Source organism: Sphingomonas aurantiaca, assembly GCF_003050705.1.
Taxonomy (GTDB): Bacteria; Pseudomonadota; Alphaproteobacteria; order Sphingomonadales; family Sphingomonadaceae; genus Sphingomonas; species Sphingomonas aurantiaca.
Map to the genome: position 1 here is coordinate 224,306 of NZ_QAOG01000004.1, position 111,327 is coordinate 335,632.

At 65.0% G+C, this 111,327-nt stretch carries 118 protein-coding genes and 1 tRNA gene (2 of these 119 only partly in view); 48 read left to right on the forward strand and 71 right to left on the reverse strand.

Features of this window, described 5'->3' with window-relative positions; translation table 11 throughout:
* From C8J26_RS20115 to C8J26_RS12785, 22 genes are all read right to left on the reverse strand, one after another.
* Positions 1-638, reverse strand: partial view of a hypothetical protein gene (locus C8J26_RS20115; protein WP_146168827.1) — the 5' portion only. 124 nt of this gene lie to the left of the window's left edge; only the first 638 of its 762 coding nucleotides appear in the window; its start codon is at positions 636-638; the stop codon falls past the left edge of the window.
* A 23-nt stretch (positions 639-661) separates the two neighbouring features.
* Positions 662-2,872 carry a hypothetical protein gene (locus C8J26_RS12680; RefSeq protein ID WP_107958458.1) on the reverse strand — a complete coding sequence of 737 codons (2,211 nt, stop codon included), beginning with the start codon at positions 2,870-2,872 and terminating at the stop codon, positions 662-664.
* A 12-nt stretch (positions 2,873-2,884) separates the two neighbouring features.
* Positions 2,885-4,600: a phage tail protein gene (locus tag C8J26_RS12685; protein WP_167398832.1), complete on the reverse strand. Its 1,716-nt coding sequence runs from the start codon at positions 4,598-4,600 to the stop codon at positions 2,885-2,887.
* 2 nt (positions 4,601-4,602) lie between these two features.
* A complete protein-coding gene (locus C8J26_RS12695) occupies positions 4,603-5,022 on the reverse strand; it encodes a DUF6950 family protein (RefSeq protein ID WP_107958462.1) in 420 nt (139 codons plus the stop codon).
* On the reverse strand, positions 5,019-5,663 hold the full coding sequence (locus C8J26_RS12700; protein WP_146168828.1) for a hypothetical protein: 645 nt from the start codon (positions 5,661-5,663) through the stop codon (positions 5,019-5,021). Before C8J26_RS12700 ends, C8J26_RS12695 begins: the two co-directional genes overlap by 4 nt.
* On the reverse strand, positions 5,660-6,253 hold the full coding sequence (locus C8J26_RS12705; RefSeq protein ID WP_107958466.1) for a hypothetical protein: 594 nt from the start codon (positions 6,251-6,253) through the stop codon (positions 5,660-5,662). The genes C8J26_RS12700 and C8J26_RS12705 overlap by 4 nt, the downstream gene beginning before the upstream one ends.
* A complete protein-coding gene (locus tag C8J26_RS12710; protein ID WP_107958468.1) occupies positions 6,250-8,934 on the reverse strand; it encodes a phage tail length tape measure family protein in 2,685 nt (894 codons plus the stop codon). Before C8J26_RS12710 ends, C8J26_RS12705 begins: the two co-directional genes overlap by 4 nt.
* 8 nt (positions 8,935-8,942) lie before the next feature.
* Positions 8,943-9,098 (reverse strand): DUF7697 family protein, encoded by a 156-nt coding sequence (locus tag C8J26_RS20500; RefSeq protein WP_167398833.1) that lies wholly within the window; start codon positions 9,096-9,098, stop codon positions 8,943-8,945.
* A 32-nt stretch (positions 9,099-9,130) separates the two neighbouring features.
* Positions 9,131-9,691, reverse strand: a complete 561-nt coding sequence (locus C8J26_RS12715; protein WP_107958471.1) for a hypothetical protein — start codon at positions 9,689-9,691, stop codon at positions 9,131-9,133.
* The gene (locus C8J26_RS12720) at positions 9,691-10,662 is read right to left on the reverse strand and encodes a phage tail tube protein (RefSeq protein WP_107958473.1); all 972 of its coding nucleotides are present in this window, start codon (positions 10,660-10,662) and stop codon (positions 9,691-9,693) included. Before C8J26_RS12720 ends, C8J26_RS12715 begins: the two co-directional genes overlap by 1 nt.
* 12 nt (positions 10,663-10,674) lie before the next feature.
* Positions 10,675-11,115 carry a hypothetical protein gene (locus C8J26_RS12725; protein ID WP_107958475.1) on the reverse strand — a complete coding sequence of 147 codons (441 nt, stop codon included), beginning with the start codon at positions 11,113-11,115 and terminating at the stop codon, positions 10,675-10,677.
* Positions 11,112-11,762, reverse strand: coding sequence for a DUF6441 family protein (locus C8J26_RS12730; RefSeq protein WP_107958477.1), 651 nt, complete (start codon positions 11,760-11,762; stop codon positions 11,112-11,114). Before C8J26_RS12730 ends, C8J26_RS12725 begins: the two co-directional genes overlap by 4 nt.
* Entirely contained in the window at positions 11,759-12,076 is a 318-nt protein-coding gene (locus C8J26_RS12735) for a head-tail joining protein (protein WP_107958479.1), read from the reverse strand. Before C8J26_RS12735 ends, C8J26_RS12730 begins: the two co-directional genes overlap by 4 nt.
* Before the next feature lie 2 nt (positions 12,077-12,078).
* Positions 12,079-12,336 (reverse strand): hypothetical protein, encoded by a 258-nt coding sequence (locus tag C8J26_RS12740; RefSeq protein WP_107958481.1) that lies wholly within the window; start codon positions 12,334-12,336, stop codon positions 12,079-12,081.
* 86 nt (positions 12,337-12,422) lie between these two features.
* Complete coding sequence (locus C8J26_RS12745; protein WP_107958483.1) at positions 12,423-12,764, reverse strand: DUF2190 family protein; 342 nt, start codon at positions 12,762-12,764, stop codon at positions 12,423-12,425.
* A gap of 3 nt (positions 12,765-12,767) precedes the next feature.
* Positions 12,768-13,082, reverse strand: coding sequence for a hypothetical protein (locus C8J26_RS12750; RefSeq protein WP_107958485.1), 315 nt, complete (start codon positions 13,080-13,082; stop codon positions 12,768-12,770).
* Positions 13,083-13,132: 50 nt separating this feature from the next.
* Entirely contained in the window at positions 13,133-15,160 is a 2,028-nt protein-coding gene (locus C8J26_RS12755) for a prohead protease/major capsid protein fusion protein (RefSeq protein ID WP_107958487.1), read from the reverse strand.
* On the reverse strand, positions 15,153-16,592 hold the full coding sequence (locus C8J26_RS12760; RefSeq protein ID WP_167398834.1) for a phage portal protein: 1,440 nt from the start codon (positions 16,590-16,592) through the stop codon (positions 15,153-15,155). The genes C8J26_RS12755 and C8J26_RS12760 overlap by 8 nt, the downstream gene beginning before the upstream one ends.
* 68 nt (positions 16,593-16,660) lie before the next feature.
* Positions 16,661-16,876: a phage head-tail joining protein gene (locus C8J26_RS12765; protein ID WP_107958491.1), complete on the reverse strand. Its 216-nt coding sequence runs from the start codon at positions 16,874-16,876 to the stop codon at positions 16,661-16,663.
* Positions 16,876-18,900 (reverse strand): phage terminase large subunit family protein, encoded by a 2,025-nt coding sequence (locus C8J26_RS12770; protein WP_244185315.1) that lies wholly within the window; start codon positions 18,898-18,900, stop codon positions 16,876-16,878. Before C8J26_RS12770 ends, C8J26_RS12765 begins: the two co-directional genes overlap by 1 nt.
* A 52-nt stretch (positions 18,901-18,952) precedes the next feature.
* Positions 18,953-19,582, reverse strand: coding sequence for a hypothetical protein (locus C8J26_RS20120; protein ID WP_146168829.1), 630 nt, complete (start codon positions 19,580-19,582; stop codon positions 18,953-18,955).
* A 333-nt stretch (positions 19,583-19,915) separates the two neighbouring features.
* Entirely contained in the window at positions 19,916-20,413 is a 498-nt protein-coding gene (locus C8J26_RS12785; RefSeq protein WP_146168830.1) for a hypothetical protein, read from the reverse strand.
* Here C8J26_RS12785 and C8J26_RS20505 point away from each other — a divergent pair.
* Positions 20,412-20,558 carry a hypothetical protein gene (locus C8J26_RS20505; protein WP_167398835.1) on the forward strand — a complete coding sequence of 49 codons (147 nt, stop codon included), beginning with the start codon at positions 20,412-20,414 and terminating at the stop codon, positions 20,556-20,558. The genes C8J26_RS12785 and C8J26_RS20505 overlap by 2 nt on opposite strands.
* A gap of 81 nt (positions 20,559-20,639) precedes the next feature.
* Here C8J26_RS20505 and C8J26_RS20125 read toward each other — a convergent pair whose 3' ends face one another.
* The gene (locus C8J26_RS20125; RefSeq protein ID WP_146168831.1) at positions 20,640-20,942 is read right to left on the reverse strand and encodes a hypothetical protein; all 303 of its coding nucleotides are present in this window, start codon (positions 20,940-20,942) and stop codon (positions 20,640-20,642) included.
* Between the two features lie 283 nt (positions 20,943-21,225).
* Here C8J26_RS20125 and C8J26_RS12790 point away from each other — a divergent pair, with 283 nt between their 5' ends.
* Positions 21,226-21,825, forward strand: a complete 600-nt coding sequence (locus tag C8J26_RS12790) for a hypothetical protein (RefSeq protein WP_208631391.1) — start codon at positions 21,226-21,228, stop codon at positions 21,823-21,825.
* Positions 21,826-21,878: 53 nt separating this feature from the next.
* Here the strand turns inward: C8J26_RS12790 and C8J26_RS12795 are convergent, their stop codons facing one another.
* Positions 21,879-22,451, reverse strand: coding sequence for a hypothetical protein (locus tag C8J26_RS12795; protein WP_107958501.1), 573 nt, complete (start codon positions 22,449-22,451; stop codon positions 21,879-21,881).
* A 103-nt stretch (positions 22,452-22,554) separates the two neighbouring features.
* Between C8J26_RS12795 and C8J26_RS12800 the strand changes: the two genes are divergently transcribed.
* Positions 22,555-22,896, forward strand: coding sequence for a hypothetical protein (locus tag C8J26_RS12800; protein WP_146168832.1), 342 nt, complete (start codon positions 22,555-22,557; stop codon positions 22,894-22,896).
* A 23-nt stretch (positions 22,897-22,919) separates the two neighbouring features.
* Here the strand turns inward: C8J26_RS12800 and C8J26_RS12805 are convergent, their stop codons facing one another.
* Genes C8J26_RS12805 through C8J26_RS12820 form a run of 4 tightly spaced genes read right to left on the reverse strand, consistent with a single transcriptional unit; the run spans position 22,920 to position 26,642 of the window.
* Positions 22,920-23,759 (reverse strand): DUF1376 domain-containing protein, encoded by an 840-nt coding sequence (locus C8J26_RS12805; protein WP_107958505.1) that lies wholly within the window; start codon positions 23,757-23,759, stop codon positions 22,920-22,922.
* A gap of 2 nt (positions 23,760-23,761) precedes the next feature.
* Positions 23,762-25,183, reverse strand: coding sequence for a replicative DNA helicase (locus C8J26_RS12810; protein WP_107958507.1), 1,422 nt, complete (start codon positions 25,181-25,183; stop codon positions 23,762-23,764).
* Positions 25,180-26,175, reverse strand: coding sequence for a DUF7146 domain-containing protein (locus tag C8J26_RS12815; protein ID WP_146168833.1), 996 nt, complete (start codon positions 26,173-26,175; stop codon positions 25,180-25,182). The genes C8J26_RS12810 and C8J26_RS12815 overlap by 4 nt, the downstream gene beginning before the upstream one ends.
* Positions 26,172-26,642: a hypothetical protein gene (locus C8J26_RS12820; protein ID WP_107958512.1), complete on the reverse strand. Its 471-nt coding sequence runs from the start codon at positions 26,640-26,642 to the stop codon at positions 26,172-26,174. Before C8J26_RS12820 ends, C8J26_RS12815 begins: the two co-directional genes overlap by 4 nt.
* A 17-nt stretch (positions 26,643-26,659) precedes the next feature.
* Here C8J26_RS12820 and C8J26_RS12825 point away from each other — a divergent pair, with 17 nt between their 5' ends.
* Positions 26,660-26,893: a hypothetical protein gene (locus C8J26_RS12825; protein WP_107958514.1), complete on the forward strand. Its 234-nt coding sequence runs from the start codon at positions 26,660-26,662 to the stop codon at positions 26,891-26,893.
* Between the two features lie 448 nt (positions 26,894-27,341).
* Here C8J26_RS12825 and C8J26_RS20130 read toward each other — a convergent pair whose 3' ends face one another.
* Positions 27,342-27,629 carry a hypothetical protein gene (locus C8J26_RS20130; protein WP_146168834.1) on the reverse strand — a complete coding sequence of 96 codons (288 nt, stop codon included), beginning with the start codon at positions 27,627-27,629 and terminating at the stop codon, positions 27,342-27,344.
* The gene (locus tag C8J26_RS12835; RefSeq protein WP_107958518.1) at positions 27,626-27,889 is read right to left on the reverse strand and encodes a hypothetical protein; all 264 of its coding nucleotides are present in this window, start codon (positions 27,887-27,889) and stop codon (positions 27,626-27,628) included. Before C8J26_RS12835 ends, C8J26_RS20130 begins: the two co-directional genes overlap by 4 nt.
* A 98-nt stretch (positions 27,890-27,987) precedes the next feature.
* Between C8J26_RS12835 and C8J26_RS20135 the strand changes: the two genes are divergently transcribed.
* Both C8J26_RS20135 and C8J26_RS12845 read left to right on the forward strand, forming a co-directional pair.
* Positions 27,988-28,722 (forward strand): helix-turn-helix domain-containing protein, encoded by a 735-nt coding sequence (locus C8J26_RS20135; RefSeq protein WP_146168835.1) that lies wholly within the window; start codon positions 27,988-27,990, stop codon positions 28,720-28,722.
* 142 nt (positions 28,723-28,864) lie between these two features.
* Positions 28,865-29,854, forward strand: coding sequence for a hypothetical protein (locus C8J26_RS12845; RefSeq protein ID WP_146168836.1), 990 nt, complete (start codon positions 28,865-28,867; stop codon positions 29,852-29,854).
* Positions 29,855-30,161: 307 nt separating this feature from the next.
* Here C8J26_RS12845 and C8J26_RS12850 read toward each other — a convergent pair whose 3' ends face one another.
* The 3 genes from C8J26_RS12850 to C8J26_RS12855 form a co-directional block, all read right to left on the reverse strand.
* Entirely contained in the window at positions 30,162-30,380 is a 219-nt protein-coding gene (locus C8J26_RS12850) for a hypothetical protein (RefSeq protein WP_107958524.1), read from the reverse strand.
* Between the two features lie 333 nt (positions 30,381-30,713).
* Positions 30,714-31,055 (reverse strand): hypothetical protein, encoded by a 342-nt coding sequence (locus C8J26_RS20140; RefSeq protein WP_146168837.1) that lies wholly within the window; start codon positions 31,053-31,055, stop codon positions 30,714-30,716.
* Between the two features lie 79 nt (positions 31,056-31,134).
* Positions 31,135-31,593 carry a hypothetical protein gene (locus C8J26_RS12855; protein WP_208631392.1) on the reverse strand — a complete coding sequence of 153 codons (459 nt, stop codon included), beginning with the start codon at positions 31,591-31,593 and terminating at the stop codon, positions 31,135-31,137.
* 224 nt (positions 31,594-31,817) lie between these two features.
* Here C8J26_RS12855 and C8J26_RS12860 point away from each other — a divergent pair, with 224 nt between their 5' ends.
* Positions 31,818-32,054: a hypothetical protein gene (locus C8J26_RS12860; RefSeq protein WP_107958528.1), complete on the forward strand. Its 237-nt coding sequence runs from the start codon at positions 31,818-31,820 to the stop codon at positions 32,052-32,054.
* The gene (locus C8J26_RS12865; RefSeq protein ID WP_107958530.1) at positions 32,054-33,313 is read left to right on the forward strand and encodes a tyrosine-type recombinase/integrase; all 1,260 of its coding nucleotides are present in this window, start codon (positions 32,054-32,056) and stop codon (positions 33,311-33,313) included. Before C8J26_RS12860 ends, C8J26_RS12865 begins: the two co-directional genes overlap by 1 nt.
* Positions 33,314-33,327: 14 nt before the next feature.
* Here C8J26_RS12865 and C8J26_RS12870 read toward each other — a convergent pair whose 3' ends face one another.
* The 8 genes from C8J26_RS12870 to C8J26_RS12905 form a co-directional block, all read right to left on the reverse strand.
* On the reverse strand, positions 33,328-33,780 hold the full coding sequence (locus C8J26_RS12870; RefSeq protein ID WP_107958532.1) for a hypothetical protein: 453 nt from the start codon (positions 33,778-33,780) through the stop codon (positions 33,328-33,330).
* Positions 33,758-34,279, reverse strand: coding sequence for a Panacea domain-containing protein (locus tag C8J26_RS12875; protein ID WP_107958534.1), 522 nt, complete (start codon positions 34,277-34,279; stop codon positions 33,758-33,760). The genes C8J26_RS12870 and C8J26_RS12875 overlap by 23 nt, the downstream gene beginning before the upstream one ends.
* A 159-nt stretch (positions 34,280-34,438) precedes the next feature.
* A tRNA-Lys gene (locus C8J26_RS12880) sits at positions 34,439-34,514 on the reverse strand.
* A 156-nt stretch (positions 34,515-34,670) separates the two neighbouring features.
* Positions 34,671-35,777 (reverse strand): rod shape-determining protein RodA, encoded by a 1,107-nt coding sequence (gene rodA, locus C8J26_RS12885; protein ID WP_056411114.1) that lies wholly within the window; start codon positions 35,775-35,777, stop codon positions 34,671-34,673.
* 10 nt (positions 35,778-35,787) lie between these two features.
* Positions 35,788-37,860, reverse strand: a complete 2,073-nt coding sequence (gene mrdA, locus C8J26_RS12890; protein ID WP_107958537.1) for a penicillin-binding protein 2 — start codon at positions 37,858-37,860, stop codon at positions 35,788-35,790.
* Positions 37,857-38,387 (reverse strand): rod shape-determining protein MreD, encoded by a 531-nt coding sequence (gene mreD, locus C8J26_RS12895; protein WP_056411110.1) that lies wholly within the window; start codon positions 38,385-38,387, stop codon positions 37,857-37,859. Before mreD ends, mrdA begins: the two co-directional genes overlap by 4 nt.
* Before the next feature lie 10 nt (positions 38,388-38,397).
* Positions 38,398-39,270, reverse strand: coding sequence for a rod shape-determining protein MreC (locus C8J26_RS12900; protein ID WP_107958539.1), 873 nt, complete (start codon positions 39,268-39,270; stop codon positions 38,398-38,400).
* A gap of 106 nt (positions 39,271-39,376) precedes the next feature.
* Entirely contained in the window at positions 39,377-40,420 is a 1,044-nt protein-coding gene (locus tag C8J26_RS12905) for a rod shape-determining protein (RefSeq protein WP_055878614.1), read from the reverse strand.
* Between the two features lie 152 nt (positions 40,421-40,572).
* Here C8J26_RS12905 and mutL point away from each other — a divergent pair, with 152 nt between their 5' ends.
* The 10 genes from mutL (at position 40,573) to C8J26_RS12955 (ending at position 49,628) form a co-directional block, all read left to right on the forward strand.
* Entirely contained in the window at positions 40,573-42,375 is a 1,803-nt protein-coding gene (mutL, locus tag C8J26_RS12910) for a DNA mismatch repair endonuclease MutL (RefSeq protein WP_107958541.1), read from the forward strand.
* A gap of 142 nt (positions 42,376-42,517) precedes the next feature.
* Positions 42,518-42,763, forward strand: coding sequence for a hypothetical protein (locus C8J26_RS12915; RefSeq protein ID WP_107958932.1), 246 nt, complete (start codon positions 42,518-42,520; stop codon positions 42,761-42,763).
* Positions 42,764-42,916: 153 nt separating this feature from the next.
* Positions 42,917-43,285, forward strand: a complete 369-nt coding sequence (gene rpsM, locus C8J26_RS12920) for a 30S ribosomal protein S13 (RefSeq protein WP_055878599.1) — start codon at positions 42,917-42,919, stop codon at positions 43,283-43,285.
* Between the two features lie 84 nt (positions 43,286-43,369).
* Positions 43,370-43,759, forward strand: coding sequence for a 30S ribosomal protein S11 (gene rpsK, locus C8J26_RS12925; protein WP_031395237.1), 390 nt, complete (start codon positions 43,370-43,372; stop codon positions 43,757-43,759).
* A gap of 97 nt (positions 43,760-43,856) precedes the next feature.
* Positions 43,857-44,927, forward strand: a complete 1,071-nt coding sequence (locus tag C8J26_RS12930; RefSeq protein WP_031395236.1) for a DNA-directed RNA polymerase subunit alpha — start codon at positions 43,857-43,859, stop codon at positions 44,925-44,927.
* Between the two features lie 179 nt (positions 44,928-45,106).
* Positions 45,107-45,529, forward strand: a complete 423-nt coding sequence (gene rplQ / locus C8J26_RS12935; protein WP_055878595.1) for a 50S ribosomal protein L17 — start codon at positions 45,107-45,109, stop codon at positions 45,527-45,529.
* Between the two features lie 94 nt (positions 45,530-45,623).
* On the forward strand, positions 45,624-47,180 hold the full coding sequence (guaA, locus tag C8J26_RS12940; protein ID WP_107958543.1) for a glutamine-hydrolyzing GMP synthase: 1,557 nt from the start codon (positions 45,624-45,626) through the stop codon (positions 47,178-47,180).
* Positions 47,171-48,031 carry a subclass B3 metallo-beta-lactamase gene (bla, locus tag C8J26_RS12945; protein WP_244185295.1) on the forward strand — a complete coding sequence of 287 codons (861 nt, stop codon included), beginning with the start codon at positions 47,171-47,173 and terminating at the stop codon, positions 48,029-48,031. The genes guaA and bla overlap by 10 nt, the downstream gene beginning before the upstream one ends.
* Before the next feature lie 5 nt (positions 48,032-48,036).
* Positions 48,037-48,690 (forward strand): DUF969 domain-containing protein, encoded by a 654-nt coding sequence (locus C8J26_RS12950; protein WP_107958545.1) that lies wholly within the window; start codon positions 48,037-48,039, stop codon positions 48,688-48,690.
* Complete coding sequence (locus C8J26_RS12955; protein ID WP_107958547.1) at positions 48,687-49,628, forward strand: DUF979 domain-containing protein; 942 nt, start codon at positions 48,687-48,689, stop codon at positions 49,626-49,628. The genes C8J26_RS12950 and C8J26_RS12955 overlap by 4 nt, the downstream gene beginning before the upstream one ends.
* 4 nt (positions 49,629-49,632) lie before the next feature.
* Here C8J26_RS12955 and cysS read toward each other — a convergent pair whose 3' ends face one another.
* Positions 49,633-51,060, reverse strand: coding sequence for a cysteine--tRNA ligase (cysS, locus tag C8J26_RS12960; RefSeq protein WP_107958549.1), 1,428 nt, complete (start codon positions 51,058-51,060; stop codon positions 49,633-49,635).
* 167 nt (positions 51,061-51,227) lie between these two features.
* Between cysS and rpsU the strand changes: the two genes are divergently transcribed.
* The 6 genes from rpsU to C8J26_RS12990 all read left to right on the forward strand — a co-directional run bounded on the left by rpsU (position 51,228) and on the right by C8J26_RS12990 (position 56,769).
* Complete coding sequence (gene rpsU, locus C8J26_RS12965) at positions 51,228-51,434, forward strand: 30S ribosomal protein S21 (RefSeq protein WP_056411089.1); 207 nt, start codon at positions 51,228-51,230, stop codon at positions 51,432-51,434.
* A gap of 162 nt (positions 51,435-51,596) precedes the next feature.
* Positions 51,597-52,175 carry an FKBP-type peptidyl-prolyl cis-trans isomerase gene (locus tag C8J26_RS12970; protein WP_056411086.1) on the forward strand — a complete coding sequence of 193 codons (579 nt, stop codon included), beginning with the start codon at positions 51,597-51,599 and terminating at the stop codon, positions 52,173-52,175.
* Positions 52,176-52,288: 113 nt separating this feature from the next.
* The gene (locus tag C8J26_RS12975; protein WP_107958551.1) at positions 52,289-53,005 is read left to right on the forward strand and encodes a Crp/Fnr family transcriptional regulator; all 717 of its coding nucleotides are present in this window, start codon (positions 52,289-52,291) and stop codon (positions 53,003-53,005) included.
* Positions 53,006-53,057: 52 nt separating this feature from the next.
* A complete protein-coding gene (locus C8J26_RS12980; protein ID WP_056411080.1) occupies positions 53,058-53,240 on the forward strand; it encodes a hypothetical protein in 183 nt (60 codons plus the stop codon).
* A gap of 107 nt (positions 53,241-53,347) precedes the next feature.
* Complete coding sequence (locus tag C8J26_RS12985) at positions 53,348-55,480, forward strand: M3 family metallopeptidase (protein WP_107958553.1); 2,133 nt, start codon at positions 53,348-53,350, stop codon at positions 55,478-55,480.
* Positions 55,480-56,769, forward strand: a complete 1,290-nt coding sequence (locus C8J26_RS12990; protein WP_056411074.1) for an MFS transporter — start codon at positions 55,480-55,482, stop codon at positions 56,767-56,769. The genes C8J26_RS12985 and C8J26_RS12990 overlap by 1 nt, the downstream gene beginning before the upstream one ends.
* Positions 56,770-56,889: 120 nt before the next feature.
* Here C8J26_RS12990 and C8J26_RS12995 read toward each other — a convergent pair whose 3' ends face one another.
* From C8J26_RS12995 to C8J26_RS13015, 5 genes are all read right to left on the reverse strand, one after another.
* Positions 56,890-58,194, reverse strand: coding sequence for a sensor histidine kinase (locus C8J26_RS12995; RefSeq protein ID WP_107958555.1), 1,305 nt, complete (start codon positions 58,192-58,194; stop codon positions 56,890-56,892).
* A gap of 32 nt (positions 58,195-58,226) precedes the next feature.
* Positions 58,227-58,946 carry a response regulator gene (locus C8J26_RS13000; RefSeq protein WP_056411068.1) on the reverse strand — a complete coding sequence of 240 codons (720 nt, stop codon included), beginning with the start codon at positions 58,944-58,946 and terminating at the stop codon, positions 58,227-58,229.
* Positions 58,947-59,018: 72 nt separating this feature from the next.
* Positions 59,019-59,501 (reverse strand): EF-hand domain-containing protein, encoded by a 483-nt coding sequence (locus C8J26_RS13005; RefSeq protein ID WP_167398836.1) that lies wholly within the window; start codon positions 59,499-59,501, stop codon positions 59,019-59,021.
* Positions 59,502-59,663: 162 nt separating this feature from the next.
* Positions 59,664-60,443: a thioesterase family protein gene (locus C8J26_RS13010; RefSeq protein WP_333999125.1), complete on the reverse strand. Its 780-nt coding sequence runs from the start codon at positions 60,441-60,443 to the stop codon at positions 59,664-59,666.
* Between the two features lie 17 nt (positions 60,444-60,460).
* Complete coding sequence (locus C8J26_RS13015; RefSeq protein ID WP_107958559.1) at positions 60,461-62,044, reverse strand: class I adenylate-forming enzyme family protein; 1,584 nt, start codon at positions 62,042-62,044, stop codon at positions 60,461-60,463.
* A gap of 73 nt (positions 62,045-62,117) precedes the next feature.
* Between C8J26_RS13015 and C8J26_RS13020 the strand changes: the two genes are divergently transcribed.
* Positions 62,118-62,732 (forward strand): glutathione S-transferase family protein, encoded by a 615-nt coding sequence (locus C8J26_RS13020; RefSeq protein ID WP_107958935.1) that lies wholly within the window; start codon positions 62,118-62,120, stop codon positions 62,730-62,732.
* A 439-nt stretch (positions 62,733-63,171) separates the two neighbouring features.
* Positions 63,172-64,476 (forward strand): spinster family MFS transporter, encoded by a 1,305-nt coding sequence (locus tag C8J26_RS13025; protein ID WP_244185296.1) that lies wholly within the window; start codon positions 63,172-63,174, stop codon positions 64,474-64,476.
* Between the two features lie 120 nt (positions 64,477-64,596).
* On the opposite strand, the gene C8J26_RS13030 is transcribed toward C8J26_RS13025, so the two are convergent.
* The gene (locus tag C8J26_RS13030) at positions 64,597-64,977 is read right to left on the reverse strand and encodes a hypothetical protein (RefSeq protein ID WP_107958561.1); all 381 of its coding nucleotides are present in this window, start codon (positions 64,975-64,977) and stop codon (positions 64,597-64,599) included.
* 100 nt (positions 64,978-65,077) lie between these two features.
* Positions 65,078-66,322, reverse strand: a complete 1,245-nt coding sequence (locus C8J26_RS13035; RefSeq protein ID WP_107958563.1) for a TetR/AcrR family transcriptional regulator — start codon at positions 66,320-66,322, stop codon at positions 65,078-65,080.
* A gap of 156 nt (positions 66,323-66,478) precedes the next feature.
* Here C8J26_RS13035 and C8J26_RS13040 point away from each other — a divergent pair, with 156 nt between their 5' ends.
* The 9 genes from C8J26_RS13040 to C8J26_RS13080 all read left to right on the forward strand — a co-directional run bounded on the left by C8J26_RS13040 (position 66,479) and on the right by C8J26_RS13080 (position 74,300).
* The gene (locus C8J26_RS13040; RefSeq protein ID WP_107958565.1) at positions 66,479-67,762 is read left to right on the forward strand and encodes an acyl-CoA dehydrogenase family protein; all 1,284 of its coding nucleotides are present in this window, start codon (positions 66,479-66,481) and stop codon (positions 67,760-67,762) included.
* Positions 67,763-67,925: 163 nt separating this feature from the next.
* Positions 67,926-69,008 carry a Zn-dependent alcohol dehydrogenase gene (locus tag C8J26_RS13045; protein WP_056411045.1) on the forward strand — a complete coding sequence of 361 codons (1,083 nt, stop codon included), beginning with the start codon at positions 67,926-67,928 and terminating at the stop codon, positions 69,006-69,008.
* A gap of 20 nt (positions 69,009-69,028) precedes the next feature.
* Complete coding sequence (locus C8J26_RS13050) at positions 69,029-70,072, forward strand: phosphotransferase family protein (RefSeq protein WP_107958937.1); 1,044 nt, start codon at positions 69,029-69,031, stop codon at positions 70,070-70,072.
* Between the two features lie 120 nt (positions 70,073-70,192).
* Complete coding sequence (locus C8J26_RS13055; protein ID WP_107958567.1) at positions 70,193-70,957, forward strand: SDR family oxidoreductase; 765 nt, start codon at positions 70,193-70,195, stop codon at positions 70,955-70,957.
* A 13-nt stretch (positions 70,958-70,970) separates the two neighbouring features.
* Complete coding sequence (locus tag C8J26_RS13060) at positions 70,971-71,768, forward strand: SDR family NAD(P)-dependent oxidoreductase (protein ID WP_107958569.1); 798 nt, start codon at positions 70,971-70,973, stop codon at positions 71,766-71,768.
* Complete coding sequence (locus C8J26_RS13065; RefSeq protein ID WP_107958571.1) at positions 71,768-72,097, forward strand: hypothetical protein; 330 nt, start codon at positions 71,768-71,770, stop codon at positions 72,095-72,097. The genes C8J26_RS13060 and C8J26_RS13065 overlap by 1 nt, the downstream gene beginning before the upstream one ends.
* Before the next feature lie 147 nt (positions 72,098-72,244).
* Positions 72,245-72,952: a guanitoxin biosynthesis heme-dependent pre-guanitoxin N-hydroxylase GntA gene (gene gntA, locus C8J26_RS13070; protein WP_056411032.1), complete on the forward strand. Its 708-nt coding sequence runs from the start codon at positions 72,245-72,247 to the stop codon at positions 72,950-72,952.
* Positions 72,953-72,957: 5 nt separating this feature from the next.
* Complete coding sequence (locus C8J26_RS13075; protein ID WP_244185316.1) at positions 72,958-73,572, forward strand: DUF1989 domain-containing protein; 615 nt, start codon at positions 72,958-72,960, stop codon at positions 73,570-73,572.
* 113 nt (positions 73,573-73,685) lie between these two features.
* Positions 73,686-74,300 (forward strand): superoxide dismutase, encoded by a 615-nt coding sequence (locus C8J26_RS13080; RefSeq protein ID WP_107958573.1) that lies wholly within the window; start codon positions 73,686-73,688, stop codon positions 74,298-74,300.
* 121 nt (positions 74,301-74,421) lie between these two features.
* Here the strand turns inward: C8J26_RS13080 and ispZ are convergent, their stop codons facing one another.
* The 4 genes from ispZ to C8J26_RS13100 form a co-directional block, all read right to left on the reverse strand.
* Positions 74,422-75,024 carry a septation protein IspZ gene (ispZ, locus tag C8J26_RS13085; RefSeq protein ID WP_107958575.1) on the reverse strand — a complete coding sequence of 201 codons (603 nt, stop codon included), beginning with the start codon at positions 75,022-75,024 and terminating at the stop codon, positions 74,422-74,424.
* A 157-nt stretch (positions 75,025-75,181) separates the two neighbouring features.
* The gene (gene ftsY, locus C8J26_RS13090; protein ID WP_055878512.1) at positions 75,182-76,117 is read right to left on the reverse strand and encodes a signal recognition particle-docking protein FtsY; all 936 of its coding nucleotides are present in this window, start codon (positions 76,115-76,117) and stop codon (positions 75,182-75,184) included.
* Complete coding sequence (mtaB, locus tag C8J26_RS13095; protein WP_107958577.1) at positions 76,114-77,361, reverse strand: tRNA (N(6)-L-threonylcarbamoyladenosine(37)-C(2))-methylthiotransferase MtaB; 1,248 nt, start codon at positions 77,359-77,361, stop codon at positions 76,114-76,116. Before mtaB ends, ftsY begins: the two co-directional genes overlap by 4 nt.
* Positions 77,362-77,447: 86 nt before the next feature.
* On the reverse strand, positions 77,448-79,073 hold the full coding sequence (locus C8J26_RS13100) for a putative bifunctional diguanylate cyclase/phosphodiesterase (RefSeq protein ID WP_107958579.1): 1,626 nt from the start codon (positions 79,071-79,073) through the stop codon (positions 77,448-77,450).
* 347 nt (positions 79,074-79,420) lie between these two features.
* Here C8J26_RS13100 and ffh point away from each other — a divergent pair, with 347 nt between their 5' ends.
* The 3 genes from ffh (at position 79,421) to rimM (ending at position 82,301) form a co-directional block, all read left to right on the forward strand.
* Positions 79,421-80,965, forward strand: coding sequence for a signal recognition particle protein (gene ffh, locus C8J26_RS13105; RefSeq protein WP_056411019.1), 1,545 nt, complete (start codon positions 79,421-79,423; stop codon positions 80,963-80,965).
* A gap of 121 nt (positions 80,966-81,086) precedes the next feature.
* The gene (gene rpsP, locus C8J26_RS13110) at positions 81,087-81,509 is read left to right on the forward strand and encodes a 30S ribosomal protein S16 (protein WP_056411016.1); all 423 of its coding nucleotides are present in this window, start codon (positions 81,087-81,089) and stop codon (positions 81,507-81,509) included.
* A gap of 315 nt (positions 81,510-81,824) precedes the next feature.
* Positions 81,825-82,301, forward strand: a complete 477-nt coding sequence (gene rimM / locus C8J26_RS13115; protein ID WP_234422848.1) for a ribosome maturation factor RimM — start codon at positions 81,825-81,827, stop codon at positions 82,299-82,301.
* Between the two features lie 49 nt (positions 82,302-82,350).
* Here rimM and C8J26_RS13120 read toward each other — a convergent pair whose 3' ends face one another.
* Positions 82,351-83,256, reverse strand: coding sequence for an NAD(P)/FAD-dependent oxidoreductase (locus C8J26_RS13120; protein ID WP_107958584.1), 906 nt, complete (start codon positions 83,254-83,256; stop codon positions 82,351-82,353).
* Positions 83,257-83,619: 363 nt separating this feature from the next.
* Here C8J26_RS13120 and trmD point away from each other — a divergent pair, with 363 nt between their 5' ends.
* Positions 83,620-84,345, forward strand: coding sequence for a tRNA (guanosine(37)-N1)-methyltransferase TrmD (gene trmD, locus C8J26_RS13125; protein WP_107958939.1), 726 nt, complete (start codon positions 83,620-83,622; stop codon positions 84,343-84,345).
* 2 nt (positions 84,346-84,347) lie between these two features.
* A complete protein-coding gene (rplS, locus tag C8J26_RS13130) occupies positions 84,348-84,740 on the forward strand; it encodes a 50S ribosomal protein L19 (RefSeq protein WP_031395442.1) in 393 nt (130 codons plus the stop codon).
* 815 nt (positions 84,741-85,555) lie between these two features.
* Here the strand turns inward: rplS and C8J26_RS13135 are convergent.
* From C8J26_RS13135 to C8J26_RS13155, 7 genes are all read right to left on the reverse strand, one after another.
* A complete protein-coding gene (locus C8J26_RS13135; protein ID WP_107958586.1) occupies positions 85,556-86,098 on the reverse strand; it encodes a pseudouridine synthase in 543 nt (180 codons plus the stop codon).
* A gap of 135 nt (positions 86,099-86,233) precedes the next feature.
* Positions 86,234-86,983 carry a TIR domain-containing protein gene (locus tag C8J26_RS20145; RefSeq protein ID WP_146168839.1) on the reverse strand — a complete coding sequence of 250 codons (750 nt, stop codon included), beginning with the start codon at positions 86,981-86,983 and terminating at the stop codon, positions 86,234-86,236.
* Positions 86,980-87,354, reverse strand: a complete 375-nt coding sequence (locus tag C8J26_RS20150) for a hypothetical protein (protein ID WP_146168840.1) — start codon at positions 87,352-87,354, stop codon at positions 86,980-86,982. The genes C8J26_RS20145 and C8J26_RS20150 overlap by 4 nt, the downstream gene beginning before the upstream one ends.
* Positions 87,355-87,554: 200 nt before the next feature.
* Entirely contained in the window at positions 87,555-89,582 is a 2,028-nt protein-coding gene (gene rpoD / locus C8J26_RS13140; RefSeq protein ID WP_056411003.1) for an RNA polymerase sigma factor RpoD, read from the reverse strand.
* Positions 89,582-91,444 carry a DNA primase gene (gene dnaG / locus C8J26_RS13145; RefSeq protein ID WP_107958587.1) on the reverse strand — a complete coding sequence of 621 codons (1,863 nt, stop codon included), beginning with the start codon at positions 91,442-91,444 and terminating at the stop codon, positions 89,582-89,584. The genes rpoD and dnaG overlap by 1 nt, the downstream gene beginning before the upstream one ends.
* Positions 91,435-91,917: an endonuclease domain-containing protein gene (locus C8J26_RS13150; protein WP_107958590.1), complete on the reverse strand. Its 483-nt coding sequence runs from the start codon at positions 91,915-91,917 to the stop codon at positions 91,435-91,437. The genes dnaG and C8J26_RS13150 overlap by 10 nt, the downstream gene beginning before the upstream one ends.
* Before the next feature lie 62 nt (positions 91,918-91,979).
* Positions 91,980-92,432: a GatB/YqeY domain-containing protein gene (locus C8J26_RS13155; RefSeq protein WP_107958592.1), complete on the reverse strand. Its 453-nt coding sequence runs from the start codon at positions 92,430-92,432 to the stop codon at positions 91,980-91,982.
* 140 nt (positions 92,433-92,572) lie between these two features.
* On the opposite strand from C8J26_RS13155, the gene carA reads away from it, so the two are divergent.
* The 4 genes from carA to C8J26_RS13180 all read left to right on the forward strand — a co-directional run bounded on the left by carA (position 92,573) and on the right by C8J26_RS13180 (position 98,776).
* Positions 92,573-93,853, forward strand: coding sequence for a glutamine-hydrolyzing carbamoyl-phosphate synthase small subunit (gene carA / locus C8J26_RS13160; protein ID WP_107958594.1), 1,281 nt, complete (start codon positions 92,573-92,575; stop codon positions 93,851-93,853).
* A 382-nt stretch (positions 93,854-94,235) separates the two neighbouring features.
* Positions 94,236-97,568, forward strand: coding sequence for a carbamoyl-phosphate synthase large subunit (gene carB / locus C8J26_RS13170; protein WP_107958598.1), 3,333 nt, complete (start codon positions 94,236-94,238; stop codon positions 97,566-97,568).
* A gap of 75 nt (positions 97,569-97,643) precedes the next feature.
* Positions 97,644-98,120, forward strand: a complete 477-nt coding sequence (gene greA, locus C8J26_RS13175; protein ID WP_055878474.1) for a transcription elongation factor GreA — start codon at positions 97,644-97,646, stop codon at positions 98,118-98,120.
* Positions 98,121-98,125: 5 nt separating this feature from the next.
* Positions 98,126-98,776, forward strand: a complete 651-nt coding sequence (locus C8J26_RS13180; RefSeq protein WP_107958600.1) for a rhomboid family intramembrane serine protease — start codon at positions 98,126-98,128, stop codon at positions 98,774-98,776.
* A gap of 165 nt (positions 98,777-98,941) precedes the next feature.
* Here C8J26_RS13180 and C8J26_RS13185 read toward each other — a convergent pair whose 3' ends face one another.
* From C8J26_RS13185 to C8J26_RS13205, 5 genes are all read right to left on the reverse strand, one after another.
* The gene (locus C8J26_RS13185; RefSeq protein WP_056410981.1) at positions 98,942-99,172 is read right to left on the reverse strand and encodes a DUF4170 domain-containing protein; all 231 of its coding nucleotides are present in this window, start codon (positions 99,170-99,172) and stop codon (positions 98,942-98,944) included.
* 79 nt (positions 99,173-99,251) lie between these two features.
* The gene (locus C8J26_RS13190) at positions 99,252-99,719 is read right to left on the reverse strand and encodes a PLP-dependent aminotransferase family protein (protein ID WP_056410977.1); all 468 of its coding nucleotides are present in this window, start codon (positions 99,717-99,719) and stop codon (positions 99,252-99,254) included.
* 69 nt (positions 99,720-99,788) lie between these two features.
* Positions 99,789-100,061, reverse strand: coding sequence for a hypothetical protein (locus tag C8J26_RS13195; RefSeq protein WP_056410974.1), 273 nt, complete (start codon positions 100,059-100,061; stop codon positions 99,789-99,791).
* Positions 100,058-100,423 carry a phage holin family protein gene (locus C8J26_RS13200; protein ID WP_056410971.1) on the reverse strand — a complete coding sequence of 122 codons (366 nt, stop codon included), beginning with the start codon at positions 100,421-100,423 and terminating at the stop codon, positions 100,058-100,060. The genes C8J26_RS13195 and C8J26_RS13200 overlap by 4 nt, the downstream gene beginning before the upstream one ends.
* 4 nt (positions 100,424-100,427) lie before the next feature.
* The gene (locus tag C8J26_RS13205) at positions 100,428-100,922 is read right to left on the reverse strand and encodes a hypothetical protein (protein WP_107958602.1); all 495 of its coding nucleotides are present in this window, start codon (positions 100,920-100,922) and stop codon (positions 100,428-100,430) included.
* Positions 100,923-101,121: 199 nt separating this feature from the next.
* Here C8J26_RS13205 and eno point away from each other — a divergent pair, with 199 nt between their 5' ends.
* Positions 101,122-102,402: a phosphopyruvate hydratase gene (gene eno / locus C8J26_RS13210; RefSeq protein WP_107958604.1), complete on the forward strand. Its 1,281-nt coding sequence runs from the start codon at positions 101,122-101,124 to the stop codon at positions 102,400-102,402.
* 25 nt (positions 102,403-102,427) lie between these two features.
* Positions 102,428-102,754, forward strand: a complete 327-nt coding sequence (locus C8J26_RS13215) for an FtsB family cell division protein (protein ID WP_056410961.1) — start codon at positions 102,428-102,430, stop codon at positions 102,752-102,754.
* Positions 102,755-102,852: 98 nt separating this feature from the next.
* Here the strand turns inward: C8J26_RS13215 and C8J26_RS13220 are convergent, their stop codons facing one another.
* Positions 102,853-103,677: an alpha/beta fold hydrolase gene (locus tag C8J26_RS13220; protein WP_107958605.1), complete on the reverse strand. Its 825-nt coding sequence runs from the start codon at positions 103,675-103,677 to the stop codon at positions 102,853-102,855.
* A gap of 126 nt (positions 103,678-103,803) precedes the next feature.
* Here C8J26_RS13220 and C8J26_RS13225 point away from each other — a divergent pair, with 126 nt between their 5' ends.
* Positions 103,804-105,546, forward strand: a complete 1,743-nt coding sequence (locus C8J26_RS13225; protein ID WP_244185297.1) for a DUF885 domain-containing protein — start codon at positions 103,804-103,806, stop codon at positions 105,544-105,546.
* Between the two features lie 241 nt (positions 105,547-105,787).
* On the opposite strand, the gene C8J26_RS13230 is transcribed toward C8J26_RS13225, so the two are convergent.
* A complete protein-coding gene (locus C8J26_RS13230; protein WP_107958608.1) occupies positions 105,788-107,203 on the reverse strand; it encodes an MFS transporter in 1,416 nt (471 codons plus the stop codon).
* A gap of 58 nt (positions 107,204-107,261) precedes the next feature.
* Between C8J26_RS13230 and C8J26_RS13235 the strand changes: the two genes are divergently transcribed.
* The gene (locus C8J26_RS13235) at positions 107,262-109,391 is read left to right on the forward strand and encodes a prolyl oligopeptidase family serine peptidase (RefSeq protein WP_107958610.1); all 2,130 of its coding nucleotides are present in this window, start codon (positions 107,262-107,264) and stop codon (positions 109,389-109,391) included.
* 100 nt (positions 109,392-109,491) lie between these two features.
* On the opposite strand, the gene C8J26_RS13240 is transcribed toward C8J26_RS13235, so the two are convergent.
* The 3 genes from C8J26_RS13240 to C8J26_RS13250 form a co-directional block, all read right to left on the reverse strand.
* The gene (locus tag C8J26_RS13240) at positions 109,492-110,043 is read right to left on the reverse strand and encodes a glycine zipper 2TM domain-containing protein (protein ID WP_056410942.1); all 552 of its coding nucleotides are present in this window, start codon (positions 110,041-110,043) and stop codon (positions 109,492-109,494) included.
* Positions 110,044-110,123: 80 nt separating this feature from the next.
* Positions 110,124-110,447 (reverse strand): hypothetical protein, encoded by a 324-nt coding sequence (locus tag C8J26_RS13245; RefSeq protein ID WP_107958612.1) that lies wholly within the window; start codon positions 110,445-110,447, stop codon positions 110,124-110,126.
* Positions 110,448-110,559: 112 nt separating this feature from the next.
* Positions 110,560-111,327: the end of an ATP-dependent helicase gene (locus tag C8J26_RS13250; protein ID WP_107958941.1), read on the reverse strand. It continues 1,515 nt past the right edge of the window; the window shows 768 of its 2,283 coding nt (coding positions 1,516-2,283); its start codon lies beyond the right edge, outside the window; the stop codon is at positions 110,560-110,562.

Consider the following 111,327-nt stretch of genomic DNA (forward strand, 5'->3'; position numbering starts at 1 on the left):
TTGCCGTCGAAGAACCACCCGCCGATGTTCCACCGATCGCCAGCCCCGGCCGCAGACGGACTCGTGAAGCGATTAGCGACGGTGCCGTTACGACGGATGTACGCGATCTCTTTGGTCGCCTCGTCATACGAGAAGATGCCGACGTGCGTGCCGGGCGCTTCACCGCAGGGCATCTGATCACCGCCGATCGTGAAGATCAGTTGCCCGCTGTTGTTGTAGCCTGCCGAGTTGTTGCCGCTTGCCATGATGGTGCAGGGCTGGGCCGCGGCGTCGCCTGCGGCGATGGTCCATGCCATCGCTACGGAGAACGAACCGGCGGGCCGGACGGCCGACGAAACTAGCCGGCGCGACGTCCCGCGAACGAACGACAAAGCCGTTTTCCCGTTGATCGATGAAACTGCCGGGCCATCTCCGCCTGCATCCTTGCGCGACCAGGTCGTTCCCGATGCTCGATCAAGGGCGACACCGTTGGTCACCGAATAGTCGGCAGGATCAAACAGGTGGACCAACCCGCTCGCGCCAGCCAGTCGAGCAAGCTCGACGGCGAAGTCCGAGACATCAATCCTCGGCATCCGCGCACGCGCAGCTGCGGGCCACCGGAAGCCGTCAGGCATCCGTACTAGACGTGCAATGGTCATGGAAAAGTCCTTTCGGAGGAAGGTTAGGCGACGCCGATCGCGTGATGCAGCATCCAGTTGTATCGAGGTTGGCCGTTGGCGCTGGCCGCGGCGAAGGTGTCGCGGATGCAGCAGCGCGCGCCGGTCGTTGGCCCGGCCGGTTGCCCGGCCGTGCCGTCAAGTGCGAAGCGGAGGGTCCCTGCGACTGCCGTTGCCAACGTCAGCGTGATCGTCGCGCCGCTGACAGCGATGTTGCTGATCGCGACCTCACTGCCATCGGACTTGACGTAACGGACGCCCAGCTGCCCGGGGTTGCTGACAAGCGTCGTGTCGATCGCCAGCGCTCCGCCCTCAGGGAGACGGCACGTCGCGGTGATCGTCACCCCGCTCCGCGTCGCTCCGGTGACATACAGGCCCGCCGCGCCCGCGCCGCGCGCCATCCGCGCCAGACCGTCTCCGATCATCTCGTCCATGCGGCGCTGCCCTTCGGCATCGGGATGTAGGCCATCAGCCATATGGGTCAGCGGGTACATCGGACCGACCACCGCAAATGACGCAGCGTCGTCCGCCATCGCCGCCATCTGGGCGAGCGGAACTTGCGCCGTCGTCAGTTTGTACGCCGCAGCGGTCCAGCTGGACGGCTGGACGATCAGGATCGGCGGCGCGGCCGTTGCCGAGAAGGTGATCGCACGCACGGCGATGCGGAAGGCGTCGCGCATCTCGAACAGGTTGGCCTTGTAGGAGGCCGTCGTCGCAGTCACGAAATCCGACTCACCCTGGACGTAGGGCATTGCGTCGACCGTGAACGCGAGACCCGCACGCCATGCTTGGAGCTTGGCAACCACGATCGTGCGGATCAGGTTGGCCCAAAACGGCGAGCCCGGCTTCAACTGATCATAGCGCAGGCCGCGCACCCCCGAAGAAGCATATGCGACCGCCTGCGTCGCCGGCAGGGCGCCGATATACCCGTGCACGAGACGCGGGCCGATCGCTGGCAGATTGTCACGGGCGGGGCCGGACAGGTCGAGCATCTGCCCAAGGTCGGCCTCGGTCACGAGTTCACCATAACGTGCCGGAACGATGCCGCCCGGGAACATGATGCCGCGACCTGGATCGAGCGGCACGCGGTCCAAACCGATCGGGCCGGGATCACCGCCCACGCTGTTCGACTGCCCGTATCCCGCAATCATGGCGACCGTCGACACGCCAGCCGAAACGACCGCGCGCGCGCTGATGTCGCGAGACTTCATCGCCGTACCGCGCAGCCATGCGATCTGGTCGCCCTGGACTGTCGGTGACGTACTGTCGCCTTCGCCATAGGTCAGATACGCACTGCCGCTGGCGTCGGTGAGGACAATATCACGGGCGCCGTCCGTTCCCGTTACTCGCGCAGCGAAAGGACCGTTGACGATCACCGGGAAGCCGTTGGCATTAAGCGCGCCGGCGACATAGCCATCCATGTCGACAAAGCCTGCCGCGACGTCCCCCGTGAAGACCTTGATCGTCTCGCCTTGAACCGTGCCGTCGGCCAGTCGAGCATGAAGCGCACCGTCAGCATCGAACCATGCCGCGACATAGCCGTCCGCATCAACCGCCAAGGCCAACCGGACATCACCCGTTACGAAACCATCCGGGTTTGCGTTCCGAAGTGCGGCTTCAGCCCGAGCAGCAGCAGCTTCGGATCGGCTCGCTGAAGTACTAGCATTCGCAATCAGCGGCGCGAGGATCTCAAAGCCATTGATGCTTACTTGAACGATTTGGTCACCGAACTGCACTGACCCGCTATTCGCCCCGCTGCCCGCGGATGCGGACGCGCTATAACTCGGGGGCCGATCGGTCGGGGCGTTGTCTGACCCAAAGGCTGAAGCCACCACGATGAAATCGCCGTATAGCCGAGTCTGCGCGTCGCCGCCGATCGTCCACTGCATGGCATAGGCGAGCACGGTGTTATCGCCGACCTCGCCCGTGTAAGGAACCTTGGTGGCGTCCGTCATGGTTGACGCGTTGATGCGGCCCTTGATGACGCTGGTCGGGACACCGTTTGTGGTGGTGACGCTGTCCAGCTTGAGCCCCTCTGCGGCGAGGGTCGTGACGGTGAGGAGCGAAATTAGCGGCGCTCCGGGGACGTCCCGGCCCAGGCGGATCTGCATCGCCATTGCTACGCCGGTCATATCGATTCCCGTCACGACGATCGTGAACCGCGCGACTTCGTTACGCCGCGCACAAATCGCGAGGCGGGCTGCAGTGTCTGCCATATTAGCCTCCGGCTACTGTTGCTGTTCGAGAGCGCGAATGCGGTTCACAAGCGCATCTATTTCGGCTTTCCCGTAGGTGCCGCCGAGCATTACCGCGTCTTCCGCTGACGTAGCGGTGTTCGCTTTGTTTGCGGTTTCGGCCGTGCCGGAACTAGCGGCGTATTCGATAGCTACAGGGTAGCTATCCGGAATGCTCAAATCCGGTGTCGGCGGTGCCTTTCCCGTTTTACCCAAACAAAACGAGTGCTTGGCGAAGGTTTCGGACCGGCACGTCAGCGTGACGCCCATCGTGCTTCCCTCGATCTCCCTGTTGCGTACAACGACGTCGCGCGCGTTCAGCGAGGCCTCTGGGATATCGACCGTCAGGCAGTCCCCAGGCCGGTAGCCAATCGCGTAGACCTTGGCGGGCAGGACGATGCCGTCGAGTTCGCGACCGTTCCACATCGCGTAGAGCCCAAGCTGGGCGCCTTGATCAACCTGCTGCACGAGCGGGAAAGTCAGTTCCGTTGGCCGGCTGCCGCCGTCGACGGTGACATACGCGGGGATGGCGATCGCATCGAGGGGCACCTCTTCCCATCCGTGCGTCTCCAGCCGCACACGCGGGATGACGGTGTTCCGCCGAAGACGGCGCGAGGCGGTGCCGGGCACGTCGACGTCGCCGGTGATGTCCTCAGCCGTGATCGTGCCGATTGAGACGCGCGGAGCCGTGTAGGTGCAGGACAGCTGCGCGCCGACGGGCATGACTTCGCCGCCGCCCGCCTGCGCGATCATCTTGAGGATGTCCCAGCTGTTATCGGAGTTCGTGTAGACGATGCCGCCGGCCTTCCAGCCGTTAGCATCGCAGACGTTCGCCCAATCGACGAAGGGCGCGATGTCGATTCCGCCGATCTTCATGCCGCCGCCGGCGACAAGCACGCCATTCTGGATCCGTCCGAATGCCCAGGTCAGCGCGTGGAGGGCAGGGCATTCGGACCAGACATAGGTCGCGTCGTTGCCCAGCCGACAGGCCCCACTGCCACCCGGATAGGTGCTGTCGAGGCGCGGATCGTAGACGTAGACGCCTTCGACCACGCGACCACGCTGCGGCACGCCGTTCGGGTAGATCTTCCCCTTCTCGTCGAATTTGAGGGTCCAGAGATCAGCGGCAAGGCCAGAGAGCTTGTGTGCGGCCGACCAGCCCGGGAAGTCGCCCTGAGGCCCCGCTAGCGCGCGGGTCTCGGGTACCGCCCCCAGTTGCTGGTCGAGCCACATATACCCCGTGTACGCCCCGCCGATCGCGGTGCCCGCCAGCGCAACGGCGACCTTGTTGATCAGGAGCGGGCCAAGGCTGCGAACGGGGCCGATGCTGTGTACCGTGACCCAGCTTTCCAAGCTGTTCTTCGTTCCGTAATACTGGCGGTGGACGACGTTGCCGCCGGAGTAGGTTCGCCCGATGACGATTGGCAACCCGGCGTCCTTGTCGATCTTAAACTGCGTCGCGCTCCCGCCGATCGATCCCTTCGGGGTGCCCGCGGCCAGCGATAGCACTGCGCTCGCCGCGCCCGCGATCGCGCCGACAGCCGTCAGCGTAGCGGCCGACACGCCGAGGAACCCGGCCGTTGCGCCGGCAGCGGCACCGGCGCCCGCGGTCGCGCCGATCAGGCCGGCACCCGCAGCAGCGCCAACACCCGATGCGACCAGTGCGACCGCGCCGATCACGAACGCTGCTGTCCTGAGGGTTTTCGACATCGCTAGACCCGCCAAGCCGCGATGTATTGGACCGGCTGCAGGATGTCGGCGCTGGCGAGATCCTGATGATAGCCCAGCACGCGCCCGTTACCGACGGCGATCGTCAGCGCGCCATCGAGCGGAGCCTCGCCGGGGATCATGACGATGTCGGCGACGCGCGCGGACGCGGGAGCCACCCGCTCAAGGCCCATCCCGTCGAGCGCCTCGGCGAGCGTGCTGTACCCGGCGCGCTTCAGCGCCAGCAGAGAACCCGCGCCGGTCTTGTACGATCCGGCTTTGCCCAACTGTGGACGATGGCCCATTTTGCGCAGCACGAACGCGGCCATGCGGACGCAATCGTTCTTGCCCAGTTCCCACGGCTGCCCCTTGAAGCGATCGACAGCCGCTTGGGCTGCCTGCTGGCGCCGGATCATCTCGATCATAAGCCGATCGCCCCCAGGAATGATGCGCGGGTCGTGCCAGTGATGACGCTGACCGCAGAGGGTGGTTTCTCGACGCCCCAGTAGCTGGTGCGCTCGATGCCGGTCATGTTCGACAGGCCGAGTTCGCCGGGCGCGACCAGCTGGTGCCAGGCATCCGACAGCCGCGCGCCGATCTCCTGGTCGTGGAATGGCTCGAGCGCGGAAGTGCAGCGCCATTCGACCGATCGCGTACCTTTGCCGACCCGGAGCCGTGGAACATCAAGCTCGCCGGCGAACAGCTGAATCGGCTCCGGCATGATCAGGCCGGTCGCGCGGTCAATCACCGCCAGCCATCCGTTGACCGCGCCGCCCTGCGCCGTTGCCGAAGTGAGTTCGGCCGCCGAAACGGAATCGGGCGGAACGAATGTCAGTGTCCAGTCGGGAGCCTCGTCTCCAATGCCATCCTTCAGCGTGCTTGCCGCGACCAGCGCGCCGAACTTGCTGTCGAGGCCCGTAAAGACCTTGTCGCCCCATGGCACCTCGCCAGAGCCGACGAGATGGCGCATTGTGTAGCCGGGTAGCACCACCTCGACGAGCGGCGCCAGCGGCGACTGCCCCGCGCGTAACGCCGCCGACATCTGCGGTGTGAGACGAAAAGTCACTTCCGCTCCTGAATGCTGAAGGCGAGGGGCTTGGTGCGGTTGCGCTCGAAGCCCGCGCCCTTGTCGAACCCGACCAGTTGCCCCTCGATCATCGGCTGGTCGAATGCTGCCTCTTCGCCGTCGACGGTGATGAAGCGCAGCATGGGCCAGATCGGCACCGAGGCCTTGCCGTCTGCACCCGCGAACACACGGCCACGGGTCATATAGACGAAATGGACCCCGCCATGAACGACGCTGAAGAACCGGCCGTGGACGATCTCGGTTTGGCGGAACAGCCCACGGAGGTTGAGCGTGGATCCGGTCTGCCCGGCGCCGTCGACCGCGATGCCGCTGCCGATCGGCTGGGGCCGGTTCGGCAAGCGTAGCTCAATCCGGGCGTCTGCCGTCGTGGCTTCCATGAGAAGCGCGATCAGCAGACGGCTTTCCGGATCCTGCCGCAGCTGAGAGGTCGAGACATCGACGACGAAGCGGTCGCCCATGCGTGGGATTTGCAGATCGGCGCCGCCGAGCACACCCTCTTGGTTGCCTGAGAAAAGGCGCGGGCGGATCGTCAGATCGTTGATCCGGGTCCAGGGGATGAAGACGCTCAACGGAATCGACCCAGTCGACGTGTCGCAGACGCCTCGGCATCTGCCGCGGCCATCATGCTACCGCCATTCGCCGCGGCGACGCCCATCGACTGGGACATCGCGTTCATCTGCGACAATAGGTCGGCCGTCATCACCGCCCCCCGAAGGTCAAAATGGTTCGTGACGGGTTGAGCATTGCCGCCATCCCCCATCCGACGCGTCGCCCCAGCCGGAGTGACGCGGGTACCGGTCGGTAGCCATGCCCGTTCCGGTCCGTGCTCACCCAACAGCGCAGTGCCGCCGGACCAGTATTCGGTGCCCGCCGCGAGCTTCGGCAGATACGGCCCGCCGGCCGCGCTGACGCTGCCGACATTCAGGTCTGCGCCGGCGAACGCCGACGAGCCGCCTGAGAGCGCCGAGGCGCCGCCGATCAACTTGGTGAACGCGCCGAGCAGCCCGCCGCCGCCCGCCGACCCAATCTTGCTGAGCGTCCACTTCGCGAGCATCTCCGAGATCGCGTCGAGGCCGCGCTGCCGGAAGATATCCATGATCGACTTGGTCCCACCGGTCATCGCGTCTCGGTAGTAGCCTGCGAGATCACGGATGCTGGCCTTGCGCTTTTCATAATCGTCCGCTCGCACCTGCACTTCTGCATCGCGCTGGATCTGGATCTGGTTCATCGTGTCGGCGAGCGGATCCTCGCTGCCGAATAGCACCTTGAACTGTGCAAGCTGCGCGTCGGCCTGGCGCTTCTGCTCCTGATGGTACGCCTCCATTTTGTAGCCGGAGGCCTGCCCGGTGGTCAGCCGACCAGCGGCCTGGAGTGCGGAAATCTTCGCCAGCGTTGCGGCATATTCGTCAGCCGCCGCGCGCGCGGGGTCGAACTGCTTGACGACCTCGCCAAGGTCACTGTCGAGCTCCTTGTTGGCCTTGGCAAGCTCGCGCGTTTCCTTCGCAGCATCACTCGCCGCGGTACGCTGCGCGGCCGTCCGCGCCCACTCGACATGCCAATGACCAGTCTCGGCGAACACCTTGGTCAGCCGCACGCCTTCGGCAGCGAACGCGTCCTTGATCTTCTTGGCCGTCACGCCCGCCTGAACCTGGATGTCGAGCGCGTTGCCCCGCTCGTGCGCGCTGGTCCCGGGCTTTGCGACTGGGTTTTCCTTGGGCTTACCCTTGGAGATCCAGTCGTCGTAAAGCTGCTGCTGCCGGGCGGTGCTGCGATCGGCGCTGTTGACCTGAAGCCCAGCGGCGCGCGCGATCGACGACGCCTCCCGTGAGGTGACCTCGCGACCGTACTGCCGGGACGTCTCGCCAGCGGCCTTCTGCTTGTCCTGCTCAGCCTTGACGGCTGCCGCGCGGTTGCGCTCGATCGTGGCGAGTTCCTGGGTGAGCGCACCGTCGACGTCCTGACCCGCCTTGATGCGCACGCGCGCCGCGTTGCGCGCAGCCGTAGCTTGGTCGTCGTACTGCTTCTTGATCCGTGCCATCGGATCGGCCGAACGTGCCGCGGACTCGGTCGCGAGGTCGATGCGCGTACCCATCAGGTTGCGCTTGGCCTCGTCGATCGCCTTCTGGTTGGCCTGCAGCTGAGTCTGAAGACCGGCGACGCGCCCGCTCGACTCGGTCAGCGCCAAAGTGCCGAGTTCGCCGCGCTGACCTGGCGCCTGCGCGCGCGTCTTGTCGATATTCTCCTGCGCGATCGCCTGATCGAGCATCGCCGCCGTCACCGCGCGGATCGACATCTCACGCTTCAGGTTTTCCTTGGCGAGGATGTTCGCACGCTCTGCGGCTGACCGCTCGCTTTTGGCCGCCGTGTCGAGCGCTTCGGTCTGCTCGCGAATGGATGCCGCGACGCCTTCCGCCGACCGCGCGAACCGCTCCTTGGCGATACGGGTGTTCTCTGTTTCCTCCGCGTCCTTCTTGAGCTTGTCGATGCCGTCTTTCACCGCATCGCTGAAGTTGAACAGCTTGCCGACCAAGGGGCCAAGCACGAGTGCGGCCGCGGTGATTGCGAGGCCCCATGGCCCAATCATGAACCGAGCGAAGTCGCCGGCGCGGCCTTCAAGGCTTGAGAACTGCCCAGCGACCTGGCCGCCCTGGATGGCGAACACCTGCAGCACGTTCGTACCCATGCTGATCTGTGTGAACGTGTCCTGCAGCTGGTAGCTAAGTCCCTGCATTGCTGCACGCTGCGCGCCAGCAGAATTGCCCGCGCGGCCATGTCCGATCGATACCGCGTCCAGCGCGGCCTGCTCCTGTCGCAGTTTAGCGACATAGTCGTCGAGCGAGATCGCGCCAGCGCTGATCAGCGTGCGGGCTTCGGCAATTTCCTTGTCGAATCGCTGCTGCGCGCCGAAGGCGGGATCGATGGCTGCCCGGAGCGCAACCGCGCGAGCTTCCATTTTAGCATAGGCGGCCTCGAACACCGCCGCAGACGATTCCGCGCTTTTCCCGATGTTGTCGCGTACCCCGGCAGCCATATCGAGCTTGGTCGGGTTGAGGCCGGGCAGCAGTGCGGCGAGCTTCGACGCCTGCTTGTTGGCGAATTCCATGGCCGCATCGGCATCGCGCCCGGCCTTCACCGCCGACTTCGCCAGGCGATTGAACGCGGCGTCGCCAGTGGTGCCGATGGCGTCGAGATCGGCAACGACCTGCGCCTTGCCTTCCGTTCCAAGCCGAATTGCGATCTGACGAGCCATCGGACCTCCTATTCGGTGAAAGCGTCGGGCTCTTCGCCAGACAGGTTGTCGATGATGATCGGCTCGACCGTCGGCAGCACGTCGGCGAGCAGGGCGAGGTCAACTTTGCGGGCGTTGCCCATCGTCATGATCGCACCGAAGTCGAGGCCGACCGGCGCGCCCATGATACCCGAACGAAGCTGGCGATCGCAGGCAGTCAGGACGCGCCAGACGCCTTCTTCGGCCTCGGTCTGCGGCTCTTCGACGATGTACGGGCATTCGTTGCACCGGCGCCCCGTGTCCGCGATGCACGCTTGCTGGCAGTATCGCTGTCCGGCATCGCCGCCGCCCCAATGCCACTCGGAGAGGCGGCGAAGTCGTTTCCCGGCTCTTCCCGCTCGCGCTCCGCGGTCACGAAGGGCACGACATAGGCGGCGTCGAATGCCTCGAAGGTGACCGGATCGGCGAGCGCCATGGCAAGGTTCTCAGCGGAGAAGGGCAGGGCCTCGCCCGCACCCTCATCACCCTCGTCCGCCATCAGGCAAACACCGCGCCAGTCCTGCGCGCCCTCGGTGATCAGGGCGCGGCTCATCGCGTCGCCCATTTCTTCAAGCATATCGATCGCCGAAGTGCCGTCATCTTCGCCCTCGGATGCGGACACGTTGCGCGCCGCGCGGCGCGCGCGCATCAGCATCGAGCGGTCAATGGGCGCGAAGAGCACTTCGGCGCCCATCACGGGGGTCCATGCCGGCCCCTGCGGCTTGCGGACGAGCAGCATCAGGAGGTGTACGAAGGGACGTCGTTGATCAGGGTCGCGACGACCGAGCTACCCGATGCCGCCTTCGAACCCTGCCAGTTGAACGCTTGCATGATGCCGTTCGGGCCGGTCACCGGCTTCTTCGCCTGCGGCATGAAGACGCGGCCGACGACGAAGATCAGGCTGAACGTGCCGAAATTCCAGCCGAACGAAAGCTCCATGGGCGTCGGGGGCGTGGCGGTCGCGGCGTCGAGCAGCACCCGGTCCTTGAACCGCACGTTTACCGAGCCGGACATCTGCGCCATGCCGGGGTCGCTGTCTTCGATGCGGCCATCGGGCTGGATCGTCTCGACCTTCTCGAGGTTGTTCGAATAGGTGAAGTCGGCCCCGACGACGCTGCCGAGCAACTGCCCATCCTTACGCACATAGCCGACCGCCTGCGGGAATCGCGTGGTCGCCAGTGACGCGGGGGTCGTGGCACCGACGGTCGCCGTGGTCGGCGTTGTTTCGCCGATGCAGATCAGGCTGCACGTCGCATTAAGCAGGCCCGAGCGGGACTGCGAGATGCGTAGCTGGTTGCCGCGCGCGCCCCGGTTGACTGAGAACGCCGGCACCTCGGGCGCGCCGATCTCAATCGACATGGATGGCAGATCGCGCGCGCCGGATTTGAAGACGTGGGTGAAAGCGCCGGATGCACCCGACGTGGTCGGATCCCCGAAGAACAGCCGCAGCCAGCGACCGAAGTTCCGGACATCTACCGGCACGACGACGTCGCCATCATTCGTCGCAACATCAGGCGTCGGGTCCTGCATCTCGCGCCCCTGTCCGAGCAGATCACTTTCGATCAGCGGACGCTCTTCGCCGAGCGAGTGGCTGACTAGGGGGACATTGAACCACGATGCGGTGTTCGCCGGCACGATGCCCGGCGTGTCTTCGAACGCGGCTACGACGCGCGCATTGGCACCGCGGGCGCGAGTAGGGACTACAGCCATTCGGCTTCTCCTTCAGGACAGTTCGGAATCGGTGACGTAGGTGGCGGTGAGCACGAGCTCGGCGCCGCGAGGCGGCTCAGCGCCCTCGGTGAAAATGTCTTCGCTGCCGGGGGCTGAAATGCTGAGCCATTCACACAAGCCGCCGAGATGACGGTTAGCTGCGATCGCGGCTCCGAACCTTACCAGCATCGCGTCGAGGGCTTCCTCGCTGGTCTGCGTGGCGGTCGAGACGGCTGTGAACTCGATCGGGATGCGATGGGACCAGTTATAGGCAAGCGGGCTGAGATCGACCTCGGGCTCTCCAGGGTCGCCGGTCCGGATCACGATGCGCCCGTTCGCCGGCACGCGTGCTGGCGGGGCCTCATCGCCATCCAGGCCGACAACTTCGGCCAGAGGGACCGCAACTGCCGTAAGCAGCTTCAAACGCTTCAGGATATCGAGTTTTTTGCTCATTTCATCCCCAGCTGTTCGGTGAACCGAGCCTCGAAATTGGCGGCCCAGCGCTGCGCCACGACGTCGAGGTCGAGAACCCTGGGCAGGCGAACGCTCGGGACCATGACGAACATCAGCACAGGCTTCGGATCACGGCCCTGCGCGCGGCGACCCTTGGTCGCGATCCGGAAACCGCGACCGTTGCGCGCGCCGACGGCGTTGATGAACGCCAGAACCCGGCCTGCGCGCCCGCGCTTGAAAAAGAGATCCTGATTGAACGCGTTCTCGACCTGCGCTGGCGTCATCTTGCTGCTCGAACCGCGACGCCCGCGCGCGCTGGGGACGTTCTTCGTTGGAATGGCGAGGAACCGGCGCCCGGCGAGCGGTACGATTTGCGCGCCGCGCGAAAACGCGTCGATGATGTCCGGCGCATTGGACCAGATATAACCCGACGGGGTCATGCTGCGGCGCTTCTCGGGAAAGACGCGATCGCGCCAGGTATTGGCGAGGCGCTGGCCCATCCCAGCCCCGGTGACCTGCTCGCGCAATTCGAGCAGCGCCTTATAGGTTGTGTCGCGCATGGCGCGCGAGGCGGCTTCGGCTAGGTCGCCCTCGATGCCATCCATCAGCGACTTCATGTCGAAGTCGATGCCGGCGTTGATCTTCACGAAACCGGGCTTCCGCCGATCGTGTTCGACAACCCCTCAAGATCCAGCATAGCCTCGCCGAGCAGCTTGTATCGGGCGTCACCCATGCGAATGACCGCGCCCCTTTCCGGCTCGGCTACGTCTGACTTGCGGATCTCGAAGACGTTCGTGCCCTCAATGACCTGCTGCTCACCGAAGCCGACCGACTTGTCAGGCTGCCCGCGGATGACCCGGATCGGGGTGGGTCGCTCGACGCCGCCCTTCGGCGTATAGAAGGCCTCGCTTGATCCCGGGGCGAAGAACAGGACGTCCAGCGCCGCGGCGAAGGGGTCCACGATCAGGACTTGTTTTGCCGGCGCGCGCGGATCGCCGTGATCAGATCGTCCTTCAGGATCGCCGGGCCGACTGCGACGGACTCGTTCAGCGCGACGGTGCGAAGTTCATCGACCTTCAGGCTGTCGAGGTCGTCGAAGCGCGCGAGGCCAGCCTTGACGAGGTCGTCGGCCTCTGCCGGCGACGTCTCGATGACCCCCTCGGATGGGAAGTGCATGTTGCCGCCGACGGGCGCTGCGCCGATCAAATAGATCTTCTTCATCGCCAATCTCCAGACAATGGACGGGCGACGTGTCGCGCACGCCGCCCGCCAGTTTTCACCGGGTAAGGGGAGAGAACCCCGGTGGGTTAGGCTGCGATCTGACCGGTGAGCAGTACGGAGCCGGTGACGTCGGCGGAAGATGCTGCCGCCGCCGCAACGCCACAGAGCACGTTGCTGCCGACCGTGGCGGTGAACGCCTTGGCGGTCGCATCGAAATAGATCTTCGTGGTGCCTGCGACCCAAGCAGTGCCTGCAACCTTCGGCAGCGGGCTGAAGACGCCGACACGGACGAAGGAGCAGTCTTCGTTGATCGCGGCGTCCGTCGAGGCGATCCCAACGACAGATCCGATCAGCGCTGGCGCACCGCTAGCGACTGCGTACGGTGCCGGGAGGGTGAGGTTGTCACCCAACTGGATATAGTTCTTCATCGATCAGGCCTCCTTCGACCGGTGAGCGACGATGGCGGCGATCATGTCGTCGGCCTTCGTGGCATCGTTGAGTGGTGCACCTTCCTTCAGCGCGATCACCTTGAGTTCGGCGGGCTTCAGCCCGACGAGGTCGGCGTTCGGATTGGCGTCCGGGACGTTCTCCGGGTCGCCGTCGAGCAGATTGTTGTCCTTGAGGCGCTTGGCCTCGTCGTCGGAAACCGTGAGCGGCCCCTCCGACGGATATCGAAGCTCGCCGCCCGTCCGGATATGCGGGTTGGAATTGACGACCGTCGGGGCCGCCAGAGTGATGATCTTCATGTTGCTGTCCTCGGGAGAGGACCGGGCGGCCGCTGGCCGCCCGGTCAGGGTCAGGCCGGAGCCGCGCCGGGGTTCTTGTACAGACCGCGCCAGTCGAGCACCTTGGCGGTTGCATCGAGTCGGGCCTTGAACTTGATCCCGTCGACTTCGAACGACAGGTGAGTGTCGGTGAAGACCTCTTCCTGACCCTCGAGGTGGGCGAGCAGCACGGTGTCGTACGCGTTCGGATCGGCTGCCATATACCAGCTGTAATCGATGATGCGCTCATCGATGACGAGCTGGAGCTTGCCGGAGAACGGGTTGACGTTCGCCGTCTGCTGCGCGGTGACCACGGCCAGGAACTGCTCGGCGGCAGTTTCCTGCAGCGGCCCGACGATCAGGAAGGCCGGACGGATCGACATGTTGCCGCCTTCCGCCGTCTTCTGCTGACGCATCGCGGCACGGGCGGCACCGACCGACGCGACGGTGATCGCCGTGCCGGTTGCGGCGAGGTTGCCGTGACCGCTGGTGAACAGTGCCGTGCCGTCATAGACCGTCGGGTTACCCTGCAGCTGGCTGTAGACCAGGTCGGATTCGAGATCCGCCGCCTTATTGGCGAACTGCGTCGGGATACGACCGAACAGCCCCTTGTCATCGTTGATGATCGCCTGGCGCGAGATCGGGATGATGCGCGCGTAGGTTGCCAGCTTGTAGGTATCGCCGGTGTCGGTCAGCGCGCCGTGCTTGATCTCGCCGTTCTCCTTCACGAGCAGCAGCGCGGGCGCATCGCCCATGCCGATGATCGAAGCCGGACGGAAGTCGGGCAGGGTGCCGGTCGATACCCAGCCGCGGAAGCTCTGCGGTGCGGCTGCGAACGCCTGGCGAACCCGGCGATTTGCCGCATTGCCGAGCGCGTTGGCGAAGTCGCTGGTCGTCAGCGCGCCACCGCGCATGCCGAGCGCTTGGCCCGCGACCTCGTGCTTGCCGAGACCCGACGTGCGGACGCCGGTGCGCTGGAGATAGTCGCGCCCGAGTTCGAGAAGCGTGAGCCCCCGAAATTCACGCGCGGCTTCGGCCCGCTCGCTGGTGATGCCCAGCGCGTCCGGCTTCACCGACGAGTTTGCCGTGAGCAGCAGAGCGTCTTCGACGGCAGTGCGATAGCTCTCGGTCTCGGTACCGGTGCGGCCGGCGCGAGCGTCGATCGGGTCGCGGGTGCGAGCGGAGATCAGGCGCTCCGAGATCCGGCTCTGGAAGTCGGCCTCGGTCAAAGGCGCAGCCTCGTTCGCCTCGATCAGTTCGAGGGCGAACTCGTTGCCCAGGTCGGCGGTGCGGGCGCACTGCTCTCGAATGCGAGCGATCGTGACCACCGCGCCGCGGGTCTGCGGTTCGGGGGCTGGCGCGGGCGCCGGGGCAGGTGCGGGAGCCGGGGCAGGCGTCGGCGCGGGTGCAGGAGCGGGCGTCGGCGCGGGCGCCGGCGCCGGGGTGGGCGTCGGATCGGGCATTGTTTGTCCTTCGGGATTCGCGGTCGCGCCGCGGATGGTGCAGGGATGGCCGCCCTGCTCGGCACTCCGCTGTCGCACTTGCGCAGCGGCATCGAATGGCACGGTGACGAACGAGAGCTCGACCGGCTCCCAGTCCGTGGCGAGCATGTGGGGATGCTCCCCCTCACGCTCCGTGCGTTGGAACTCGAACACGTTGTACGACACGCTCAGCGACCGAATGTGGCCGTCGATGATCTTCGCGACCGTGTCGGCGACATCGGGCGTCTTGGCGAGGCGTACGCGCGCCGTACCTTCGCCGTTGGCAATCGACACGCTGCCGGGCACGACCGATCCGAGAACGCTGCTCAGGCTGTACGTGTTGTGGCTGTCGAGCAGGCAGGCGCCTGCGTTGAGACGGCCTAGGCGGACCGCGCTGGCGTCCATCGACAGCTCTTCGACATAGTAACCGCCGTCGTACCAGTCGAACCGGATTCCGGCCGCGCCGACCGACCAGACGACCTCGATCGAGTTGTCGCTCTCACGATACGATGCGGGACGGGTCTCGGCAGAGCGCGAAAGGAGCGGTGCGGTGACCGACCGGGTGTTAAGATCAGGCATCGGGCGTATTCCCCACTAAGAGGTGGCGGGCGATCGCGATGAGCAGGCCGCGCGTTGCATCGGCGGGGTTGCTGGCAGCAGGATCAGAGGTGTCCGTCTGGAACGGCGAGAACGGGTCGCCCTTGAACGCCAGCCCCAGTTTCTTCAGCAGCGCCTGGTGATCAGCGATCTGCTGCATCATCTCAGGGGCATCGAAGCCCCGCGAGTTGAGCAGGTTCGGGCGGCTTTCGAGGCCCGCCTGCATCTCCAAGATGTCGGCCTTGGCATCACCCTCGCGATCGATGCTTTCGAACGGCGGGGGTGTCCACTTCATCTCTACTGGCTTCGCTGGGGTCAGGCCGAAGTCGCTCGCGGTGCCGTGGAACCAGCCCCAAACGCGATCGAGGCACACAGGGATGATCGTCAGGTACTGGAGCCGACCGACCGTCCGTTTGAACTCGAGGTGGCCGGCCTTGTAGCTGGAGAAATTCACGTTACTCAGGTCGCCGGTCATCTGTTCGTGCGTCACACCGACGCCGGCGGATGAGGCGAGCATCGCGACGCGGAACAGATCGCCGATTCCACCGGACTTCGGCGGAGTTGAGAAGGTGATCTGCTCGCCGTCTTCCAACGTCTCGATCATGCCGGGCACGAACTCTTCGATCGGCGGACCGTCGCGCTCGCCCTCGACCGGCATCCCGATGTTGGGGTCCTCGCCGTCCTGCGTCGGCGGGCGATACCGGAATCCGACCATGCATGCAGCGATGTTCGCCTTGACGACCTCGGCTTCGATGCCCTCATCGACGTCGCCGAGGCGCTTCACGACGCTTTCGAAGATCGAGACGCCCTCGGACTGGCCGATCCATTCCGAATGGAACAGGTGGATCACCTCTTCTGCTGGGAACCTTACGGTATCGAGCGAGGCCCAGCGCTGGCCCTGGCGGTGCTTGTAGAAGTGGTATGCTGCGGGCTTGTTGTCAGCGTCGTATTCGATCCCGCGATCGATACCAGCACCGACCTTGTGCGTGGCGAGCATACCCTTGTCGAGCAACTGGAGGCGAAGGGGAACGCCACTAGCGACCTTCACCGTGCGCTTGGCGATGAAGACCTCACCGTCGCGCAGCATGGAGCGAACGATCAGTTCCTGAAGCCCGTACAGGTCGAGGCGGCCGTAGTAATCGCAGGCTTTGACCCAGTCGGACCAGATCTTTTGAAGCGCTTTCGAACCCTGCGGGGCCCCAGTGACGCCCCATCCGACTAGGCTGTTTAGCAGCGCGTTTAGCGCCTTGCGAGCGAACGGGTTTTCCGCGACCAGCTGGAGGATCGTGAGCCGATCGACATATCGGCGCGGCCGCGCGTCGTTCGGATTGCCCGAGTTGATGAAGAAGTCACGATCGCCGCGACCGGCGAAGCGCTTCCCGCCACCGCTACGCTGCGGGGTCCGGTCCAGCATCTTGCGAGCCGCCTGCCGGCGCATACCTGCGACCGGCGAGACGTACCCAACGGCGCGATCGATCCAGTTCACCGGCAACGACCAACGCGGCCGACGATAAACCGGGTGCGCCGCGACGTCTGTGATGCAGCCGCCGCCAGTTCGGCTTTCACATCGGCACGCACCGCGCGCATGTCCGCCAGCGATTGATATTCGGTCTTACGACCGTCGGCGAACGTGATGCTACGAATGCCGCTGACGATCGCGGCGTCGAGCTTCTCAAGATCGGAAGGCTGATATGCCATCAGCGTCTCCTTTTCATCCAACTGCCCGACCGATTGGCGAACTTCGTCGGCTTTGGTGGGGCAGGGGGTGGTTCGTCAGTCGGCGGGGCCAGCTTTGGCGACCGCCTCTTCGGAATGTCGGCCTCAGGAGCTGGGGATACAGCCTCGACGACAGCGTTCAGCTTCATGCCCAGCTGGATCAGGCCGGCGAGCGCCGCCATGGCATTGACCCGGCAGTCGGTCGCTTCGTTGGCCTTCCCTTTCGGGCAGTCCCACACGGAAAACACACGCCCGCTGGCGACCTTTGGAAGCAGTCGCTCGGCGGTCAACTGCTCGTACCAGGACAGTTCGCGCTTAGTGCTGAAGTGCATGTAGCCGGGACCGGGCTCGGCGAATGTGAGCCGCGCCCGCAGCGTATCCTTGGCCGAATTGACGCCGATGATGATCGGTTTGAACACAGTACGCGTGCGGTTGCTCGGGCGCGTGGTCGGCCACAGCGGTGACCGTTTGCCGTTACGGTCAGATGCGCCCTTCGTCGCCCACACCTTCCGGCCGAGCCGAGCCTTCGAGAACTCGTAGACTTCCTTGGCTCGATGACCGCCGGAATCGATGCACGTCGCCTCGATCGCGAACTCGCGACCGTCGGCGCGCTTGAAAGTCCGCAGCAGCTGACGATCGACTTCGTCCCACGTCGACTTCTTCGAGGTATCGCCCTCGACGATGACGTACAGAAGCGACCAGCTTTCTTCGTTCGCGCCCCAACCGACGAACTCAAGCTCGACACGGTCATCTTGGGTATCGCCGCCGACCGTGATGATGCCGACACCGTCGGGAACTTCTGCCGGCCAGATCTCCGCGCGAGCGGCGAGCAGTTCGGCGACAACCTCCTTCGACGACGACCGCTTATGCGGCTTGCCCAGCTGGGTGTTATCGAACTTCACCCGCTTGTCGGGATCGTTCTTGCTCGCCAGCCACTTCGCGGCAATCTTTGGCGGCGCGTCGTTAGGCCAGGGGCTGAACACCTTGCCGGCCGTGAAACTCGCGTGCTCGTTCGAGACCGGCCATGTGCCGCAGTCCGGGCAACGCGCCCGATACACGGCATGCCGCGGCCCTTCCCACCAGTCCCACGTCAGCGCAACCGCATCGGAAGCAGGATCCGCCTTCCAGGCAGCGGCGTACGCAGACAACGGGTCGACGTGCTTGCCGCAGCAGCGGAAACGCTTGGTCTGGTGCCACCGGATCGTGCCCAGCGCAGTTAGGCGCTGGCCTTCATTCCAGCCGCACCCGCATGCCTCGCAAAGCACCTGAGCCGTTCGAGGATAATGCGCGGTGACGTTGCCGTCATCGTCATAGTCCTTGTCCCAGTTAATGTGCTTGAAGAAGTCGAGGAAGTTGCGGTGCCCGCATTCCGGACATTCGACCGAGGCCTGACGCTGATCCCCCTCCAGGTAGCTGCTTTCGATCAGGCTCTCGCCCTCGATCGTCGGCGAACAAACCCGAACAGACAGCGACCCAACGTAAGTCGCCATGCGCTCGTCAGCGAGACCGATCGGATCGCCCTCGCGGGTGATCGGATACTTGTCCGTCTCGTCGCAGAACACGCGCTTGACCGGGCGACGTGCCAGGTTGTCCGGACTGCCGGCACCCGCGAGGGCGAGGAATCCGCCGGGGAACGCCTTGTACAGGAGCGTCTCTTCGGCCGAGCGCGTCTTCTTGGTGCCAATCAGCTTCCGCAAGACAGGCGTGGCCCTAATGAGCGGGGTGATGCGCTCCTTCGAGAACTGCTCGGCAGCCGCCTCCTTGGGCTGCACGATGAGCATCGGCGCAGGGTCGAGGTGAACGAAGAAGCCGACCGCGTTCTCGATGAGCGCGGTCTTCATCAACTGCGTGCAGACCATGCCGGTGATCGTCTCGACGCCGAGCTCGGTCACCGCGAGCATTGGCCCGCGCGCAATCTCTACGGTCCTGGTCGACCAATCGCCCGACGTCGAGCCAGCCTCAGGGGCCAGCTTGCGGAAGCGGTCAGCCCACTCGGGGACGCTGATGCGTGGCGGCGGGGTAAGCCCTCGCCGCCACGATCGTTCTAGCCGTTCATCCTTACTCTGCGTTTGCGAAGTCGGCTTCCGGCTCGCCGAGAGAGGCGAGGTGCTGCTGGACATGCTCGTTCAGCGCCTCCAGCAGCGGCTCGACAGCGATCCCTAAGGAGGCGGCGATCAGCGGCGAGACGCGCGACGGCCAGTTGAGCCAGGCATCACGCAGCGACCGCGCCATGTTGAACAAGAGCGTCTCGGCCACTTCGAGATCTACGACATCACCGGCTTCGCGCCGGGCGGCCAGGAGACTGCGAGCGGCGAGACCGTTTTCCTTTACCCGTTCGGCTTCGCCGGTGAGGGCAAACCTGCCGGCGAGCACCTCGGCAATGAAGTCTTCGTCGTCGAGACGGAGCGGATCGGGCACCTGGTCCGCAGGTGCGGACACTTTCGCGCCGCGTTTCGGAGTGCGGACAGGAGGTGCGGACATTTGCGCGATGTCCGCACTACTGTCCGCACCCTCCGCAGCGCGCCGATTGGTGCGGCGCCAGCCAGTTCCGGCAAGCGATCGGTCAAGCTTACCGTCACCTGAAACCCGCAGCTTTCCTTCACTTATTGCCCGCCGGACCAGCTTATCGCTGCACCCATCAAGGCGGGCAAACTCGCGAATGCTGACGGTGTCGGAGGGTGCGGACATTTCAGGTGCGGACCCCTTTGGCGAGTTGTAGCTGGGGATCGTTCACGCCTTTGCCCCCCGTATTACTTGGGATACCCGGAAGGACCCGAAGGGGGTGGGGTTGCCAGGCCGCCGGCAAGCGCCCAGCCTCCCTATGCCGCGACTCGCGAGCAGGGGAATTCACCATGGCGAAAGACAAAGGCCCACCGAGCTATCGAGACGCGGGCACCGGCCACTTCGTAACCCCGGACTATGCTAAATCGCATCCAAAGACGACTGAACGAGAGCACAACAATCCACCGCCTAAGCGCGGTAAGTAGTGAAACCGTTGCCGCGGTCGCGTTGGCCGCGGCGCTAACCGTGAGCGGCGACCGCCGCGATCGCTGCGCACACAAGAGTGATAGCCACAGCTGTTAACGAGGATCTTAACACGTTAGCGTTGGCCGCGAGTACGTCCTCGTTGTCCTGGATCATCTCATCATAGTGTGCCGCCATAGCCGCTCGGTCTTCATGGATCGTATCGACGGAAGATATCTCCGCGAGCCAATCACTGGGACGATAGCCAGGCATTGACCACTTCAGAGGCTGAGCACTCCACAACGCGATAAGCGTGCCTATGCCGAAGCCGATGACAATCGTGATCAAGGATGCTCGACCGACGGGTGACGAAGGTAGTGCAACCAATGCCGCAATTGCCGCTGCCTCCAATGTTGCGAGGAAGGATGCGAAGGTCATCCCGCGTTGATCGGCGGCAATCGCTACCGTAAGCTGCGCCGCAAGCCGAGTCTCTGCCAGCCGGATAATCTCATCCAGCCGAAAGCCCGGTGCGATGGCATATGGAGACGTTGACATGCAGCCTTCCTTCCACACTGCGCCGACCAAGCCCGAGAAGGGTACGAAGGGCAACGCTGAAAAGATCGAGAAGCGTGACCGGGGCCAGGCTCATGACGAAAAGCCCAAGCCCAAGCCAGACAAGCCTAGCAAGACGAAGCATTGACCCAGAACGCGTTAGAGCCGCAACCCTTTCGGGCGCGGCTCTAACAACTGGTGATCTATGTACGTTGCGGGGGTGATGGTGTCAACTGTTGCGTGCCCTTACAGTGCATGCCTCACGTAGATCTGCATAATGCTTACCTGCGTCGGCCAAGGCCGCCTCGCCGTCTTCGTAAATGAAATTCACGAAACCGGTCCGAAGGCCCTTCTTGTCCGCACTGCTGACCTGTCCATAGTAGCCGCGGCCCGACGGGCACAGCGAGAGATCCCGGAACACCGCGGACGGACCATCAATTAGTTCGGCTCTCACTGCGTCGGTTGCATCGTCAATGTCCGAATCGCCGCATGATGTCAGAGCAATAAGAGCAGGGATAAGAAGGTAGCGCATATCGCCATCTAGCGCGGGGGGAGGGGCAGGCAACCGCCTTGATCGTCATTGCCTGGCGCGGACAGTCGCTGGCTCCTTTTAACGTAGGTCATGCCGTGAACGGCGCGTAGCGCGTCGTTTGGGGATCCGCGTGTCGCGGCGAGGTTCTTCCAGACCGGCCTTGGAAAACGTCAACCTCTTACAAGCATCCATTTTGGATGTTCTATCTCATTGACCGGACGCATGAATCTTTGGAGGTTACGTGACTTCGGCCTGGGGAGGCCGACTCAAGAGGGGATACTCAATGAAAATCGCTATCGGCGCGCTTGTTTGCGCGTTCGCCTTCGCTGCGCCTACCGTCCAAGCTCAAGTCGCCCCGGCTGCTGCCGCCACGACGACCAACGGGACGTTGCGGGCTGGCACGTCGGTCCCTCTTAAAATGTCCGAGGTTCTCTCGACGAAAGGAAAGAAGCTGAAGGTAGGCCAGCGTTTTCAACTGGAAACGGCGGAGAACGTTACAGTCGATGGGAACGTCGTGATCCCTGCTGGAAGCCCTGCTGTCGGGGAAATCACTGAGGTTCGTAACAAGGGGATGTGGGGCAAGTCGGGCCGCATCAACGCGCGTGTCCTGTATGTCCGTGCCAACGGCCGGCAGATCCGGATGACTGGTTCTCTCGATGACAAGGGCACAACAGGTACGGCGGGCGTTGTTGGTGCGGTTGCGCTGCTCCCGATCGCAGGCTTCTTCATGACCGGCACTAGCGCTGAAATTCCACTCGGTGCCCCGGTCAATGCATTCATTGATGAGGACATCTCGGTCGCAGTAGTCCCGGCTTCTGCGCCGATGGTCGTCGCGCCGACGGCGCCCGTTCCTGTGAGCGCCGGGGTGCCTGTGAAGCATTGAGGGTTCCGCCCTCTTGCCAGAATAGGCTGCAAGAGGGCGGTTCAGGGTACCCGCTAAATTAGGCGCTCCTTCATCGCGATGATGTCGGCGACGAACTGGACTGTGGTGCGAGCCGCGCTGACTTGGTCATTGCGGCACTCAGTGAGGTCCGACCCGGCGAACCCCGCGGCCATGTCGAAGCGGCATACGTTCTCGAAAAGGCTCCAATATTTGACCGGCACGTAGCCCTTGATCCGCTTTAGATCGTCGAGGGCTTCCTGCTCTGCCCACCCGTTTCCCTGACCGGTACCGGGGATGCGTGCCAGATCCATGACCAGGCCCTTGCCACCTAGCCGCGACCATAGCGTTTCGCAGTAGTCGATCGCGTCCACCTGACTATCGGACAGGAGCTTGGCCGCCTTCCAGCGCGCGACCGGCGTGCCGCCCCGGTTGATTAGCGTCTGGGTGGTCACCACGCGGCCACCATCTCGCAGCGGCACGTCTACAATGGCATGCATGCCACGCGCCACTTGAACAGCGGGCGCGCCGATCGCCTCGGCCTTCGCTGCCACTGCCTCCGCAACGCGCTGCGCGGGCGACTTCGGCTCCCGCTTGATCTTCGTGCTGACCTTGGGTCCACGTGCCATCGTCTCAACCCCGCTTCTGTTTGAAAATGTTGGAAGCTGTCGCGCTCAGCTGACGGTTTTCGGCCCTTCGTGCGTTGATGAACCTCGAACCATGGAGATCATCATGACCGACAAGAACGCACCCGAGCCTGTCGACAACGTCAGCCTCAAATCGGGCGACGCCGATCGAACCGCGGACGGCTTCGGCAAGGGCAAGGGCTACTCTGGCGACGAGTACGACAGCGAGGATCACGCCGCCGAGCGTCATTTGCAGAACCGTGACGGCGCCCAGAACGCTGGTGCGGATGAGCCTGCCGACGGTCGGGATATCCCGCCGGAAGCTGGTAAGCGTGCCTACATCGATAACAAAACCGGTGAGGTTCACGGCAGCGGATCGAGCGCTGGGGGTGGCAATCCCGGCGAAGACATCGACCTCGACACGTCGCGAAGCGGGCCCGAGGAATGACGGGGGCAGGGGGCACGTGGCGATCACGCGTGCTCCTCCAGCTTCCGAGCATCGACCGGCGGACCGGGTATGGCCATCCGCCGGTAACGTTCCGCGGTTGAGCGACTGGCCTCCCGGGCCTCGTCCTGCGCCGCGACCTTCGTACGCAACCGGGCCTCGATCCACGACACGGGCTCGGCTCGGCCTGCAGCACTGAGCAATGCCGCGTTCGTTGCCTCCTCGCCGTGATTTTTGAACCATTTGGCAATGAGGCTGCGAGCCGTCTTGGCCGACAGTCCAGCCTCACCCAGCAACGCCACGCCTGCGTCGAACAAAACCTTTTTCGGATCGATCGGCGACGGCATGGCGCCCGTTACGATAGTAACGGAATCTTTCTTCTGTCCCTCTCCCTGTCCCTTGGGAGGCTCAAGGACTCCCAAAGCCTTCCCTGAAGGATCGCTTTGGGAATGCTGTTGATCGTCCTTCTGGGATCCCCACCGCTTGTTGTTCCCCTTCTTGGAGCGCTCGCGGTAGGATAATTTCTTAGCCCAGGCCTCGGTGGCCTTTTCGCAGACAACAGGGTGATACAGGCGGCCGTCGCTGCACTCGACGAAACCTCTCAGCGCAATCGGCTTCAACTTTTGCCATTTCGTGCCGGCGCCGGACAGGTGAGCGAGCACGCGATCGTCGGCTGGCAGGCTACCGGCCGGCACCTGCTGCCAAGCCTTGCACCACAAGGTCATGGCGGCCTTGAACTCATCGCCCGTCGACAAGGCGAACAGATCACTGTCGAGCAGGCGGACTGTGTCGACAGGCATGAATGCGAAGTCCCGGAGGTCGCAATCGGACGGCGTGAGAGGGGCGGGCAAATCAGCGTTCGGCATTGTTATGCACCTTCCCTGGAACTGTAGAAATCGCTGCCGCGGACGGCGGAGTTGGCGCCGAAGAACCAGCCGATAGCCTTGCCGGAGGGGCCGCTGCGCCGCTTGGGGACGAGAAACTCGACCTTGTTGCGGACTGCTTCCATGTCCGTCCGCCACTCTTCGTATTTATTGTCGAAGGGGTCCGGCTCCTCCTTCTTGAGGTATTCCTCCTCGCGGTAGACGAAGAGGATCACGTCAGCGTCCTGCTCGATCTGTCCGCTGTCGCGCAGGTCGGACGGCATCGGTCGCTTGTCGGGACGCTTCTCGACGTCGCGGCTAAGCTGCGCCACCGCCATCACGACGAGGCCCTCGGACTTGGCGAACTGCTTGAGCCCGACGCTGACCTCGCTCGCATGCTCGTAAGGTGACATGCCCTTGCGACTGTGAGCCATCAGCTGGAGGTAGTCGACAACGACCAGTTCGAGCTTCTCGCCCTTCGCTGCCAGCCTGCGCTTGTGGCTGCGCGCCTGGCGGATCAGCTTGGCGAGCGTCAGGCCCGAGGTTTCGTTGATCTCGATCGGCAGTTCGTCGAACCGCTCTTTGGCAGCGATGACCGCGCCCATTTCGTGCGAGCGAACTGTGCCATCACGAACGTGTTCGTACGGTACGCCGCCGCGTGGCGAGAATGTCATGTCGGCGAGCATGCGGCGGGTGAGTTCGTCGGCGCTCATCTCGAGCGAGAAAATCAGGACGCCGTGCCCCATTCCGGCGGCGCCAATTGAGTATGACGTGACCAGCGAGGTCTTGCCCATGCCGGGACGGCCGCCGACGACGACTAGGTTCGACGGGCGCAACACGCCGATCGCGTCGTCGAGCGAGTTGATGGTCCCGCAACGGACGCCAATTATCGGTTTGCCGAAGCTGTTGATGACCACGTCGGCATACTGACCAACGGATCCTTGCGCGGTGACGACCTGCTCCGCCAACTCGGCGACTGCTTCATCGGCGTTTGCAACCAGTTCCTCGCGCGTCACTGACAGGTCGCGCGCTGAGGCGACGACGTCTTTCAGGCCTGCGACCATCCGCCGGCGGCTCGATAGCATGGTGATCTGGTCGAAGTACGCCTTGGTCCGCGCCTTGGGTCCTGCGTTGAGGTTGGCTGCGGCCAGCACCGAATACGCGCGTGGCCATTCGCCATCTTCGGCAAAGTGCGGGGCAAGCGTCACAACGTCGACCGCGCCGGATGCCGACTGTTCGATCATCTTACCGTAGATGCGGCCGTACAGCGGGACCGAGAAGTCCGCCGGGCGGCAGCGATCAGCAACCTCGTCGATCAGCCGGTTGTTTGCGAGTAGATCGCCGAGAAAGCCGATCTCGGCCTCGACGTTGTAAAGCGGGCTCGCCGTCTCGGCCGTCGCGAACTGCTCTTCGAACGCGCCGCTCATGTCCGGATGCCCCGCAGCTGGTCGTTCCAGTCCTTGAAGCCCTCGGCTGGCCACATGATCCGCGTCGAGTAGCCGTGCTCGATGAGCTCCTCCTCGACCTTCTCTACCGCGGCGCGGCCTGCTGCATCATTCTGGCCGGCGATCACGATCGAGACGATGCGACGCGGGTATTCGATGTAGGGCATCATCGCGGTGCCCAATGTCACCCAGACTTCGGCACCGAGCTCCTGTGCGAGGCTCAGGCCGTCTTCAGGTCCCTCGGTCACGATCAGTTCGTCACCTACGCTGTAAGCGTCCGAGTTGATCCGGAGCGCGCCGCCCTTGATCCGACCCAGGCTGCGCTTGGGCTTGTCCATGCGCGCCTTCTGCTTACCGCCGTCGGCGAGGAAGATGCGCTGCAGACCGATCAGCTGATCGTCTCCGTCGACCACTGCGCCGACAAGGGCGGGTAGATCGGGACCACATTGACCCGTTTCATCGTCGTACCAGGCGGGCGTCGTCGCGAACCGGATCGTATGCGGTGGGGGCATGATGATGCCGCGGCTGCGCAGATAGACCTCAGCAGGCGTGCCGGGGGCAGGGATCGCCTTGTCCCAGACCGCTTGTGCGCGATCGATGGCACGTTGCCGGTCACCTTCGTCTTCGGCTGCCGCCTTAGCGCGTTGCGCAGGATCCACGCCGGGCAGGCTAGCGGCACCCAGCCACTTCATCGCGTCGAGGAAGCCGATGTTCTCGGTCTTCATCACGTACTTCACGATGTCGCCGGACGCGTTGCAACCGAAGCAGTGATACGTGCCCTTGGCATCGTTCAACTGCATCGATGGCGTGCGCTCGTTATGGAAGGCGCACAGGGCACGCTTCTCGTTCTTGCCGGCGCGGATCACTTTGCGGGTGCGGGCGACGACGTCGCTGATGTTGTAGCGCTGCTTGGCCTCGTCCACCGCTTGGCGAAAGGCGGCGTCGCGTTCTGCCCGAGCCGTATTGCGGCTCACTTCACGCCGCCTTTGGAAGCTGCAATCATTTCGAGCCACTGGCAGGTGATCGCATGCGCGCGACGGATCAGCGCCTCATGGGGCGCCACTTCTTCGACTGTCGTTTCACCGTCCAGTTCGGCGCGAATGATGGACGGCAGCAACGTAGCGAGCGTGACTGACGCAGGATCGTCGCCTGAGCATACCGAACCGGCATCAGCCCAGCGTCCACCGACCAGCGCCAATAGTGGATCGGCGAACCGACCTCCCCATTCGTGGCAACCGGCGAGGAACGTGGGCAGGTCGATCGGGGAGGCGGTGTTGGCATACGCCGCCGCCCGATCTTCCGACTTGCCCAGTACGCGACCCATGTCGCCCCAGGTTGCGCCGTCGTCGGTCTTGATCGATGTGATGACGGCGTTCTGCGTATCGACCGCGGTTGACGCGGAGAACGTACGACGGCGTCCGTGGATGTACGGTGCGTTCATGCGGCAACTGCCTCTGCATGGCGAAGGACAAAGAAGCGCGTGCCGAGAATCACGTTACAGTGATGGCTCTGGCGAACATGCTGGCGGCGATAGTCGATGCGATGCGTGACTTCGGCGTACCGAACGACATCATTCATGGATTCTTGGATCGCCTCACCGTGCTCAACTCGGTCAGTCTTTCCGGCATGCCAGCGGCGATTATCGGCGACTTTGTCGACGTCATTCGCGGGACGGTGGCAGACAATGACTGAGGGTGGGGTGACCGCAAGCATCTTGGGGAGCGCGATCACCCCTACATCCGTCGCGCCAGGCGGGGCGCGCATAGCGGCTGGACTGGGAGATATCAGCCAGCCCCTCGGATGTTGGTCGTCGTATGTCTCACAGGGATGGCCGATGCTAACAGGCATTGCCGCATACACAGATCGAGAGGCGCTATCACATGCTGTCATGCGAGCGGCCGTTCGGAACAAGAGCTTGCTGTCAGGGATCGTGCGGTCCACCCTCGATCCGCAGCGGTACACTGGGGAAAATGAAGCATGTTTAGAGACGACACGTTATCCGAGCACGAGGCCCCTCTCGTGCAGAACCTATTCGACAGAATTGTCGAAGCTGACCGTGGCTCACTCGCGAGCGACACTGACATGGCAAAGTACCTTCTCGATACTTGGCAGCGAGCCGCAGAAACTGTCATGCGCCCTCTCAAAACACGTACTCAGCTCGAAGCGGAGTTGGAGCGATTGCGACCATCAAGCCCGTTCGATATCGGGGACTAATCAACGAGCAATCTCGGTTGACGCCGCGTTCTTGCGGCTCCCAGATCGACGAGAAAGCGCGGCCCTCCAGAGGCAGGGGGAGATATTCGCCGGCGTTCGAGGGCATGGTCGCGGGGCCGTCGATCTCGTAGTCCCGCGCTTCCTGCTCAAGCGGGAATGGCTGAAGCGCACCGCCTTGGGAGGAAGCAGTATCGAGCGTACGGTCAGCGCTCATGCCGCTTTCCTACGGTTCTGGCGTGGCGAACTCTCGCCGGCGTCAACAGCGCCTTTTCCGTCGGCGACGTACAGCGCCATGAAGTTAAAAATTTGGCGCTGGGTTTCAGGCCATAGCCGCCGAGGCGCGGTTCGCTTTTCGCCGCGTAAGTCGCGCACAAGCTTCCAGTCGTTAAGCGCAAGTAAGCCAAACTTCGCATCTGATATGCCGTGGGCGCGGCAAAACGCCTCAATGCTTTCGAGTAACGCTGCATCGTCCATAAGGCAGCAATATGCGGGATGTATCCCGCGTGTCAACGTGCTGTTGATGCGTGTGCTGCCAATATTGCGGGATTTACCCCGCGAGGGTATTGCGGACCATGCGTAAATACGAAGACGTTCAAGTTGATGCGCTGCGTCATGCGCTCGAAGAGGCTACGAAGCCGGGCGGCCGATGGAGTCGCCGCGCGCTCTCTCTCGCGGCGGGCCTCGGCCCCGACGCCGTCCGCGACATTATTTCCGGCAAGAGCAAGGCACCTGGGTTTAGAACCGTTGTAGCACTCGCTGACGTTCTAGATATATCGTCAACCGCGTTTCTTGGATTGTCAGATGAAATCGCTGATGCTCCTATGGTCCCAATACTGGGTGCCATCGAACCGGGGGTATGGCGAGAAGAGCCTCTTGGGGATCCGTCACGAGCGGAATTGATACCGGCCGTGGTAGATATCGCTCTACCCGACATCAAGCGCTTTGCTGTCCGGATGGTGGGCTTGTCTATGGATGAGCTATTTGTCCCGGACGATGTGCTCTACTGCGAATATACCAGAGAGAATGAGGTTCGTCTTAGCGCTGGCCATCTTGGCGTTATACTGCGGGAAAAGAATGGCCTGTATGAGCTTACCGCACGTGAGATAGCGATGAACGAAGTAGAGGAGGTGGCGCTGATTTCGCGCACAACCGTCCCAAGCCTGAGCTTTCAGAAGACGGTCTCTTTCAATAGCGATTATATGGCGGTGGACGGGGACGATAATGTCTATGAGGTAATAGGCATAATTAAAGGGGTGTACCGGCAGGTCCGAGGCATTGATCGCATGCGGGACGTGTCCCGCAAATAGTGCTTGACGCGGGATGTGTCCCGTATCAGAAAGAGTGTCGTGCTGGGAACTGATTATGAGCCCAAGCGCGACGCAGGTTAGATAGCGAGCTCGCTTTGGCAGCCCCCTCCATCTTCTGCGGTCAACACGTGGGAGATGCATCATGGCAACGCAGCCGCTCTATCAGTCGTACAACCCGCCCGTACCGTTCCCACCAAAACCCGATAGTTGTGTAGGCGCTTCAAAGGGGGCGGCCGCAGTTGCGGTCAATCGCGCTGTGGCGAAGCTTCCGCCGGTTGTTCGCGACGCGACTCTTGATGAGATCACGATCGCGGAGCAGGCCGCAGCGGCCATTAGGCAGGCGCACCTCTCGCTTACGCCGGCGTATGTCTCAGCGTTTCTGAAGTGGGGCGCTGCTGCCTCGGCTCTAGCGACGGAGAGCGCCAGCGATCAGGAAAGCAGCGAACGTCTCGACGTCCTGCTGGAATCGATGGATACTCTAAGTGAGACCCCGTCGGGCAACTTGGCAGACCTCGTTTTCAAGACCTACGTGCTGGCGCTCGAGGCCACTGACAGCTCGTGCTTTGGTCCGATGCGCGAGACAAGCCGCGACGAGGACTCTCTGGTGGAGAACTTGGGGTACGCGGCATATCGCGACATCCGCAATCTCGATCCTTTGCCCGCAATGCTCGATCAGCTTGGCGCGGCGGGCTGGCGTCTCTCAACCAGCACTGTGGCTTATACCCGGTCGATCGGAGACGCGATCACCGGCGCGTTTACGCGAGCAATTGCTGGCGCCGGTGAGGCCAATGCCGATATCGGCCATTTTGGCGCCGATCCGCACGCAGCGTGGCTAGCCGATCGCAATCGCGCGCAGGCCACGATCAATGCCGCTGACGAGACGCTCACCGACGAAGCCGCAGATGCGCTGAGCACTTACACGGTGAAACGGGACCTCGAGATATCCAAGACGCCTGCAACCACGCGAGATGGCGTCCTGGCGAAGCTCGCCTTGATCGCGCAGATCAGCCTTGAGGGCTGGGAGCCGAACATGGACTGGTGCGCATCGGCGCTGGTCGACGCTCAGCGCGTGGCAGGGGTTGGATCGCTCGCCGGCGCAGTCGAAGAACGCCACCGGGATATGGCGGCATGACCTGCGAGCGAACCTGTGCCAGCTGCAAGTGGTGGTCGAACGAGCAACCGCAGCTTGCCACCGCCTCTCGCCGGGCGGCGGGTGCCGATCCGGAGATCGGCACCTGCATGATTGCTCCCCCGGTCGTCGTTCGCCTTGCGGGAATACAGGGCAGCTATTTCCCAGAGACCCTCGCATCGCGCGGCTGCGGGCGCTGGGCGGGCCCGAATGGCGGCCCAAATGGTGGGGAGCGCGTAGGGCAGGGCGGGGAGGTCGACGCTACCGTCACGCCGTTCCGCAGGATCGCTGCGTGACACGGGCTCCCTATCTACTGGCGATAACGAGCCACGAGGGCCGTCAGCGCTCGGCCGGTCACACGGTACTCGGTATCCTCAATCAGCAGGCTAAGCGCTCCGGGCGCTCCGTGCAGTCCTCGGGCCAACTCGGAAATCATTTTGCCAGCGGATCCCGAAGCCAGCGCTTGCCAGCCGCCGCCCGCTATCCGCTCGATGGAAGCGAAATCGTCTGGATGAAAATTGTCGTCCATTCAGCTTTCCAAGGCCGGTCGATCAGGATCAGCGATCATCGCACGAATGTCGCTTGGACTGTAAACTGCGGTCCCGTCATCAAGTTTGATGACAATGTTATCGAGCGAGCCAGACGAGCCGGTGGCGACGAAGGCAACTGCAGACTTCAGATCGTCGCATACGGCGATTGCACGCTCTCGTTGATCACTCGCAGCCCCGAAAGGCCTGCCGTAGGGAGTCGCTGGCGCGCTCCAGGGTATGCTCTTCATAATAAATTGGCCTCTCTTTTGACCTGGCGGACGGTGCCCGCGCGTCCCCCTATGCGAACGGCGCCTACGCGGGCATCGGACGGCTCAGAAATCGACGTATCGCCAGCCGATTTCCGTGCTGCCCTTATGCTGGGCGATTGTCAGTTCAATCGGTTCCTCGCCGCAACCTTCACAATCGAACCTGATGGCCAGACCATCCCGACGACCGCTCGGGTTCATAGCGCCGTGTGCCACCGGATCGACTTTGATTTTTCCGCCCGACACCGTCGTTTCAACTACCGTCGCACGGTCCTCGCCTCTGTCGTAGACAGTAACGCCGGTGTGATGGAGGTTCGCACTACCGCAACGTGGACAAAGCAAATCAGCGGTTCCACGGCCGTACGGTCGGGTCTTAATTTCGTCACTTTGAGCCCAGGCGTTCGTCATGACTAATCCTTCCTCATTCAAATTTAGTGCGAATCTGCTATTGCGGTTTGGTCGGGGTTACACGGCGCCAGTGCGTCTCTTATCGTCGAAGCGAACGATAGGTTGTCATGATTTTGTTGAGCTCGGCAACAGCGGGCGCGATAATTTCCGGAAGGGATTTGAAGCCGCCAGTTATAGAGTTCTGACCTCGAGCAATGCCCACTGCGAATGTGATGTCCCCTCGAGATCGCAGGTAGACTTGCCGAGCACTCGAGGTTGCTACGCGCAGGTAAACGTCCGTCGTATCCGAATCCGTATCGACCGGTGTCAAGCGGCCTGCAGTGCGACCAAGTTCATCGAAGGCTACGATGAGCTCGTTGTTGTTTACTTCGGCAACCATCTCGAGCGCCTCTACCAAAGCCCGAATATGGACGAGAGACTGGTCTATTTCGTATGCTCGATTGCGACGTTCGCTCCGTCCAGCAATCCAAACCGAGGTACTGACGGTCAATATGACCCCGATGGCGGCGCCTGTCACATCGGAATTGATGAGCAGCACTCTGATGTCCTTACGAGCGTCGAGAACCCAGAGAACGCAGTAGGCAACAATCAACCCGGCAGCGCTGCCGACAGCCAAGCTCAACCGAATGGTCGGCCAATGCCATTCAACTATCCTCCGCCTAAGTTCGCTCAGCAAATTCGTCCTCCCGCTCGGCGAACAATCAACCGCCTTATTGAAGCGCGCAGGCATAGAGCACGACGTCTCTCGGGAAGGAAACAGTAATGGGAATGGCCCTGGAACGTCTGCCGGATTGGCCAGTGGCGATGAACCGTGAGGTTGCCCTCGCTTACACCGGCGTTGCGGAAGCCCAGCTGCGCGAGTGGGAGCGGCGCGGGACTGTCCGCTTCTGCATGCGCGGCCCTCATGGTGCCGCGATCGCGGCCCGATCCTCACTCGATGCCGCAGTCCAGAGCCTGTTTGCCGCCGCTGCTGACGATAGCGCGATCGAGTTCGACTGATGGCGATCGCGCGATTGCCGGCATACGTGCGGCCGATGAAGCTCGCCGGTGACAAGACCGGCTATTATTTCGAGCTGCCGGCCTGGGCACGGCCGACGAAGGATCCGAAGACCGGCAAGCTGACACCTGCTGTGCGTCACGGCCAGCCGTGCCCGGTGATCTCGACAGCGCTCGGCACCGACCTGGCGCAAGTTCACGCGAAGGGCGCGGCGCTGAACGAAGCACTGCGCGAATGGCGAACCGGCGAGATGGGGCAGGGGCGTATCGCAGAAGGCAGCGTCGCTTGGCTGTTCCAGTGGTACCGAGAGCAGGAGCGCTTCACCAAAAACAAGGCGAAGACCCGCAAGGACTACAAGGCCCTCATGGACATGCTGGTGGCCTTCGAACCGAAGGCCGGTCAACCGCCGCTCGGTAAGCGCATGGCATCCAAGGTCGACGCAACCGTCGCGGACAAGCTTTACAAGAAGCTCAAGGAGAAGGGCGATCGTCAGGCGGCCTACGCCATGCAGGTCTGCCGCCTCGTCTGGACCTGGGCGGCGCGCCATCACCGCGTGACCGGCGTGAAGGAGAACCCGTTCAAGGGCATGGGGCTGTCCAGCACGGCCGCTAAGGGCAATCGCGAGACCAGCAGGGCAGAGTACAATCTCTACCGCGAGACAGCACGTAAGCTGGGCTTCCAGTCGATGGCGACCGCCGCCGCGCTGTGCTTCGAATGCTGTCAGCGCGTCTGGGATGCGTTCGGGTTCGAGGATCCGGACGGCGTGGAGCGCCGGGGTATCGAATGGGCGGGATATCGGCCCAGCGAGGCGATCAGCTTAGTTCAATCTAAGACTGGAAACCCTGTGACTCTACCGCTGTCGATCGTTGTGCCCGGCGAGGACGGCAAACCCGAGACGGTGTCGCTCTATCCGGAGCTGGAGGAGGAGCTCGCTCGATCGCGAGCCGTTGTCGCGGCCGACGCCGAGGTCATCGTTCTCGAGGAGCGCAGTGGGAAGAAGTATCGGGAGCGGCGTATGTCGTCGGTCCATCGCAAGATCTGCGTGGAAGCCGGCCTACCAAAGGATATGACGTTCACCGGGTTCCGGCACGGCGGGATCACTGAGATTGGTGACGCTGGTGAAGACGACGTCCGTTCGGTCTCAGGTCACAAGACGCTCGCAGTCACGCGAATTTATAATAAAGCAAGTGTAGAGAAGGCCCGCAGGGTTGGGGTTGCGCGGCGCGAGCACATTCAAGCATTAGGGGCGCTACCTTTGTAGCGGAGCGACGCAATCTAGCTCGTCGATGCCTTCTTCTTTTTTGTCGACTTAGCTTTCACCTTTAGCGCCTGTTTGCCGCCGAACAATCCCGTTATGACCATTCCAATGAGGCCAATAACTGCTACAGCGGTACTGCCTGCAATGATCGCAAGGATAGTGTCGGACAACTCGAAGGTCGTCGTGCCTTTAAAGCCTGCGGCGATGAGTAGCACGCCAACGGCGACGCAGTACCAGACAACGAACCAGAAAACCCGGTTCGAGTAGCCCTCCAGCATTCCTGCTCGAACGTCGTCGACCGTCTTCTTTGCTTTGAACTGGATGAGTTCGGCCTGCGCTGACTCCAGCTCAGACGACAAAGAGCCAACGAGCTCAAGGTAGAAGCTCTCGGCATTCCCTTCAGGTTCGGCCGACGGAACGAGCGGGGCGCTCTCAATTAGGCCTGGATCAAGCCGCGGTTTGTTGGGCACGCTGAGCTAGCTCGTCGTAATGCTGCCGGATAGCAGCTTGGTCGATCACAGCGTTTTTACCGGTCGTCGAGTAAGCGTTGAACCAAGGCGTTCCTCGTTGATGGGTCAACGCGGAAAGCTGCGCCCCGCCGAGGCGGCCGTAGCGACTCCAGACGTTGGCGACTACGGCGCGCTCACGATCATTTAGATGCGCCGCATACGGCTGCGCCCGTTCATCAGAACGCCATCCAAAAACACGTGCAGCCTGGCTATCCTCGGCCGTAACCATCCGGGTCAACGGCTGCTTACCGAAGAACTTAGTATGGTCGTACAGCTCGCGGTAAACGGGGCCGAAATCCCAAGCCTCGACGGGATCCTCGATCAAGCGATCGCCATTAATTGCCCAGTTCCAGCCATTGGCCAGATATGCCAGTTTCTGAAGCTGCATCTGGGTGAGCGAGCCCAACGCGCCGGGTTGGCGAAGAAACTCGTTCGCAATTTCGACAGAGCGATAGGGCATCAGAGTCGCTCCTTTCGTCGCTTTTGTACCTGCCTACGATATAGCTACTTCCCGAGAAACAGCAAATGCCGCGACGGTCTTGTCGGAAGACCGTGTCGGAACATGTCGGGAGGACAAAGCTCCGCCACCGTGGAAATCGTTTGTTTTCATGGTGGTGGATGGTGGACGCACTTGGGCTCGAACCAAGGACCCGCTGATTAAGAGTCAGCTGCTCTACCAACTGAGCTATGCGTCCATTCCGGGGCGGTTTTGAGTGGCGCCTTGGTGTGGCGCCCCGCTGCTGGAGGCGCGCTGTTAGCAGACTCATCGGGGGCCGCAACCCCTTTTTCGTCGATCCGAGTCCGTTTTCGTCAAACTCGGCATATTTTTGCAGATTAAACCGATTTTCGAGTCACCAGCCGACCGTCTTGCGATTCTGGCGGTCGATCGACATCAGGATGCCCAGACACAGCAGCACGGTCATCTGCGCCGAGCTGCCGAAGCTGACCAGCGGTAGCGGGATGCCGACGACGGGGGCGAGGCCCATCACCATCATCAGGTTGATCGCGACGTAGAAGAAGATCGTCGTCGACAGCCCCGCCGCGGTCAGCCGGCCAAAGCGGGTCTGTGCGCGCTGGCCGACCTCGATGCCCCAGCGGATCACCAGCAGGAAGGCGAGGATGAGCAGGCAGCCGCCGACCAGCCCCCATTCCTCCGCCATCGTCGCGAAGACGAAGTCGGTATGGCCTTCGGGGAGGTAGTCGAGATGGCTCTGCGTACCCTGAAGAAAGCCCTTGCCCCAGATCCCGCCAGACCCGATCGCGATCTTTGACTGGCTGATGTGATAGCCGGTGCCGAGCGGATCGCTTTCGGGATCGAGGAAGATCAGGATGCGGTTGCGCTGATAGTCGTGGAGCAGGAAGTTGATCGACAGCGGGATCGCGATCGCCGCAGTGATCGCGCCGCCTACGAACAGCCGCAGCGGGATGCCGGCGAGGAACATGACGGTCGCGCCGCCCGAACAGATCATCAGCGCGGTGCCCAGATCGGGCTGCTTCATGACGATCGCCGCGGGGACGCCGATCAGCAGCGCGGCAGGCCAGACGCCGCCGAACCGCCGCGTCTCGCCGGGCGGGAGCATGTCGTAGAATTTCGCGGCTGCCAGCACGATCGCAGGCTTCATGAACTCGGAGGGCTGCAAGCGGATGAACCCGAGATCGAGCCAGCGCTGCGAGCCGCCCGAGACCTTGCCGAGGATCTCGACCGCGATCAGCGACAGCACGATCAGTGCATAGGCGGGGAGCGCCACCGCCTTCCAGCTGCGCTCGGGGATGTAGGAAAGGCCGATCGCGCCGGCGAGCAGCACGAAGAAGCGGATTCCCTGCGACAGCGCCCAAGGCCGCAACGAGCCGCCCGCGGCGGAATAGAGCACGACCTGCCCGAAACAGCCGATCGCGACGACCAGCAGGATCACGAGCCAGGGCAGCTTTGCGAGCGGTTCGGGGACGATCCGGTTCATCGGCGGCTGGTCATGGCTGGCGGTCCCTCGAATCGTCTTCGGCCACGCTTGCGCCGGGGGCGGTGAGCGCTTCCTGTGTCGCGTTGGCCAGGTCGGTCGCGTTCGCGACCGCGGGCGCGTCGCTCGGCACGATCGCGTCGGTCTTGGTGGCGATCGCCGCGGGTGGCGCGGATTGCGCCTTGCGATACGTCTCCGCGGTCGCGGCCATGCGCGTGCGGATGTCGCCGCCCCAGGTCGGTTCGACCTCGGCGAGCGATTTCAGCGCGCGCTCGCGGTCGAGCATATAGGTCATAATGTCGCGGCCGATCATCGGCGTGTCGAGATTGCGGACGGTATGGCCGTTATGCTCGAGCACCACCGCCAGCGCATAGCGGGGATTGTCGGCGGGGGCGAAACCGATGAACAGCGCGTGGTCGCGCATCTTGAACGGCAGCTGCCCGTTCTTGAGCACGCCCGAGCGTCGTTCGGCCATCGTGATGCGGCGGACCTGCGCGGTGCCGGTCTTGCCCGCAATCGCGACGCCGGGGATGAGCAGTTTCGCCGCACCGCCGGTGCCGCCCTGGTTGATCACGCCGAACATCGCATCGCGGACGCGCGCCAGATGCTCGGAATCGATTGCGAGGGCAGGGGAGTCGCGATGGACGTGGTCGGCAAGGATGCTCGGCTGCAACGCGCGCCCCGACGCCAGCCGCGCCGCCATCACCGCGAGCTGCAACGGATTGGCGAGTACATAGCCCTGGCCGATCGAGGCGTTCAGCGAATCCGCGACGGTCCAGTCGTGCTTGTACTTCTTCAGCTTCCACGCCGGATCGGGGACCGTGCCGTAACGCTGCGTCGAGAAGGGCAGGTCGAACTTCTGGCCGAGTCCCAGCGTGCGCGCGACGGGCGCGATCGCGTTGTAGCCGACGCGGCGCGCCATCTCGTAGAAATAGATGTCGCAGCTCTGCATGATCGCGTTTTTCAGATCGAGCGGGCCGTGGCCGCTTTTCTTGTGGCAATGGAACACGCTGGTCCCGAGCCGCATCGCGCCCGAACAATTGACGCGCGCAGACGGGTCGATGCCCGCGTTCATCAGCGCGAGCCCGTTCATCGGCTTGACGGTCGAGCCCGGCGGATAGAGCCCCTGCGTCACCTTGTTCATCAAGGGCACGTGATCGTCGTCGCTCAGCATCTGCCATTCGAGATGGCTGATCCCGTCCGAAAAGCTGTTCGGATCATAGGCGGGCATCGACACCATCGCGAGCATCTCGCCGGTGCGACAGTCGATCACGACGACCGACCCGGAATTGGTGCCAAGCCGCCGCGCGGCATATTCCTGAAGCCCCACGTCGATCGTGAGGCGCGCAGTCTTGCCCGGCACGTCGGGTTTGGTCGCGAGTTCGGCGACCAGCTTGCCGCGCGCGGTGACCTCGACTCGCTTGGCGCCGGCGACACCGCGCAGCTCGGTCTCGAGCATCTTCTCGAGCCCGTCCTTGCCAAGCTTGAAGCCGGGCGTGACGAGCAGCGGGTCGCGCGTCTTCTTATACTGCTCGGCATTGGGCACGCCGACATAGCCGGTCAGATGCGCGACCGCGGCGCCTGCGGGATAGCTGCGCGCGAAGCCGCGCGTCGGCGCGACGCCGGGCAGTTCGGGCAGGCGGACGCTGACCGCGGCAAACCGCTCCCAGTCGAGATTCTCGGCGACCTGGACGGGCTGGAAGCCGGCGGCGTGCTCGAGGTCGATCGCGATCCGTTCGACTTCCTCGGGTGGCAGTTGCAGGATGCGGCCGAGCAGCGGCAGCACGCGCTCCTTGTCGCGGAGGCGATCGGGGATGATGTCGACGCGGAAATCGGTGCGGTTGTTGGCGATCGGCACGCCGTGGCGGTCGACGATCCAGCCGCGCCGCGGGGGCAGCAGCGTCATGTTCACGCGGTTGCTCTCGGACAGCATCGTGTAGCGCTCGTTCTGCGCGACCGACAGCCAAGCCATCCGCCCCGCAAGCAGCAACCCGACGCCGCCTTGCGCCGCGCCCAGCATCCAGGCGCGGCGCGAGAAGCTGTACGCCTGCGACATCTCGGTGACGATCCGCGGCGTGCTCCTCATTCGGCACCACGCTTGTTCTGGATCGCCGCGACGATGCGCGCGGCCAGCGGGAAGGTGAGGATGGTTACCGCGATCTGCGCGATCAGGATCGTGTCGACATGCGCACCGACCGGGACCGCGATGAACCGGCCGACGATAATGCACAGCGCGATCAGACCACTCGCGATCAGCCAGTCCTGCCAATGGTCGCGAAAGGCGAGGCGCTGTTCGAGCATGTCGATCGCGACGAACGCGAGCGACCACATCAGTACCGCGCTGCCGAGCGGCTGGCCGCTGACCAGATCGTCGAAAAAGCCGAGCGGTGCGGCTGCCCAGGGCCGGAACGCGAACCGTGCGAGCAGTCGCCACGCCAGCAGCATGACGAACCCGAACGGGGGGAGCAGCGGGATCGTCGCGACCACCGGGATGATCGTGATCAGCGATCCCGCCATCACCGTCGCCCACGGAATTGCGCGCGCGCGGCTGGCGGGCAGTTTGGTCTCGAACGGCTTGTAATCGACGCTGTCGACGACGCGGGGGCGGCTCATCGCTCGGCGCTCACTGTTGTGCGATCGGGCGGGGCGGGGGGACGGGCATGAACACGTTCTCGACCAGCGCGAAATCGAGCGTGTCGGGATCGGCGAAGGTCCGTGCCATCACCGAATCCGAGCCCGCCTTGGCGACGCGCGCGACGGGTACGCCGGGGCCGTAGATGCCGCCGGTGCCAGTCGTCACGAACAGGTCGCCCGCGTTGAAGCGCACGTTGGTCGCGTTGACCGAGCGGATGTCGACCATCCCGTCGCCGCGCCCGGCCGCGATCGCTGGCAGGCCGTCGCGCGTGCGGCGGACGGGGACGATGCTGTCGCCGTCGCTGAGCAGCAGCACGCGCGCGGCGTTGGGCCCGGTCTCGACGACGCGGCCGATCAGCCCGTCGGGGCCGCGCACCGGCATGCCGGGCTTCACGCCGCTCCACCGGCCCGCGTTGAGCAACGCGTAACGCCGACCGCTCGACGCGCTCGAGCTGACCAGCCGGGCGGTCACGACGGGTTCCGCCGCGCGGTCGCGGATCGCGAGCAGGCTGCGCAGTCGGCGATTGTCATAGGCGATCGTCCGCGCGCGCATCAGCAGCGCCCGCGTCCGGTCGCGGTCTGCCCGCAGCGCGACATTCTCCTGCTTCACGAAGAAATACTGGCCGATTGCCTCGGGGATGCCGGCGATGCCCGAGCCGACCGTCGCAAGCCCAGTCGACACCGGTGCCGTCACGCCTGCGACCCCCATCCGCAGCGCGGAGAAGGCGGGCGGATTGAAGGTCGACGCGACAAGCAGCACCAGGCCCACCACCGCACCAGCGACGGCGAGCACATAGCCCATGAACACACCATATTGCCGGCGCCGGGAAAACCCCGTGCGCCGGTCGCGGGCTGGCGCCATGCGCCTGTCCCCCTGTCTCGGGCGCCGCCGAAGCGCGGAGGGATATCCCCCCGCGACTCGGACGACGCGATTTCGTGTCCGCGTGTCTTAAAGCAAAACCAACCTGTTAGCCGCTCATCAGCACGCCGCGGAACAACGGATCCTCGAGCGCGCGGCCGGTACCGAGCGCGACGCAGGTCAGCGGGTCCTCGGCGACCGTCACCGGCAGCCCGGTCTCGTCGCGCAGCACCTCGTCGAGCCCCTGCAGCAGCGCGCCGCCGCCGGTCAGCACGATGCCCTGATCGACGATGTCCGCGGCGAGCTCGGGCGCGGTGTTCTCGAGTGCGACGCGGACGCCCTCGACGATCGTCGCGACCGGCTCGCTGAGCGCCTCCGCGATCTGGCCCTGGTTGATCTGGATCTCTTTCGGCACGCCGTTGACGAGATCACGGCCCTTGATCTGGATGATCATGCCGATGCCGTCGACCGGCGGCTTGGCGATGCCGACTTCCTTCTTGATCCGCTCCGCGGTCGCTTCGCCGATCAGCAGGTTATGGTTGCGGCGGACATAGGAGACGATCGCCTCGTCCATCTTGTCACCGCCGACGCGCACCGACGTCGTGTAGGCGAGGCCGCGCAGCGAGAGCACCGCGACTTCGGTCGTGCCGCCGCCGATGTCGACGACCATCGAGCCGATCGGCTCGGTGACGGGCATGTCCGCGCCGATCGCCGCCGCCATCGGCTCCTCGATCAGCCAGACCTGCGACGCGCCCGCGTTCGACGCGGCATCGCGGATCGCGCGGCGTTCGACCTTGGTGGAGCCCGACGGCACGCAGATTACGATCTCGGGCCAGCGCGCGAACTTGCGCGGCCCGTGCACCTTTTGGATGAAATACTTGATCATCTGCTCGGCGACGTCGATGTCCGCGATCACGCCGTCGCGCAAAGGCCGGATCGCCTCGATGTTGCCCGGCGTCTTGCCCATCATCATCTTGGCGTCGTCACCGACCGCCTTGACGCGCTTGATCCCGTTGATCGTCTCGACGGCGACCACCGACGGCTCGTTCAGGACGATGCCGCGGCCACGGACGTAGACGACGGTGTTCGCGGTGCCGAGGTCGATCGCCATGTCGTGCGACATGAACTTGAAGAAACGCGAGTAGAAGGCCATTCAATCAGGGTCCCGTAATCCTGGCCGCCGGACGGGCGGCATTTCGCACACATCATCTCGCGGGACCCGCCGGTGGTTTCGAGCACCGGGTGCCTAAATAAGCGGGCGTTTGCGGGTCGCGGGATGCCGTCGCTTGGTCTAGACGGAAACCCATGTCAATACGGCGCCTCCCCGAGCATCTGGTCAATCGCATCGCCGCCGGTGAAGTGGTGGAAAGACCCGCCAGCGCGTTGAAGGAGTTGGTCGAAAACGCGATCGATGCAGGCGCGGGGCGGATCGCAATTCTCCTCGTCGAAGGGGGGACGTCGCGGATCGAAGTCGCCGACGATGGCTGCGGGATGACGCCGGCCGACATGGCGCTCGCGCTGGAGCGGCATGCAACCTCGAAGCTGCCCGACGAATATATCGAATCGGTCGTAACGCTCGGTTTTCGCGGCGAGGCGTTGCCCTCGATCGCGAGCGTCGCAAGGCTGACGATCGAAAGCCGGATCCGCGGCGCCGAAGGCTGGGCACGGACCGTCGACAATGGCCAGGTCACGCGCGAAGGCCCCGCCGCGCTCCCGCCCGGCACGCGCGTCGTGGTCGAGGACCTGTTCGCGCGCGTCCCCGCCCGCCGCAAGTTTCTACGCTCCCCCCGCGCGGAATATGCCGCCTGCCTCGACGTCGTCCGCCGGCTCGCGATGGCCCGGCCCGACATCGGCTTCACGCTCGAGCATGACGGCCGCCGCGCGCTGTCGGCGATGCAGGTCGAGGATCGGCCGGGCCGGGTGGCGACGCTCACCGACCGCGCGCTCGCCGACAATGCGGTGGCGATCGATCTGGAGCGCGAGGGCGTCGTGCTGGGCGGCGTCGCGAGTATCCCGACCTACAACCGCGGCATCGCCGACCACCAATATCTGTTCGTCAACGGCCGGCCCGTGAAGGACCGCCTGCTGATGGGCGCGATCCGCGGCGCCTATGCCGAGATGCTCCCGCGCGACCGCCACGCGGTCGTCGCGCTGTTCCTCGACATCCCGACCGACCAGGTCGACGTCAACGTCCACCCCGCCAAGACCGAAGTCCGCTTCCGTGACCCCGCCATGGTGCGCGGCCTGATCGTCTCGGGCCTCCGCCGCGCGCTCGACGCGGCGGGCCATCGCAGCCAGCGCGCCTCCGAATCCGCACTGTCGATGTGGCAACAAGAAAATTCCTCTCCCCCCGGGGGAGAGGAAGGGGCCCGTCCGCAAAGCGGATGGGAAGGTGAGGGCACGCCCCAAAGGCTACCGCGCGAAAACCGCCACTACGGCGCGGTCAACGACGCGCGCGCCACCTTCTTCGCCGCGCCCCCGCAGGCGCGCGCCGAACCCGCCTGGACACCCCCGCCACAAACCGCATCCTTCCCGATGGGCGTCGCGCGCGGCCAGGTCGCCAAGACCTATATCGTTGCCGAAGCGGAAGACGGGCTCGTCCTCGTCGACCAACACGCCGCGCACGAACGCCTCGTCCTCGAACGCATGCGCGCGGCATTGATCGGCGGCACGATCGCCAGCCAGGCGTTGCTGATCCCCGAAGTCGTCGAACTGGACGAATCCGCCTGCGACCGCCTCGAAGCGCGCGCCGAGGAACTGTCGGACTTCGGCCTCGATCTCGAACGCTTCGGCCCGCACGCGATGCTGGTCCGCGCGACGCCCGCGCTGCTCGGCCAGAGCAACCCCAAGGGCCTCGTCACCGACCTCGCCGATGAACTCGCCGCCTTCGACGAGGCCTTGTCGTTGAAGGAGCGTCTCGACGCGGTGGCGGGGACGATGGCGTGCCACGGCTCGGTCCGTGCCGGCCGTATCCTGTCGGTCACCGAAATGAACGCGCTGCTCCGCGAGATGGAGATCACGCCGCACTCCGGCCAATGCAACCACGGCCGCCCGACCTGGGTGAAGCTCGCACACGGCGACATCGAGAAGCTGTTCGGGCGGAAGTGAGGAGAAAGACGGCGCTTGGTGTCGACGGGCGGGTGGCGTGAGGCGTGAAGCGTGAGGCGTGGCTGTCGCTGACGGATCGACGGTCCTATAGCGTTTCACGCCCGACATGGCCTTTGTCGCCGGTTCGGGGCATGGGTCGGATATGGATGCTCTGTCGTTATTCGGTCTAGCCGCGGTCTCGTTCACCTTGCTATGCTATGCCAAGGAAGCCGGTTCGCACTGGTGGACGCTCGGCTTCGCGTTTGGGTGCGTGCTGGGGTCTATCTACGGGTTCCTCCAGGGTGCCTGGCCCTTCGGGGTGGTCGAGATGATCTGGACGATCGTCTCGTTCCGTCGTTGGCTCAAGATGCGTCGCACGCCTGCGCAGGGTGCGGAACCGCTCGCTTGACAGCGCGTTGGCGCGCGCTTATTCGAACTCTCCCCGACACGACGGTTCCGGCGGCGCTTGTTTGCGTTCGTCGCTATCGTGCGTTCGGATCATCGCTAAGAGATGGGCTTTGTGCAGCCATGCCGAAGCCCGTGGAGCAGGAGAACCAAGTTCATGGCACGTATCGCGGGTGTTAATATCCCGACCAACAAGCGCGTGGTGATCGCGCTGACCTATATCCACGGCATCGGTTCGACCAAGGCCAAGGAAATCATCACGAAGCTCGGTATCGCCGATACGGCGCGAGTCCAGGACCTGACCGACCAGGAAGTCCTGCACATCCGCGAGACGATCGACGCCGATCACACCGTCGAGGGCGATCTGCGCCGCCAGACCTCGATGAACATCAAGCGCCTGATGGATCTCGCCTGCTATCGCGGCCTGCGTCATCGCAAGGGCCTCCCGGTCCGCGGCCAGCGCACGCATACCAATGCGCGCACTCGCAAGGGCAAGGCCAAGCCGATCGCCGGCAAGAAGAAGTAATCCACTTTTTCAATGGATTACTCCGCCGGCGCTGGTCCCAACGGGCCGCCCGGCGTCACGCAGATACAGGTCAGGAAATACACCATGGCACGCGAACCTCAGCGCATTAAGCGGCGCGAGCGCAAGAACATCACCTCTGGCGTCGCTCACGTGAATGCCAGCTTCAACAACACCATGATCACGATCACCGATGCCCAGGGCAACGCGATCTCGTGGTCGTCGGCCGGCGCAATGGGCTTCAAGGGCTCGCGCAAGTCGACTCCGTACGCGGCGCAGGTCGCAGCGGAAGACGCCGGCAAGAAGGCCGCCGAGCACGGCGTCCGCACGATCGAAGTCGAGGTCAAGGGCCCCGGCTCGGGTCGCGAATCGGCACTGCGCGCACTGCAGGCTGTCGGTTTCCAGATCACGTCGATCCGTGACGTGACCTCGATCCCGCACAACGGCGTGCGTCCTTCGAAGCGTCGCCGCGTCTGATTCTCCGCCTCCCGTGCGCGGTTGATCGCGCCGCACGGGTGTATTTTCATGGTCGGCGGACACACCCGTTCGCCGGCCCCCAAATTAGGGGAAGCAAGTGTCTGTCAACGCAAAGAACTGGCAGGAACTCAAGAAGCCCAGCGGCCTGGAGAAAAAGGCCGGTGGCGACACCAAGCGCAAGGCGACTTTCATCGCCGAGCCGCTCGAGCGTGGCTTCGGCCTGACGCTCGGCAACGCGCTGCGTCGCGTGTTGCTCTCGTCGCTGCAGGGCGCGGCCGTCACCTCGATCAAGATCGAGAACGTGCTGCATGAGTTCTCGTCTCTGGCAGGCGTCCGCGAGGACGTGACCGACATCGTCCTCAACGTGAAGCAGATCGCGATCCGCATGCAGGGCGAGGGGCCCAAGCGCCTCCAGCTCTCGGCAACGGGTCCGGGTGAAGTCAAGGCCGGCGACATTGCCGTCTCGGGCGACATCGAGATCATGAACAAAGATCTCGTGATCTGCCACCTCGATGAGGGTGCGACGCTCAACATGGAGCTGACCGCCGACATCGGTAAGGGTTACGTGCCTGCGACCGCAAACCGCCCGGCCGATGCGCCGATCGGTCTGATCCCGGTCGATGCGCTGTACTCGCCGGTACGGCAGGTGTCGTACAAGGTCGACCCGACCCGCGTCGGTCAGGACCTCGATTACGACAAGCTGACGCTGACGATCGAAACCGACGGCACGATCACCCCGGAAGACGCAGTCGGCTATGCCGGTCGTATCCTCCAGGACCAGCTCGCGCTGTTTGTCCACTTCGACGATTCGTCGGTGACGCGTTCGTCGGCCCCGATCGGCCAGGCAGCACCCGCTGCCGGTGGTGCGGAGCCCGCAGGCGACACGCAGCAGATCAACCGTTACCTTCTCAAGAAGGTCGACGAGTTGGAGCTGTCGGTGCGTTCGGCGAACTGCCTCAAGAACGACAACATCATCTATATCGGCGATCTGGTCGGCAAGACCGAAGCCGAGATGCTGCGTACGCCTAACTTCGGCCGCAAGTCCTTGAACGAAATCAAGGAAGTGCTGTCGTCGATGGGTCTTCGCCTGGGCATGGAAATCCCGGGCTGGCCACCTGAGAACATCGAAGAGATGGCCAAGAAGCTCGAGCAGGAAATCATGGGGTAAGCGGCATCGGGCCCATGCCGTTACTCCAGCGAAAACTGGGGTATCGCGGTACGGGTCCGGTCCGCTCCTCATGGAGATCCCAGCGTTCGCCGGGATGACGATTATCCAGGTGGGCTCCTCGTCCCCACCAGCTCCCGGGTACCTCATACGGCCCCTGAACGAACGAAAAGGTATTAAACATGCGCCATCGCGTAGGCGGCCGTAAGCTTCAGCGGACCTCGGCCCACCGTCTTGCTCTGTTCCGCAACATGAGCGCCGCGCTCATCAAGCACGAGCAGATCACCACCACCGTCGCCAAGGCGAAGGAACTGCGTCCCTACATCGAGAAGCTGATCACGCTCGCGAAGAAGGGTGGCCTGTCCAACCGTCGTCTCGCGCACGGTCGGTTGCTCGACGACGCACAGCTGATCAAGCTGTTCGACGTTCTGGCGACCCGTTATGCGGATCGCAACGGCGGTTACACCCGCGTCATCAAGGCTGGTATCCGCATGTCGGACGCCTCGCCGATGGCCGTCATTGAGTTCGTCGACCGCGACGTCTCGGCGAAGGGCCAGGATTCGGGTCCGGTGATGTCGGACGAGGATTACAACGAAGCGGCATAATCCCCGCCTCTCGTTAGTCGAATTGCAGGCCGCGTTTCCCATCCGGGAAGCGCGGCCTCTTTCGTTACGGGTCCCATCCGGCTATGCGCCCGACATGGAGCACCCAGACAGCATTCTCATCGTCGATTTCGGCAGCCAGGTAACCCAGCTGATCGCCCGCCGCGTGCGTGAAGCCGGCGTCTATAGCGAGATCGCCCCCTTCCAGTCGGCCGAGGCCGCCTTTGACCGGATGCAGCCCAAGGGCATCATCCTCTCGGGTGGTCCCGCCTCGGTCACCGCGGAGAATTCCCCACGCGTGCCGCAGCGCTTCTTCGAGGCGGGTATCCCGATCCTCGGCATCTGTTACGGCCAGCAGGTCATGTCGGCCCAGCTGGGCGGCAACGTGATCGTCTCGGGTGATGGCGGCGAGTTCGGCAGCGCGTTCATCGAGGTCAAGTCGGCTTGCGCGTTGTTCGACGGGCTGTGGGCCGAGGGCGAACGCCACCAGGTCTGGATGAGCCACGGCGACAAGGTCGACGCGATCCCGCCGGGGTTCACCCCCGTCGCGACCTCGACCGGCGCGCCCTATGCGATCGTCGCCGACGAGACGCGGCGCTTCTACGGCGTGCAGTTCCACCCCGAGGTCGTCCACACCCCCGATGGCGGCAAGCTGATCGCCAACTTCGCGCGGCACGTCTGCGGGCTCAGCGGCGACTGGACGATGGCCGAGTTCCGCGACACCAAGATCGCCGAGATCCGTGCGCAGGTCGGCACGGGCCGAGTCATCTGCGGCCTGTCGGGCGGCGTCGATTCGGCGGTCGCGGCGGTGCTGATCCATGAGGCGATCGGCGAGCAGCTCACCTGCGTCTATGTCGATCACGGCCTGATGCGCGCGGGCGAGAGCGAGCAGGTCGTCAGCCTGTTCCGCGGCGCCTATAACATCCCGCTCATCCATGTGAACGTCGAGGAGTTGTTCCTAGGCGGCCTTGCCGGGATCACCGACCCCGAGCTGAAGCGCAAGTTCATCGGCAAGACCTTCATCGACGTGTTCGATGCCGAGGCCAAGAAGCTGGGCGGCGCGGAGTTCCTTGCGCAGGGGACGCTGTATCCTGACGTGATCGAGAGCGTCAGCTTCACCGGCGGGCCCTCGGTGACGATCAAAAGCCACCACAATGTCGGTGGTCTGCCCGAGCGCATGAACATGAAGCTCGTCGAGCCGCTCCGCGAGCTGTTCAAGGACGAGGTCCGCGCGCTGGGTCGCGAGCTGGGGCTGCCGGAGATCTTCGTCGGCCGCCACCCGTTCCCCGGACCCGGCCTTGCGATCCGCATCCCTGGCGAAGTCACCAAGGAACGCTGCGACATCCTGCGGAAAGCGGATGCGATCTATCTCGAGGAGATCCGCGCGGCGGGGCTGTACGACACGATCTGGCAGGCGTTCGCGGTACTCTTGCCCGTCCGCAGCGTCGGCGTGATGGGCGACGGTCGCACCTATGACAACGTGCTGGCCTTGCGCGCGGTGACGTCGACCGACGGCATGACCGCGCAGGCGTTCCAGTTCCCCGGCGACTTCCTGCCGCGTGTCGCAACCCGGATCATCAACGAGGTGAAGGGCATCAACCGGGTCACCTACGACTACACCTCGAAGCCCCCCGGCACGATCGAGTGGGAATAAGACGAGCACGACCATCGTTCGGCGCGCTGGCGATCATCGCTGGCGCGCCGCTGCTGCTCGGCGCGGCGGATCCGCCCGCCTGGACTCGGCCGCAGGCGCCGTTCCCTATTGCCGGTCCGATTACCTATGTCGGTAGCGAAGGGATCGCTGCCTATTTGATCAAGACGCCCGCAGGCGCGATTCTGATCGACGGGACGCTTGCCGAGAATGCGGGGATGATCGGGCGCAACATCGTTGCGGCGGGTGTCCGCCTGCGCGACGTGAAGCTGATCCTCGTCACGCACGCGCATTTCGATCATGCGGCAGGCGTGGCCGCGCTCAAGCGCGCGACCGGCGCGCGTGTCGTCGCGGGCGTCGGCGATGTCCGCGCGCTCGAAACCGGGATACCACCTGGCGAGACGAACTACGGCGTCATTCGCTTTCCCGCGGTCCCGGTCGATCGCGGCGTTCGCGATCGTGACACGGTGACGCTCGGCACCGTCACGATGACCGCGCGCGCGACGCCGGGGCACACCCCCGGCTGCACGACCTGGACGATGCGGATCCCCGCGCAGCCGCGCGCGCTCGACGTGGTCTTCCCGTGCAGCGTCAGCGTCGCGGGCAATCGTCTGATCGGCAATCGCGCCTATCCGGGCATCGTCGGCGACTATCGCCGCAGTATCGCGATGCTCGGTACGCTGCACGCCGACATCGTCCTGCCGTCGCATCCCGAACTCGCCGACGTGATCGCACGCGGCCGGCGCCGCGCGGCGGGCGACGCGACCGCGTTCGTCGATCCAACGCTGCTGCCCAGAATCGTCGCGAAAGCCAAAGCCGGGTTTGACGCCGATCTCGCCAAGCAGGCGCGCTAGACGCCATGCTGGTCCTGTGCGGTATCGTGGTGATCGTCGCGGGCTTCCTGCTCCGGTTCAATCCGTTGCTCGTGGTCGCGGTCGCCGCGCTGGTCACAGGCCTTGCCGCCGGGATCGCGCCGCTCGCGATCCTTGCGGCGTTCGGCAAGGCATTCAACGACAACCGCTATGTCACCGTGATCTACCTCGTTCTGCCGGTGATCGGGATGCTCGAACGCCATGGGTTGCAGGAGCGCGCGCGGCTCGCGATCGGCACGCTGAGGGGCGCGACGGTCGGGCGGTTGCTGATCGGCTATCTGCTGTTTCGCCAGCTGACCGCGGCGCTCGGCCTGACGTCGATTGCCGGCCCGGCGCAGAGCGTCCGCCCGCTCGTCGCGCCGATGGCCGAGGCCGCAGCCGAGGCGCAAGGTCTCCCGCCGGGCGGCGACCGCATACCGGCGATGGCCGCGGCGACCGACAATATCGGGCTGTTCTTCGGTGAGGACATCTTCATCGCGATCGGCTCGATCCTGCTGATGAAGGGCGTGCTCGAGGGCTATGGCATCGTCATCCAGCCGCTGCATCTATCGGTGTGGGCGATCCCGACCGCGATCGCCGCGTTCGTGATCCATGGCTTCCGCCTCTGGCTGCTCGATCGCCGACTGGCGCGCGCGGCGTGATCGGCACCGGCTTCATCTACACGGTCGCAGGGCTGATGTTCGCGGCGTTCGCGGTGCTGAGCGCGACCGATCGCACCAATCCCAAGCGCCTGGGCAATGCGGCGTTCTATGCGGTGCTGGCGATCAGCTTCCTGCTCGGCGGGCGGCTGGGCGACGTCGGCAATGGCGTCCTCGTCCTGGCGCTCGTCGCGATCGCAGGCTCGGGCGCGATGGGGCGGGGCGGGCGGGCCACCACTTCGCTCGACGCGCGACGGGACGACGCCGCACGGCTCGGAAACCGGATCTTCCTCCCCGCGCTGATCATCCCGGCCGCGGCGCTGGGCGGCACCGTGCTGTTTCGCGCGGTCCCGAGCCTCGTCGATCCGAAGCAGGCGACGCTCGTCGCGCTGACCTGCGGCGTCCTGATCGCGCTGATCGCGATGGAGGCCTGGTTCCGCCCGCGGCTCGCCACGCCACTGGCGGAAGGTCTGCGGGTGATGGATGCGATCGGCTGGGCGGCGGTGTTGCCGCAAATGCTGGCAAGCCTCGGCGCGGTCTTCGCGCTGGCGGGCGTGGGGGACGTCGTCGGCGGGCTGGCGGGCCATGCGATCCCGGATAACAGCCTGATCGGCGCGGTTCTCGCCTATACGCTCGGCATGGCGCTGTTCACGATGATCATGGGCAATGCGTTCGCGGCGTTCCCGGTAATGGCGGCGGCGATCGGGATCCCGCTACTCGTCCGGCACTATGGCGGCGACCCCGCCGTCGTTGCGGCGATCGGGATGCTCAGCGGGTTCTGCGGCACGCTGATGACGCCGATGGCGGCGAACTTCAATCTCGTCCCCGCCGCGCTGCTCGACCTCAAGGACAAGAACGCGGTCATCCGCGCGCAGGTGCCGACCGCGCTGCCACTGCTCGCGGTCAATATCGGCCTGCTCTACTGGCTGGGCTTTCGCTGAGGCGTCAGCCCAGTTTCCAGTCCCAGCCAAGCGGATCGCCGTCCATGACCTCGACGCCGGCTGCCGCCAGTTCGTCGCGGATCGCGTCGGAGCGCGGGAAATCCTTCGCCCCACGCGCCGCCCGCCGCTCGTCGAGGCGATCCGCGATCGTCGCTTCGTCGAGCGTCGCCGATATCGGGCGGACGCGCAGGTCTTCGCGGCGGATCGTCGCCAGATCGAGGCCCAGCACCGCGTCGAAATCGACGAGCGCTGCCAGCCGGTCCGCCGGCGCGACGCGCTTGTCGCCGAGCATCTCGTCGAGGATCGGCAGCGCGCGCGGCGTCGACAGATCGTCCGACACTGCGGCGTCTAGCCGGTCGCGATAGGCAAACGCGCTACCCGACGGGCCGCCCGCGGGCCGGCTGCGCAACGCATCGACCGTGATCGCCAGTCGCTTCAGGCGAGTTTGCGCCGCGGCGAGATTCTCCCATGAGAATTCCAGCTCGCTGCGATACTGCGCCTGAAGGCACATCAGCCGGTAGGCGAGTGGGTGGAAGCCCCGGTCGACCAGCGTTTTGAGCGTGGTGAACTCACCGCCCGACTTGGACATCTTGCCTGAGCGTTCGACCAGGAAGTTGTTGTGCATCCACACCGTCGCGCCGGTATCGCCACAGTCGCAATGCGCCTGGTTCTGCGCGATCTCGTTGGGATGGTGGATCTCGCGGTGATCGATCCCGCCGGTGTGGATGTCGAACGTCGCGCCGAGATACTTCTTGCTCATCACCGAGCATTCGAGATGCCAGCCGGGCGCACCGCGACCCCAGGGTGAATCCCATTCCATCTGCCGGTTCTCGCCCGGCGCGGACGTCCGCCAGATCGCGAAGTCCTGCGGGTGGCGCTTGCCCTCGACCGGATCGATCCGGCTCTCACCCGTGTCGTCGTGCGACCGGGCGAGGCGACCATAATCGGGCACCGTCGTCGTATCGAAATACAGGCCGTCGGGCAGGATGTAGCAATGCCGCTCTGCGATCGCCTCGGCAAACGCGATCATCTCGGGGATGTGATCGGTGGCGAGCGGAAAGCGGGTGGGCGCGCGGATGTTCAGGTCGGCAAGGTTCTGCTTGAACGCGTCGGTATAGTGTTTCGCGATCGCCCAGATATCCTGCCCGCTGGCGCGCGCGGCCGCCTCCATCTTGTCGTCGCCGACATCCGCATCCGACGTCAGATGCCCGACATCGGTGATGTTGATGATGTGGGTGAGCGGATAGCCCTTCCACGTCAGGACGCGGCTCAGCGTGTCGGTGAACACATAGGCGCGCAGATTGCCGATATGCGCATAGTTGTAGACCGTGGGCCCGCATGAATAGATGCCGACATCGGCCGGATCGATCGGCCGGAAGGTCTCGAGTTCGCGCGAGAGACTGTTGTAAAGCGTGAGGGGCGTGCGGGTCATCCGCTGCTCCTAGCCGCACGTCACGCCACTCGCAAACGCGGCGATTCTGCGGGGCCGCGGAGGGCGCAGGGTTGAAACCGGACCGATGCGCTGTTAGGGGGCACGGTTCATACGGCGCGGACCTGTTCGCGACGGCTAAACCCATTCGACCGGAGCTCAACGGATTTATGCAGATCATCGTACGCGACAACAACGTCGACCAGGCCCTCCGCGCGCTGAAGAAGAAGCTGCAGCGCGAAGGCGTGTATCGCGAGATGAAGTTGCGCCGTCACTACGAGAAGCCGTCCGAGAAGCGCGCACGTGAGCGCGCCGCCGCGATCCGTCGCTCGCGCAAGATGGACCGCAAGCGCGCAGAGCGCGACGGCGCCCGCTAAGAAATGACCGGTCCCGCGGATCGATCGTCATCGCACGATCGGCGCGGGATCCTTTGAGGTTCGGGGTTGCGATGGTCGCAGCCCCGGAATGATCCAGTCGCAAGACTTTACAAACGGCACGCGCGGCGCTCCGGCGTGACCAGATGACCGGGGCCTTATCCGATGTCGACCGTCACCGCCGTGCCGCTGCAGCCCACCAAGCGCAGCTATCTTGTCTATCTCTGGGTCGGGATCGCGCTCGCGTTGATCGCGGCTGTCGCGCTGGCGCGGCAGGGCGACGATCCGCTCGCGCGCAACGCGCGGGCGCGCGGCGTCGTCGTGACCGCGTCCGGTCTGCAGTACAAGGTGATCGCGCCGGGCAAGCCGGGTGCCGCCAAGCCGACCGACGCCGACGTTGCGCTCGTCAATTACGAGGGCAAGCTGTTGAACGGCACGACGTTCGACAAATCGCAGCAGCCGACCCCGATGCCCGTCACCGGCGTCGTTCCGGGCTTTTCGGAAGCGCTCAAGCTGATGCCGAAGGGCGCGAAGTATCGCTTCTGGATGAAGCCGTCGCTCGGCTATGGCGACAAGGCGACCGGGCCGATCCCCGCGAACTCGACGCTGATCTTCGACGTTGAGCTGCTCGACTTCCTTCCGCAGAGCGTCGTCCAGCAGATGCAGGCGCAGGCCCAGATGCAGCAGCGCGGCATGCCGGGCGGCGCACCGGGTGCACCGGGCGCAGTTCCCGTCCGTCCCTGACCGCGAACGGCCCGGTACGGTCCCGCGGTTGCGTAGGATGAAGATCTGTGCGGGGCCTGTTAGGGTCTTCTAGGGTCGGCCGCGATATGCGGCCGAACGCGACGGGAGCTGTGATGATCTCGGGTAAATTTCTGCTCGGCCGGGGCCGGCACGAACTTAGCGACGAAGAACAGCGCGTCCTTGAGGACAGCATCGGATCGGTGCGGCAGGTCGCCGCGCGCAAGCAGATCGTCCGCGCCGGCGTGATCATCGACACGAGCACGCTGCTGCTCGAAGGGTTTGTGTGCCGCTACATGGACGACCGCGACGGGCAGCGACAGCTGGTCGCGGTGCACGTCCCCGGCGATTTCGTCGATCTTCACGCGTTTCCGATGCGACGCCTCGATCATGACATTGCCACGCTCGGCCCGGTCAAGATCGCCTGTTACGATCACCAGACGCTCGAGACGATCACCGAACGCTATCCGCATCTCACGCGCAAGCTGTGGTTCAGTACGCTGCTCGACGCGGCGATGCACCGCGAGTGGATTTTCCGGCTTGGCCGCCTTGGCGCGGAGGGCCGGGTCGCACATCTGTTTTGCGAGCTCAATGAACGGCTCGAAATGGTCGGGCTGGCGGCCGATGGGCGGTACATGCTGCCGATGACGCAGCCGGACATTGCCGAGGCCAGTGGGTTGACCGGGGTGCATGTCAACCGCGTGTTGCGCTCGCTCCGCGAGAAGAACTTGCTGACATTTAAGGCAAATGAGGTCTGCATCCTGGATCGTAAGGCGCTCGCGGCCGTTGCCGAGTTCGAACCACAATATCTGTACGGTTCCAACGGCCCTTGACTGCGACACGGCGACAGGCCGGGGAAGCAGCGCGGCGACCGGGAGTGTGATCATGTTAAGGCCCGAAACCATCGCAGGCGTCGCCGCGGCGCAAGACGGCGTTGTCACGCTCGACGGACGCGACGGACTGGCGATCACGATGACGCCAGAGGCGGCGGCGGAAACGGGCCGGCGATTGATCGCGGCCGCCGCGTTGGCGGCGCTTCAATCGACTGAGGAACCGCCGCTGGAGTGAGCGGCCGAGTAGTGGGTCGGGAGTGCGTGGCGACCTAAATACCCCGCACGCCTTCCTCTGTGTGACTTTATCTCTATGCTACCCGGGACATCGACCGGGAGATCCATGTGAAGTTTCTATACCTCGCCGCGAGCGCCGTCGCGCTGATGGCGTCTACCTCCGTCGTCGCGCAGACTGCGCCGGCCGCTACGCCTGCCGCCAATCCCTTGCTCGCCGACTGGACCGGCCCGATGGGCGGGGTGCCCCCCTGGGACAAGGTTCGCCCCGAGCTGTTCCCGCAGGCGTTCGAGACGACGCTCGCCGAACGCGCCGCGGACTACCGCAAGATCGCCGACAATCCGGCCAAGCCGACGTTTGCCAATACGATCGTGCCGATGCAGCTGGCCGGCAAGCGCTATGGTCGGGTGATGACGCTGTTCGGCGTGATGACGGGCAACATGAACACGCCCGCCTATCAGAAGCTCGACCGCGAATGGTCGCCCAAATTCTCCGCCGCGTCGGACGCGATCACCTTCGACAAGCCGCTGTTCGCGCGAATCCAGGCGATCTACGACACGCGCAATTCGAGCGGGCTGACCGCGAAGCAGATCCGGCTCGCGACTCGGATCTACGACAGCTCTGTGCGGCAGGGCGCCAAGCTGAACGATGCGCAAAAGGCCCAGTTGTCGCAATATAACCAGCAGCTCGCGACCGCCTTCTCGACCTTTGGCGAGAAGCTGCTCGCGGACGAGAGCAAGGCGATCTCGGTCACCGACGCGGCGCAGCTGGCCGGGTTGCCCGACAGCGTTAAGGCGGTCGCCAAGGCCGCCGCGGCCGAGCGGAAGCTGCCGGGCTACGCGATCGTCAACACGCGCTCGGCAGTCGATCCGGTGCTGACCTACGCGACCGACCGTGCGTTGCGCGAGAAGGTATGGCGCGCATTCGTCAATCGTGGCGACAACGGCGATACGAACGACACGAACGCGACGATCGCGCAGATCGTCAAGCTGCGTGCCGACCGCGCGCACCTGCTCGGGTTCAAGACGCATGCCGACTGGCGGATGCAGGACACGATGGCCAAGACGCCGGCCGCGGCGATGGACCTGATGATGCGCGTCTGGCCCGCCGCCCGCGGCCGTGTCGCCGAGGAAGTTGCCGACATGCAGAAGGTCGCCGGCACGTCGCTGACGATCGAGCCCTGGGACTACCGCTTTTATCAGGAGAAGGTCCGCAAAGCCCGGTACGACCTCGATCAGGCGCAGCTGAAGCCGTATTTCGAGCTTGGCAACATCATCCAGGGATCGCTCTATGCGGCGAACCGGCTGTACGGGCTGAATTTCAAGGAGATCACCGGGACCGTGCCGGTGTTCGAGCCGAACATGCGCGTGTGGAGCGTGACCGACAAGGCCGGCAAGGATGTCGGGCTGTTCTACCGTGACGACTTCGCGCGGACCGGCAAGCGGTCGGGCGCGTGGGCGAACACCTATCGCGGCCAGCGCGGCCTTGCCCCGGCACAGCTCGTGCTGTCGTCGAACAACAACAATTTCGCCAAGGGGGCGCCCGGCGAGCCGATCCTGATCAGCCTCGACGATGCGCAGACGCTGTTCCACGAGTTTGGGCATGCAATTCATGCGATGCTGCAGAACGTCGAATATCCGGGGCTCGCCGGTACGCCGCGCGATTTCGTGGAGTATCCGAGCCAGGTGAACGAGCATTGGCTGCTGACCCGTGACGTGCTCGACAAATATGCGCGGCATTACCAGACCAAGGCCGCCATGCCGCAGGACCTGCTCGACAAGATCGAGAAATCGCGCACCTTTAACCAGGGGTTTGCGACCACCGAATACCTCTCGTCGGCGATCGTCGACATGAAGATCCACACCTTGGCCGACGGTGTGATCGACCCGGACAAGTTCGAGGCGGCGACGCTCGCCGAGATCGGCATGCCGAAGCAGCTGGTAATGCGTCACCGCGTGCCGCAGTTCCAGCATCTGTTCGCGTCGGACAGCTATTCTGCGGGCTATTACAGCTACCTCTGGTCGGAGACGATGGACGCCGACACGTTCGCGGCGTTCGAGGAGGCGGGCAGTCCGTGGGACAAGCCGACTGCCGACAAGTTCGCGCGCGTGCTGCTGTCGACGGGTAACGAGACCGATCGTGCCCAGGCGTATCGCGCCTTCCGCGGTCGCGACCCCGATGTGAACGCGCTGCTCAGGAAGCGCGGGTTCGCCCCCACTCCAGCGACGCAGGATGTGAAGTAATGGCACCCGATCAGAAGACACGCCTGAAAGCGATCATCGGCGGATCGACCGGCAACCTCGTCGAGTGGTTCGACTGGTACGTCTATTCCGCCTTCACGCTGTATTTCGCACCGCATTTCTTCCCGTCGACGGATCGCACCGCGCAGCTGCTCAGCGCGGCGGCGATCTTTGCGGTGGGCTTCCTGATGCGGCCGATCGGCGCGTGGATCATGGGGGTCTATTCGGATCGCCACGGTCGCAAGGCAGGCCTCACGGTCGCGGTCACGCTGATGTGCGCTGGCTCGCTGATCATTGCGTGCACGCCGGGATACGAGACGATCGGCGTGTTCGCGCCGATCATGCTGGTGATCGCGCGCCTGATGCAGGGGCTGTCGGTCGGCGGTGAATATGGTGCGTCGGCGACGTATCTGACCGAGATGGCGGGCAAGGATCGCCGCGGCTTCTTCTCGTCGTTCCAGTATGTCACGCTGATTTCTGGGCAGCTGCTCGCGATCTGCGTGCTGCTGGTGCTGCAGTCGACGATGAGCGAGGCGGCGCTGGACTCCTGGGGCTGGCGCATTCCGTTCGCGATCGGGGCTGTGCTGGCCGTGGTCGTGTTCTACATCCGCCGCGGGCTCGCCGAGACGCAGAGCTTCGAGAACGCCAAGTCCGAGGCGGGCGACGGCAAGCCGAAGTCGGGCTTCCTCCAGCTGGTCACCAAGCATCCGCGCGAGACGATGACGGTGATGCTGCTGACCGCGGGCGGCACGCTCGCCTTCTACGCCTACTCGATCTACATGCAGAAGTTCCTGGTCAACACCAGCGGGTTCAGCCGCGAAGTGGCGAGCCAGATCAACGCCGCCACGCTGTTCGTGTTCATGCTGTTGCAGCCGGTCGCGGGCGGTCTGTCGGATCGGGTCGGGCGCAAGCCGCTGATGATCGCGTTCGGCATCGCCGGGGTGCTGTTCACCTATCCGATCTTCACTGCGCTCGAGACCGCGACCAACCCGATCTATGCCGGGTTGCTGGTGATGGCGGCTTTGGTGATCGTGACGGGCTATACGTCGATCAACGCGGTGGTGAAGGCGGAGCTGTTCCCGGCGCATATCCGCGCGCTGGGCGTCGCTCTGCCCTATGCGCTCGCCAACACGCTGTTCGGCGGCACCGCCGAGGTCGTCGCGCTGAAGTTCAAGGATGCCGGCTTCGAACGCGGCTTCTACTGGTATGTGACCGCGATGATCGCGGTGTCGCTGGTCGTGTATCTGATGATGAAGGATACGCGGACGAACAGCCAGATCGTCGAGGACTAACGCTCCTGCTCCCTCTCCCCGCCGGGGAGAGGGCCGGGGTGAGGGGCGCCAAGCTGTGCGCCGCCCGGAACAGCCCCTCACCCCAACCCTCTCCCCAAAGGGGAGAGGGAGCAGACAGACCTAGCGCGGCAGCTCGATGATCGCGTCGAGCCCGCCGCCCGCCCGGTTGACCAGCCGGATCTCGCCACCGGCCTCGCGCACGATCGCCTGCGCCAAGGCCAGCCCCAGCCCGATCCCGCCCGTCTCGCGGTTGCGCGAACTTTCCAGCCGCGTGAATGCGTCGAACACATCGCCCATCCGGTCCTCGGGGATCCCGGGACCCTGGTCCGCCACAACGATTGCGACCGAGCGCGCACGCTCCTCGACCCGCACCTCCGCCGCGACGCCGTATTTCACCGCATTCTCGATCAGGTTGCGCACCGCGCGGCGCATCAGCGACGGCCGCAACCGCATACGCAACCGGTCCGCCTCGACGAAGCTCACCTCGCAGCCGAGATCGCGGAAATCCTCGACCACCGCATCGACTAGCGCCGCCAGATCGACATCGGTCGGCGGTTCGCTCGGCCGCCCCAGCCGTGCCAGCGAGAGGATGTCGTCGAGCGTCCGGTTCATTTCCGCCACCGTGTCGATCATCTTGGCGCGATCGATATCGTCCTCGACCGACTCGATCCGCACGCGCAAGGCAGCAAGGGGCGTGCGCAGGTCATGCCCGATCGCGCCGAGCATGCGATCCTTCTCGTCGAGCATGCCCGTGACGCGCAGCCTGAGCGCGTTGAACGCCGCGATCAGCGCGACAACGTCGTCGGGCCCGTGTGGTGGCATCGGCGCCCCCGGGTCACCCGGCCGAAAGCTCTCCGCCGCACGCCGCAGATCCTGGAGCGGGCGCGAGATCCGTCGCACGATCCACAGCACGGGCAGCAGCACGATGATGTACAGGATCGCCGTCTGCGTCAGCGCCGCGAGCAGCAACCGCCAGCCGGGTTGCGGCCAGGGCGCGGTGATCGCCAGCCAGCCGCGCCCGGGCTGCTCGATCGCGATCAGTAGCGTAGGGCCTTGCCGGTCGCCGCGGCGCAGTCCGTCGCGGCGATGCGCGTCGCTCGTTTCGTCGATTGCAGGGCGCAGTCCGGTATCGATCCGCCCGACGGTCAATCCCAGATCGGCGAATTGCCGACGCAGTTCGGCGGCCACCTCGGGATGGCGCTCCATGATCGACCGCGCGATCGGATTGGTCGGCGTGCGCCGGACGCGACCGCGATCTGCGGTCAGCGGACGGCCGCCATGCGCCTCGCGGTCGAGCGCATCGGCGATCCGCGTCGCGACCGGTCGGGTGGCCTGCAGGAGTCGGAATTCGGAACGATCATGCAGGATCATGCCGAAGTTGATCGCCTGCGCGACGAACAAGGCCAGCGCGATCAGCAACGCCATCTGACCCGCCAGACTGCGCGGCCAAGGGCGCGTCACAGCCGCGTAACCTCCGCCGCGAGCGTGTAGCCGCCACCCCAGACCGTCTTGATCAGCTCCGGCGTCTTGGCATCCGCCTCGATCTTGCGCCGCAACCGGCTGACCTGATTGTCGATCGCGCGATCGAACGCCGCCGCCTCGCGCCCCTGCGTCAGGTCGAGCAACTGATCACGCGTGAGCACTTGGCGCGGCCGCGTGACGAGCGCGAGCAGCAGGTTATATTCGCCCGTCGACAACGGCACCGACACGCCCTCGCGATCGACCAGCGCGCGCTCGCCCGATTTCAGCACCCAGCCGGCAAAGGCATAGGCGTTCGCCTCGGGTGCGTGCTGGCGCGCACCGCCCGCGGTCGCACGACGCAGGATCACCTTCACGCGCGTCGCCAGTTCGCGCGGCGAGAACGGCTTCACAACATAATCGTCGGCACCCATTTCGAGCCCGATGATCCGGTCGGTCTCCTCGGTGCGCGCGGTCAGCAGGATCACCGGCACGTCGCTGGTCGCGGCGATATGCCGGCACAGTGACAGCCCGTCCTCGCCCGGCATCATGATGTCGAGGATGACGAGATCGATCGCATAGGCCGTCAGCCGGGTCCGCGCGCTCTCCGCATCGCCCGCCTGCGTGACGCGGAACCCCTGTTTGGTGAGGTACGCGGCCAATGGCTCACGGATCGAGCGCTCGTCATCGACGAGCAGCAGATGCGGCATGTCTCCCATCGGGGCAGTGTCTAGCATGGCGGCTGTCCAGGGGAAGCATCGGGGTTCGTCCGATGCTTCCCCGTCTTCGAGTTATCGGGCAGGCGTGGGCGCGGGAGTCTGCACGGGCGGGGTGACGCCCTGGCGGCGCTCGCGTCGGTCGACATGGCGCATCTCGGCGGCATTCGCGCGCTCGGTCGCATCGATCATGCCGTCGTGATTGGCGTCGACCCGGTCGAACCGCTTGAGCGCGCGTGCCTCGAACTCCTCGCGCGTGACGCTGCCGTCGCCGTTCGGATCCATCCGCCGGCCCATCCCGTCATGCTTGCCGCCACCCGGTGGCGGAACGGGGACATCGCGGCCGCTTGCCACCATCCGGTCGTGCAGCGCGGCACGATAGGCGCGCATCTCGCCGCCGGTGATCCGGCCGTCACGGTCGGTATCCATCTGCGCGAAGCGGGCGTCGGCCTGCGCGATCGCTTCGGCGCGCGTCGCGACACCGTCGCGGTTCGCGTCCTGACGGATCGGCGCGCGCGGGGTCGCGGGGGCGGGATTGGTCTGGGCGGCGCTTGCCACGGAGGCAATCGCGCTAGCAGCGAAGAGGAGGGGTAGGACGATCTTGCGCATGTCGGTCTCCGGCAGAGGGGTAGGAATTCCCATCGAATGCCGCTGGTCTACGCCGCGCTTGTCGCAGGGTTTTGCCGCCAAGTAGCCAATATGTCGCAAGATATGTCGGGTTCAGGCGAAGATCGCGACGCTCTGCATCTGTTCGGCGACGGGCGTGCCGTCCGCGTTCCAGATCGCCATCTGCTGGCTCGAGCTTCCCTCGCGCGTATAGTCGGTGGTCGCGCGGAGCAGCCACCAGCCGTCGCGCGTCACCGGCTGCGGGCCGAGGATGTTGAGCAGCCACGTCATCGAACTCAGCGGGGCAGGGCCGCCGAGCAGCTTGAGCGCGGCGGGCGGCAGGCAATCCGCGATCGCGATCAGCTCGACCATCGGATCGAGCCCGTCGCGCTCCGCCAACCGCGCCCAGCGCAGCCATTCGGACGGCCCGACGCCGTCGTCGCGGCGGTCGAGCAGGTCGAAGTTGCGCGAGAACGCGACCGCGCTGTGACCGCGAAACGTCTGCGTGTCCGGCCCCGGCATGGGAAAGTCGGGCGCGCCGCCGGTCTGGTGATCGACGCGCGAGGCGACCGCGCCCATGAACACGAACGTCGCCCGCAGCCCGAGCCCCGCCGCGCTCTCGACGTCGACCTCGACGAACGCGGCATTGCGCCCGCGCCGCAGTCGTCGCGCGCGGAGCGTGATCTCGCCCGACAGCGGCCCGATGAACGACACCTGCGCGGATCGCAGCGGCGGCAGGTCGATGTCCGAAATCTGCGCGGCGTGGAGCGCGAGCGCGGCGGAAAAACCACCATAGGCGGTGCGCCCTTGCGTCCAATTCTCCGGCACCGTCCCGCGCCAACCGCCCTCGATCGGCTCCAAGGCGTCGATCGCCTGTTTGAGACTGGTCATCATGGTCCTTTCATCCTTCGTCAGGATGACGGGGGTGTAGACGCGAGGGTGTCGCGCAGTTCGCGTTTGAGGACCTTCCCGATCGCGCTGCGGGGCAGTTCGTCGGCGACATGGAGTGCGGCCAAGCGCTGCGTCTTGCCGAGTTGCGCGTTCGCCCAGGCCAGGATCGTCGCCGCCTCGTCGGTCGCACCGGCCCGCGGCACGTAGAAGCCGACCGGCGTCTCGCCCCACGCCTCGGACGGCACACCGATCACCGCGCAGTCCGCAACCGCCGGGTGCTGCGCCAACACCGCCTCGAGGTCCGACGGATAGACGTTGAACCCGCCCGAGATGATCAGGTCCTTCTTGCGATCCATCAGCGTCAGGAACCCGTCCGCGTCGAACCGGCCGATGTCGCCGTGGCGAATGTAGCGGTTGCCGTCCGCGTCGTGCCATTCGGCATCGCGCGTCGCCTGCGAGCGCCCGTGATAGCCGTTCATCATCGCCGGGCTGCGACCGACGACTTCGCCCATCTCGCCCGGCGCTACTTCTACGCCGTCGTCGTCGATCAGGCGGATTTCGTGACCGGGCATCGGCAGGCCGACGGTGTGCAGCTTGGTCGGATTGGCGGTGGCGTTCAGCGCGCAGCTCGCGCCGCCCTCAGTCATGCCGTAGAATTCGACGAGCACGCCCGGCCAACGCGCGACGACGTCGGCCTTCAGCGCGGCGGAGAAGGGCGCGCTGGTGCTGGTCTTGAAGCGGAACGCCGACAGGTCGAAGTCGTCGAAACCGGGGAGTGCCATGATCCGCTGATACTGCACCGGCACCAGCATCGTGTGCGTCGCACGGTAGCGCTGCGCCAGTTCGAGATACGCGCGCGCGTCGAATTTCCCCATCAGCACGACGGTGCCGCCCCAGCCCAGAGTTGGCAGGAAGCTGACCAACGTGGTGTTCGAATACAGCGGCGTGGCGATCATCGTGACCGCGGTATCGAAGCCCGCGGCGGTGTTGCGCGCGATATGCGCCCAGCGCATTGCGTGGCTCTGGACGATGCCCTTGGGCGTGCCGGTAGTGCCTGACGAGTAGATGATGTTGAACGCATCGTCCGGAGTAATTGGGACAGGGATGGGCTTGGCGCCATCGGGAGCGAGCCATGAATCAAAAGATTGTTCTCCCGCGAAGGCGAGAGTCCAGTCTGGGCTCCCGCCTTCGCGGGAGAACAAGACCGCGCGCGCGGTAAGATGCTGGCCTTCCAGCGCGCGCGCATTCTCCGCATCGAGGAACACGATTGGCGCGCCACTATCGGCGATCATCGCGGTGATCGCCGCAGGCGTGGCGGACGGCGCGATCGGCGTCGCGACGCAACCGGCGCGTACCGTACCAAGGAATGCGGCGGCATACTCGGTCGTCGGCGCGGCGACGATTGCCACGGCCGTGCCCGGCGCCACGCCATCGCGTTGCAGGGCCGCCGCGACCCGGTCCATCATCGCATCGAGCATCCGATAGTCGATGCCACCCTTGGCGTCGGCTACCGCGACACGGTCGCCGCGTTCGAGCGCGTGGGCGCGGATCAAATCGGGCAGGGTGGCGAAGCCCGTGGCGAGCATGTCTGCGGCGGTCGTCATCGCTGCATCGCTAGGCGAACGCCACGGGCAATGCCATACGGTATATTCGAAAAACGAAGCCGAGGAGATGCCGATGCTGTTCTACGATAGCGCGCTGCCCGCGCCCAACCCGCGCCGCGTCCGCATCTTCCTCGCCGAAAAGCATGTCCGAGTGCCGATGGCGCAGATCTCGATCCCCAAGGCCGAGCACAAGTCGGACGCGTTCCTGTCGGTCAACGCGCTTGGCCAGACGCCCGCGCTGGCGTTCGACGATGGTCGCGTGCTGACCGAAAGCGTCGCGATCTGCCGCTATTTCGAGGTGCTGCACCCAGAGCCACCGATGTTCGGGCATGGCGCACACAACATCGCCGAGATCGACATGTGGACCCGGCGGATCGAATTGCGGCTGATGACCCCGCTGTCGATGGTCTGGCAACATACGCATCCCTGGACCGCGCGAATCGTGAGGCCACAATATACCGAATTCGGCGAGAGCCAGCGGCCGCGCGTGCGGGCCGCGATGGCGGAGTTCAATTCGGCGCTCGACGGTCGCGACTGGCTCGATGGCGAACGCTACACGATTGCCGACATCGTCCTGCTGACGACGATCGATTTTGCGACGTTTGTGGGTGTGCCGATGCCCGAGGAACTGACGCATTTGCGCGCTTGGCATGCGCGGGTCTCTACGCGGCCGAGCGCTGCCGCGTAGTTGAGTTCCGGTCTGAATAGATCTGCTCGACCGTCGGCCATCGCGGCGAGGGGCTTGTCGACGCCAGGCAACGGTCGAGCAGACGTTTTCAGGGTAAGTCGGCATTGCACGTAAAAGACGCTTTGCAACGCCGCGAATCTATGCGAGGGAACCCGCATACCCGGTATTCAGATTGCCCGGATGGTCCGTTGACCCAGAGAATGCGGACAAGTTCCCGGCCACGACGTTGGAGAGGGGATAAGGCGGAAGAGCGACCCGAAAGAGGACGCATCTTCCGCCGTCCTTCTCACGATCCCCGGTCATACCATTAAATTCACGAAACCGAGCTGTGCGGCGGCAATTGCGGTGCATCATGATCTGTGATCGATGCAGCTTTCGCTTGTCTGGTACGTCCCGCGTGGCCTAGCGTAAGGCCTGTTTCGATTTCGAGGTATCGCCGGTGGCCATAGCGTATCAGTCCCATCCCGAGATCGCCGACACGCTGGCGATGAAGCGACGGGGCCTGACGCTCGCGCTGCTCACCTTCACGTACTTCTTCAGCTATATGGACCGCCAGATCCTCGCGATCCTGCTCGAGCGGATCAAGGCGGACCTGGTGTTGACCGATACGCAGCTCGGATTGCTGTCGGGGCTGGTGTTCGCGATCTTCTACGCGACGCTCGGCATCCCGGTCGCGCGGCTGGCAGATCGGACGAATCGGCGCAACATCATCGCCGCCAGCCTGACGGTCTGGAGCGCGATGACCGCGCTGTGCGGGCTTGCGCAGAACTTCACGCAGCTGATGCTGTTCCGGATCGGTGTCGGCATCGGCGAGGCCGGATCGAGTCCGCCCAGCCATTCAATCATTGCCGACCTCTATCCGCCCGAGAAGCGTGCGAGTGCGATGGCGGTCTATTCGCTCGGCGTCGTGCTCGGCGCGGGCTTCGGCACGCTGATCGGCGGCGTCGTGGCGCACTCCTACGGGTGGCGGATCGCGATGATGACCGTCGGGCTGCCGGGGATCGTGCTCGCCATTCTCGTCCGGCTGTTCATGGTCGAACCGCGCCGCGGATTGTCCGACGCCGCGCGCGCGGCCGAGGCGACGCCGATGCCGAGCGTCGGCCAGGGCTTCGCGTCGATGTGGGCGAGCGCACCGGCGCGGCATCTGGTGGTCGGCGTGACGCTCACCTCGATGATCGGCTATGCGCTGACGGGGTGGGGGCCAAGCTATATGCAGCGGTCGCTCGGCGTGTCGATGCTCGATATCTCGCGCTATATCGCGTTGCCGGGGGCGTTGTTCGGCGCGGTATCAGCGCTGGCCGGCGGCAAGATCGCCGATATGCTCGCCAAGCGCCACGGGCTGCATGTCCAGGCCTGGGTGGTGCTGGCGATGAAGGGGCTCTCGCTGCCGTTCGCGCTCGCTTTCTACCTGATCGACGCGCCGGCGATCGCGATCGGCAGCTATTTCGTGTCGCTGATCTTTGCGAATTCGTACCTCGGGCCGAGCTTTGCGCTGATCCAGCACCTAGCGCCGTTGCAGATCCGCGCGATGTGGGCGGCGATCACGCTGCTCGTCATCAACCTGATCGGGCTGGGGCTGGGGCCGACGATGGTCGGCTGGCTCAGCGACCTGTTGAAGCCCGGGTTCGGCGAGGATTCGCTGCGCTATGCGCTGGTGATCATCGCGCTGATGACGCCCTGGGCGCTGTTTCATTACTGGCGCGCTGGGGTTCTGCTGAAGCGGGCGGAGGATGCGGTCAGGTAAGCGCGCCGTCGTCGTGGTGACGTTGGGGTATCGCGAGGTCGGCGTTCGGAACCCTGGATCCTGACTTTCGTCAGGATGACGGAAAAAAGGGGGTGGCGCTGCGGGACGGGGCGCTTTGCGTCAGTGCGGCGCGGCGGCTGGCCCGTCCAGTATCCACGCGAGCGCGGTCGCGCGGTCGTCGAACACCGCCATGTCGTCGCGGACCGAGGCGATCCGCTTGACCTGCAGGCGTGCGAGCTTGCCTTCGGTGTAGAGCGCCACCTTGCGCGATTTGAGCGGCATCGACACTGCGACGCGTTGCAGCATCGCAATCACCTCCTGCGGCTGGATCGCGGACTTGGAAAAGTTGCACAGCAGCAGGTGGCGCTTGCCGGTGGCCAGCACGCGCCGCGCCTCGCGGTCCAGGTCGCGCAGGAAATCCTCGACATGCGGGATCGTCCAGAAGCCCGATGCCTCGACCTCGATGATGCCCGTGTCGAGATCGGTCGTGATACTATGCATGGCGCCCTCCGTGGAGCGCCGGGATCGGCGGCAAGCCGTTAATGCGGCGTAACCAATCCGATCCGGCTGCGAACGTGCGCCGATCTGGGTTGGTCGCGCTTTACGCCTTGGCCACCTGATCGTCGAACAGCCCGAACATCAGCGTCGAGGCATACATCGCCACCGCGCGCTCGCGCGGCATCGTCGAGGCCCATTTGCGCATGTCGAACGCCGCGTTCTGGAGCGCCATCAACGCCTGCGCCGCGATCAGTGCATCGACCGCGCGGATCGAACCTTCGCCGATCCCGTCCATCATCATGCCCGCATAGCGCCGCGCGATCCCGTTCGACCGATCGACCATCGCGTTGCGCACGCCGACGGGTAGCCCGCTGAGTGCGGTGGTGCGCAACAGCGGCCCGCGCTCGGCGAACTGCACGTCGAGCAGAGTCGCGACCGTGCTCGACAGCTTGTGCCAGTAACTCCCGCCCTCGGCCTCGCCACGGCTCTGCGCATCGGCGATCGTGTCGAAGCTGCGCTGGTAGCAGGCGATGACCAGGTCGTCCTTGGCATCGAGATGATGGTAGAAGCTGCCCTTGGTCACGTTCAGCTCGGATGCGATCTTCTGCACCGACGCGCCGCGATAGCCGAGTTCGTTGATCAGCCGGGTGGCGGCCAGCAGGAACGCCTCGCGACCCGGCTCCGCCTCGTCATGGCTGAGGTCGAGCAGCGTCGGCGACCATTTGGCGGCCCTGCCCGCGATGCCGTGCGCGAACACGTCCATTAGCCGCTCCTCGACGCGGCCATATTGGTCAGGCTCGTAGCGGGTCAGCCAGATCGGCAGCCAGAACGTGTTCTCGAGCAACACGTGCGCGCGCGCGCCGTTGAGATCGGTCTGCGCGCGCGACGACGCCGGTCCCCAGAGCAGCCGCGTCCGCCGGAACACCTCGCGCCAGCCCGCCATCAGCCGGCCGCGCATCGGTTCCTCCGTTGCGCGCAGATCGGACAGGACCGCGAACGCCTTCTCCTCGCCGCGCTGGATCCGGTTCAGCCGATCCATGTTGAGCGCGAGATAGCGGCGGACGCGTGCCTCGGGCGTCGCCTCTTCCATCGCCACATCGAGCATCGCGATCAGGGATTCGAGCGTGTTCTCGAACGCCGCCGCCGCGAGGTCTTCCTTGCGCTTGAAATAATAGGTAACGCTCGTCGTGTTGAGCCCGACGCGCCGCGCCACGTCCGCGAACGTCATGCCCTTGGCACTCTGCTCGTTGATCGCTTCTGCCGCCGCGGCGAGGATCGCATCACGCTTCGCACGGAAGCGCTTGGTACCCTGTTCGCTCTCGTCGCTGGCCTCTGCCGGAACCTTCATCGAAACACCCTAACAGCTTCGATTTGAAGATACAGTGCTTTTTAGGCGCTTTCAGGGCGGACTTGAAAACATGCTTTCGGGGGCCCTCCACACGCTTTACCGAATACGCGGTATGGTTTAACCCGCCTCCAAAGCGATGACGAATGGAGAGCCCGCATGGATTTCAGCCTCACCGAACGAGAGACGTATTTCCGGGATCGGGTGCGCGATTTCATCGACCAGAACATCCGCCCGCGCCAGGCCGATTACGACGCGCAGGAGCATGAGGGAGAGCGCTGGAAGGTGCTCCCGGTGATCGAGGAGATGAAGGAGAAGGCCAAGGCGGCAGGGCTCTGGAATTTCTTCATGCCGCCGCATTCCGGGCAGACGCATGTCGACGATTCGTTCGAGTTCGAGGGCACCCAGCTCACCAATCTCGAATATGCGTTATGCGCCGAGGAGATGGGCAAGATCGGCTGGGCGAGCGAATGCTTCAACTGTTCCGCGCCCGATACCGGCAACATGGAGGTGTTCCACCGCTATGGCACGCGTGCGCAGAAGGAGGCGTACCTTGGGCCGTTGATGCGCGGCGAGATCCGGTCGGCGTTCCTGATGACCGAGCCGGCGGTGGCGTCGTCGGATGCGACCAACATCGAGACGTCGATGGTGCGGGACGGCGATCACTATGTGATCAACGGGACGAAATGGTGGTCGAGCGGCGTCGGCGACCCGCGCTGCAAGATCGCGATCGTCATGGGCAAGACGTCGTTCGAGGGATCGCGCCATCAGCAGCAGAGCCAGATTCTCGTGCCGCTCGATACGCCCGGCGTAACGATCAAGCGGATGTTGTCGGTCTATGGCTATGACCACGCGCCGCACGGGCATGGCGAGGTCGTGCTCGAGAATGTCCGCGTACCGGTCGAGAACGTGCTGCTGGGCGAGGGCCGCGGGTTCGAGATCGCGCAGGGGCGGCTCGGGCCGGGCCGGATCCATCACTGCATGCGCACGATTGGCGTCGCCGAGACCGCGATCGAGGCAATGGCCAAACGGCTGCTGACCCGCGTCGCATTTGGCAAGCGGATCGCCGATTTTTCGGTCTGGGAAGAACGCATCGCCACCGCGCGGATCGATATCGAGATGACCCGCCTGCTGTGCCTGAAGGCCGCGGACATGATGGACAAGGCGGGCAACAAGGCCGCGCAGCTCGAAATCTCGATGATCAAGGTGGCGGCGCCCAACATGGCGCTCAAGATCCTCGACGACGCGATCCAGGCGCATGGCGGCGGCGGCGTGTCGGGCGATTTCCGGCTGGCGCACGACTGGGCGGCGATGCGGACGCTGCGTTTTGCCGACGGTCCGGACGAGGTCCACAACCGCTCGATCGCGCGCAACGAGTTCGGGAAATACGGGGACTTCCGAAAGGGGGGCGTGTCGAGTGGGGATATCGGGGTGAGCCGGTAATTTCCCATTAGACCTGGGCCAAATTTCTCCCCTCCACGCCCGTCACCCCAGCGTAAGCTGGGGTATCCCAGTTGGCTGATGCCGCGACCCGGAACGGGGAGATCCCAGCTTTCGCTGGGATGACGGGTTGGGGGGGCTCACCTCAAAGAAGCGAAAGGCAGACATGAAAGCCGCCGTCCTTTTCGAAGCCAACACCCCGCTCAGCATCGAGGACGTGACCGTCTCGAAGCCCGGCCCGCGCGAAGTCCTGATCCGGACGATGGCGGTGGGCGTCTGCCGCTCGGACCTGCATTTCGTCGACGGCGCCTATCCGCATGCGATGCCGACGATCCCCGGCCATGAAGCGTGCGGTGTCGTCGAGGCGGTCGGCGACGAGGTCGGCATGGTCAAGGTCGGCGATCATGTCGTCACCTGCCTGTCGGCGTTTTGCGGCCACTGCGAATTCTGCGTCACCGGCCGTATGGCGCTGTGCATCGACAGTTCGGTGCGCCGTCCCAAGGGCGCGCCGCCGCGGCTGATGCTGGGCGACCGGCCGATCGCGCAGATGCTCAACCTGTCGGCCTATGCCGAGATGATGCTGGTCCACGAACATGCGTGCGTCGCGATCGACCGCGACATGCCGATGGACCGTGCGGCGCTGCTCGGTTGCGCGATCACCACCGGGGCGGGGGCGGTGTTCAACACCACCGACGTGACGCCGGGCGAGACGGTGTGCGTGGTCGGGTGCGGCGGGATCGGCCTCGCGGCGGTCAATGCCGCAAAGATCGCGGGCGCGGGCAAGATCATCGCGCTCGACCCGGTGCCTGAAAAGCGCGCGATGGCGGAGAAGCTCGGCGCGACGCACAGCTTCGACGCGCTGTCCGATACGGCGGCGGACGAGGTCGTCGCGCTCACCAAGGGCGGCGTGCACCATGCGATCGAGGCGGTGGGGCGCGCGCAATCGGCGGCGACCGCGGTCAAGGTGCTCCGCCGCGGGGGCACCGCGACGATCCTGGGCATGATGCCGCTCGGCGAGAAGGTCGGGCTGTCTGCGATGGATCTGCTGTCGGGCAAGAGGTTGCAGGGCGGGTTTATGGGCTCGAACCGGTTTCCGGTCGATATCCCGCGGCTCGTCGACTTCTACATGCGCGGGCTGCTGGATCTCGACACGATCATCGCCGACCGGATGCCGCTCGAGCGGATCAACGACGCGTTCGACGAGCTCCGGCGCGGCGATACGACGCGCAGCGTGATCACCTTCTCGTGACGAGCGACGCAGCCACCAGCATGGTCGGCACGATCGCGGTCGGCGACAAGGACCGGCTCGACCTGGATGCGCTGGGCGCGTGGATGACGGCCAACGTGCCGGGCTTTACCGGGCCGCTGACCTACGCGAAGTTCGCGGGCGGGCAGTCGAACCCGACCTATCGCCTCGACACGCCGGATCGCGCCTATGTCCTGCGGCGCAAGCCTTTTGGCCCGATCCTGCCCTCCGCGCACGCCGTCGACCGCGAATATCGTGTGATCGCGGGGCTTCACCCGACCGGCTTTCCCGTCCCGAAACCCTATGGCCTGTGCGAAGACCCGGGCGTCATCGGCGCGGCGTTTTATGTCATGGAGATGGTCGAGGGGCGGACGATCTGGGATGGCGCGATGCCGGGCGCGACGCCCGCCGAGCGTACCGCGCATTACGAGGCGATGGTCGACACGCTCGCCGCGCTCCACACCACCGACTACGCGGCGGCGGGGCTTGGCGATTACGGCAAGCCCGGCAATTATTTCGAGCGTCAAGTCGGTCGCTGGACTAAACAATATCGCGCCGCAGAGACCGAGCGCATGGAGTCGGTCGAGCGGTTGATCGAATGGCTGCCGCGGACGTTGCCCGAACAGACGCGGACGTCGATCGTCCATGGCGACTACCGCATCGACAACATGATCTTCGCGCCTGCGGAGCCGAAGGTGATTGCCGTGCTCGACTGGGAGCTGTCGACGCTCGGCGATCCGCTTGCGGACTTCTCGTACCTGCTGATGAGCTGGGTGACCGAGCCCGAGGGGCGCTCGGGCGTGCTTGGGATGACCGGGCCGGAGACGGGAATCCCGACGATCGAGCAGGTTGTCGAACGCTATTGCGCCGCGACCGGGCGCGACGGCGTGCCCGACCTGAACTGGTATTTCGCGTACAACCTCTTCCGGCTGACCGGCATCGTCCAGGGCATCAAGAAGCGCATCATCGACGGCACCGCGTCGAGCGCGCAGGCGGAGAAGACGGTCGCGAAGATCCGCGGGCTCGCGGATGCGGCCTGGGACTTTGCGGTGAAGGCGGGGGCGTAATTCCCCTCCCGCTTGCGGGAGGGGTAAGGGGAGGGGCTGACCTGGCCTTGGTTTGAAACGTTGCGGAAAGATCGGGCCCTCCCCCGACCCCTCCCGCAAGCGGGAGGGGAGCAAAAGAAGATGTCGCAGTTCGACCTGACTGGAACGGTCGCGATCGTCACCGGATCTTCGCGGGGCATCGGCCTCGCCTCCGCGCGCGAACTCGCCAAGCATGGCGCGAAGGTCGTGATCTCCAGCCGCAAGCAGGACGCGTGCGATACGGTCGCCGCCGAACTCAACACCGCGCACGGTGATGGCACCGCGATCGCGATCGCGGCCAACATCTCCGACAAGGCGGGATTGCAGAGCCTGGTTGACCAGACACGCGCGCGGTTCGGCCGGATCGACACGCTCGTCTGCAACGCCGCCTCCAATCCCTATTACGGTCCGCAGGCAGGAATCGCCGACGAGCAGTTCCGGAAGATTCTCGACAACAACATCGTCTCCAACCACTGGCTGATCCAGATGGTCGCGCCCGAGATGATCGCGCGGCGCAGCGGCAGTATCGTCATCATCTCGTCGATCGGTGGCTTGCGCGGTTCGCCGGTGATCGGCGCCTATTGCATCAGCAAGGCCGCCGACATGCAGCTCGCGCGCAATCTCGCGGTCGAGTTCGGCCCTGCGAACGTCCGCGTGAACTGCATCGCGCCCGGCCTGATCAAGACCGACTTCGCGCGCGCGCTGTGGGAGGATCCCGATCGTATCGAGGCCGCCAACACGCGTGTGCCGCTGCGGCGGATCGGCGAGCCCGAGGAGATCGCGGGCGCGGTCGTCTTCCTCGCCTCGTCTGCGAGCGCGTTCATGACCGGCCAGACGATGGTCATCGACGGCGGCGTCACGATCTAACCGGAGAACCTCCATGCGTTTCGAGAACAAGTCGATCATCGTCACCGGCGCAGGCTCGGGCATCGGCCGCGCGGCTGCCCTTTTGTTCGCGGCCGAGGGCGGCCACGTCATCGTCGCCGACAGGACCGAGGGCGCGGACGAGACCGCGCATCTGATCGCCGAGGCAGGTGGCACCGCGAAGGCGATCCGCATCGACGTCGGGGTCGAGGAGGACGTGATCCGCGCGGTGACGCTCGCATGCGACAGTTTCGGCGGGCTCGACGTGATGTTCGCCAATGCGGGCATCTCCGGCGGGATGGCGAACCTGTTCGATACCGACGTCGCGCTGATCACTGAGGTGCTGCGCGTCAACCTGATCGGCCCGTTCCTTGCGATCAAGCACGCCGCACCGCGTATCGCCGAGCGGGGGAAGGGCGCGATCGTCCTGACCGCCAGCGTCGCCGGGATCCGCTCGGGCGCCGGCTCGCCCGCCTATTCGGCGTCGAAGGCGGGGGTGATCAATCTGGCCGCGGTCTCTGCGCAGCAGCTCACCGGCTCCAACGTCCGCGTCAACGCGATCTGCCCGGGGCTGACCGAGACCGGCATGACCAAGCCCGTCTTCGATTATGCGCGCGAGGCCAACAAGATGGACCGCGTCGGCCGCCTCAACCCGCTCCAGCGCGGTGCACAGCCCGAGGAACTCGCCAAGGTCGCGCTGTTCCTCGCCTCCGACGATGCGAGCTATGTCAACGGCCAAGCGATTGCGGTCGATGGCGGGCTATCGTCGAGCCATCCGGTGACGCGCCAGGAATATGGCAGGACCGCGGCCTGATGGCGCGAGAAGCCCCCCTGTCGACGCCGGACGGGCGGTATATCGTCGTTCGTGGGCGGTTGTGGCGCAAGGCGAACCCGGGATTGTCGGATCCGGAACGGGAGTCCTTCGTGCATGATCTGATGGATGCGCGCCGTGCGGTTGGCCAGGCTCGACGCAGCGGCGATGAGTCCGCCGAGCACGCCGCGCATGCGGCGGTCGACATAGCGAAGCGCAAACTCGGCGAAAGAGGTCCGGTATGGTGGACGGACGGCGCCCCCGATCTGAACCGGCATATGGCGCGGACGACACCCTATGCGGCGTGGTTCGCGACAATGAACGCGTCGTGAAGATTTGGGGCCGCCTGGCGTAACTCTCTACAGTCCGGCGATATTAACTGTCACGCATTGGCAAATATCACGCCTCGTCACAGCTGCAATCGCCTTAACCCACGGCAATGGGCGGAACACGCGGCGCTGCAAAGCGTCCTTGGTCCCATGGAAATCCAGCACTCATCCCTATTCCCCTGGCGCCACAAGGATCAGGACACGCACGTCGCGCTGCTCCGCGATCACATTGCCGAGGCCAGCTTCCCGTGCGTCGGCGCCAAGGCCGCAGTCGCCAAGGGGACGCTCGAGGTGCTGTCGTGCAACCGGATCGACAGCGCGTGGGATGATGTGCGGATCCATGACGGTCTGCTGACCTTCGCCGCCGCGTACCGCGAGGATCCTGCGTTGTTCCGAAGCTTTGCCGTCGTGTTCGACGAACCCGTCACGTTCGACGAACCGACGTTCGAGCGACATCTTTGGAACCGTATCCAGTCGCTGTCAGACAAGGATGTCTGGCGCGGCCAGGATTATGATGCGCGGGTCAGCGCGGATCCCGACAGCCCGCATTTCTCGCTGAGCTTTGGCGGCGAGGCATTTTTCGTGGTCGGGCTTCACCCCAATGCGAGCCGCCCGGCGCGGCAGTTCGCGCGTCCGACGATGGTCTTCAATCTCCACGACCAGTTCACGATCCTGCGGGCGCAGGGCCGGTATGAGACGATGCGCGAAAAGATCATGGTGCGCGACGAGGCGATCGCGGGGTCGCGCAACCCGATGCTCACGCGTCACGGGGAACTGAGCGAGGCCCGGCAGTATAGCGGGCGCTCGGTGGACGAAGTCTGGCGTTGCCCGTTCTCCTATCAGGGATCATCGCAGTGAGCGGTATGATGCAGGCACCGACGATCCACGAGATCCCCGAGCGGAGCGGCGCCGCATTCCGGCTGGCACGCGGCGAGATCCTGACGGTGATCGATCCCCGCGGCGAACAGGTCGCCGATCTGCTCGCCTTCGCGGCGGACGATCTGGATGAAGTCATCTCCTCGGGCCGGACGCTCGATTATGCGGAGACGATCTATCTGACGACGGGGCATAAGCTTTATTCGAATCGGTCGCAGCCGATGTTGGAGATCGTTGCGGACGACGTTGGGCGACATGATTTTCTGCTCACGCCGTGCTCCTACGATACGTTTCACCACTTCTATCCGACGCTGCCGCCGCACCGGGGCTGTTTCGGCAATCTGGCCGCGGCGCTCGAGCCGTACGGCGTGATGCCCGACCGTATACCTACCGCGTTCAACTGCTTCATGAATGTGCCGATCGACGCCGAGACGGGGAAGCTTCGCGTGCTGCCGCCGATCAGCAAGGCGGGCGACCAGATCGTGTTCCGCGCGGCGATGGATCTGGTGATCGGCTTGACGGCATGCTCGGCGCCAGACTCGAATGGCGGTACGTTCAAGCCGATCCACTATGCGATCGGCCCGAACCCGCGGCTCGACTAGGCACCGGTCGGGCGCGGGTTCCGCCGACCATACGCTTGCGTAACGACTTTGTGGGGACCATTTGGGGGCCGCGGGCGTTTGACGTCCGACCCCATTCACGAAGGAGACTCCTGATGGCTTTCGAACTTCCGCCGCTGCCTTACGCCTATGACGCGCTCGAGCCGGTGATCGACCAGGAGACGATGAAGTTTCATCACGACAAGCATCACGCCGCCTACACCAACAAGCTGAACGAGGGCGTCGAAAAGGACCCTGCGCTGGCCGGCAAGACGATCGAGGACATCCTCGGCATGATCTCGTCGCAGCCGCCGCTGGTCCGTAACAATGGCGGCGGCTTCTGGAACCACGACTTCTTCTGGAAGACGATGGCGGCCAAGAGCGGCCAGGCACCATCGGGCAAGCTGGCCGAAGCAATCGAGCGCGATTTCGGTGGTCTCGACAAGCTGAAGGACGAGTTCAACACCAAGGGTGCGGGCCAGTTCGGGTCGGGCTGGGCATGGCTGATCGCCGACGACAGCGGCAAGCTGAAGGTGACGAGCACGCCGAACCAGGACAACCCGCTCATGGACGACGCCAAGGAGCCGGGCACGCCGTTGCTGGGCAACGACGTGTGGGAGCACGCCTATTACTTGACGTACAAGAACGACCGTCCGGGCTATCTGAAGGCCTGGTGGGACATCGTGAACTGGGACGTCGTCGGAGAGCGCTACGCAAAGGTCTCGGGCTGACTGTAAGTTCCCCTCCCGCTTGCGGGAGGGGCTAGGGGAGGGGGCGACGTACGTACTGGCGTCCAGTCTGTTGGGTCAGGCCCTCCCCCGCCCCCTCCCGAGCGGGAGGGGAGAAGTAGAATCACCCTTCGGGCGGCAGGTCGGTTACGGCTTTGTCGCCCGTTTGCAATCCGTGCTTGAGCAGCATCGGGATGTTCGCGAACGCGAAGATCAGCGTCAGCGGGATCGCGCCCCACAGCTTGAAGCCGACCCAGAAATTCCAGCCGGCGTCCTTGCCCCACGCCGCCAGCGTGTAGCGCCAGACGAATTCGTTCAGCAGCGCCATGAAGACGAAGAACACGACCCAGTTGCGCGTCAGCTTGTGCCAGCCTTGCGCGGTAAGGCCGGGATACGCGCTCTCCAGCAACGACTGTAGCAGCGGACGCCCGGTGAGCAGCCCGAACAGCAGGATTGCGGCGAACATTGTGTAGATGATCGTCGGCTTCATCTGGATGAAGCGCTGGTCATGGAAATAGATCGTCAGCCCGCCGAACACGATGATCAGCGCGCCCGACATCCACAGCATCGGCGAGATGTGCCCCGCCTTCACTTTCGATACGATCATCGCGGCGACCGTGGCGACGATGAACGCGGTGGTGGCGGCGATGACGCGCGCGATCGGCACGCCCGGCGTGAGGAAGTTCACCGCGAAGAACACCGCGAGCGGGCCATAGTCGATCGCCATGCGAAGACCGGGGGACAGGGGGGATTTGGTCACTATGTCTTCCAAGAAAAGCGGTAAATCCCGCTCGTGCCGAGCCTAGTCGAACGACATTGCCACAAGCTGACCGGTCCTTCGACTACGCTCAGGACGAACGGGAGGGTCGCACGCGGGCTTCGCGTTACTTTCGAACGCTCTCCACGCCAGCGATGATCCGGCTCACCTCGTTCGCGTCGAACGGCCGCAGGTCGGTCATGCCTTCGCCGATGCCGATCGCATGGATGGGGAGCCCGTATTTCTCCGCCGCCGCGACGAGCACGCCGCCGCGCGCGGTGCCGTCGAGCTTGGTCATCACCAGCCCGGTAACGCCGGCCACCTCCTTGAAGACCTCGATCTGCTGGAGCGCGTTCTGGCCGGTGGTCGCGTCGAGGACGAGGACGATGTCGTGCGGGCTCTCGGGATTGATGCGGCCCAGCACGCGGCGAATCTTGGCCAGCTCGTCCATCAGTTCGCGCTTGTTCTGGAGGCGGCCCGCGGTGTCGACGATCAGCACGTCGATGCCCGTCTCGGTCGCCTTCTTGACCGCGTCCCACACCACGCCCGCCGCGTCGCCGCCCTCGGGGCCGGTCACGATCGGCACGCCGACGCGCTCGGCCCAGGTGCGCAGCTGGCCGATCGCGGCGGCGCGGAACGTGTCGCCCGCGGCCAGCATCACGCCGTAATCCTGCTCCATCAGCAGATGCGCGAGCTTGGCGATCGTGGTGGTCTTGCCCGAGCCGTTGACGCCAATGACCAGGATGACCTGCGGGCGCGGAAACGCGTCGATCTCGATCGGCTTGGCGACCGTGGCGAGGACCTTCTCGACCTCCTCGGCGACGATCACGCGGATGCCGAGCTCTTCCATGTTGCGTTCAAAACTGCCCTCCGACAGGCGATGGCGGATCCGGCCGGCGGTCTCGGGCCCGAGATCGGAGGCGATCAGCGCCTCCTCGATATCGTCGAGAGTCGAGTCGTCGAGCCGTGCGCCGCCGAGGCCGGCGAGGTTGCCGACGAGCCGGTCGGACGTGCGCTTGAAGCCGCCGATCAGCTTGTCGTGCCAGGTTGGGGTGGTGCTCATGTCAGTTCCCGTGTTGCGCGGAGGCGGTCATTGTTCGCGCCGGTGATCGTGATGCGGACGATGTCGCCGGGTATGGCGGGTTCGTCCAGTAGGACTTCTGCGAAATTGCCGATATGCCCGCGGTCGCCGGGGCGTTCGACGAGCAGGTCCTGGCGAGTGCCGACCAGCGTCTGCAGCCAGCGCGCGCGCGCTGCTTCACCGGCTTGTCGAAGAATCGCGGCGCGATCGCGGCGGATCTCGGGCGCGACCTGGGGCATCCGCGCGGCGGGGGTGCCGGCGCGGGGCGAATAGGGGAAAATGTGCGGGTGGACGATCTGGCAGTCGTCGATCAGCGCGCGCGTGTTCGCAAACATCGCCTCGTCCTCGGTCGGGAAGCCGGCGATCAGGTCCGCGCCGATCGCGATGTCGGGCCGGGCGGTCTTGAGGCGGTCGACCAGTGCGACGCTCTCGGCGCGCGAATGCCGCCGCTTCATCCGCTTGAGGATCATGTCGTCACCCGCCTGGAGCGAGAGGTGGACGTGCGGCAGGATCCGCCGCTCGGTCGTCAGCAGCGCGAACAGGCGATCGTCGATCTCGATCCCGTCGAGCGACGACAGGCGCAGGCGTTCCAGCGCAGGCACGTGGAGAAGGATGCGTTCGACGAGGTGGCCAAGCGTCGGTGCGCCGGGCAGGTCGGGACCGTAGCTGGTCAGGTCGACGCCGGTGAGGACGATCTCGCGGTGGCCTGCATCGACAAGCCCGGCGATCCGCTCGACGACTGCACCCGCTGGCACCGACCGGCTTGGACCACGACCGAACGGGATCGCGCAGAAGGTGCAGCGGTGGTCGCAGCCATTCTGCACCTCTACGAACGCGCGAGCATGGGCGGAGAAGCTTGCGGCGAGATGCGGTGCGGTTTCGCGGACCTGCATGATGTCGCTGACCAGCACCGGGGCGGGGGCGTCCCACGCCGCACTGGTCAGCTTGTCGGCGTTGCCGATGACCCGGTCGACTTCGGGCATTGCCGCAAAGCTGGTGGGGTCGATCTGTGCCGCGCACCCGGTGACGACGATCTGCGCCTCGGGGCGGTCGCGTTTCGCGCGGCGGATCGCGACGCGCGTCGCCTTCACCGCGGCGTTGGTGACCGCGCAACTGTTGACCACGACCATGTCCCGCCCGGCGACGAGCGCGCGGATGGTCTCGCTTTCGGCGATGTTGAGGCGGCAGCCGAGGCTGATGACCTCTGGCGCGGGGGCGGGTGACATGCGCGCGATTTAGGAGCCGGCGGGTGCGAAGTCCACGCCTTGCGTTCGGGGGTGGGTGCGGACGGGCCGGTGACGCGCGCGCTTGGTCAGCTGGCCAGTCTTGGCGCGATGCCGCGCGGTGGCGGCGAGTCGCGGTCTGGCCGCTGCGCCAACAGCCGCTTTTCCGCGAGCAACCGTCGGACCTGCGCCGCGCCGAGCGGTCGGCCGTAGAAATACCCCTGGCCCTTGGCGCAGCCGATGCCGCGCAGACGCTCCTCGACCGCGGCATCCTCGATGCCTTCCGCGGTCGTCGGCAGGTTGAGGCTGTCGCCCAGCCGGACGATCGTGTTGACGATCGCCATGCTCTCGGGATTGTCGAGGATCGAGGTGACGAAGCTCTTGTCGATCTTAATCCGGTCGAACGGCAGCGCGCGCAGATGCGCGAGGCTCGAATAGCCGGTACCGAAATCGTCGAGCGCGAGGCGGATGCCCTGATTCTTCAGGCTGCCGACGATCGACTGCGCGAGCGGGAGGTTGTCGAACAGCGCGCTTTCGGTGATCTCGATTTCCAGCCGGCTGGCGGGAAACCCGGTCTCGACCAGCGTCTTGATGATTTTCTGCGCGAGCCATGCGTCGCGCAGTTGCAGCGGCGAGACATTGACCGACAGGCTGAGCCCCGCGTCCCAGTCGCGCGCGGCGGCGAACGCCTGGCGCATGATCGATAGCGACAGCTCGCCGATCACGCCGATCTCCTCGGCGATCGGAATGAATATGTCGGGCGCGATCGAGCCCCTGGTCGGATGGTCCCAGCGGGCGAGAACTTCGAATCCGGTGATGCGGCCGGTGGTCAGGTCGATCTGCTGCTCGAAATAGGGAACGATCTCCTGCGCAGGAACCGCGTTGCGCAGGCCCGCCTCAAGTTCGCCGCGCAGTTTCAGCGAGCGTTCCATGGAATTGTCGAACCAGGCATGGCGCCCACGCCCGCCGGTCTTCGCGGCGTGGAGCGCGATATCGGCATTGCGCAACAGCGAGTCGACCGAGGTGCAGTCGACGTCCGACCGGGCGATACCGATCGACACGCCCATATGGATATCGACGCCGTTGGTACGGAATGGGAGAGCGAGGCCCGCCACCAGGCGCTCGGCGATGCGGTCGGCGACGCTCCGATGTGCGGAATCGAACACGAACGCGCAGGCGAACTCGTCCGCCCCGAGCCGCGCGAGCAGGCTGGTGCTCGGTGCGATCGCCGCGATCGTCTCGGCGACATACGCGAGCAGCAGGTCGCCGATCGCATAGCCGTGCAGGTCGTTGACGCTCTTGAAATGGTCGATGTCGATCGTCAGCATGGCCATCGCCTTGCCGCGGCGGCGCGTACTGGCGAAGAGTGTCGCGCCTTCCTCGGACAGGCTGCGGCGGTTGAGGAACCCGGTCAGCGGATCGCGCTGCGCGAGCGCCTGGGCGCGGCGACCGGCCTCGGTCAGGTCGCTCAGTTCGACCGCCAGCGCGCGATAGCGGAACCAGCCGAACAGGATCAGCGAGACGTTGAGCAGCATGGTCGCGATCAGCGTGCGGTCGATCGCGGCGCCGCTGCCGTGCAGATGCGCCAGCGCCTTGACCAGCACCGTACCGCCGGTGCCAACGAACAGCAGGATCGCGGCACCCGTGGCGGCACCGGTCATGAATTCCCGACTGATGTTGCGGGGCGCACGCGTCGCCGCCGGCTTTGCGATCATGAGGGGTGTCCGGTCCTTGATTGGTATGTGGTGTGCCATGCGAGAGGTGTAGGAGATGTTAAAGCCGCGATTAGGCGCGACGGGGCGTGGCTGGCGCGCGATTGGTTGCACCAGATCGGCTGCGGACTCGGGGCCGGGGAAGGATTTTCCCGCATCGCAGCTCGCTCGGATCTTCTGCTGCTCCGAACGACCCGTGGCCCATCTTGCATCTGGTGCGGCATTCCAGTAGGTGGCCCCCACGTTCCGTTACGGGGCGCATATGACGAGCATCCAAGGATGCACGCTGGCCGGCGAGGTTTCGCCCGCCGGCGCTTTTGCGTTTGGTGACGGTAATTGGGAGTATTTCGATGTTCGAAAGCCTGAGCGATCGACTTGGCGGAGTCTTCGACCGCCTTCGCGGCCGGGGTGCGCTGACCGAGGCAGACGTGCGCGCCGCGATGCGCGAGGTACGCGTCGCGCTGCTCGAGGCCGACGTCGCGCTGCCCGTCGCGCGCGAATTCGTCGAGAAGGCGACCGAGAAGGCCGTCGGCCAGAACGTGCTCCGCTCGGTCACGCCGGGGCAGCAGGTCGTCAAGATCGTCAGCGACGCGCTGGTCGAGATGCTCGGCGCCGAGGCGTCCGAGCTCGAACTGGGCGTCACGCCGCCCGCCGTGATCATGATGGTCGGGCTTCAGGGCTCGGGCAAGACGACCACCACCGCGAAGATCGCCAAGCGGCTCGCGGCGGGGCAATCTGCGATCGGCGGCAACGGGCGCGAGCGCAAGAAGGTGCTGATGGCGTCGCTCGACGTCAATCGCCCGAACGCGCAGGAGCAGCTCGCGACGCTCGGCACGCAGATCGACGTCGCGACTCTGCCGATCGTGCAGGGTCAGCAGCCGGTCGACATCGCGCGGCGCGCGATGCAGGCGGCCAAGCTGCAGGGCTATGACGTCCTGATGCTCGACACCGCGGGTCGACTCCATGTCGACCAGGCGCTGATGGACGAGATGAAGGCGGTTGCCGACGTCGCGAACCCGGCCGAGATCCTGCTCGTCGTCGACTCGCTGACCGGGCAGGACGCGGTCAACGTCGCGCAGAACTTCTCCGACCAGGTGCCGCTGACCGGCATCGTGCTGACCCGGATGGACGGCGATGCGCGCGGCGGTGCGGCACTGTCGATGCGTGCGGTGACCGGCAAGCCGATCAAGTTTGCGGGCACTGGCGAGAAGCTCGACGCGCTCGAGGCGTTTCATCCGGAGCGCGTCGCCGGCCGCATCCTCGGCATGGGCGACGTCGTCAGCCTGGTCGAGCGCGCTGCGGAGTCGATCCAGGCCGAAGACGCCGAGCGGATGGCCGCCAAGATGGCCAAGGGTCAGTTCGACATGAACGACCTGCGCGCCCAGCTGGCGCAGATGCAGCGGATGGGCGGGCTCGGCGCGCTGGCGGGGATGATCCCCGGCATGAAGAAGGCGCAGGGCGCGGTAGCCTCGGTCGGCGGCGAGAAGGTCCTCGTCCATATGGACGCGATGATCGGATCGATGACGATCAAGGAGCGCAACAAGCCCGAGTTGATCAACGCCAAGCGCAAGATCCGCATCGCCAAGGGCTCCGGCACCACGGTGCAGGAGGTCAACAAGCTGCTCAAGATGCACCTCGAAATGTCGACCGCCATGAAGAAGATCAAGAAGATGGGCGGCATGAAGGGCATGATGGCGATGCTCGGAAAAGGTGGTCTTGGGGGCGGCTTGGGCGGGATCGGTAATGCGATCGGCGGGCCGCAGATGGGCGACATGCTCAACAAGGCCGGTGCAGGCGGGCTTCCGGGGGGCAATGCCGGCGGTGGCCTGCCGGGCCTGGGCGGCAAGATGCCGCAGCTGCCCGCCAGCTTCGACGATTTTCTGAAGAAGAAATAACCCTCCGCGCCCCACCGTCATCCCAGCGAACGCTGGGATCTCCCGGTGAGAGTGCGGAACCTACCAACCCAAAGACCCCAGCTTTCGCTGGGGTGACGTTTAGATCCAGAAGGAAAATATCATGGCAATCAACATTCGTCTCGCACGTGGCGGCTCCAAGAAGCGTCCGTATTACAAGATCGTCGTCGCCGATGCGCGCAGCCCGCGTGACGGCCGCTTCATCGAGAAGATCGGCAACTACAACCCGCTCCTCGCCAAGGACAACGAGCAGCGCGTGCAGCTCGACGCCGACCGCGCGAAGCATTGGCTGAGCGTCGGCGCGCAGCCGACCGATCGCGTCGCACGCTTCCTCGACCAGGCGGGCGTTCTCGAGCGTTCGGCGCGCAACAACCCGAACAAGGGCAAGCCCGGCGAGAAGGCCACCGAGCGCGCCGAAGAGCGTGCGACCAAGGCGGCTGAAGCTGCCGAGGCCGAAGCGGCTGCAAAGGCGGCTCCTGCCGAGGCAGAGGCTCCTGCCGCTGAGACCGAAGAAGCCGCTTCGTAAGATCGTCTTCCTCGTCATCCCAGCGAAGGCTGGGATCCAGAGCCAGGGACGGTAACGTCCTTGGCTCTGGATCCTGGGTCTAGCCCAGGATGACAGCTTAGGGTGGGCGATGCCCGCACCCGAATGGCGGTTCATGCGTTCTTTGTCGGTCTGTCACCCACAAGGAGCGCATGATGACCCCCGATCCAGATCCAAGAACAGCCCCCGCACCCGAGGACATCGAAGATGCCAGCAATGAAGGCGTCTCCGCCGAAGACCCCGCAGAAGGCGCCGACGACAGCCCCGGACCCGACACCGGCTCCGCGCAAGGATAGCGTGACGCTCGCCGTTGTGATCGGTGCGCACGGCATCGGCGGCGAGGTGCGGTTGAAGGTCTTCGCCGAGAACATGTCCGGCTATAAGAGCTTCAACGACGGTGCGCTGACGCTGAAGTCGGCGCGGGCCGGCAACAACGGCACGATCGCGCGCTTCGCCGAGGTCGTTGATCGCAACGCGGCCGAGGCGATGCGCGGGACCGAATTGACCGTGCCGCGGTCGTCGCTGCCGCCGCTCGAAGACGGCGAATATTATCATACCGACGTGATCGGGCTCGCGGTCGTCTCGACCGACGGCGAGGCCATCGGGCGGGTCGTTGCGATCGACAATTTCGGCGCGGGCGATGTGATCGAGATCGAACGGACTGCTGTGGATGAGAAGCCCGGCAAGCGATTCATGGTGCCGATGCGCGTCGAGGCGGTGCCCGAATGGGATTCCGAGCGGCTCGTGGTCGAGGCGTCGTTCGCTACCGAATAGGGCTGTCGTGGCTTCTTGTTCTCTCGCGGAGGCGGGGACACAGGCAGCGCTAGCGCCGGATCGGTCGCTGCTCCGACAGCATGTTGCGGATCGTCGTGGCGGCCACCCCGGCTTCGCCCATCGCGTGGCTGATCTGGTCCAGCCCCTTCACGACATCGCCTGCCGCGAACAGCCCCGGGATCGAGGTGCGCTGATGGTCGTCGACCTCGAGACACCCTTCGTCCGTCGCGCGTGCGCCGGCCGCGACGGCGAGTTCCGATCGGATCACCGAGCCTAACGCGGGATAGACGCTGTCGAACGACATCCGCCCCTCGACGGTATCCAGCGCGAGCTGATCGCCTTCGATCGCATAGTTGCCGCAGGGGCCGCCGACGCGGACGATCCCAGCGTCGTCCAGCGCCGCCTCACATTTCGGATCGAGTTCGTGGCCGCCGTCCGGGGCGATCAGCGTGACGTCCTTGGTGTAGCCGCGCAGGAACAGCGCCTCGCGCATGCCGTGGTCGCCGGTGCCGATCACGCCGACACGCTTGTCCGTCACCTCATAGCCGTCGCAGATCGGGCAATAGCGGAACAGGCCGGCCTCGAGCGCCTCGTCGTGGACCGCGTCGGGCATGGCGGGGCGGTTGTTCACCACCCCGGTCGCTAACAGGACGCTCCTCGCGCGGGCGCGGCGGTGGCCCAGGCGGACGGTGAAGCCGTCGTCCTCCACCTCGATCGCGTCGACGCGGGCGCCCTCGCGGACTGCGCCATAGGTTTCGGCCTGCGCGAGCATGCGGGCGAGCAGATCGGTGCCGCGAATGCCCTCGGGATAGCCGGCGTGGTTGTGCGTGCAGGGGATCAGCGCGGCGCGGCTGCTGCCGCAGTCGAACAGCCGGATCGAGAGGTGGAACCGCGCGAGATAGATCGCGGCGGTCAGCCCCGCCGGGCCGGCGCCGATGATGATGCAATCGTCCATGCCGGTATAAGCGCGGCGCGGCCAATCCGTTCCGGCGGCGAAACGCTCGATCGCTATCGCAAGCCGGGCGCGGGAGTGATAGCGGCGTGCGGCATGAGCTATTGTGATTGGTCGGACGGCGATCTCCACGCCTATGCGTCGCACACCGTTGACGGGCCGCGCCGGTACGTCGCGCAGGTCGCCGAGCCTGCTGTCGCGCAGTGCGGGGTGGAGGCGGAATATGTCGAGGACAGCGCCGACGCCTTCTATGCACGCCTGAAATGGCTGAAGGCGCAGGGCTGCGCGTTTCCGGCGGACGTCTTCCCCCAAGTCCTTGCCGCGGCGCAGGAGGACGCGCGTCTGGCGCGACTCGCGGCGGGCGAGCTGCCCTGGGCGGCGACGATCGTGACCTTGTACCCGGAGATGTTCCCGGGGCCGCTGGGCACTTCGCTTGCCGGGCGGGCGCTGGGGGAGGGGCGGTGGTCATGCCAGCCCGTCCAGCTGCGCGACTTCGCGACCGACAAGCACAAGTCGGTCGACGACACGCCGGCGGGGGGCGGCGCGGGGATGGTGCTCCGCGCGGACGTGGTCGCCGCGGCGATCGACAGCGTTGCCGATGGGCGGCCGGTGCTGGCGATGACGCCGCGGGGCAAGCCGCTCACGCAGGAGCGGGTGCGCGAACTCGCGCGGGGCCCCGGCGTCGCCATCCTGTGCGGGCGGTTCGAGGGGTTCGACGAGCGGCTGTTCGAGGCGCGCGCCATCGAGGAGGTGTCGATCGGCGACTATATCCTGTCGGGGGGCGAGATGGGGGCGCTGGTGCTGCTCGATGCTTGCATTCGGCTGCTCCCCGGCGTAATGGGCGCGGCTTCTAGTGGGGATGACGAGAGCTTCGAAACGGGGCTTCTCGAATATCCGCATTATACCCGACCTCAGATATGGGAAGGGCGCGCGATCCCGCAGGTGCTGCGATCGGGGGATCACGCGAAGATCGAGGCATGGCGCAAACGCCGCGCGGAGATCGATACACGGTCACGGCGACCGGACCTTTGGGAACGCCATGAGGGCGTTCGGGTCCAGTCGCCCTCTGGCGCGCAGCGACACGAGGACTGATTATGAACCTGTTGCAGACGATCGAAGCCGAGAACATCGCGAAGTTCCTGGCCAACAAGACGATCCCCGATTTCCGCCCTGGCGATACGCTGAAGGTCGGCGTGAAGGTCGTCGAAGGCGAGCGCACGCGTATTCAGAACTATGAGGGCGTGTGCATCGCGCGCTCGAACAAGGGCATGGGCAGCAACTTCACCGTGCGTAAGATGAGCTTCGGTGAGGGCGTCGAGCGCGTTTTCCCGCTCTACTCGCCGAACGTCGATTCGATCGAAGTCGTCCGCAAGGGCGCCGTGCGTCGCGCCAAGCTGTATTACCTGCGTGGCCGCACCGGCAAGGCAGCGCGTATCGCCGAGCGTCGCGACATGCGCCCCGCCAAGGGCACTGCCGCCGCCGAGTAATCGCGCGGCCCGGTTCTCCGGGTTGAGGTTGGAAAAGGGCGCGGGGGCGATGGTCCCCGCGCCCTTTTTCGTTGCGTGCGGGGCGGGAGCGGGGCGCCGGGCGCATGGCTTTGGAATGCGGCGGTTTATTCGGTTTCGGCGTGGATGCGGCCGGAGTGAAGTATAGGAAGTATAGACGCACGTGCAGCATTTCGCGGCGGGGGCGGCGCGGTTCTGTGCGTGCGGTATCGCGGGCGAGGGGGCGGGGGCCGGCATGCGGGGACGGTGCGCTCGGGGGGCGGTGTAGGACAGCGATTCGTGTTTCGGGGCGTGGCGGTGGTCTGTGCGCCCTCCCTTTCGGGGGGCGGTTCTCTCGATCGGACCTGTCAGCGTTCGTTACCGCAATTCCTGTCGCTTCCTTGTTCTCCCGCGAAGGCGGGAGTCCAGTCTGGGTCCCCGCCTTCGCGGGGAAACAAGCACGTTCGGGAGGACTCATCGTTCGTTGTGGATGCGGCGTAGCCTAGAGTGGGTTCACGCGAAGGCGCTAAGGCGCGAAGATAAGGTAGTAGGGGCGGGAGCCAGGCCGGCTACTATTCTTCGCGCCTTAGCGCCTTCGCGTGAACACCCCCTTCTCTCGTCATCCTGACGAAAGTCAGGGCCCAGAGCCACAGGGTGCAGCGTTTGGGACCCTGGGTCCTGACTTTCGTCAGGATGACGGCGTGGGGAGGGCGGCGTCACGTCCGCCATCGCCAACGCTGCCCGTTCGAGGCGGGTAGCCGGGGGTGTACGCGCTTCGACTGGCTCGCACGCCGCCGTCAGCCCGCCGCGACCGCCCGTCAGGCGTCGCGCCACGTTCCGGGCGCCAGATCGGCCAGCGTCCACTCGCCGATGCTCCAGCGGACGAGCCGCAGCGTCGGGTGGCCGATCGCCGCGGTCATGCGGCGGACCTGGCGGTTGCGGCCTTCGCGGATCGTGATGCGCAGCCAGCAATCGGGGATGCTCGCGCGCACGCGGATCGGCGGGACGCGCGGCCAGAGATCGGGCGCGGCGATCCGTTCGACGTCGGCGGGGCGGGTGGGGCCGTCCTTCAGCACGACGCCTTCGCGCAGGCCGTCGAGCGCGGCCTCGCCGGCCTCGCCCTCGACCTGCACGAGATAGGTTTTGGCCAGCTTGAACTTCGGATCCGCGATCCGCGCCTGGAGGCGACCGTCGTCGGTCAGCAGCAACAGCCCCTCGCTGTCCCGATCCAGCCGCCCCGCCGGATAGACGCCCGGCACGTCGACGAACTGCGACAGCGTCGCGCGCGGCGTCGGCGAGCCCGCGTCGGTGAACTGGCTGAGGACGTCGTAGGGTTTGTTGAAGAGGATCAGGCGGGGCATGGCGGATTTTCAGACAATTACCAGGATGATTTGCCGTTTTCAGCAGTAAAATTCAAGACAGATATGCGAGAATATCATTACTTTTACAATATTCTCTTATTATCATCGGCGAAAATGTCTCATTATGGAAAATTCTTACCTGGCACCTCGAACAGTTTGAAGTAATGCGGAGGTTAACTTTCTTTGCAAATCAGAAAACCCTTTAAAAACAATTATGCGTCTGTTTTGTATATCAAATGGAACATCGGAAAGGGTATCAGATATAAGTAGTGTTGGTTTTCCCAAGGCCATTGCGATGCCAAGTTCAAAAAACACATTTGCGTTGCGTGATGAAATGTTAGCTATCACAATCTCCGACGAAATTATGCCCCCGACGATTTGAGGCAAAATGTCGCCTTCAGCGCGATGTTCATCGCCGCGTGTGACAATAAATCCAGCTTCAGAGCAAACTGACTTGATAACTTGATAAGTCTCTTTCTCATCATCCGAAAATGGAGTTAAGACAAATATTTTGTCTTCAATAACTTTAGCCTTGTCGGAGCTGAGCCCATACGATTTTAAAAAACTATCAACGTCAACAGCATTTGTAGAGCTTGTTGCAGGTTGATTGCGTTGGCCTGAAATAATGAGGTGATTGGCCTCTTCCCATCTTGCCCGGGTCGCCACCATCTCCCGGGTTAGATCAGCAAGCCTGTGCTCATAAGACGCTCGCATTTCAGAAAGCACGGCTTCATGTTTGATGTTGTCGTAACGACTGACTTCCCGACCATGCATTACCTGGTTCATAAGTCTTCGGGTAATTACAAAGATTGTTGCCACAATCGGAAGAGTGATTAACGCTGAGCTTGCGACTGTATCGAATAATCTTTGCGTTAGATCGCTCACCAAAATACACTCCCCATTGAAATGGACGCTGTGGTAATGGTAAGTGCAAGCAAATATCCTAACGTCGAAAGTCCTGCCGCCGTCTTTGTCTTAGAAAGAATCAAGGCGCGTTCAGACTTTCTTGCAACAACAATCACAGGTATCAAAAGCGCTACCGCAATAAAGGCAGCGGACAATACTGCTTTCACGGGAGTTGGAGCTGTCGAGTGCATCTGTCCAGAATAAAGTATGGCTGAGCCGTATGACAGCGACAAGAATGCAATATCAACTGGAAATACCATTATGGCTTTCAAAGTATCAACGCCGTTTGTTTCCTGGTCAGTTGTCATCCTCAGCCCAAATTTGAGCATGATGATACTGCCGGGCAGCATGTAATCCCAAATAGGCAAAATGATCCCCCTACGGATAGCCCATTGGTAGAGGCGTCAAGCTTCCACGGCAAGCCGCCAGTGGGCTTCGGGCAAGCCTCGCAAGCGGGTCCGAACGTGGGCTGCGCTCTGAGAGCGGAGCGGTAAAAGACGGGCCGCGGTGTTTCCACCGCGGCCCGTTTTGATCAGAAATTTAGCAACCCTTACTGGTCGAGGAAGCTCCGCATTTTCCGACTGCGCGACGGATGCTTGAGCTTGCGCAACGCCTTCGCCTCGATCTGGCGGATACGCTCGCGGGTCACCGAGAATTGCTGGCCGACCTCTTCCAGCGTGTGATCGGTGTTCATCCCGATGCCAAAGCGCATGCGGAGCACGCGTTCCTCACGTGGCGTCAGCGACGCCAGAACGCGCGTGACGGTTTCCTTGAGGTTCGCCTGGATCGCGGCATCGACCGGGATGATCGCGTTCTTGTCCTCGATGAAGTCGCCGAGATGCGAATCCTCCTCGTCGCCGATCGGCGTTTCGAGGCTGATCGGCTCCTTGGCGATCTTCATCACCTTGCGCACCTTCTCGAGCGGCATGGAGAGGCGCTCGGCCATCTCCTCCGGGGTCGGCTCGCGGCCCTGCTCGTGGAGGAACTGGCGGCTGGTGCGGACCAGCTTGTTGATCGTCTCGATCATGTGGACCGGGATGCGGATCGTGCGGGCCTGGTCGGCGATCGAGCGCGTGATCGCCTGGCGGATCCACCAGGTCGCATAGGTGCTGAACTTGTAGCCGCGGCGATACTCGAACTTGTCGACCGCCTTCATCAGGCCGATATTGCCCTCCTGGATGAGATCCAGGAACTGAAGGCCGCGGTTCGTGTATTTCTTGGCGATCGAGATCACGAGACGCAGGTTCGCCTCGACCATCTCCTTCTTGGCGATGCGCGCCTCGCGCTCGCCCTTCTGGACCATGTTGACGATCCGGCGGAACTCGGTGAGCGCCATGCCGGTCTGCTGCGTGATGTCGGCGATCTCGGCGCGGATGCGCTCGACCGCCTCGCTCTCGTTGGCGACGAACGCGGTCCACTTCTTGTCGACCTTGTTGACCGTCGCCAGCCAGTTCTCGTCGATCTCGTGACCGATATAGCGATCGAGGAAGTCCTTGCGCGGCACCTTATGGCGCTCGGCGAGGCGCAGCATCTGGCCGCCCAGCGCGGTCAGGCGACGGTTATAGGCATAGAGCTGATCGACGAGATATTCGATCTTGGCGTTGTGGAACTGGACGCTCTCGACCTCCGCCGTGAGTTCCTCGCGCAGCTTCTGGTATTTGCGCTCGTCGGCGGCGGAGAACTCGCCGCCGATGCCCATCGCGTCGACGCGGCTCTGCTGGATCTTGCTGAACTTCTTGTAGAGCGCCGTGATGTTGGCGAACCGCTCGAGCGCGATCGGCTTGAGCTGCTCTTCCATCTGCGCGAGGCTGAGGGTGTTGTCCTCCTCCTCGTCGTCCGAGGCGCGGGGCGTGCGGCGCTCGCCGTCCTCGTCCTCGTCGGCGGACGGCTCTTCGGGCTCGGCCTCTTCCTTGAACGAGGGGCCGGCGTTCTTTTCGCTGATCTCGCCGTCGTCGGCCTCGCCGTCCTCGGCCATCGCCTCGGGCGCGGGGTCCTTCGAGAGCATCGCGTCGAGATCCATGATCTCGCGCAGCTGCATCGTGCCCTCGTTGAGCGCGGTCGACCAGTCGATGATCGCGTTGAAGGTGATCGGCGATTCGCAGAGGCCGAGGATCATGGTGTCGCGACCCGCCTCGATCCGCTTGGCGATGGCGATCTCGCCCTCGCGGCTGAGCAGCTCGACCGCGCCCATTTCGCGCAGGTACATGCGGACCGGATCGTCGGTGCGATCGACGGTCTCCTTCTTCTTCTCGATCGCGGGGCCGGTATCGGCATCCGCGTCGGTGCTCTCCGCCTCGTCCTCGTCGTCCTTGGCGGGCTCGGTCTCGCCGTCTTCGCCGGCTTCGTCGTTCTCGACGATGTTGATGCCCATTTCGCTCAGCGCGGCGCTGATGTCCTCGATCTGGTCGGACGACATCTCGCCCTGCGGCAGCGCTTCGTTGAGCTGCTCGTAGGTGATGTAGCCGCGCTTCTTGGCGCGCGCGATGACCTTCTTGATCGACGCATCGTTCATGTCGATCAGCGGCGCATCGCCGGTTTCGTTCGTCTCGGCGGGTTCCGCCATGTTCGCCTTAGCCATCAATCGCCCTCGGTACCCAACGCTCGGGCGTCTTCGTTCGACTGTACAAGATTTGCAAGTCGGACTTCCAACGCCTGTTTCTCTCTTACCATAGCCACTTGTCGTTCGAACGCATCTTCGGTGAAGTGCGTCTGCATCGCCGCGGTCGCCTGTTTCAGCGCCGCGTCGACTTCCGGGCGTGCGACCATGATCGCGATCGCCTCGTCTAGGTCGGCGCGGACGCGGGCTGGATCGGCCGTGGTCTGCGTGAACGAGTAGGGCATCGTATCGGCTCTCAACAGGTCACTCGCGACTGAATTGAAACCGGACCTCGCCAATATGGTGAGAAGTCGCCCGCTATCAAGCTTCTGGTCCTCAAGTGCAACATCCACGACCGCTTCGAACAACCGGCCGAGCGCGCCGTCGATGAGTTGCAGGGGGCCGAGCACCTCCATGTGCCGCGCGATCTCAACGGGATGGCGGATCAGGCCGGCAAGGACTGCCTTGGCGAGCACACGGTCGATTCCTGTCGCGAGAAACGCTTTGGCATCCTCGGTGACGGGGGCGGCGGGGGGCTTCCAGCCGCCTTTGGGGCGTTCGCCGCGGGGGACGAAGGGGGCGCGGACGGGTTTGAAATGCTTGTAGAAGCGGTCCTTGAACTCGGACTGGTATTCCTGTTTCACCGATGCGTCGGCGATGCCCTCTGCGAGCTCGTGCAGGCGGCGCTTGAGGCCGGCGCGCTGTTCGGGGGTGTCGAGCGCCTCGGCCGCGACTTCGGACGCCCAGAGGCGCTCGACGAGCGGTTCGGGGGTCTTGAGCAGCGCCTCGAACGCGGCGGGGCCGCCCGAGCGGACGAGATCGTCGGGGTCCTGGCCTTGCGGGAGCGTGACGAAGGCGAGGCTGCGGCCGGGGGCGAGCAGCGGGAGCGCGCGGTGCGCGGCCCTGAGCGCGGCCTTCTGGCCTGCGCCGTCGCCGTCGAAGCAGAGCAGGGGGACGTCGACCATCCGCCACAACCGCTCGAGCTGCGCTTCGGTGAGCGCGGTGCCGAGCGGGGCGACTGCCTCGCCGAACCCGGCCTGGGCTAGTGCGATGACGTCCATGTATCCCTCGACCACGAGGACGCGGCCGGCCTTGCGCGAGGCGGGGGCGGCCTTGTCGAGGTTGTAGAGCGTGCGGCCCTTGTCGAAGAGCGGGGTATCCGGGGAGTTCAAATACTTCGGCTCGCCGCCGTCGAGCACGCGGCCGCCGAACGCGATCGTCCGGCCGCGCGGATCGCGGATCGGGATCATCAGCCGGCCGCGGAAGCGGTCGTACGGGTCCTTGCCCTCGACGTTGATGAGCATGCCGGATTCGACCAGCATCGGGTCGCCGTACGTTTTCAGCGCAGTCTTGAGTTTCCCGCGGCTGTCGGGGGCGAACCCCATGCCGAACGCGCGGGCGGTGTCGGGGGTGATGCCGCGGCGGTCGAGCAGCGCGCGGGCGTCCGAGCCGGGCAGGCCGTTGAGTTGCTCGGTGAACCAGTCGGCGGCGTCGGCCATGACCTCGTGCAGGCCCTTGGCGCGTTCGGCCTTGGCGGCGGACTGGCGGTCCATCGCGGGCATGTCCATCCCGGCGGCCTGGGCGAGCTCCTTGACCGCATCCATGAAGGGGAGGCCGCGCTGGTCGGTCATCCACTTGATTGCGTCGCCGTGGGCGGAGCAGCCGAAGCAGTGGTAAAAGCCCTTGTCGTCGTTAACGTAGAACGACGGCGTCTTCTCGTTGTGGAACGGGCAGCAGCCCTTGTGCTCACGCCCGGCCTTGGTGAGCTTGGTGGTCTTGCCGACCAGCGCCGACAGCGACGTGCGGCCGCGGAGTTCGTCGAGGAATTGCGGGGTCAGGGCCATGGGGTGGCTTTTTCCTGGGGGAGGTGTGCGGCCACGCCCTCCCCCGACCCCTCCCGCGAGCGGGAGGGGAGGAGAAGTGCAGGGTTCTCCCCGGACGCAACGGTGTCCCCCTCCCGCTTGCGGGAGGGGTTAGGGGAGGGGCGTTCCGCAAGGACGCGCGCAATCTCGGCCACCACGCCTTCCAGCCGCTCCAGCACGTCGTTGTTCCAGAACCGGATCACTCGGTAGCCTTGGTTTTCGATGAAGCCCGTCCTTCGCGCATCGTCGTCGGATTGCCAGTCATGCTGCCCGCCATCGACCTCGATCACGAGCCCGGTGGCTCGCGAGACGAAATCACAGATGAACGGGCCGATCGGGACTTGGCGGTTGAACCTTATGCCGCACGTCCGGCGCGCGGCGAGGTGTTGCCATAGCGCGCTTTCGGCGCGGGTGGGGGTGGCGCGGAGGGCTCGGATGCGGGTGCGTTGTTCCAATGCTCCGTCTCCTTTGTGGCGCTGCCCTCCCCCGACCCCTCCCGCAGGCGGGAGGGGAGTAGTTAGTTTAGCGCCGCCTTTACCAGCCCGCTCGCCTTGCTCATGTCGAGCTCGCTCGCGTGGCGGGCCTTCAGTTCGGCCATCACGCGGCCCATGTCCTTCATGCCGGTCGCGCTGAGCTCGTCCTTGATCTTGAGGATCGCGGCCGTCGTCTCCGCCTCGCTCAGCTGCGCAGGGAGGAAGCGTTCGATCACGGCGACCTCGGCGCTCTCCGCGTCGGCGAGTTCCTGGCGGCCGCCGTTCGAAAACATCTCGATCGACTCGCGGCGCTGCTTGACCATCTTCTGGAGCACCTCGACCACCAGCGCGTCGTCGCTCTCGGGGGCCTTGCCGGTGCGCGCTTCGATGTCGCGGTTCTTGATCGCGGCCTGGATCAACGAGATAGCGTTGCGGCTCTGCTTGTCGCCGGCCTTCATGGCGGTCAGCTGCGCAGCCTTGATGTCGTCGCGAATCATGTACTGGTCTTTCAGGCGGTTCGGGATAGCCCGACGGGATAGCGCGTCCGCCGCCCGTTTAACAGATTGACGCTGCGGCACGCCGGCCTTAGCGGACACCACTTAGCGACATCGTCAACGTAAAGAGAGTGCCCAGCCTGATGGCCGACGCCCAGCCTACACCCATGTCTTCGGCAAAGCCTGCCGGCGCCACCGGCGTCCTGGTCCTCGCCAATGGCGACGTGATCTGGGGTCGCGGGTTCGGCGCGGAGGGCCAGGCGGTCGGCGAAGTGTGCTTCCACACCGCGATGACCGGCTATCAGGAGGTGCTGACCGATCCGTCCTTCGCGGGCCAGATGATCTGCTTCACGTTTCCGCACATTGGCAATGTCGGCGCGAACCCCGACGATATCGAGGCGGACGATCCGCACGCGCTCGGCATCATCGTCCGCGAGGACGTGACCGAGCCGTCGAGCTTCCGCGCGGTCGAGGGGCTCGATGGCTGGATGAAGCGGCATGCGCGGATCGGCCTGTCGGGGATCGACACGCGCGCGCTGACCCGCCGGATCCGCGTTGCGGGGGCGCCCAATGGGGTGATCGCGCATTCGGCGAACGGCGAGTTCGACGTGGCCGCGCTGCTGGCGATGGCGCAGGGCTGGCCGGGGCTGGAGGGCATGGACCTCGCCAAGGATGTGTCGACCGAGATGCATTATGGCTGGGGCGACAAGGGGCCCGGCGGCACGTGGCGGCTTGGGTTTGGGTATGGGGAGAGCGGTCTCTCGACTTCGCTCGAGACGAACGGGGAGGGGGATGATGGCCTCTCTTCCCAATCGGATACGTCCCCCCAGCCGTTCGTCTCGAGCGAAGTCGAGAGACCCCATGTCGTCGCGATCGATTATGGGTCTAAGCGCAACATCTTCCGCAACCTCGTCGCGGCCGGCGCGAAGGTGTCCGTCGTGCCCGCCACCGCGAGCTTCGAGCAGGTGATGGCGCTCGCCCCCGACGGCATCTTCCTGTCGAACGGCCCCGGCGATCCCGCCGCGACCGGCGACTATGCGGTGCCGGTGATCCGCGAGCTGCTCGAGACGGGCAAGCCGCTGTTCGGCATCTGTCTCGGCCACCAGCTGCTCGGCCTCGCGGTCGGCGCGACCACGACCAAGATGTTCCAGGGCCACCGCGGCGCCAACCATCCGGTCAAGCGGCTCTCCGACGGTGCAGTCGAGATCACCAGCATGAACCACGGCTTCGCGGTCGAGCGCGACAGCCTGCCGGCCAACGTCCGCGAGACTCATGTGTCGCTGTTCGACGGGTCGAATGCGGGGCTGGAGCTCACCGACAAGCCGGCGTTCTCGGTGCAGTATCACCCGGAGGCGAGCCCGGGGCCGCAGGACAGCCTGTATCTGTTCGAGAAGTTCGTGGGGTCTTTGGAGCGGACGGGTTGAATCGAACCCGCCTTGTCTGGTGTCTTGTCGGCGCTTCGTTGGTGGCGCTGCCGAGCGCAATTTTTTCTATCCTACGTTCTGAACCGCAGCCCACGTTCATCGTGTTCGATTCGTCTGGACCACCCCCGCCGCCAAAGGACGAAAGTCCAGGCGAGTTGGCAAAGGCGCTCGAACGGTTGGATACTGCATACCCGGGAAGCATCTTTGGCGACTGCCACGTCGGCCGGTTCCAGCATGAGGGCCTAACTTCGGACGGCGAGCAGACGTTCCGCACTAACATCAAAGGCTTGAGCGCCGATCAGTTAGATTGTCTGATGGGCAAGGCCCGAGAGATGGATCTTCGCGTAAGCTTCTCCAATTCCAATTCGCAGGTCGTAAACTAATGCCAAAACGCACCGACATCTCCTCGATCCTCGTCATCGGCGCAGGACCCATCGTCATCGGCCAGGCGTGCGAGTTCGATTATTCGGGCACGCAGGCGATCAAGGCGTTGAAGGAGGAGGGCTATCGCATCGTCCTCGTCAATTCGAACCCCGCCACGATCATGACCGATCCCGAGCTGGCCGACGCGACCTATGTCGAGCCGATCACGCCCGCGATCGTCGCCAAGATCATCGAGAAGGAGCGTCCTGACGCGATCCTGCCGACGATGGGTGGCCAGACCGCGCTGAACACCGCGCTCGCGCTGTTCCATGACGGTACGCTCGAGAAGTTCGGCGTGACGATGATCGGTGCGGATGCCGATGCGATCGACATGGCGGAGGATCGGCTGAAGTTCCGCGACGCGATGGACCGGATCGGCCTGGAAAGCGCGCGCTCGGTGATCGCACATACTGTCGAGGAAGCACTCGAAGGCCTTGAGAAGACGGGGCTTCCCTCGATCATCCGGCCGAGCTTCACGATGGGCGGCTCTGGCGGCGGGATCGCGTATAACCGCGAGGAGTTCATCGCGATCGTCCGCAACGGGCTCGATTTGTCGCCGACCACCGAGGTGCTGATCGAGGAATCGCTGCTCGGCTGGAAAGAGTATGAGATGGAGGTGGTGCGCGATCGCAACGACAACGCGATCATCATCTGCTCGATCGAGAATGTCGATCCGATGGGCGTCCATACCGGCGACTCGATCACGGTCGCGCCGGCGCTGACGCTGACCGACAAGGAATACCAGATCATGCGCAACGCATCGATCGCGGTGTTGCGCGAGATCGGTGTCGAAACAGGCGGTTCGAACGTACAGTTCGCAGTGAATCCGAAGGACGGCCGGCTGATCGTCATCGAGATGAACCCGCGCGTGTCGCGCTCGTCCGCGCTCGCGTCGAAGGCGACGGGCTTCCCGATCGCCAAGGTCGCGGCCAAGCTCGCGGTCGGCTACACGCTCGACGAGATCGAGAACGATATTACCGGCGCGACGCCGGCGAGCTTCGAGCCGACGATCGATTACGTCGTCACCAAGATTCCGCGGTTCGCGTTCGAGAAGTTCAAGGGCGCGTCGAGCACGCTGGGCACCGCGATGAAGTCGGTCGGCGAGGTGATGGCGATCGGTCGCAACATCCATGAATCGATGCAGAAGGCGTTGCGCGGGCTCGAGACGGGGCTGAGCGGCTTCAACCAGGTCGATCATCTGGTCGGCGCGCCGCGCGCGGAGATCGAGGCGGCGCTGGCGCTCGCGACGCCCGACCGGCTGCTGGTCGCGGCGCAGGCGTTGCGTGAGGGCTTCACCGTCGCCGAGGTGCACGCGATCGCCAAATACGATCCGTGGTTCCTCGAGCGGATCGCCGAGATCATCGCGGCCGAGGCCGAGGTGATGAAGGACGGGCTGCCGATCGACGCGACGGGCATGCGCCGTCTGAAGAGCATGGGCTTCAGCGACAAGCGGCTCGCATGGCTGGCGCTGCAATCGGTCAATCTGCGCGGCATGAACCGCGGGATCGCGCGCAGCTCCGGGCTGATCCACGAGGTCGTCAAGGCTATGACCGGCGGCGTGACCGAGGAGGAAGTGCGCGCGCACCGCGTGAAGCTGGGCGTGCGGCCGGTGTTCAAGCGGATCGACACGTGCGCGGCGGAGTTCGATGCGAAGACGCCGTATATGTACTCGACCTATGAGGCGCCGAGCTTTGGCGAGCCCGAGAACGAGTCCGAGCCTACCGATCGGAAGAAGATCGTCATCCTGGGCGGTGGGCCGAACCGGATCGGGCAGGGGATCGAGTTCGATTATTGCTGCTGCCATGCGTGCTTCGCGCTCGCCGACGCGGGCTATGAGACGATCATGGTCAACTGCAACCCGGAGACCGTGTCGACCGATTACGATACCAGCGACCGGCTATATTTCGAGCCGCTGACCGCCGAGGACGTGCTGGAGATCCTGCATGTCGAGGCGTCGAAGGGCGAGCTGGTCGGCGTGATCGTGCAGTTTGGCGGGCAGACCCCGCTGAACCTCGCGCGTGCGCTCGAAGCCGCCGGGATCCCGATCCTGGGGACGACGCCGGATGCGATCGATCTGGCGGAGGACCGCGAGCGGTTCGCGGCGCTGATCACCAAGCTCGGGCTGCGCCAGCCTGCCAATGGGCTTGCGCGCAGCCGCGACGAGGCGGTCGCTGCGGCGGAGCGGATCGGTTATCCGGTGTTGATGCGGCCGAGCTATGTCCTGGGCGGGCGTGCGATGGAGATCGTCGACACGCTCGGGCAGCTCGAGCATTATATCGCGACCGCGGTGCAGGTGTCGGGCGACTCGCCGGTGCTGATCGACCAGTATCTGCGCGATGCGATCGAGGTCGATGTCGACGCGATCTGCGACGGGACCGACGTCGTCGTCGCGGGCGTGTTGCAGCATATCGAGGAAGCGGGCGTCCATTCGGGCGACAGCGCCTGCTCGATCCCGCCTTACTCGCTGTCGGCGGAGATCATCGCCGAGATCGAGCGGCAGACGGTGGCGCTTGCGCATGCGCTGTCGGTCGTCGGCCTGATGAACATCCAGTTCGCGGTAAAGGACGGGCTGGTCTATCTCATCGAGGTCAATCCGCGCGCGTCGCGGACCGTGCCGTTCGTCGCCAAGGCGATCGGTGCGCCCATCGCCAAGATCGCCGCGCGCGTTATGGCGGGCGAGCAGCTGAAGGACCTTCCCAAGATCGACCGGCATATCGACTATTATGCGGTGAAGGAGGCGGTGTTCCCCTTCAACAAGTTCCCCGGCGTCGATCCGGTCCTGTCACCCGAAATGAAGTCCACCGGCGAAGTTATGGGAATCGATCCCGATTTCACGATCGCGTTTGCCAAGGCACAGTTGGGCGCGGGGACGATCCTGCCGACCAAGGGTAACGTCTTCGTCAGCGTGAAGGACGGCGACAAGGCCATGATCGTCGAGGCGGTCAAGGCGCTGGTCGACACCGGCTTCTCGATCGTGGCTACGGGCGGCACCGCGGATCACCTCGCGCGCGCGGGGCTTCCGGTGGAGAAGGTCAACAAGGTCGCGCAGGGGCGGCCGCATATCGTCGACCGGATCAAGGACGGCGATATCGCGCTGATCTTCAACACGACGGAAGGGTGGCAGAGCCTGAAGGACTCGCAGCCGATCCGCGCCTCAGCGCTTGGCCAGCGTATTCCGTACTTCACGACCGCGCCTGCGTCGCTCGAGGCGGCCAAGGCGATCGCCAAGCTTTCGACGCACAGCCTTGAAGTACGGCCCTTGCAATCCTATTATTCGCAGTCGCACAACTGATCCCGACATGAGCGTGATGTGTGGGCGGGGCTGGTACAGGGCCCCGCGCGGGGAAATGGATTTGGGGACGAGATAATGGCGACCGTCGAAAAGATGCCGATGCTTCAGGAAGGCTATGAGACGCTGACCGCGGATCTCAAGCGCCTGAAGGCCGAACGTCCGACGATCGTCGACGCGATCGAAGAGGCGCGCGCGCATGGCGATCTGAGCGAGAACGCGGAATATCATGCCGCCAAGGAGCGCCAGGGCCAGGTCGAGGCATCGATCTCCGACATCGAGGACAAGCTGAGCCGCGCGCAGATCATCGATCCGAAGGACCTGTCGGGCGACAAGGTCGTGTTCGGTGCGACGGTGACGTTGCTCGACGAGAACGACAAGCCGATCAAGTACCAGATCGTCGGCCAGACCGAAGCGAACGCCAAGACCGGCCGTATCTCGTACAACTCGCCGCTGGGCCGCGGGCTGATCGGGCGCAAGCTCGACGAAGAGGTCGAGGTCACTGTGCCCGCCGGCGAGCGCTATTACGTCGTCTCCAAGATCGAGTTCATCTGAACCTCATGCGTTTTTTCGAGACGCGGGCGACGGCGATCATCACGATCGTGACGGTCATCGTCTCGGGATTTCTAGTACTGAGCGGGTCGCTGCCGTACTGGGCGGTGAACGCCGGGTTCATCCCGTTGCGGATGACCGAACTCGGTATTCCGAGCGATCATATGTTCGTGGTCCCCGCCTGGGCGACGCCGCTGACCGCAACGTTGATCCATGGCGGCTGGGCGCATATCGCGCTGAACCTCGTGATGCTGGTCTATTGCGGGCAGTTCGTCGAGCGGGCGCTGGGGACTGTCGGGTTGGTCGTGCTGTACGGGCTTGGCGCGTATGCGGCGGCGGCGGGGCACTGGGCGTTTGGGCCCGAGTCCGTTTCGCCGATGATCGGCGCCAGCGGTGCGATCTCGGCAGTCGTTGGTGCGTATGCGCTACTCTATGGCGAGCGCCGCGCCAAGGCGATCGGGCCGGTACCGGCTGGCGTCGTGCATGTCGTCTGGCTTGCGGCCGCCTGGATCGGGATCCAGTTGCTGATGGGGCTGGCCGGGTTTGGTGCGTCGGTTGGCGCCAACGGGCCGATCGCGATCGGCGCGCATATTGGCGGGTTCCTGGCGGGGCTGGTTTTGGCTCGGCCGCTGTTGCTGTGGCGGTACCGCGCGGCCTGAGGGTTAGGCGCGGGTGTTCAGGCGCGCGGCTGTCGTCTCCACGCTCCGCCGTCATCCTGACGAAAGTCAGGACCCAGGTTTACAGGCGATGGCGCTCTTGGCTCTGGGTCCTGACTTTCGTCAGGATGACGGGGGAGTGTGCGTTGGTTGCACGGCGCGGGTCGGTTAGGCCGCGGTCTGACCTGGCAGCGTTGGCTCGAGCATGCGCTGCAGCGGCACGACCACGAACTTCATCTCGGCATCGTCCACCGTGCGCTGCGCTGCAGCACGCCAGGCCTTTTCGGCGGTAGCATAGTCGGGGAAGACGCCGACGAATTCGATCCGGTTCAGATCGTTAAAATCAAGGGTGCGCGGGTCGCTGACGCGGCCGCCGAATACGAGGTGGAGCTTGCTCATGCGCTGCTTGTCCTTGGGAGGGAGGTTGCAGGTGCCCTAGCGTGTTCAACCCGCGCTTTGAACCCTTTGCCGGTGTCTTTTAGACAGCTGGCTTTTGCGAAACTGCCTTCGCACCTGCAGTACCCGCGGTGGTCAGTGCCTTGACGATGCCGTCGAGCAGCCCGCGTGCCTGGCCGCGCGCATTGTCCTTGGTGAGCCCGAGTTCGCCCAGTTCGGACTGGCCCGCAGCCTTGGCAGCGGCCGTCGCAGCGACGACCGTCTCGCTCAGGCGCTTGCCGACGGGCGCGAGCAGTTCCTTCTCACGCGCCGAGCGCGGGATGAGTGCACCGGCGATCGCGCCGACGGCAAGACCGCCGACGAGGATGCCGAGGGGGTTCGATTCGAGATTGTTGACGACGCGCTTGGTCTTCTCGCGCGAGACTTCGAGGACCTCGGAGGCCTTGTCGCCGGCGTCGTGATATACCTTCGACGCGGTCTCGCGTACGGTGTCGAGACCTTCGCGGACGCGGTTTTCGGTGTCGTGAATGGTGGTCTTTGCGTCGGTCATGGGACGGTCCTTCTAATGGCAAGCTGCTCGTCTTTAAACGCGAGCCGGGACTTCATGGTTTCAAGGCTTTCAACGGCCGCGGCGAAAAAGGCCGACGATCCGGTGACGGGCGAGGAACAGCCCGGCGACTGCGGCAAAGCCCGCGGTCGGGCCGGGATTGCGCCGCACCGTTTCCACGCCCGCGGTCAGGGCGGCGGTGCCTACATCGGCGACGTCGCGGCTGGCGTTGAGCGCGAGCTTCCGGGGATTGAGCCGATCCTGCAACTGCCCGAGCGTCATCATGACGCGCTGGCGGGCGAGGGCGGACTCGATCTCTGCGGCGGCGACTTTGGCGGATGTCATGATACGGGCTCGCTCTTGGTCTGAAGCTTCGACTTGCCGATCATCGCGAGGATGCCGGCAAGTGCCAGCACCGCCACGACGACGATCGCGGTCGACCATCCAGGCCCCATCACGGTCGCCAGCGTCAAGATCGCACCGACCAGCAGTGCGATCAGCGCGGCCAGCGCCAACACGCCGGCGACGGCGAAGAACATCGCCGCCGACTTGTACGCGCCCGCCGTCTCACCGAACTTCGCCTTGTAGACTGCCACTTCGGCAGTCGCGAGGCTGCGCGTTTCGCTCGCCAGACGGCTGACGATCGCGGACAGGCTCTCCTCCTCGCCGGTCAGCGTCGCCGGCTCGGACAGGATCGGCTTGGTCAAGGCCTCAGCCCTTCGGGTTCGCGTCGACGCCCGACTGCACCAGTCGCGCGACGACAAACCCGATGGCAGCAGCTGCGCCGACTGCGATCGCGGGCGACTTGCGGACGAGTTCGCGTGCGTCGTCGAATAGCTCGTCGATGTCCTTGGCCTTCACCTGATCGGCAAAGCCGGACACGCTGTCTGCCGCGTTGCGCGCATAGCCGCCATATTGCGATCCGAGCTTTTCATCGACCTGGCCGGCCGCGTCGGTCAGCAGCTGGGCGATCTGCTCGAGTGCGCCGCTTGCACGCGCCTTGCCGTCCTCGGCGAAGGTACGCGCCTTGTCCGCGGCCTGTGCGCTGTACTTGCTGGCGCCGTCCTTGATCGCCTGCTTGGCATCAGTGGTCTTGCCCGACAGGGTATCGGCCTCGGACTCGACAGTCTTGGCGAGCTCGTTGCCGACCTGGGTCGTGGTCGTTTTCAGGTCGTTGACGGTATCGTTTACGCTGGAGTCGGCCATGACGGTCCCTTTCAGAATTGTTACGCCCTCAACACCGCCGTCGAAGCGGGGTTCCCGATTCGTCGCGCGATTGCACGACACTGTCCTGGGCCAGTCGCCGGGCCCTGCTGTGGGGCAGTCGCGCGATTGCCCGGAATGGCGCGAGGCGATAGAGGCAGCGCGAACGACCCCGCCCCGGGATTTGTAGGAGCATCGTTACGTGACCGCAATCATCGACCTTCATGCACGCCAGATCCTCGACAGCCGGGGCAATCCCACGGTCGAAGTCGACGTTCTTCTCGAAGACGGCAGCTTTGGTCGCGCGGCGGTGCCGTCGGGCGCCTCGACCGGCGCGCACGAGGCGGTCGAACGCCGCGACGGCGACAAGACCCGCTGGGGCGGCAAGGGCGTCGACGGCGCGGTCGACGCGGTCAATGACGAGATCACCGACACCGTGCTGGGCATGGACGCCGAGGACCAGTCGGACCTCGACCGTGCGATGATCGAGCTCGACGGCACCGAGAACAAGGGCCGGCTGGGTGCGAACGCGATCCTGGGCGTCAGCCTCGCGGTCGCCAAGGCCGCGGCCGAAGCGCGCGGGCTGCCGCTCTACCGTTATATCGGCGGCGTGCAGGCGCATCTGCTGCCGGTGCCGATGATGAACATCATCAACGGCGGCGAGCATGCCGACAACCCGATCGATTTCCAGGAATTCATGATCGTGCCGGTCGGCGCGTCGAACATCCTCGAGGCGGTCCGCTGCGGTTCGGAGATCTTCCACACGCTGAAGAAGGGCCTGAGCGAGAAGGGTCTGTCGACCAGCGTCGGTGACGAAGGCGGTTTCGCGCCGAACATCGGCAGCACGACCGAGGCGCTCGACTTCATCATGTCGAGCATCGAGAAGGCCGGCTATAAGCCCGGTGAGGACGTGATGCTCGCGCTCGATTGCGCCGCGACCGAGTTCTACAAGAACGGCAAGTACGACATTTCGGGCGAGGGCAAGATCCTCGACAGCCACGAGATGGCGGAATATCTCGCCGACCTGACGCGGCGCTACCCGATCTTCTCGGTCGAGGACGGCATGGCCGAGGACGATTGGGAGGGCTGGAAGACGCTCACCGACCTGATCGGCGACAAGGTGCAGCTGGTCGGCGACGATCTGTTCGTGACCAACCCGAAGCGCCTCAAGCGCGGCATCGACGGCGGCTATGCGAATTCGCTGCTGGTGAAGGTCAACCAGATCGGCACGCTGACCGAGACTTTGGAAGCCGTGTCGATGGCGCAGCGCGCCAAGTACACCGCGGTCATGTCGCATCGCTCGGGCGAGACCGAGGATTCGACGATCGCCGATCTGGCGGTCGCGACCAATTGCGGCCAGATCAAGACGGGCAGCCTGGCGCGGTCGGACCGGTTGGCCAAGTACAACCAGCTGATCCGCATCGAGGAAGAGCTGGGCGACGCGGCGCGCTACGCGGGCCGCGACATCCTGATCGGCGGCTGATACGCTCACCCCCGCGGAGGACGACATGGCACGCGTGACGACGAAGACCAGCAAGCTGCGGAAGACGATGCGCAAGGCCGCTTGGCCTGCGCTGGGGCTGACGCTGATGGCCTTTTTCGGCGCGTATGCCGTGCTCGGCCCGAACGGGATGTTCGCCTATGGCGATTACAAGCGCCAGCTGGCGAAGCGCGAGCAGGACTATGCCGCGCTTGATCGCCGGCGCGAGGTGTTGAAGAACCGGGTGGCGTTGCTCAACCCGGATCACGCAAACCCGGACATGGTCGACGAGATGGTCCGCAAGGAACTGAACGTCGCGCATCCGGACGAGGTTATCGTTCCCTTGGGGAATTAAACGTCCCGTCATTCTAGGCTTGACCCAGGATCCAGAGCCATTTGCAACATCGCCTGTGGCTCTGGATCCCGACTTTCGTCAGGATGACGAAGGGCGGATTACCGGCCCAGGAACGTCAGCAGGTCGTTCGTGAAGCGCTCGCTCTCGGTGATCGTCAGGCCGTGCGGTGCGCCGTCATATTCGACGAGCTGCGAGCCCGCGATGCCCTTTGCCGCCGCGCGGCCGGTCGCGTCGATCGGGACCGTCTTGTCGCTCGTGCCGTGAACGACCAGTGTCGGCACACGGAACGCCGCCAGGTCGGCGCGGAAGTCGGTGTGGCCGAACGCTTCCGCACAGCGCAGCGTCGGATGGAGCCCTGCCTGCATCGCCAGACCCCAGGCCCAGTCGACGACCTCGTCGCTGACCGGCGAGGTGATGAATCCGACGCCGAGAAATTGCTGGAGGAAGGTCTTGAAGAAGGCGGGGCGGTCGTCTTCGATCCCCGCGCCGATCCCGGCCAGCGTCTCTTCGTCGACGCCATCGGGATTGTCGTCGGTCTTGAGCATGTACGGCACGACCGACGAGATCAGCCCCGCGGCGACCACGCCCTTGCCGTCGTAGCGGCTCATGTAGCGCGCGATCTCGCCGCCGCCCATCGAGAAGCCGACGATCGTCGCGTCGGTGTTCGCGCCGGTGGCTTCCATCACGTCGGCGAGGTCGTCGGTGAGCGTGTCATAGTCGTAACCGCTCCAGGGCTGGCCCGACCGGCCGAACCCGCGGCGGTCATAGGCGATCGCGCGGAATCCGGCCTGAGCGAGCGCCATCGCCTGCGCGTCCCAGCTGTCGGCGTTGAGGGGCCAGCCATGGGTGAGGATGACCGGGCGTCCGGTGCCCCAGTCCTTGACGTAAATATCTGTACCGTCGCGGGTTTTTACATAGGGCATCGCAAGTCTCCGGTCTGTTCTGGCAGATGCAAGGTCAACGGCTCACCGCGGGGGCCGTTCCGCACGCTGGCGTACCGAGCCGTCGACTGGCAGCATGGCGCCGGACGAATCGGAATTGGAGACAGGATGCGGATCGGACTTTTGACGACGGCGATGGGCGCGGCGCTTGCGCTGACCGCCTGCGGACCCGCGCAGACCACGTCTAATACGCAGGCGGTTGCGCCTGCACCGACGCCGGTCGCGGCAAGCGACTGGGCCGGGTTCCGCGACGGCTTTATCGACGGCTGGTTCAAGATCGATCCGGCGAACGCGGTCTATCAGGGCAAGCACGACTATGACGGCGGGCTCGGCGACTGGAGTGCCGCGGGGCTGAAGCGGCAGGCCGACTTCCTGCACGCTGCGATCGACAAGGCGGGGGCGTTCAAGGACCTGAAGCCGACCGAGGCGTTCGAGCGCGACTATCTGGTGCAGGTCGCCAAGGGCAAGCTGTTCTGGCTGGAGGATGCGGATCAGCCGCATCGCAACCCGGCCTGGTATGTCAGCGCCGGCCTCGATCCGAACGTCTATATCGCGCGCAACTATGCCGATGCGCCGACCCGGATGAAGGCGCTGACCGCGTTCCTGCAGAAGATCCCGGCGGCGACGGGCAACATCAAGGCGAACCTCAAGACGCCGATGCCGCCGAGCTTCGTCAACTATGGTGCCGCGGCGTTCAACGGCTTTGCGGACTACTATGCGGGCGACGCGGTGAAGGCGTTTGCGGGCGTCAAGGACGCGGCGGCGCAGAAGCAGCTGAGCGATGCGGCGCAGGCGGCGTCGAAGGCGATGCGCGATCTGGGCACTTGGACCGAAGGGCAGCGGGCGACCGCGACGCAGGACTTTGCGCTGGGGGCCGACAAATTCGCGCGGATGGTCGCGATGACCGAGGGTGTCGATACGCCGCTCGACCAGCTCGAGGCGGCGGGCGTCGCGGATCTGAAGCGTAACCAGGCGGCGCTCGCGCAGGCGTGCGGCGTGTTCGCCAAGGGCCAGACGATCCTCGCGTGCATGGACAAGATGAACGCGAACAAGCCGGTCGGTGGCCCGGTCGCGGAGGCGCGGCGGCAGATCCCGAGCTTGCGCAAGTTCGTCGTCGATCACGATCTGTTGACGATCCCGGGCACCGAGCAGGCGCTGGTCGAGGAATCACCGCCCTATAACCGGCAGAACTCGGCGTATATCGATCCGCCGGGACCGTTCGAGAAGGGCGTGCCGTCGATCTACTATATCTCGCCGCCCGATCCGAGCTGGACCAAGGCGGTGCAGGACGCGTTCGTGCCCGGCAAGAACGACCTTCTGTTCACCTCGGTTCACGAAGTGATGCCGGGGCATTTCGTCCAGTTCCTCCACGCCAACCGATCGCCGTCGCTCTTCGGGCGGCTGTTCGTCGGCTATGCGTTTGCCGAAGGCTGGGCGCATTATGCCGAGGAGATGATGTGGGAGGCGGGGCTCAATAACGGGGACGCCGAGACTCATGTGGGGCAGATCTCGAACGCGTTGCTTCGCGATTGCCGGTATCTGTCGGCGATCCGGATGCACGCCAAGGGGATGACGCAGGAGCAGTCGTTCCGGATGTTCGTCGACGAATGCTATCAGGACGAGGGCAATGCCCGGCAGCAGGCGGCGCGCGGGACCTATGATCCGGCGTATCTGAACTACACAATGGGCAAGCTGATGATCCGCAAGCTGCGCGCCGACTGGACCGCGAGCCGGGGTGGGCGGAAGGCGTGGAAGGCGTTCCACGACCAGTTCCTGAGCTATGGCGGCCCGCCGATCCCGTTGGTGCGCAAGGCGATGATGGGGGAGGCTAAGGCCAGCGCTGCTTTCTGATTGGTGCTTGCACCACCCCGGCGAAGGCCGGGGCCCAATTGGGGGACGGTGCTAACGAAGCGCATCGCTTCGTTATATCCGACGTTCCAATTGGGCCCCGGCCTTCGCCGGGGAGGATGGTTTTGAATTAGATCGCTGCAAAGCTTGTGTCCCTGCGAAGGCGGAGACACAGACTGGGCACCCGCCTTCGCGGGTGAACATTCTTCTGCTCCCTCTCCCCGCCGGGGAGAGGGAGACGCGATCACCGCGTCTGTTGCGCGGGTTGCACGTCCTGCGTTTCCTCGGTCGGCGGGTTGCGGATCGAGGGGCGGAGGCGGCTTAGGCTGCAGAGGCCGGCCACCAGCGCGAGGCCCGCGGCTACGAGCGGCGGCGTCGTGCCCGCGCCCACGCCCATCGCCAGCAGCGCTGCGACCAGCGTCGCGCCGGTGGTCTGCCCTACCAGCCGCACCGTCGAGACCAGCCCGCCCGCCGCCGCCGCGCGTTCGCGGGGGGCGGACCCGATGATCAGCCGCGCGTTCGGCGCCATGAACATCCCGAACCCCGATCCGCACAGCGCCATCCGCCACGCGATATCGAAATAGCCCGGGTCCGCGGGCATGAACGCAAGCAGCAGCAACGCGCAGATCGACACGCCCATCCCGATCCCGCCGAGCAACCCCGCCGGATAGCGATCCGACAGCCAACCCGACAGCGGCGCGACGACCATGTTCGCCAGCGGCCACGGCGCGATCGCCGCACCGACCTCCGCCGCGCTGAAGCCGTAGGCGTGCGTCAACCGGAACGGTGTCGACAGCAGCAGCGTCATCTGCGCGATGAACGCGGTGTATGCACCGATCGCCGACAGCGCGAGCACCGGCCGCGCGAGCAGGTCGATCGGCAGGATCGGACTGGCCTCGCCGCGCTCGCGCCGGACGAACACCCAGCCGATCGCGATCCCGGTGAGCACGATCGCGGCGGAGACGATCGGGCTGTCGCCGTGCACCGCGCTCTCCGCGCCGCCGATGACGAGCCCGATCATCGCTGCACACATCACTGCGCCGAGCACGTCGAACGGTGCGTCCTGCGGGCGCGGCTCGGGCAGCGCGCGGCCGAGCGCGAGGCTGAGCAGCGCGAACGGCACCGCGCTGGCGAACACCCACGGCCAGGGTGCGATCGCCAGCACGAGCCCGCCGATCGTCGGCGCGAGCGCGGCCGAACTGGAGACGACGACGCCGTTGATACCGAGCCCGCGGCCGAGTTGCTTGGCCGGATAGATCGACCGGATCAATGCGGACGAGACGCTGAGCGCCGCCGCCGCGCCCAGCGCCTGCGCGGCGCGGACGACGAGCAGGAACGGGAGGCTCTTGGCGAAGAAGCAGAGCAACGTGGCGAGCGTGAAGATCAGCTGGCCATATTGATACATGCGTTTCAGGCCGATCCGCCCGCCGAGCCCGGAAAAGGGGAGCAGCGCCATCGCGAGGATCAGCTGGTACACCGTGACGACGGTGACCACCGCACTGCTGCCGACGTCCAGGTCGCGCGCGATCGTCGGCAGCGCGACGGTGGCGATGCCGCCGTCGATGATCGTCAGCGCGGTGCCCGCCGAGATCGCGGCGATGGCGACGAAGCGGCGGGGTTTGGGCAGGCCGTCGGCGGCCGATATCTGGTCCGGTTGCATTGCGCCCCGCGATAGACCCCGGCATGTAGCACGCCAAGCAAATCAGGGAGATACGGTGATGCGGGTTCTGGCTTCGATGCTGGCGGCGACGATACTCGGCGGGGGCGCCGGCCTTGCGAGCGGCACCGCGCTTGCCCAAGTCGCACCGATGACACAGACGAACACCGCCGCCGACCCCTATATCTGGCTCGAGGACAAGGATGGCGCCAAGCCACTCGCCTGGGTCGAGGCGGAGAATGCGAAGACTCTCCCGCGGCTCCAGAACGATCCACGCTACAAGACCTTTTATGCCGAGGCGCTGGCTATCGCCTCGGCGAAGGACCGTATCCCGATGCCGAACCAGATGTTCGGGCGGATCTACAATTTCTGGCGCGATGCCGATCATCCGCACGGACTGTGGCGCTGGACCAGCGCGGCGGACTACGCGTCGGCCACGCCGCACTGGACGACCGCGCTCGACCTCGACGCGCTCGGCAAGACCGAGGGCAAGCAGTGGGTTTGGAAGGGTTCGACCTGCCTCGAGCCCGAGCAGCGGCTGTGCCTCGTCGCGCTGTCGGAAGGCGGTGAGGACGCGGTGACCTATCGCGAATTCGATCTGCAGACCGGCGCGTTCGTCGCCAACGGGTTCACGCTGCCCAAGTCGAAGCAGGATGCGACCTGGGTCGACAAGGATACGTTGCTGGTCGCGCGCGACTGGGGGGCAGGGACGACGACGCAGTCGGGCTATGCGTTCGTAATGAAGCAGCTGAAGCGGGGGCAGCCGCTCAGCGCTGCGACCGAGGTGTATCGGGGGGCTGCGACCGACCAGGGCGGTACGGCGGCGAACGTGCTGACGGACGAGAAGGGCAACCGCCTAATCGTGATCCAGCGCCGGAAGACCTTCTTCGGCGCGGACAAGCTGGTGTGGACGCCGGCCGGTGCGCGACCGCTCGCCTTGCCCGACCGGACGTTCCCGGCGGGGATGATCGACGGGCAGGTGATCTTCTCGACGAGCGACCCCTGGGGCAAGATTCCCGAGGGCGCGATCGCGTCGGCACCGCTTGCCGAGGTGGAGAAGGGGGCGATCAACCCGACGATCGTGTTCGCGCCGGGGCCGCGCCAGTCGGTCGACGGCATGGGGCTGACGAAATCGAAGCTGGTGCTGGTGGTGTCGGACAATGTCCGCGGCCGCGCGTCGGTCTATACGCACGGCGCAGGGGGCTGGACCGCCAAGCCGATCGCACTGCCCGACAACGCCTCGATCGACGTCGCGAGCACGACCGATCGTAGCGACGACGCGTATCTGACGGTGACGGGGTTCCTGACGCCGACCTCGCTCTATGCGCTCGATGCGGCGTCCGGCGCTGCACCCAAGCCGATCAAGACGCTGCCGGCGAAGTTCGATGCGTCGAACGACGTGGTCGAGCAGTTCGAGGCGACCTCGACCGACGGGACGAAGGTGCCGTATTTCGTCGTCCACAAGAAGGGCATCGCGCTCGACGGGACCACGCCGACGATCATGACCGCCTATGGCGGCTTCGAGGTGTCGATGACGCCGAGCTATTCGGGGAGCACCGGCAAGCTGTGGCTGGAGCGGGGCGGATCCTACGTGCTTGCCAACATCCGCGGCGGCGGCGAGTTCGGGCCGAAGTGGCACGACGCGGGCCGCAAGACGAAGCGGCAGGTGATCTATGACGACTTTGCGGCGGTCGCCAAGGACCTGTTCGCGCGCAAGCTGACGAGCCCGGCCAAGCTCGGCATCTATGGCGGGTCGAACGGCGGGCTGCTGATGGGCGTCGAGTTCAACCAGCATCCAGAGCTCTGGAAGGCGGTGACGATCCAGGTGCCGCTGCTCGACATGATCCGCTACGAGGGGATCGCGGCGGGCGCGTCCTGGGTCGACGAATATGGATCGGTTAGCGTGCCCGAGGAGAAGGCGTTTCTCGAGAAGATCTCGCCCTATCAGAATATCAGGAAGGGCGTCGCGTATCCCGAGCCCTATATCTGGACGACGACCAAGGACGACCGTGTCGGGCCGCAGCATGCGCGCAAGTTCGCCGCGCGGCTGAAGGAATATGGCCTTCCGTATCTATACTATGAGGATACCGCAGGCGGGCATTCGGGCGATGCCGATATCGAGCAGGGGGCCCGGTTGCAGGCGTTGCAGATGACCTATTTCACGCAGAAGCTGGTCGGGCCGGCGAAGTAGGCCTTTGCCGTCATCCTGGACTTGATCCGGGATCCAGAGCCACAAGGCTTAACGCCTGTGGCTCTGGATCCTGACTTTCGTCAGGATGACGGAATAGACCTTAGCGGCAGCGGACCTGGCTGTTGCTCTGGTCCACCGCACGCCCGGCAAGGCCACCCGCGGCCGCCCCCAGCAGCGAGCCGACGATCCGCGAACGGCCGCCATCGATTACGTTGCCGAGGATACCGCCGCCGGCGGCGCCGATGATCAGCCCGGTCGTGCCGTCGTTGCGCTTGCAGTAATAGCGGCCATCCTGCCCGGCATAGACGCGGTCGTTGGTCGCCAGCGTGCGCTCCTGATAGTTCGGCCCTGCGCGATAATAGCGCGAGGGGTCGTAATTGCCCTCGTCGCGCTCGTCGGGATAGGCTTCCTGATACCCGCCGCTGCGATCGGGCGCCTGGCGATACCCGCCCTGCGGTGCATAGCCGCCGCGATTGCCGCGCACCGACTGGTAGCGATCGAATTCGGTACGGAAGATCTGCAGTTCGCTGTCGAGACGCGCCTGGGCGGCGGCGAAGCGCGCATCGTCGGCACTGCTCTGTGCGACGGCTGGGGTGGCGACGGACAGGCAGGTGGCGGCGATCATCGCAGCCGTGCCGAGAAAACGCTTCATGATCAGGATCCTTTCAGGGTGTCACGACGAGGGCGGGCGGCAATATGCGACTGCCGCCCGCCCGATATCAACGGTCTATCTCAGCGGCAGATCTGCACGCGGCGATGGTTGCGCCACTCGGTGCGGCAGCGACGGCTGTTGTTCCAGTTGCGACGGTCGTTGCCGCGGCCGCGATAGCGCCGGTCGTCATGGCGATCGCCACGATGATCGTTGCCGCGGAAACCGTGACGGTCGCCGCGATGATCGCCACGCGGGCCACCGTGATGATCGCCGCGGGGACCGCCACGGGGTCCATTGTCGTGCTGGCTATAGCCACGATCGCGCTGCGCTTCGGCCGGTGCGGCGGCGCCGAGGCCGAGAGTCGCAAAGGCGAGCCCTGCGGCGATGAGATGCGTAAACTTCATGGGACGTCCTCTCGAACCCGAGTATCGGGCTGCCACGCTGATACGGCTGTCGAGAGACATGGTTCCTGAACGCGATTGTCGGCTCCCGTACAGGTACGCCGACGCGGGGGTATTAGGGCGTCAGCGTCACGAAGCTGTCCATCACGCGCTTGCGGCCCGATTGTTCGAAGTCGATTTCGAGCTTGTTCCCCTCGATCTCGGCGATGCTGCCATAGCCGAACTTCTGGTGGAACACGCGCATGCCGAGCGACAGGTCGTCGCGGCCCTTGTTGCCGAGGCTGATCGCGCTCGCGCGGCTTTCGACGACGCGCGCGGGTTTGGTGGAGAAGCCGCCGCCGGGGGTGGCCGCGCGCTGCCAGCCGGGGCCGCGGCCGGTGCCGCGCGCGACGTCGGCGAACGGGTCGGCGCGGTCGGACCAGTTCGCCTGCCACAGGCTCGCGCCGCCCGACATCGTCGTCTCGGTGTCGGTGTGCTCGGCGGGGAGTTCGGCGACGAAGCGCGAGGGGATCGACGAATTCCACTGGCCGTAGATGCGGCGATTGGCGGCGTGGAGGATGACCGCCAGCCGGCGCGCGCGCGTGATCGCGACATAGGCGAGGCGACGTTCCTCCTCGAGGCTCTTGACGCCGCCCTCGTCGAGCGAGCGCTGCGACGGGAACAGTCCTTCCTCCCAGCCGACGCAGAAGACGGTGTCGTATTCGAGGCCCTTGGCGGCGTGGATGGTCATGATCGTGACCTGCGGATCCTGCGCGCCGCCCTCATTGTCCATGACCAGAGAGACATGTTCGAGGAATGCACCGAGCGAATCATACTCCTCCATCGCGCGGACGAGTTCGCTCAGATTCTCGAGCCGGCCGGTCGCCTCGACCGATTTCTCGGC

What these genes read in the sequence shown, in the direction of transcription:
- C8J26_RS12680 (WP_107958458.1), bottom strand. Translation starts at nt 2,872, where the DNA reads ATGGCAGACACTGCAGCCCGCCTCGCGATTTGTGCGCGGCGTAACGAA.
- C8J26_RS12685 (WP_167398832.1), bottom strand. Translation starts at nt 4,600, where the DNA reads ATGTCGAAAACCCTCAGGACAGCAGCGTTCGTGATCGGCGCGGTCGCA.
- C8J26_RS12695 (WP_107958462.1), bottom strand. Translation starts at nt 5,022, where the DNA reads ATGATCGAGATGATCCGGCGCCAGCAGGCAGCCCAAGCGGCTGTCGAT.
- C8J26_RS12710 (WP_107958468.1), bottom strand. Translation starts at nt 8,934, where the DNA reads ATGGCTCGTCAGATCGCAATTCGGCTTGGAACGGAAGGCAAGGCGCAG.
- C8J26_RS20500 (WP_167398833.1), bottom strand. Translation starts at nt 9,098, where the DNA reads ATGGGCGCGCCGGTCGGCCTCGACTTCGGTGCGATCATGACGATGGGC.
- C8J26_RS12715 (WP_107958471.1), bottom strand. Translation starts at nt 9,691, where the DNA reads ATGCTGCTCGTCCGCAAGCCGCAGGGGCCGGCATGGACCCCCGTGATG.
- C8J26_RS12720 (WP_107958473.1), bottom strand. Translation starts at nt 10,662, where the DNA reads ATGGCTGTAGTCCCTACTCGCGCCCGCGGTGCCAATGCGCGCGTCGTA.
- C8J26_RS12725 (WP_107958475.1), bottom strand. Translation starts at nt 11,115, where the DNA reads ATGAGCAAAAAACTCGATATCCTGAAGCGTTTGAAGCTGCTTACGGCA.
- C8J26_RS12740 (WP_107958481.1), bottom strand. Translation starts at nt 12,336, where the DNA reads ATGAAGAAGATCTATTTGATCGGCGCAGCGCCCGTCGGCGGCAACATG.
- C8J26_RS12745 (WP_107958483.1), bottom strand. Translation starts at nt 12,764, where the DNA reads ATGAAGAACTATATCCAGTTGGGTGACAACCTCACCCTCCCGGCACCG.
- C8J26_RS12750 (WP_107958485.1), bottom strand. Translation starts at nt 13,082, where the DNA reads ATGAAGATCATCACTCTGGCGGCCCCGACGGTCGTCAATTCCAACCCG.
- C8J26_RS12755 (WP_107958487.1), bottom strand. Translation starts at nt 15,160, where the DNA reads ATGCCTGATCTTAACACCCGGTCGGTCACCGCACCGCTCCTTTCGCGC.
- C8J26_RS12760 (WP_167398834.1), bottom strand. Translation starts at nt 16,592, where the DNA reads ATGCTGGACCGGACCCCGCAGCGTAGCGGTGGCGGGAAGCGCTTCGCC.
- C8J26_RS12765 (WP_107958491.1), bottom strand. Translation starts at nt 16,876, where the DNA reads ATGGCATATCAGCCTTCCGATCTTGAGAAGCTCGACGCCGCGATCGTC.
- C8J26_RS20120 (WP_146168829.1), bottom strand. Translation starts at nt 19,582, where the DNA reads ATGTCCGCACCCTCCGACACCGTCAGCATTCGCGAGTTTGCCCGCCTT.
- C8J26_RS20505 (WP_167398835.1), top strand. Translation starts at nt 20,412, where the DNA reads ATGCAGCCTTCCTTCCACACTGCGCCGACCAAGCCCGAGAAGGGTACG.
- C8J26_RS12785 (WP_146168830.1), bottom strand. Translation starts at nt 20,413, where the DNA reads ATGTCAACGTCTCCATATGCCATCGCACCGGGCTTTCGGCTGGATGAG.
- C8J26_RS20125 (WP_146168831.1), bottom strand. Translation starts at nt 20,942, where the DNA reads ATGCGCTACCTTCTTATCCCTGCTCTTATTGCTCTGACATCATGCGGC.
- C8J26_RS12790 (WP_208631391.1), top strand. Translation starts at nt 21,226, where the DNA reads ATGAAAATCGCTATCGGCGCGCTTGTTTGCGCGTTCGCCTTCGCTGCG.
- C8J26_RS12795 (WP_107958501.1), bottom strand. Translation starts at nt 22,451, where the DNA reads ATGGCACGTGGACCCAAGGTCAGCACGAAGATCAAGCGGGAGCCGAAG.
- C8J26_RS12800 (WP_146168832.1), top strand. Translation starts at nt 22,555, where the DNA reads ATGACCGACAAGAACGCACCCGAGCCTGTCGACAACGTCAGCCTCAAA.
- C8J26_RS12805 (WP_107958505.1), bottom strand. Translation starts at nt 23,759, where the DNA reads ATGCCGAACGCTGATTTGCCCGCCCCTCTCACGCCGTCCGATTGCGAC.
- C8J26_RS12810 (WP_107958507.1), bottom strand. Translation starts at nt 25,183, where the DNA reads ATGAGCGGCGCGTTCGAAGAGCAGTTCGCGACGGCCGAGACGGCGAGC.
- C8J26_RS12820 (WP_107958512.1), bottom strand. Translation starts at nt 26,642, where the DNA reads ATGAACGCACCGTACATCCACGGACGCCGTCGTACGTTCTCCGCGTCA.
- C8J26_RS12825 (WP_107958514.1), top strand. Translation starts at nt 26,660, where the DNA reads ATGGCGAAGGACAAAGAAGCGCGTGCCGAGAATCACGTTACAGTGATG.
- C8J26_RS20130 (WP_146168834.1), bottom strand. Translation starts at nt 27,629, where the DNA reads ATGAGCGCTGACCGTACGCTCGATACTGCTTCCTCCCAAGGCGGTGCG.
- C8J26_RS12835 (WP_107958518.1), bottom strand. Translation starts at nt 27,889, where the DNA reads ATGGACGATGCAGCGTTACTCGAAAGCATTGAGGCGTTTTGCCGCGCC.
- C8J26_RS20135 (WP_146168835.1), top strand. Translation starts at nt 27,988, where the DNA reads ATGCGTAAATACGAAGACGTTCAAGTTGATGCGCTGCGTCATGCGCTC.
- C8J26_RS12845 (WP_146168836.1), top strand. Translation starts at nt 28,865, where the DNA reads ATGGCAACGCAGCCGCTCTATCAGTCGTACAACCCGCCCGTACCGTTC.
- C8J26_RS12850 (WP_107958524.1), bottom strand. Translation starts at nt 30,380, where the DNA reads ATGGACGACAATTTTCATCCAGACGATTTCGCTTCCATCGAGCGGATA.
- C8J26_RS20140 (WP_146168837.1), bottom strand. Translation starts at nt 31,055, where the DNA reads ATGACGAACGCCTGGGCTCAAAGTGACGAAATTAAGACCCGACCGTAC.
- C8J26_RS12860 (WP_107958528.1), top strand. Translation starts at nt 31,818, where the DNA reads ATGGGAATGGCCCTGGAACGTCTGCCGGATTGGCCAGTGGCGATGAAC.
- C8J26_RS12865 (WP_107958530.1), top strand. Translation starts at nt 32,054, where the DNA reads ATGGCGATCGCGCGATTGCCGGCATACGTGCGGCCGATGAAGCTCGCC.
- C8J26_RS12875 (WP_107958534.1), bottom strand. Translation starts at nt 34,279, where the DNA reads ATGCCCTATCGCTCTGTCGAAATTGCGAACGAGTTTCTTCGCCAACCC.
- rodA (WP_056411114.1), bottom strand. Translation starts at nt 35,777, where the DNA reads ATGAACCGGATCGTCCCCGAACCGCTCGCAAAGCTGCCCTGGCTCGTG.
- mrdA (WP_107958537.1), bottom strand. Translation starts at nt 37,860, where the DNA reads ATGAGGAGCACGCCGCGGATCGTCACCGAGATGTCGCAGGCGTACAGC.
- mreD (WP_056411110.1), bottom strand. Translation starts at nt 38,387, where the DNA reads ATGAGCCGCCCCCGCGTCGTCGACAGCGTCGATTACAAGCCGTTCGAG.
- C8J26_RS12900 (WP_107958539.1), bottom strand. Translation starts at nt 39,270, where the DNA reads ATGGCGCCAGCCCGCGACCGGCGCACGGGGTTTTCCCGGCGCCGGCAA.
- C8J26_RS12905 (WP_055878614.1), bottom strand. Translation starts at nt 40,420, where the DNA reads ATGGCCTTCTACTCGCGTTTCTTCAAGTTCATGTCGCACGACATGGCG.
- mutL (WP_107958541.1), top strand. Translation starts at nt 40,573, where the DNA reads ATGTCAATACGGCGCCTCCCCGAGCATCTGGTCAATCGCATCGCCGCC.
- C8J26_RS12915 (WP_107958932.1), top strand. Translation starts at nt 42,518, where the DNA reads ATGGATGCTCTGTCGTTATTCGGTCTAGCCGCGGTCTCGTTCACCTTG.
- rpsM (WP_055878599.1), top strand. Translation starts at nt 42,917, where the DNA reads ATGGCACGTATCGCGGGTGTTAATATCCCGACCAACAAGCGCGTGGTG.
- rpsK (WP_031395237.1), top strand. Translation starts at nt 43,370, where the DNA reads ATGGCACGCGAACCTCAGCGCATTAAGCGGCGCGAGCGCAAGAACATC.
- rplQ (WP_055878595.1), top strand. Translation starts at nt 45,107, where the DNA reads ATGCGCCATCGCGTAGGCGGCCGTAAGCTTCAGCGGACCTCGGCCCAC.
- guaA (WP_107958543.1), top strand. Translation starts at nt 45,624, where the DNA reads ATGGAGCACCCAGACAGCATTCTCATCGTCGATTTCGGCAGCCAGGTA.
- C8J26_RS12950 (WP_107958545.1), top strand. Translation starts at nt 48,037, where the DNA reads ATGCTGGTCCTGTGCGGTATCGTGGTGATCGTCGCGGGCTTCCTGCTC.
- cysS (WP_107958549.1), bottom strand. Translation starts at nt 51,060, where the DNA reads ATGACCCGCACGCCCCTCACGCTTTACAACAGTCTCTCGCGCGAACTC.
- rpsU (WP_056411089.1), top strand. Translation starts at nt 51,228, where the DNA reads ATGCAGATCATCGTACGCGACAACAACGTCGACCAGGCCCTCCGCGCG.
- C8J26_RS12970 (WP_056411086.1), top strand. Translation starts at nt 51,597, where the DNA reads ATGTCGACCGTCACCGCCGTGCCGCTGCAGCCCACCAAGCGCAGCTAT.
- C8J26_RS12975 (WP_107958551.1), top strand. Translation starts at nt 52,289, where the DNA reads ATGATCTCGGGTAAATTTCTGCTCGGCCGGGGCCGGCACGAACTTAGC.
- C8J26_RS12980 (WP_056411080.1), top strand. Translation starts at nt 53,058, where the DNA reads ATGTTAAGGCCCGAAACCATCGCAGGCGTCGCCGCGGCGCAAGACGGC.
- C8J26_RS12990 (WP_056411074.1), top strand. Translation starts at nt 55,480, where the DNA reads ATGGCACCCGATCAGAAGACACGCCTGAAAGCGATCATCGGCGGATCG.
- C8J26_RS12995 (WP_107958555.1), bottom strand. Translation starts at nt 58,194, where the DNA reads ATGGCGTTGCTGATCGCGCTGGCCTTGTTCGTCGCGCAGGCGATCAAC.
- C8J26_RS13000 (WP_056411068.1), bottom strand. Translation starts at nt 58,946, where the DNA reads ATGGGAGACATGCCGCATCTGCTGCTCGTCGATGACGAGCGCTCGATC.
- C8J26_RS13010 (WP_333999125.1), bottom strand. Translation starts at nt 60,443, where the DNA reads ATGATGACCAGTCTCAAACAGGCGATCGACGCCTTGGAGCCGATCGAG.
- C8J26_RS13015 (WP_107958559.1), bottom strand. Translation starts at nt 62,044, where the DNA reads ATGACGACCGCCGCAGACATGCTCGCCACGGGCTTCGCCACCCTGCCC.
- C8J26_RS13020 (WP_107958935.1), top strand. Translation starts at nt 62,118, where the DNA reads ATGCTGTTCTACGATAGCGCGCTGCCCGCGCCCAACCCGCGCCGCGTC.
- C8J26_RS13030 (WP_107958561.1), bottom strand. Translation starts at nt 64,977, where the DNA reads ATGCATAGTATCACGACCGATCTCGACACGGGCATCATCGAGGTCGAG.
- C8J26_RS13035 (WP_107958563.1), bottom strand. Translation starts at nt 66,322, where the DNA reads ATGAAGGTTCCGGCAGAGGCCAGCGACGAGAGCGAACAGGGTACCAAG.
- C8J26_RS13040 (WP_107958565.1), top strand. Translation starts at nt 66,479, where the DNA reads ATGGATTTCAGCCTCACCGAACGAGAGACGTATTTCCGGGATCGGGTG.
- C8J26_RS13045 (WP_056411045.1), top strand. Translation starts at nt 67,926, where the DNA reads ATGAAAGCCGCCGTCCTTTTCGAAGCCAACACCCCGCTCAGCATCGAG.
- C8J26_RS13050 (WP_107958937.1), top strand. Translation starts at nt 69,029, where the DNA reads ATGGTCGGCACGATCGCGGTCGGCGACAAGGACCGGCTCGACCTGGAT.
- C8J26_RS13055 (WP_107958567.1), top strand. Translation starts at nt 70,193, where the DNA reads ATGTCGCAGTTCGACCTGACTGGAACGGTCGCGATCGTCACCGGATCT.
- C8J26_RS13060 (WP_107958569.1), top strand. Translation starts at nt 70,971, where the DNA reads ATGCGTTTCGAGAACAAGTCGATCATCGTCACCGGCGCAGGCTCGGGC.
- C8J26_RS13065 (WP_107958571.1), top strand. Translation starts at nt 71,768, where the DNA reads ATGGCGCGAGAAGCCCCCCTGTCGACGCCGGACGGGCGGTATATCGTC.
- gntA (WP_056411032.1), top strand. Translation starts at nt 72,245, where the DNA reads ATGGAAATCCAGCACTCATCCCTATTCCCCTGGCGCCACAAGGATCAG.
- C8J26_RS13075 (WP_244185316.1), top strand. Translation starts at nt 72,958, where the DNA reads ATGATGCAGGCACCGACGATCCACGAGATCCCCGAGCGGAGCGGCGCC.
- C8J26_RS13080 (WP_107958573.1), top strand. Translation starts at nt 73,686, where the DNA reads ATGGCTTTCGAACTTCCGCCGCTGCCTTACGCCTATGACGCGCTCGAG.
- ispZ (WP_107958575.1), bottom strand. Translation starts at nt 75,024, where the DNA reads ATGGCGATCGACTATGGCCCGCTCGCGGTGTTCTTCGCGGTGAACTTC.
- ftsY (WP_055878512.1), bottom strand. Translation starts at nt 76,117, where the DNA reads ATGAGCACCACCCCAACCTGGCACGACAAGCTGATCGGCGGCTTCAAG.
- mtaB (WP_107958577.1), bottom strand. Translation starts at nt 77,361, where the DNA reads ATGTCACCCGCCCCCGCGCCAGAGGTCATCAGCCTCGGCTGCCGCCTC.
- C8J26_RS13100 (WP_107958579.1), bottom strand. Translation starts at nt 79,073, where the DNA reads ATGATCGCAAAGCCGGCGGCGACGCGTGCGCCCCGCAACATCAGTCGG.
- ffh (WP_056411019.1), top strand. Translation starts at nt 79,421, where the DNA reads ATGTTCGAAAGCCTGAGCGATCGACTTGGCGGAGTCTTCGACCGCCTT.
- rpsP (WP_056411016.1), top strand. Translation starts at nt 81,087, where the DNA reads ATGGCAATCAACATTCGTCTCGCACGTGGCGGCTCCAAGAAGCGTCCG.
- C8J26_RS13120 (WP_107958584.1), bottom strand. Translation starts at nt 83,256, where the DNA reads ATGGACGATTGCATCATCATCGGCGCCGGCCCGGCGGGGCTGACCGCC.
- rplS (WP_031395442.1), top strand. Translation starts at nt 84,348, where the DNA reads ATGAACCTGTTGCAGACGATCGAAGCCGAGAACATCGCGAAGTTCCTG.
- C8J26_RS13135 (WP_107958586.1), bottom strand. Translation starts at nt 86,098, where the DNA reads ATGCCCCGCCTGATCCTCTTCAACAAACCCTACGACGTCCTCAGCCAG.
- C8J26_RS20150 (WP_146168840.1), bottom strand. Translation starts at nt 87,354, where the DNA reads ATGCTGCCCGGCAGTATCATCATGCTCAAATTTGGGCTGAGGATGACA.
- rpoD (WP_056411003.1), bottom strand. Translation starts at nt 89,582, where the DNA reads ATGGCTAAGGCGAACATGGCGGAACCCGCCGAGACGAACGAAACCGGC.
- dnaG (WP_107958587.1), bottom strand. Translation starts at nt 91,444, where the DNA reads ATGGCCCTGACCCCGCAATTCCTCGACGAACTCCGCGGCCGCACGTCG.
- C8J26_RS13155 (WP_107958592.1), bottom strand. Translation starts at nt 92,432, where the DNA reads ATGATTCGCGACGACATCAAGGCTGCGCAGCTGACCGCCATGAAGGCC.
- carA (WP_107958594.1), top strand. Translation starts at nt 92,573, where the DNA reads ATGGCCGACGCCCAGCCTACACCCATGTCTTCGGCAAAGCCTGCCGGC.
- carB (WP_107958598.1), top strand. Translation starts at nt 94,236, where the DNA reads ATGCCAAAACGCACCGACATCTCCTCGATCCTCGTCATCGGCGCAGGA.
- greA (WP_055878474.1), top strand. Translation starts at nt 97,644, where the DNA reads ATGGCGACCGTCGAAAAGATGCCGATGCTTCAGGAAGGCTATGAGACG.
- C8J26_RS13180 (WP_107958600.1), top strand. Translation starts at nt 98,126, where the DNA reads ATGCGTTTTTTCGAGACGCGGGCGACGGCGATCATCACGATCGTGACG.
- C8J26_RS13185 (WP_056410981.1), bottom strand. Translation starts at nt 99,172, where the DNA reads ATGAGCAAGCTCCACCTCGTATTCGGCGGCCGCGTCAGCGACCCGCGC.
- C8J26_RS13190 (WP_056410977.1), bottom strand. Translation starts at nt 99,719, where the DNA reads ATGACCGACGCAAAGACCACCATTCACGACACCGAAAACCGCGTCCGC.
- C8J26_RS13195 (WP_056410974.1), bottom strand. Translation starts at nt 100,061, where the DNA reads ATGACATCCGCCAAAGTCGCCGCCGCAGAGATCGAGTCCGCCCTCGCC.
- C8J26_RS13205 (WP_107958602.1), bottom strand. Translation starts at nt 100,922, where the DNA reads ATGGCCGACTCCAGCGTAAACGATACCGTCAACGACCTGAAAACGACC.
- C8J26_RS13215 (WP_056410961.1), top strand. Translation starts at nt 102,428, where the DNA reads ATGGCACGCGTGACGACGAAGACCAGCAAGCTGCGGAAGACGATGCGC.
- C8J26_RS13220 (WP_107958605.1), bottom strand. Translation starts at nt 103,677, where the DNA reads ATGCCCTATGTAAAAACCCGCGACGGTACAGATATTTACGTCAAGGAC.
- C8J26_RS13225 (WP_244185297.1), top strand. Translation starts at nt 103,804, where the DNA reads ATGCGGATCGGACTTTTGACGACGGCGATGGGCGCGGCGCTTGCGCTG.
- C8J26_RS13230 (WP_107958608.1), bottom strand. Translation starts at nt 107,203, where the DNA reads ATGCAACCGGACCAGATATCGGCCGCCGACGGCCTGCCCAAACCCCGC.
- C8J26_RS13235 (WP_107958610.1), top strand. Translation starts at nt 107,262, where the DNA reads ATGCGGGTTCTGGCTTCGATGCTGGCGGCGACGATACTCGGCGGGGGC.
- C8J26_RS13240 (WP_056410942.1), bottom strand. Translation starts at nt 110,043, where the DNA reads ATGAAGCGTTTTCTCGGCACGGCTGCGATGATCGCCGCCACCTGCCTG.
- C8J26_RS13245 (WP_107958612.1), bottom strand. Translation starts at nt 110,447, where the DNA reads ATGAAGTTTACGCATCTCATCGCCGCAGGGCTCGCCTTTGCGACTCTC.